This window comes from Paraburkholderia sp. GAS334 (assembly GCF_050436625.1).
Classification (GTDB): domain Bacteria; phylum Pseudomonadota; class Gammaproteobacteria; order Burkholderiales; family Burkholderiaceae; genus Paraburkholderia.
The window spans coordinates 56744-169440 of sequence record NZ_JBNDMO010000009.1 but is presented as its reverse complement, the minus strand read 5'-3'; the positions used below and the strand labels follow the sequence as shown (position 1 = coordinate 169440).

109 protein-coding genes and 2 pseudogenes (2 of these 111 running past the window's edge) are annotated in these 112697 nt (G+C 62.0%); 62 read left to right on the top strand and 49 right to left on the bottom strand.

Annotated elements, in window-relative coordinates; genetic code table 11:
- Window positions 1–267: the beginning of an AI-2E family transporter gene (locus P3T21_RS18460; RefSeq protein WP_429257377.1), read on the bottom strand. Its footprint begins 810 nt before the window's first position; only the first 267 of its 1077 coding nucleotides appear in the window; it begins with the start codon at window positions 265–267; its stop codon lies beyond the left edge, outside the window.
- Between the two features lie 385 nt (window positions 268–652).
- Between P3T21_RS18460 and P3T21_RS18455 the strand changes: the two genes are divergently transcribed.
- Entirely contained in the window at window positions 653–940 is a 288-nt protein-coding gene (locus tag P3T21_RS18455; protein ID WP_429257376.1) for a DUF3331 domain-containing protein, read from the top strand.
- 11 nt (window positions 941–951) lie between these two features.
- Here the strand turns inward: P3T21_RS18455 and P3T21_RS18450 are convergent, their stop codons facing one another.
- Window positions 952–1446, bottom strand: coding sequence for a thioesterase family protein (locus P3T21_RS18450; RefSeq protein ID WP_429257375.1), 495 nt, complete (start codon window positions 1444–1446; stop codon window positions 952–954).
- 334 nt (window positions 1447–1780) lie between these two features.
- Here P3T21_RS18450 and P3T21_RS18445 point away from each other — a divergent pair, with 334 nt between their 5' ends.
- The 4 genes from P3T21_RS18445 (at window position 1781) to P3T21_RS18430 (ending at window position 6769) form a co-directional block, all read left to right on the top strand.
- Window positions 1781–4303 (top strand): adenosylcobalamin-dependent ribonucleoside-diphosphate reductase, encoded by a 2523-nt coding sequence (locus tag P3T21_RS18445; RefSeq protein WP_429257374.1) that lies wholly within the window; start codon window positions 1781–1783, stop codon window positions 4301–4303.
- Window positions 4304–4416: 113 nt separating this feature from the next.
- Window positions 4417–4695 (top strand): DUF1488 family protein, encoded by a 279-nt coding sequence (locus tag P3T21_RS18440; RefSeq protein ID WP_429257373.1) that lies wholly within the window; start codon window positions 4417–4419, stop codon window positions 4693–4695.
- Window positions 4696–4820: 125 nt separating this feature from the next.
- A complete protein-coding gene (locus tag P3T21_RS18435) occupies window positions 4821–5612 on the top strand; it encodes a DeoR/GlpR family DNA-binding transcription regulator (RefSeq protein ID WP_429257372.1) in 792 nt (263 codons plus the stop codon).
- Window positions 5609–6769 (top strand): MFS transporter, encoded by a 1161-nt coding sequence (locus P3T21_RS18430; protein WP_429257371.1) that lies wholly within the window; start codon window positions 5609–5611, stop codon window positions 6767–6769. Before P3T21_RS18435 ends, P3T21_RS18430 begins: the two co-directional genes overlap by 4 nt.
- A 109-nt stretch (window positions 6770–6878) precedes the next feature.
- On the opposite strand, the gene P3T21_RS18425 is transcribed toward P3T21_RS18430, so the two are convergent.
- The 4 genes from P3T21_RS18425 to P3T21_RS18410 form a co-directional block, all read right to left on the bottom strand.
- Window positions 6879–7454 carry a BPSL1445 family SYLF domain-containing lipoprotein gene (locus P3T21_RS18425; protein ID WP_429257370.1) on the bottom strand — a complete coding sequence of 192 codons (576 nt, stop codon included), beginning with the start codon at window positions 7452–7454 and terminating at the stop codon, window positions 6879–6881.
- 264 nt (window positions 7455–7718) lie between these two features.
- The gene (locus tag P3T21_RS18420) at window positions 7719–8162 is read right to left on the bottom strand and encodes a cupin domain-containing protein (protein ID WP_429257369.1); all 444 of its coding nucleotides are present in this window, start codon (window positions 8160–8162) and stop codon (window positions 7719–7721) included.
- Window positions 8163–8443: 281 nt separating this feature from the next.
- Complete coding sequence (locus P3T21_RS18415) at window positions 8444–8734, bottom strand: cupredoxin domain-containing protein (RefSeq protein WP_429257533.1); 291 nt, start codon at window positions 8732–8734, stop codon at window positions 8444–8446.
- A gap of 89 nt (window positions 8735–8823) precedes the next feature.
- Entirely contained in the window at window positions 8824–9768 is a 945-nt protein-coding gene (locus tag P3T21_RS18410) for a metallophosphoesterase family protein (protein WP_429257368.1), read from the bottom strand.
- A 293-nt stretch (window positions 9769–10061) separates the two neighbouring features.
- On the opposite strand from P3T21_RS18410, the gene P3T21_RS18405 reads away from it, so the two are divergent.
- Window positions 10062–10253 (top strand): hypothetical protein, encoded by a 192-nt coding sequence (locus P3T21_RS18405; protein WP_429257367.1) that lies wholly within the window; start codon window positions 10062–10064, stop codon window positions 10251–10253.
- Between the two features lie 59 nt (window positions 10254–10312).
- On the opposite strand, the gene P3T21_RS18400 is transcribed toward P3T21_RS18405, so the two are convergent.
- Window positions 10313–11098, bottom strand: a complete 786-nt coding sequence (locus tag P3T21_RS18400) for an anti-sigma factor family protein (RefSeq protein ID WP_429257366.1) — start codon at window positions 11096–11098, stop codon at window positions 10313–10315.
- A complete protein-coding gene (locus P3T21_RS18395) occupies window positions 11098–11637 on the bottom strand; it encodes a sigma-70 family RNA polymerase sigma factor (RefSeq protein ID WP_429257365.1) in 540 nt (179 codons plus the stop codon). Before P3T21_RS18395 ends, P3T21_RS18400 begins: the two co-directional genes overlap by 1 nt.
- A gap of 521 nt (window positions 11638–12158) precedes the next feature.
- Between P3T21_RS18395 and P3T21_RS18390 the strand changes: the two genes are divergently transcribed.
- The 3 genes from P3T21_RS18390 to P3T21_RS18380 all read left to right on the top strand — a co-directional run bounded on the left by P3T21_RS18390 (window position 12159) and on the right by P3T21_RS18380 (window position 13750).
- On the top strand, window positions 12159–12908 hold the full coding sequence (locus P3T21_RS18390; protein ID WP_429257364.1) for a hypothetical protein: 750 nt from the start codon (window positions 12159–12161) through the stop codon (window positions 12906–12908).
- Window positions 12909–13074: 166 nt separating this feature from the next.
- Window positions 13075–13320, top strand: a complete 246-nt coding sequence (locus P3T21_RS18385; protein ID WP_429257363.1) for a DUF4148 domain-containing protein — start codon at window positions 13075–13077, stop codon at window positions 13318–13320.
- 109 nt (window positions 13321–13429) lie between these two features.
- Window positions 13430–13750 carry a DUF4148 domain-containing protein gene (locus P3T21_RS18380; RefSeq protein ID WP_429257362.1) on the top strand — a complete coding sequence of 107 codons (321 nt, stop codon included), beginning with the start codon at window positions 13430–13432 and terminating at the stop codon, window positions 13748–13750.
- A gap of 77 nt (window positions 13751–13827) precedes the next feature.
- Here P3T21_RS18380 and P3T21_RS18375 read toward each other — a convergent pair whose 3' ends face one another.
- The gene (locus P3T21_RS18375; RefSeq protein ID WP_429257361.1) at window positions 13828–14337 is read right to left on the bottom strand and encodes a DUF1697 domain-containing protein; all 510 of its coding nucleotides are present in this window, start codon (window positions 14335–14337) and stop codon (window positions 13828–13830) included.
- A 209-nt stretch (window positions 14338–14546) separates the two neighbouring features.
- Between P3T21_RS18375 and P3T21_RS18370 the strand changes: the two genes are divergently transcribed.
- Window positions 14547–15698: an IS110 family transposase gene (locus P3T21_RS18370; protein ID WP_429257360.1), complete on the top strand. Its 1152-nt coding sequence runs from the start codon at window positions 14547–14549 to the stop codon at window positions 15696–15698.
- Between the two features lie 730 nt (window positions 15699–16428).
- Here the strand turns inward: P3T21_RS18370 and P3T21_RS18365 are convergent.
- From P3T21_RS18365 to ilvB, 5 genes are all read right to left on the bottom strand, one after another.
- Window positions 16429–17907, bottom strand: a complete 1479-nt coding sequence (locus tag P3T21_RS18365) for a CHASE2 domain-containing protein (protein WP_429257359.1) — start codon at window positions 17905–17907, stop codon at window positions 16429–16431.
- Between the two features lie 37 nt (window positions 17908–17944).
- On the bottom strand, window positions 17945–18562 hold the full coding sequence (locus P3T21_RS18360; RefSeq protein WP_429257358.1) for an OmpA family protein: 618 nt from the start codon (window positions 18560–18562) through the stop codon (window positions 17945–17947).
- A complete protein-coding gene (locus tag P3T21_RS18355) occupies window positions 18559–19026 on the bottom strand; it encodes a FecR family protein (RefSeq protein WP_429257357.1) in 468 nt (155 codons plus the stop codon). The genes P3T21_RS18360 and P3T21_RS18355 overlap by 4 nt, the downstream gene beginning before the upstream one ends.
- A 392-nt stretch (window positions 19027–19418) precedes the next feature.
- Window positions 19419–20324 carry a LysR family transcriptional regulator gene (locus P3T21_RS18350; protein WP_429257356.1) on the bottom strand — a complete coding sequence of 302 codons (906 nt, stop codon included), beginning with the start codon at window positions 20322–20324 and terminating at the stop codon, window positions 19419–19421.
- A gap of 53 nt (window positions 20325–20377) precedes the next feature.
- The gene (ilvB, locus tag P3T21_RS18345) at window positions 20378–22243 is read right to left on the bottom strand and encodes a biosynthetic-type acetolactate synthase large subunit (RefSeq protein ID WP_429257355.1); all 1866 of its coding nucleotides are present in this window, start codon (window positions 22241–22243) and stop codon (window positions 20378–20380) included.
- Window positions 22244–22867: 624 nt separating this feature from the next.
- Between ilvB and P3T21_RS18340 the strand changes: the two genes are divergently transcribed.
- On the top strand, window positions 22868–23851 hold the full coding sequence (locus P3T21_RS18340; protein WP_429257354.1) for a GlxA family transcriptional regulator: 984 nt from the start codon (window positions 22868–22870) through the stop codon (window positions 23849–23851).
- Between the two features lie 336 nt (window positions 23852–24187).
- Window positions 24188–24775, top strand: a complete 588-nt coding sequence (gene mug, locus P3T21_RS18335; RefSeq protein WP_429257353.1) for a G/U mismatch-specific DNA glycosylase — start codon at window positions 24188–24190, stop codon at window positions 24773–24775.
- Window positions 24776–24901: 126 nt separating this feature from the next.
- Here the strand turns inward: mug and P3T21_RS18330 are convergent, their stop codons facing one another.
- On the bottom strand, window positions 24902–25378 hold the full coding sequence (locus P3T21_RS18330; RefSeq protein ID WP_429257352.1) for a VOC family protein: 477 nt from the start codon (window positions 25376–25378) through the stop codon (window positions 24902–24904).
- 535 nt (window positions 25379–25913) lie between these two features.
- Between P3T21_RS18330 and P3T21_RS18325 the strand changes: the two genes are divergently transcribed.
- The 3 genes and pseudogenes from P3T21_RS18325 to P3T21_RS18315 form a co-directional block, all read left to right on the top strand.
- The gene (locus P3T21_RS18325; protein WP_429257351.1) at window positions 25914–26546 is read left to right on the top strand and encodes a phosphatase PAP2 family protein; all 633 of its coding nucleotides are present in this window, start codon (window positions 25914–25916) and stop codon (window positions 26544–26546) included.
- Window positions 26547–26742: 196 nt separating this feature from the next.
- The gene (locus tag P3T21_RS18320; protein ID WP_429257350.1) at window positions 26743–27102 is read left to right on the top strand and encodes a lipocalin-like domain-containing protein; all 360 of its coding nucleotides are present in this window, start codon (window positions 26743–26745) and stop codon (window positions 27100–27102) included.
- Between the two features lie 181 nt (window positions 27103–27283).
- Window positions 27284–27427: pseudogene (locus P3T21_RS18315) on the top strand (IS30 family transposase); the annotation flags it as partial.
- 55 nt (window positions 27428–27482) lie between these two features.
- Here the strand turns inward: P3T21_RS18315 and P3T21_RS18310 are convergent.
- From P3T21_RS18310 to P3T21_RS18295, 4 genes are all read right to left on the bottom strand, one after another.
- A complete protein-coding gene (locus P3T21_RS18310; RefSeq protein ID WP_429257349.1) occupies window positions 27483–28238 on the bottom strand; it encodes a hypothetical protein in 756 nt (251 codons plus the stop codon).
- A gap of 137 nt (window positions 28239–28375) precedes the next feature.
- Entirely contained in the window at window positions 28376–29368 is a 993-nt protein-coding gene (locus tag P3T21_RS18305; protein ID WP_429257348.1) for a Dyp-type peroxidase, read from the bottom strand.
- Window positions 29369–29470: 102 nt separating this feature from the next.
- Window positions 29471–30385, bottom strand: a complete 915-nt coding sequence (locus P3T21_RS18300) for a LysR family transcriptional regulator (protein ID WP_429257347.1) — start codon at window positions 30383–30385, stop codon at window positions 29471–29473.
- Window positions 30386–30413: 28 nt separating this feature from the next.
- The gene (locus P3T21_RS18295; RefSeq protein ID WP_429257346.1) at window positions 30414–30575 is read right to left on the bottom strand and encodes a hypothetical protein; all 162 of its coding nucleotides are present in this window, start codon (window positions 30573–30575) and stop codon (window positions 30414–30416) included.
- Here P3T21_RS18295 and P3T21_RS18290 point away from each other — a divergent pair.
- Window positions 30574–31629, top strand: coding sequence for an aldo/keto reductase (locus P3T21_RS18290; protein ID WP_429257345.1), 1056 nt, complete (start codon window positions 30574–30576; stop codon window positions 31627–31629). The two genes, P3T21_RS18295 and P3T21_RS18290, sit on opposite strands and share 2 nt — an antisense overlap.
- A gap of 144 nt (window positions 31630–31773) precedes the next feature.
- Here the strand turns inward: P3T21_RS18290 and P3T21_RS18285 are convergent, their stop codons facing one another.
- Both P3T21_RS18285 and P3T21_RS18280 read right to left on the bottom strand, forming a co-directional pair.
- Window positions 31774–32313: a cytochrome b gene (locus P3T21_RS18285; protein ID WP_429257344.1), complete on the bottom strand. Its 540-nt coding sequence runs from the start codon at window positions 32311–32313 to the stop codon at window positions 31774–31776.
- 276 nt (window positions 32314–32589) lie between these two features.
- Window positions 32590–33513 (bottom strand): sterol desaturase family protein, encoded by a 924-nt coding sequence (locus P3T21_RS18280; RefSeq protein ID WP_429257343.1) that lies wholly within the window; start codon window positions 33511–33513, stop codon window positions 32590–32592.
- Window positions 33514–33837: 324 nt separating this feature from the next.
- On the opposite strand from P3T21_RS18280, the gene P3T21_RS18275 reads away from it, so the two are divergent.
- The 6 genes from P3T21_RS18275 (at window position 33838) to P3T21_RS18250 (ending at window position 39328) form a co-directional block, all read left to right on the top strand.
- Window positions 33838–34815 (top strand): hypothetical protein, encoded by a 978-nt coding sequence (locus P3T21_RS18275; protein ID WP_429257342.1) that lies wholly within the window; start codon window positions 33838–33840, stop codon window positions 34813–34815.
- A 61-nt stretch (window positions 34816–34876) separates the two neighbouring features.
- Window positions 34877–35170, top strand: coding sequence for an EF-hand domain-containing protein (locus P3T21_RS18270; RefSeq protein ID WP_429257341.1), 294 nt, complete (start codon window positions 34877–34879; stop codon window positions 35168–35170).
- A 16-nt stretch (window positions 35171–35186) separates the two neighbouring features.
- Window positions 35187–35900: a response regulator gene (locus P3T21_RS18265; RefSeq protein WP_429257340.1), complete on the top strand. Its 714-nt coding sequence runs from the start codon at window positions 35187–35189 to the stop codon at window positions 35898–35900.
- On the top strand, window positions 35900–37240 hold the full coding sequence (locus P3T21_RS18260; protein WP_429257339.1) for an ATP-binding protein: 1341 nt from the start codon (window positions 35900–35902) through the stop codon (window positions 37238–37240). The genes P3T21_RS18265 and P3T21_RS18260 overlap by 1 nt, the downstream gene beginning before the upstream one ends.
- A gap of 258 nt (window positions 37241–37498) precedes the next feature.
- Entirely contained in the window at window positions 37499–38260 is a 762-nt protein-coding gene (locus P3T21_RS18255) for a DUF4410 domain-containing protein (RefSeq protein ID WP_429257532.1), read from the top strand.
- 216 nt (window positions 38261–38476) lie between these two features.
- Entirely contained in the window at window positions 38477–39328 is an 852-nt protein-coding gene (locus P3T21_RS18250) for an alpha/beta hydrolase (protein ID WP_429257338.1), read from the top strand.
- Window positions 39329–39407: 79 nt separating this feature from the next.
- Here the strand turns inward: P3T21_RS18250 and P3T21_RS18245 are convergent, their stop codons facing one another.
- Entirely contained in the window at window positions 39408–39980 is a 573-nt protein-coding gene (locus tag P3T21_RS18245) for a TetR family transcriptional regulator (protein ID WP_429257531.1), read from the bottom strand.
- A 387-nt stretch (window positions 39981–40367) separates the two neighbouring features.
- Here P3T21_RS18245 and P3T21_RS18240 point away from each other — a divergent pair, with 387 nt between their 5' ends.
- From P3T21_RS18240 to P3T21_RS18230, 3 genes are all read left to right on the top strand, one after another.
- A complete protein-coding gene (locus tag P3T21_RS18240; RefSeq protein WP_429257337.1) occupies window positions 40368–41030 on the top strand; it encodes a DUF3313 domain-containing protein in 663 nt (220 codons plus the stop codon).
- A 20-nt stretch (window positions 41031–41050) separates the two neighbouring features.
- Entirely contained in the window at window positions 41051–42610 is a 1560-nt protein-coding gene (locus tag P3T21_RS18235) for an intermembrane transport protein PqiB (RefSeq protein WP_429257336.1), read from the top strand.
- A 92-nt stretch (window positions 42611–42702) separates the two neighbouring features.
- Entirely contained in the window at window positions 42703–42963 is a 261-nt protein-coding gene (locus P3T21_RS18230) for a hypothetical protein (protein ID WP_429257335.1), read from the top strand.
- A 105-nt stretch (window positions 42964–43068) separates the two neighbouring features.
- Here the strand turns inward: P3T21_RS18230 and P3T21_RS18225 are convergent, their stop codons facing one another.
- The 4 genes from P3T21_RS18225 to P3T21_RS18210 all read right to left on the bottom strand — a co-directional run bounded on the left by P3T21_RS18225 (window position 43069) and on the right by P3T21_RS18210 (window position 50679).
- A complete protein-coding gene (locus P3T21_RS18225) occupies window positions 43069–44964 on the bottom strand; it encodes a hypothetical protein (protein WP_429257334.1) in 1896 nt (631 codons plus the stop codon).
- A gap of 537 nt (window positions 44965–45501) precedes the next feature.
- Window positions 45502–48660 carry a bifunctional diguanylate cyclase/phosphodiesterase gene (locus P3T21_RS18220; protein ID WP_429257333.1) on the bottom strand — a complete coding sequence of 1053 codons (3159 nt, stop codon included), beginning with the start codon at window positions 48658–48660 and terminating at the stop codon, window positions 45502–45504.
- On the bottom strand, window positions 48657–49451 hold the full coding sequence (locus tag P3T21_RS18215) for a substrate-binding periplasmic protein (RefSeq protein WP_429257530.1): 795 nt from the start codon (window positions 49449–49451) through the stop codon (window positions 48657–48659). Before P3T21_RS18215 ends, P3T21_RS18220 begins: the two co-directional genes overlap by 4 nt.
- A 334-nt stretch (window positions 49452–49785) precedes the next feature.
- Window positions 49786–50679, bottom strand: coding sequence for a LysR family transcriptional regulator (locus P3T21_RS18210; protein ID WP_429257332.1), 894 nt, complete (start codon window positions 50677–50679; stop codon window positions 49786–49788).
- Between the two features lie 150 nt (window positions 50680–50829).
- Here P3T21_RS18210 and P3T21_RS18205 point away from each other — a divergent pair, with 150 nt between their 5' ends.
- The 3 genes from P3T21_RS18205 (at window position 50830) to P3T21_RS18195 (ending at window position 53442) form a co-directional block, all read left to right on the top strand.
- Entirely contained in the window at window positions 50830–51156 is a 327-nt protein-coding gene (locus P3T21_RS18205) for a carboxymuconolactone decarboxylase family protein (RefSeq protein WP_429257331.1), read from the top strand.
- 62 nt (window positions 51157–51218) lie between these two features.
- On the top strand, window positions 51219–52223 hold the full coding sequence (locus P3T21_RS18200) for an aldo/keto reductase (RefSeq protein WP_429257330.1): 1005 nt from the start codon (window positions 51219–51221) through the stop codon (window positions 52221–52223).
- Window positions 52213–53442, top strand: coding sequence for a multidrug effflux MFS transporter (locus P3T21_RS18195; RefSeq protein WP_429257329.1), 1230 nt, complete (start codon window positions 52213–52215; stop codon window positions 53440–53442). The genes P3T21_RS18200 and P3T21_RS18195 overlap by 11 nt, the downstream gene beginning before the upstream one ends.
- A gap of 170 nt (window positions 53443–53612) precedes the next feature.
- On the opposite strand, the gene P3T21_RS18190 is transcribed toward P3T21_RS18195, so the two are convergent.
- Window positions 53613–54527 (bottom strand): ATP adenylyltransferase family protein, encoded by a 915-nt coding sequence (locus P3T21_RS18190; RefSeq protein WP_429257328.1) that lies wholly within the window; start codon window positions 54525–54527, stop codon window positions 53613–53615.
- A gap of 305 nt (window positions 54528–54832) precedes the next feature.
- On the opposite strand from P3T21_RS18190, the gene P3T21_RS18185 reads away from it, so the two are divergent.
- A complete protein-coding gene (locus P3T21_RS18185; protein ID WP_429257327.1) occupies window positions 54833–57574 on the top strand; it encodes a UPF0182 family protein in 2742 nt (913 codons plus the stop codon).
- 102 nt (window positions 57575–57676) lie between these two features.
- Here P3T21_RS18185 and P3T21_RS18180 read toward each other — a convergent pair whose 3' ends face one another.
- The 3 genes from P3T21_RS18180 to P3T21_RS18170 form a co-directional block, all read right to left on the bottom strand.
- Window positions 57677–57946 (bottom strand): YbdD/YjiX family protein, encoded by a 270-nt coding sequence (locus P3T21_RS18180; protein WP_429257326.1) that lies wholly within the window; start codon window positions 57944–57946, stop codon window positions 57677–57679.
- 2 nt (window positions 57947–57948) lie between these two features.
- The gene (locus P3T21_RS18175) at window positions 57949–60009 is read right to left on the bottom strand and encodes a carbon starvation CstA family protein (RefSeq protein ID WP_429257325.1); all 2061 of its coding nucleotides are present in this window, start codon (window positions 60007–60009) and stop codon (window positions 57949–57951) included.
- Window positions 60010–60218: 209 nt separating this feature from the next.
- The gene (locus P3T21_RS18170) at window positions 60219–60803 is read right to left on the bottom strand and encodes a universal stress protein (RefSeq protein ID WP_429257324.1); all 585 of its coding nucleotides are present in this window, start codon (window positions 60801–60803) and stop codon (window positions 60219–60221) included.
- Between the two features lie 375 nt (window positions 60804–61178).
- On the opposite strand from P3T21_RS18170, the gene P3T21_RS18165 reads away from it, so the two are divergent.
- From P3T21_RS18165 to P3T21_RS18150, 4 genes are all read left to right on the top strand, one after another.
- Window positions 61179–61814 carry a 2OG-Fe(II) oxygenase family protein gene (locus tag P3T21_RS18165; RefSeq protein WP_429257323.1) on the top strand — a complete coding sequence of 212 codons (636 nt, stop codon included), beginning with the start codon at window positions 61179–61181 and terminating at the stop codon, window positions 61812–61814.
- A 306-nt stretch (window positions 61815–62120) separates the two neighbouring features.
- Window positions 62121–62405 (top strand): hypothetical protein, encoded by a 285-nt coding sequence (locus tag P3T21_RS18160; RefSeq protein WP_429257322.1) that lies wholly within the window; start codon window positions 62121–62123, stop codon window positions 62403–62405.
- A 140-nt stretch (window positions 62406–62545) separates the two neighbouring features.
- The gene (locus tag P3T21_RS18155) at window positions 62546–62710 is read left to right on the top strand and encodes an FmdB family zinc ribbon protein (RefSeq protein ID WP_429257321.1); all 165 of its coding nucleotides are present in this window, start codon (window positions 62546–62548) and stop codon (window positions 62708–62710) included.
- 397 nt (window positions 62711–63107) lie between these two features.
- Window positions 63108–63425 (top strand): hypothetical protein, encoded by a 318-nt coding sequence (locus P3T21_RS18150; RefSeq protein WP_429257320.1) that lies wholly within the window; start codon window positions 63108–63110, stop codon window positions 63423–63425.
- A gap of 212 nt (window positions 63426–63637) precedes the next feature.
- Here the strand turns inward: P3T21_RS18150 and P3T21_RS18145 are convergent, their stop codons facing one another.
- Window positions 63638–64783, bottom strand: coding sequence for a DegT/DnrJ/EryC1/StrS family aminotransferase (locus P3T21_RS18145; RefSeq protein ID WP_429257319.1), 1146 nt, complete (start codon window positions 64781–64783; stop codon window positions 63638–63640).
- Between the two features lie 853 nt (window positions 64784–65636).
- Here P3T21_RS18145 and P3T21_RS18140 point away from each other — a divergent pair.
- Window positions 65637–66044: pseudogene (locus tag P3T21_RS18140) on the top strand (RidA family protein); the annotation flags it as partial.
- Window positions 66045–66305: 261 nt separating this feature from the next.
- Here the strand turns inward: P3T21_RS18140 and P3T21_RS18135 are convergent.
- Window positions 66306–67211: a LysR family transcriptional regulator gene (locus P3T21_RS18135; protein WP_429257318.1), complete on the bottom strand. Its 906-nt coding sequence runs from the start codon at window positions 67209–67211 to the stop codon at window positions 66306–66308.
- Window positions 67212–67306: 95 nt separating this feature from the next.
- On the opposite strand from P3T21_RS18135, the gene P3T21_RS18130 reads away from it, so the two are divergent.
- Genes P3T21_RS18130 through aroE form a run of 5 tightly spaced genes read left to right on the top strand, consistent with a single transcriptional unit; the run spans window position 67307 to window position 71159 of the window.
- Window positions 67307–68257, top strand: a complete 951-nt coding sequence (locus P3T21_RS18130; protein ID WP_429257317.1) for a ketopantoate reductase family protein — start codon at window positions 67307–67309, stop codon at window positions 68255–68257.
- A complete protein-coding gene (locus P3T21_RS18125) occupies window positions 68254–68646 on the top strand; it encodes a VOC family protein (RefSeq protein WP_429257316.1) in 393 nt (130 codons plus the stop codon). Before P3T21_RS18130 ends, P3T21_RS18125 begins: the two co-directional genes overlap by 4 nt.
- Before the next feature lies 1 nt (window position 68647).
- Window positions 68648–69106, top strand: coding sequence for a MaoC family dehydratase (locus tag P3T21_RS18120; RefSeq protein WP_429257315.1), 459 nt, complete (start codon window positions 68648–68650; stop codon window positions 69104–69106).
- Window positions 69106–70326, top strand: coding sequence for a CaiB/BaiF CoA transferase family protein (locus P3T21_RS18115; protein WP_429257314.1), 1221 nt, complete (start codon window positions 69106–69108; stop codon window positions 70324–70326). The genes P3T21_RS18120 and P3T21_RS18115 overlap by 1 nt, the downstream gene beginning before the upstream one ends.
- Complete coding sequence (aroE, locus tag P3T21_RS18110) at window positions 70326–71159, top strand: shikimate dehydrogenase (RefSeq protein WP_429257529.1); 834 nt, start codon at window positions 70326–70328, stop codon at window positions 71157–71159. The genes P3T21_RS18115 and aroE overlap by 1 nt, the downstream gene beginning before the upstream one ends.
- 294 nt (window positions 71160–71453) lie before the next feature.
- Here the strand turns inward: aroE and P3T21_RS18105 are convergent, their stop codons facing one another.
- Both P3T21_RS18105 and P3T21_RS18100 read right to left on the bottom strand, forming a co-directional pair.
- Complete coding sequence (locus tag P3T21_RS18105; RefSeq protein WP_429257313.1) at window positions 71454–71939, bottom strand: OsmC family protein; 486 nt, start codon at window positions 71937–71939, stop codon at window positions 71454–71456.
- Window positions 71940–71981: 42 nt separating this feature from the next.
- A complete protein-coding gene (locus P3T21_RS18100; protein WP_429257312.1) occupies window positions 71982–72914 on the bottom strand; it encodes a 2-hydroxyacid dehydrogenase in 933 nt (310 codons plus the stop codon).
- A gap of 262 nt (window positions 72915–73176) precedes the next feature.
- Between P3T21_RS18100 and P3T21_RS18095 the strand changes: the two genes are divergently transcribed.
- The 5 genes from P3T21_RS18095 (at window position 73177) to P3T21_RS18075 (ending at window position 76625) form a co-directional block, all read left to right on the top strand.
- Window positions 73177–73500, top strand: coding sequence for an ArsR/SmtB family transcription factor (locus P3T21_RS18095; RefSeq protein ID WP_429257311.1), 324 nt, complete (start codon window positions 73177–73179; stop codon window positions 73498–73500).
- Window positions 73501–73539: 39 nt separating this feature from the next.
- A complete protein-coding gene (locus P3T21_RS18090; RefSeq protein ID WP_429257310.1) occupies window positions 73540–73947 on the top strand; it encodes a hypothetical protein in 408 nt (135 codons plus the stop codon).
- Window positions 73948–73969: 22 nt separating this feature from the next.
- Window positions 73970–74407 (top strand): SRPBCC family protein, encoded by a 438-nt coding sequence (locus P3T21_RS18085; RefSeq protein ID WP_429257309.1) that lies wholly within the window; start codon window positions 73970–73972, stop codon window positions 74405–74407.
- Between the two features lie 239 nt (window positions 74408–74646).
- Window positions 74647–76137, top strand: a complete 1491-nt coding sequence (locus P3T21_RS18080) for a diguanylate cyclase domain-containing protein (RefSeq protein WP_429257308.1) — start codon at window positions 74647–74649, stop codon at window positions 76135–76137.
- An 86-nt stretch (window positions 76138–76223) separates the two neighbouring features.
- Window positions 76224–76625 (top strand): VOC family protein, encoded by a 402-nt coding sequence (locus P3T21_RS18075; RefSeq protein WP_429257307.1) that lies wholly within the window; start codon window positions 76224–76226, stop codon window positions 76623–76625.
- Window positions 76626–76704: 79 nt separating this feature from the next.
- Here the strand turns inward: P3T21_RS18075 and P3T21_RS18070 are convergent, their stop codons facing one another.
- Window positions 76705–77685: an AraC family transcriptional regulator gene (locus tag P3T21_RS18070; RefSeq protein WP_429257306.1), complete on the bottom strand. Its 981-nt coding sequence runs from the start codon at window positions 77683–77685 to the stop codon at window positions 76705–76707.
- Window positions 77686–77927: 242 nt separating this feature from the next.
- On the opposite strand from P3T21_RS18070, the gene P3T21_RS18065 reads away from it, so the two are divergent.
- Window positions 77928–78980: an NAD(P)-dependent alcohol dehydrogenase gene (locus P3T21_RS18065; RefSeq protein ID WP_429257305.1), complete on the top strand. Its 1053-nt coding sequence runs from the start codon at window positions 77928–77930 to the stop codon at window positions 78978–78980.
- A 328-nt stretch (window positions 78981–79308) separates the two neighbouring features.
- Window positions 79309–80274 carry a LysR substrate-binding domain-containing protein gene (locus P3T21_RS18060; protein WP_429257304.1) on the top strand — a complete coding sequence of 322 codons (966 nt, stop codon included), beginning with the start codon at window positions 79309–79311 and terminating at the stop codon, window positions 80272–80274.
- A 124-nt stretch (window positions 80275–80398) separates the two neighbouring features.
- Here P3T21_RS18060 and zwf read toward each other — a convergent pair whose 3' ends face one another.
- The 5 genes from zwf to P3T21_RS18035 form a co-directional block, all read right to left on the bottom strand.
- Window positions 80399–81874 (bottom strand): glucose-6-phosphate dehydrogenase, encoded by a 1476-nt coding sequence (gene zwf / locus P3T21_RS18055; protein WP_429257303.1) that lies wholly within the window; start codon window positions 81872–81874, stop codon window positions 80399–80401.
- A 166-nt stretch (window positions 81875–82040) separates the two neighbouring features.
- The gene (gene lhpI, locus P3T21_RS18050) at window positions 82041–82964 is read right to left on the bottom strand and encodes a bifunctional Delta(1)-pyrroline-2-carboxylate/Delta(1)-piperideine-2-carboxylate reductase (protein ID WP_429257302.1); all 924 of its coding nucleotides are present in this window, start codon (window positions 82962–82964) and stop codon (window positions 82041–82043) included.
- A 37-nt stretch (window positions 82965–83001) separates the two neighbouring features.
- Window positions 83002–84009: a trans-3-hydroxy-L-proline dehydratase gene (gene lhpH / locus P3T21_RS18045; protein ID WP_429257301.1), complete on the bottom strand. Its 1008-nt coding sequence runs from the start codon at window positions 84007–84009 to the stop codon at window positions 83002–83004.
- Between the two features lie 96 nt (window positions 84010–84105).
- Complete coding sequence (locus tag P3T21_RS18040; protein ID WP_429257300.1) at window positions 84106–85209, bottom strand: potassium channel family protein; 1104 nt, start codon at window positions 85207–85209, stop codon at window positions 84106–84108.
- Between the two features lie 144 nt (window positions 85210–85353).
- Window positions 85354–85998: a C39 family peptidase gene (locus P3T21_RS18035; RefSeq protein ID WP_429257299.1), complete on the bottom strand. Its 645-nt coding sequence runs from the start codon at window positions 85996–85998 to the stop codon at window positions 85354–85356.
- A gap of 165 nt (window positions 85999–86163) precedes the next feature.
- On the opposite strand from P3T21_RS18035, the gene P3T21_RS18030 reads away from it, so the two are divergent.
- Window positions 86164–87294 carry a porin gene (locus tag P3T21_RS18030; RefSeq protein ID WP_429257298.1) on the top strand — a complete coding sequence of 377 codons (1131 nt, stop codon included), beginning with the start codon at window positions 86164–86166 and terminating at the stop codon, window positions 87292–87294.
- Between the two features lie 99 nt (window positions 87295–87393).
- Here P3T21_RS18030 and P3T21_RS18025 read toward each other — a convergent pair whose 3' ends face one another.
- On the bottom strand, window positions 87394–88734 hold the full coding sequence (locus P3T21_RS18025) for an NAD(P)/FAD-dependent oxidoreductase (RefSeq protein WP_429257297.1): 1341 nt from the start codon (window positions 88732–88734) through the stop codon (window positions 87394–87396).
- Between the two features lie 466 nt (window positions 88735–89200).
- Between P3T21_RS18025 and P3T21_RS18020 the strand changes: the two genes are divergently transcribed.
- Entirely contained in the window at window positions 89201–90055 is an 855-nt protein-coding gene (locus P3T21_RS18020) for a helix-turn-helix domain-containing protein (protein WP_429257296.1), read from the top strand.
- 43 nt (window positions 90056–90098) lie between these two features.
- Here the strand turns inward: P3T21_RS18020 and P3T21_RS18015 are convergent, their stop codons facing one another.
- Window positions 90099–91967, bottom strand: a complete 1869-nt coding sequence (locus tag P3T21_RS18015) for an ATP-binding response regulator (RefSeq protein ID WP_429257295.1) — start codon at window positions 91965–91967, stop codon at window positions 90099–90101.
- Window positions 91937–92410, bottom strand: coding sequence for a molybdopterin-dependent oxidoreductase (locus P3T21_RS18010; protein WP_429257528.1), 474 nt, complete (start codon window positions 92408–92410; stop codon window positions 91937–91939). The genes P3T21_RS18015 and P3T21_RS18010 overlap by 31 nt, the downstream gene beginning before the upstream one ends.
- 179 nt (window positions 92411–92589) lie before the next feature.
- Here P3T21_RS18010 and P3T21_RS18005 point away from each other — a divergent pair, with 179 nt between their 5' ends.
- A complete protein-coding gene (locus tag P3T21_RS18005) occupies window positions 92590–93537 on the top strand; it encodes a phosphoribosyltransferase family protein (protein ID WP_429257294.1) in 948 nt (315 codons plus the stop codon).
- 63 nt (window positions 93538–93600) lie between these two features.
- Here the strand turns inward: P3T21_RS18005 and P3T21_RS18000 are convergent, their stop codons facing one another.
- The gene (locus P3T21_RS18000; protein ID WP_429257293.1) at window positions 93601–95262 is read right to left on the bottom strand and encodes an ATP-binding domain-containing protein; all 1662 of its coding nucleotides are present in this window, start codon (window positions 95260–95262) and stop codon (window positions 93601–93603) included.
- Window positions 95263–95403: 141 nt separating this feature from the next.
- Between P3T21_RS18000 and P3T21_RS17995 the strand changes: the two genes are divergently transcribed.
- Both P3T21_RS17995 and P3T21_RS17990 read left to right on the top strand, forming a co-directional pair.
- The gene (locus P3T21_RS17995) at window positions 95404–96033 is read left to right on the top strand and encodes a glutathione S-transferase family protein (RefSeq protein WP_429257292.1); all 630 of its coding nucleotides are present in this window, start codon (window positions 95404–95406) and stop codon (window positions 96031–96033) included.
- Between the two features lie 85 nt (window positions 96034–96118).
- Window positions 96119–96676: a Fur family transcriptional regulator gene (locus P3T21_RS17990; RefSeq protein ID WP_429257291.1), complete on the top strand. Its 558-nt coding sequence runs from the start codon at window positions 96119–96121 to the stop codon at window positions 96674–96676.
- A 69-nt stretch (window positions 96677–96745) separates the two neighbouring features.
- On the opposite strand, the gene P3T21_RS17985 is transcribed toward P3T21_RS17990, so the two are convergent.
- Complete coding sequence (locus P3T21_RS17985; RefSeq protein ID WP_429257290.1) at window positions 96746–97156, bottom strand: response regulator; 411 nt, start codon at window positions 97154–97156, stop codon at window positions 96746–96748.
- 503 nt (window positions 97157–97659) lie between these two features.
- On the bottom strand, window positions 97660–98409 hold the full coding sequence (locus tag P3T21_RS17980; RefSeq protein ID WP_429257289.1) for a TetR/AcrR family transcriptional regulator: 750 nt from the start codon (window positions 98407–98409) through the stop codon (window positions 97660–97662).
- Between the two features lie 75 nt (window positions 98410–98484).
- On the opposite strand from P3T21_RS17980, the gene P3T21_RS17975 reads away from it, so the two are divergent.
- The 3 genes from P3T21_RS17975 (at window position 98485) to P3T21_RS17965 (ending at window position 102976) form a co-directional block, all read left to right on the top strand.
- Window positions 98485–100020, top strand: coding sequence for an MDR family MFS transporter (locus P3T21_RS17975; RefSeq protein ID WP_429257288.1), 1536 nt, complete (start codon window positions 98485–98487; stop codon window positions 100018–100020).
- 364 nt (window positions 100021–100384) lie between these two features.
- Complete coding sequence (locus tag P3T21_RS17970) at window positions 100385–101746, top strand: hypothetical protein (RefSeq protein ID WP_429257287.1); 1362 nt, start codon at window positions 100385–100387, stop codon at window positions 101744–101746.
- 147 nt (window positions 101747–101893) lie between these two features.
- The gene (locus P3T21_RS17965) at window positions 101894–102976 is read left to right on the top strand and encodes a TAXI family TRAP transporter solute-binding subunit (protein ID WP_429257286.1); all 1083 of its coding nucleotides are present in this window, start codon (window positions 101894–101896) and stop codon (window positions 102974–102976) included.
- Between the two features lie 80 nt (window positions 102977–103056).
- Here P3T21_RS17965 and P3T21_RS17960 read toward each other — a convergent pair whose 3' ends face one another.
- Window positions 103057–104478 carry a PLP-dependent aminotransferase family protein gene (locus P3T21_RS17960; protein ID WP_429257285.1) on the bottom strand — a complete coding sequence of 474 codons (1422 nt, stop codon included), beginning with the start codon at window positions 104476–104478 and terminating at the stop codon, window positions 103057–103059.
- Between the two features lie 112 nt (window positions 104479–104590).
- On the opposite strand from P3T21_RS17960, the gene P3T21_RS17955 reads away from it, so the two are divergent.
- The 3 genes from P3T21_RS17955 (at window position 104591) to P3T21_RS17945 (ending at window position 106812) form a co-directional block, all read left to right on the top strand.
- Window positions 104591–105481, top strand: a complete 891-nt coding sequence (locus P3T21_RS17955; protein WP_429257284.1) for a DMT family transporter — start codon at window positions 104591–104593, stop codon at window positions 105479–105481.
- 132 nt (window positions 105482–105613) lie between these two features.
- Window positions 105614–105940 (top strand): hypothetical protein, encoded by a 327-nt coding sequence (locus tag P3T21_RS17950; protein WP_429257283.1) that lies wholly within the window; start codon window positions 105614–105616, stop codon window positions 105938–105940.
- Window positions 105941–106224: 284 nt separating this feature from the next.
- On the top strand, window positions 106225–106812 hold the full coding sequence (locus P3T21_RS17945; RefSeq protein ID WP_429257282.1) for an N-acetyltransferase family protein: 588 nt from the start codon (window positions 106225–106227) through the stop codon (window positions 106810–106812).
- A gap of 120 nt (window positions 106813–106932) precedes the next feature.
- Here the strand turns inward: P3T21_RS17945 and P3T21_RS17940 are convergent, their stop codons facing one another.
- Complete coding sequence (locus tag P3T21_RS17940; protein ID WP_429257281.1) at window positions 106933–107490, bottom strand: putative glycolipid-binding domain-containing protein; 558 nt, start codon at window positions 107488–107490, stop codon at window positions 106933–106935.
- Window positions 107491–107743: 253 nt separating this feature from the next.
- On the opposite strand from P3T21_RS17940, the gene P3T21_RS17935 reads away from it, so the two are divergent.
- The 5 genes from P3T21_RS17935 (at window position 107744) to P3T21_RS17915 (ending at window position 112608) form a co-directional block, all read left to right on the top strand.
- Entirely contained in the window at window positions 107744–108637 is an 894-nt protein-coding gene (locus P3T21_RS17935; protein WP_429257527.1) for an urea transporter, read from the top strand.
- A 266-nt stretch (window positions 108638–108903) separates the two neighbouring features.
- Window positions 108904–110316 carry a cytochrome ubiquinol oxidase subunit I gene (locus tag P3T21_RS17930; RefSeq protein ID WP_429257280.1) on the top strand — a complete coding sequence of 471 codons (1413 nt, stop codon included), beginning with the start codon at window positions 108904–108906 and terminating at the stop codon, window positions 110314–110316.
- 28 nt (window positions 110317–110344) lie between these two features.
- Window positions 110345–111346, top strand: a complete 1002-nt coding sequence (gene cydB, locus P3T21_RS17925) for a cytochrome d ubiquinol oxidase subunit II (protein WP_429257279.1) — start codon at window positions 110345–110347, stop codon at window positions 111344–111346.
- A gap of 46 nt (window positions 111347–111392) precedes the next feature.
- Entirely contained in the window at window positions 111393–111569 is a 177-nt protein-coding gene (locus tag P3T21_RS17920) for a hypothetical protein (RefSeq protein WP_429257278.1), read from the top strand.
- Between the two features lie 301 nt (window positions 111570–111870).
- On the top strand, window positions 111871–112608 hold the full coding sequence (locus P3T21_RS17915; RefSeq protein ID WP_429257277.1) for a response regulator: 738 nt from the start codon (window positions 111871–111873) through the stop codon (window positions 112606–112608).
- 41 nt (window positions 112609–112649) lie between these two features.
- On the opposite strand, the gene P3T21_RS17910 is transcribed toward P3T21_RS17915, so the two are convergent.
- Window positions 112650–112697 carry the 3' end of an ATP-binding response regulator gene (locus tag P3T21_RS17910; protein WP_429257276.1) on the bottom strand. It continues 1794 nt past the right edge of the window, so 48 of the gene's 1842 nt are visible here — the last part of the coding sequence; its start codon lies beyond the right edge, outside the window — the gene reads right to left on this strand; it ends in the stop codon at window positions 112650–112652.

The window sequence follows — 112697 nt, the reverse complement described above, 5'->3', positions numbered from 1 at the left end:
GAGCACCACCAGCAGCGAGATCGCAGCCGTGAACACGAATGCAATCGCCGTCGTGTGGCCCTGGAACTGGGGGTGACGCTCCACGTGTGTCAGCAGCGGCCACAGCGCAATCGCGATCACGCTGGCCCAGACCACTGCGGGAATGAACGAGCGCACGATCCACAACGCAAGCAGCACCAACGCCACGTAAAGTACCTGCAGCCCCACTTTCTGGGCTTTCTGGCCGCTGGATTGCGGCTCGGGCGAAGCGGGCGGACGCTGGATCATGAGACCTCAAATCTTGAATGGTAACGGCGCACGATGCGGCTTGAAGGGACGAAGCCCCCGGAGCGCATCGCACGAAGCGATCCCGCATCTTAAAGGAAGCTAAACTCTCGGCGTCGAACGGCTGGCAACCGGTCTCGACATGGCTCCCTGATATGGCTCCTTGATATGGCGTCCACAGTGCCACCCGCATGTCGCGCGCCGAACAACACTGCGTTGCAAAAACCCGCGCTATCGGCTGCGACGGGCGTCCAGCTGCGTTGTTTCGTGCCACAAGCCGTTTTCCGCCCCATTATTGCTAATCCTGGAACGGTGTTTCTACGGACGCACAATGTTCTTCTTGCGCGCGCGGGACTACATTCGGCACACCACACAACGGGAGCCGACCATGCAGACCATAGCGTCCTTACCTCTGAGCGGAACAGAAGGCGTACGCATTGAGATTCTCGAGCGCTCCGACACGACGCTGGTCATTCGCTGGGTCGAGCCGGGACGCTGCCACTACGGCGAGCAGCGCTGGCGTCGCCGGTCGGCACATACGTCGGGCACCTGCGCGCTGTCGCGCAGCAAGATCCGTCGTGGCGACGCCGTCTTCAAACCGGCTGAGCGTCCCGCGCCATCGAACGCAGCGGCGATGATTTCCGCCGAGATTCTCGGCAACCTGCTCGACGCCTGATCCGGATCGATCTACGCCTTCGAAGAAGGCAAGCCGATCACGCGCCCACGATACGTCGCGCGCTGCTGGTTGGCATGCGACTGCGCCAGCACGAGCGCGCGCACGCGGGCCTCGATATCGTCATCGAATGCGACGGCCTTCGGGCCTGATGTATCGACGTGCAGCAGCATCTGCTCGCCGGCTGCCACGGGTGCGTCGCGGGCATCGGTGAACATCTCCAGATAGATATGCAGCCGCTTCGCATCGTGCGCGAGCACGCGCACCTCGACGCGTAGCGGCGCGCCCTCCTTGATCTCGTGCAGATAGTTGACGTGCGATTCGAGCGTGTAGATCGACCGTCCACGCGCCTTTCGGGTCGCGTCGTCGAGACCTATCCGGTCGATCAGCACATCGGTCGCGAAACTGAAAATCAGCAGATAGAACGCGTCGCGCAGATGGCCGTTGTAGTCCACCCATTCGGGGCGCACCTTATCGCGGTAGACAATGAGCGGCGTTTCGTCTGGCATGGGGTTTCCGTGTGCTGGCGTTGAGGCTTCCGGGGAATGCGAGCCCGGCAGGGCGTGACGACTGACCGGCGGCAAACCCACCGCCCGGCATGGACATTCTGCCACCCGATGCCCCAAGCAGTCGCATGAACCGATGCGCCGGCGCATCCTGCGTGCCCGCGCCCGCGCCCCGCCGCTTCGCAGACGCCCACCACTGTGATTGCGGCAAGCGCCCGTGTGCGGTACCGTGAGACGAATCCGCGGCGCCAGGCAGGGGAACTGGGTCATTACGCTCATGGTGCGCGCGCCGCACACCGCGTTACAACATCCGCGCAACGCCATTTGGGACGGGACCATGGCTGAAAACGATCCGACGCTATCGATTGCTCCGCAGCAATTCTCCACCGACGTCATGCTTGAAAAGTACGCCAAGGGCGACGAGCAGACGGTCGGTGACGTCTACCGGCGCGTCGCGCGCGGCGTGGCGTTGGCAGAGCCCGAAGCGCTGCGCCCGGTAATCGAAGCGCGCTTCGTCGACAACCTCCTGCACGGTGCGCTCGGCGCCGGCCGTATCATGAGCGCGGCGGGCAGCGGCATCGCCGCCACGCTGATCAACTGCTTCGTGCAGCCGGTCGGCGATTCGATTCAGGGCGTCGATGAAGCAGGCCTGCCCGGCATCTACGTCGCCCTGTTGCAGGCCGCCGAAACCATGCGGCGCGGCGGTGGCGTCGGCTACAACTTTTCTGGGATCCGTCCGCGAGGCGCGCGGGTTCATACCACCAGTTCGTCGGCCTCCGGGCCGTGCAGCTATATGGATGTGTTCGACGCGTCGTGCCGCACCGTCGAAAGCGCAGGCTCGCGACGCGGCGCGCAGATGGCCGTGCTCGACTGCGACCACCCTGACCTGCTCGAATTCATTGAAGCCAAACATTCGAAGGGACGCTGGAACAACTTCAACGTCTCGGTCGCCGTGACGGACGACTTCATGCGCGCGGTCGAAAACAACCAGCCGTGGCAGCTCGTGCATCGCGCCGAGCCTTCGCCCGCGCTGCGTGCCGAACGCGATCTGCAGCAACGCGACGATGGCTACTGGATCTATGCAGAGAAACCCGCGCGCGCGATCTGGGACATGATCATGCGGTCGACCTACGACGTCGCCGAACCGGGCGTCGTGTTCATCTCGCGGATGAACGAGGACAACAACCTGCGCGCGGTCGAAACGATCCGCGCCACCAATCCGTGTGGCGAGCAACCGTTGCCGGCATACGGCTGCTGCAATCTCGGGCCGCTGAACCTGACGCGTTTCGTCAGCGATCCGTTTGCGCAGATGCATGGCGGCACGCCTTCGTTCGACTGGGAAGCGCTCGCCCAACGTACGCGCACGCAGGTGCGCTTTCTCGACGATGTGCTCGACGTCACGCTCTGGCCGCTCGTCGAGCAACGCGACGAAGCCGCCGCGAAACGTCGCATCGGCGTAGGTCTGACGGGTCTTGGCGACACGCTGGTCATGCTCGGCCTGCGCTACGACGCGCAGGAAGGTCGCGATTTCGCAGCGCGTGTCGCGCGCTTGATGCGTGACGAGGCGTATCGCGCGTCGGTCGAACTGGCGAGCGAGCGCGGGGCGTTTCCGCTGTTCAATGCAGCGCAGTATCTGGAGGATGGCACGTTCGCCTCGCGCCTGCCCGACGACATCAAGGACGCGATCCGTCGTCACGGCATCCGCAACAGCCATCTGCTTTCGATCGCGCCAACGGGCACCGTCAGCCTCGCGTTTGCGGACAACGCGTCAAACGGCATCGAGCCCGCGTTCTCGTGGACGTACACGCGCATGAAGATCATGGCTGACGGCAACCGCCAGCAGTTCGCGGTCGAGGATCATGCCTGGCGTCTCTACCGCGAACTCGGCGGCGAGGTGAGCGCGCTACCCGAATACTTCGTCAGCGCGCTGGAAATGTCCGCGCGCGACCATCTCGACATGATGGCCGCGGTGCAGCCCTTCGTCGACACGTCGATCTCGAAGACCGTGAACGTCCCGGCCGATTATCCGTTCGATGATTTCGAAGGCCTCTATTTCGACGCGTGGAAACGCGGCCTGAAAGGGCTCGCGACGTATCGCCCGAACGAGACGCTCGGTGCGGTGCTGAGTGTGTCGCCCGCCGAAGCGGACATACCGGACGACACGCTCAGTGCAGCCGATCTCGATCCGCTGCGCGTGACGATCGATCATCGTCCGAAGGGCGAATTGCCCGCGATCATCGAAAAGGTCGAGTACCTGACGCAGATGGGCAAGAAGTCGCTTTACGTGGCGGTGTCGTTTATCGAAGTGACCGGACGCCTGAATGGCAAGGAAGTCACGATCGAGCGGCCGATCGAATTTTTCATCCCGGCCGGGCAACGCGACGAATCGCAGCAATGGATTACGGCGACGATGCGCTCGCTTTCGCTGGCCGCGCGTGGCGGCTTCGTCGCACGCAATCTGCAGGACATGCGCAAGGTTTCGTGGGATCGCGGCCAGGTGCGGTTTGGCGAGGTCCAGCATCCCGACGGACATCGTTCGCCGCGCTGGCATGACTCCGAGGTCGCGGCGTTGAGTTATGCGATCCAGCAGATTCTGCACCGTCGCGGTTTTCTCGACCCGGAAGGCAATCAGGTGCCTGCGCGTGTACTGGCCCGTTTGCCGCGCGGACACATGGTCGAAACCGCACACGCGGCCAGTGCGGATGAAACGCCTGACGAAATCCGCAGCGAAACCAGCGGCCCCGAACTCGCGCCCACGATGCTCGGCAGCAAGTGCGAATATTGCGGCGCCAATGCGGTCATCAGAAAGGATGGCTGCGATTTCTGTACCGCGTGCGGGGAAATCGGGGCGTGCGGCTGAGCGAGAAAAACGTGAAGCGCGCGTCAATGTGCGACTAATGGCGGTTTTCCCACAGACTGGATTTGACGGTCTGTCATCCTGTTCACTCGGATGTGCTGTGTTGGGAGATCGCCATGTCGGTATATGTTGATGAAGCTTTCAGGCCGTGCGTCACGGAGTGCGCAACGGTGGCCTTTCGTGTGTGCTTTGACGATCGCGTTCAGGTTTTCGAAGTGAGTGCTGAAGCATTGATGACGTACTGCGGCGCAGCGAGCAGACGCCGCACCGACCTCCTCGTGGCGTTCGAAGACGCCCTGTGCGAGATTCTGAAAGTGGCGGCACACAGGAAGTCCTTCAAACCGACCGAGCCCGTGCGACTGGGCCTCGACGAATTCAAAACCGCTCTGCATTAGCCCACGAACGCGGCGCCGGCACAGGCGCCGCAAGGTCCAGAAGGCGCCCTGTTGCCCGCTTTGCTCGTTTATGATATGTTTTGCTCGATTGTGATTGATTCATCCACCGGGCAAACGGGCAAGACATGCAACGAACACGACAGGACGCAATCGACGGGCTGCTTCCCGAGGAACGCGAAAGGCTGATTCTGGAGCGGCTGCGCGCGCAGGGCCGGGTGCTGGCATCCGAACTCGCTGCCGAACTTCAGACGTCTGAGCACACGGTCCGCCGTCACCTGCGCGATCTCGCCGGCGCGGGACATTGCAAACGGGTCTACGGCGGCGCCCTGCTCACTTCGCCGGCGGGCATTCCGGCATCGACTCGCATGCGTGAAGGCGTCGATCGAAAGGCGTGCCTCGCCCGGGTCGCGGCGTCGATCGTCCAGCCGAGGCAGATCATTTTGCTGGACGCCGGTTCGACCAACGTCGCGATCGCTGAAGCGCTTCCGGACAATGCGGATCTCACGGTTGTCACCAACTCGGCCGAGGCCTGCGTACGCATGCAGGACCGGCCGGGATTCGATGTCATTCTCATCGGCGGGCGCGTCGGTCGGCGCGTGGCGGGTTCGACGGGCGCCACCGCCTTGCTCCAGATCCAGCAGATCAGGGCCGACCTGTGCTTCCTCGGCGCGTGCGCGCTCGACCCCACCGAAGGCGTCGCGGCATTCGAAGCCGAAGATGCCGAACTCAAACGGGCGATGGTGAAAGCGAGCGGGCTGGTCGCCATTGCCGTCACCTCGGAGAAGTTGATGACCGCCGCGCCTTATCTTGTTGCGCCGGCATCGGCCGTCGATTATCTGATCGTGGAATCCGGGCTCTCCGCCGACCGGCTGGCCAGCCTCGAAGCGGCCTGCGACACCGTGATGGTTGCACCATGATGAAGCCAGTCAGGGAGCGGATCGCCACCCTCGCGGTGTTTCTCGCCAATGGATTCGGGATTGGCGCCTGGGCCGTCGAAGTCCCGCGTATCAAGGAGAGCCTTGCGCTGAGCGATGCCGCGTTAGGGATCGCGCTGTTCGCCTTTGCGCTCGGCGCCATCGTCGCGATGCCGCTTGCCGGGCGGCTCGCGCCCCGGTTCGGAAGCGGCCGGGCTACTGCACTGCTCGGCGCGGCGTTCGTCGTTGCGCTGCCGCTACCGGCGCTCGTGCCCAACCTCGCTTTGCTCTGCTTCGTGCTCCTCGCGCTGGGCGCGGCGAATGGTGCGCTCGATGTATCGATGAACGGACACGCGAGCACGATCGAAACGAAGTGGAAGTCGCCGATCATGTCCTCGTTCCATGCGGCGTGGAGTGCGGGCGGCCTGCTCGGTGCCGCGACCGGCGCAATGATCCAGAAATGGAGTGTCGGCATTGTGGGGGGGCTGGTGCTGCCCGACGTGTTCATCGGCGGACTTGTGCTGATCGCTGCCGTTATCGCGCTGCGGGACCTCGGACCGCGTGCGGCCGCGCCCCCTGCCAGCGGATTTGCCTTGCCCAGTGCAGGTGTGATGAAGCTTGCTGCGCTCGCCTTCCTTTGCATGATGGTCGAAGGCGCAGTGGCTGACTGGAGCGCCGTGTTCCTGCGCTCGACGCTGAGCGGCGAGGCCAGCATTGCCGCACTCGGCTACTCCGCGTTTGCACTCTCGATGGCGGCCTGTCGTGTTATCGGCGACGTGTCCGTCCATCGGTTCGGCTCCAGCAAGGTGGTTGCCATCGGTGGTCTTGTGGCGGCAACGGGGCTCGCCCTGGTGCTGGGCCTGCCCAATGTCCTGACCGCCTGCGTGGGATTCGCGCTGGTCGGCGTGGGTCTGGCCAATATCGTCCCGGTCATCTTCAGCGCAGCGGGCCGCTCGACGCTGACGCCAGCGATCGGTGTGTCGATGGCGGCCACTGCAGGCTACGCGGGCTTTCTGGTCGGTCCGCCATTGATTGGATTCGGCGCGGGCTTCCTCGGGTTGCGAATGGCGCTATGCGTGCTCGTCGTGGCCGCACTGATCGTGTGTCTGGTCGGCGGACGGGCTGTCCGCAGCGACGGGATCGCGGCAACGGCGAGCTAACGTATCGGCGAGCGGAAAAGCCCGGGCGCAACTTGCCGGATGCGTCGATGATCTGACGCGTCCGGCCTGCCCGTTCTCAGCCGGGCGAAGCCACGGGTCAACTCCGTCATCAGATTTTCAAACGCGACACCTTGGTCCCCGAGAGCGAGACGTCGCCCATCAGACCGGCGTTCGTCAGCACGAACACCTCTACCGGCGCAGTTGCCGTGGTCGTATCAATCGCCCCGTTCGCACCTACCTTCACGAGCGCGACCGATCCTTCGCCTCCGACCGACCAGCCCTCGGAGTTGCGAAAGCTGTCCAGCGCTTCGCGCGTCATGAACAGGAAGATGATGGCCTTCGATTGGGCACCCGCCTGGAAGCCGAACGATCCGGATACTGTGCTGTAGTAACCCACCGACTGCCCGCCCACGCGCAACGCACCTTCGCCGTACTGACCGCCCACGACGAAGCCGGCTTGAAGCACGGAAGGGAATACGAGCACGCCATTCGCCTTTGCGACAAGTTCCCGCGAACCCTTGACGTTCGCATAGAGCCGCGACATGGTGCCCCGGACCTTTGCGTCGATCGACCGCCGCTTCGCTGAATTGCTCTCGCTGGTTGCTGCATGACTCATCGTGGCCGTGCAAACGGCAAACGCAAGACCGGCGACAGCCCCTGCCCGTATGAAATTCCGCCTTTGCATCGCGACCTCCATGGTGATTCGTTGTCAAATTCCTGGTGTGGGATCAGCTCAACGAGATCATATAGCATGGCTTTGCAAGCGGAATGACCTTAAGGAAATCTGACGCCCAGGCGACGCGCGCCTTTGCGCCGATCGGCCGTCATGACAAGTCATGCTCCTGAGCGCAACCGGGCGTCAACCAGCAAGTGGCCTTGAGGCGAAAACAACGACTATTGGTAAGGAGCAGCGGATCTCAACTTGCATTATCAGAGGCTCAAACGTAGCTCAGGAAACGCGCGCCGGCACCAGCCCATACCTGGACATGACGCCGAGAAGCTTTGAGCGGTCGGGCGGGCCACCGGCATTTACGATTGTTCCGACGTCACGAAAATACTGGGCACCAATGTCGGGCGTAAGGACGATCAGTGCGCGCGCCGTGCCACTGTGCGGGTTGCCAAAGTGATGGACCGATCCACGCGGGGTAAACATCCATTCTCCCGGCGTCAGGTCTCGGACTACCCCATCGACCGAGTACCGAAGTATGCCCTCGAGCATATAGACGCACTCTTCGTTACGTGTGTGGCTGTGTGGCGGCGGTACTTGCGAACCGGGCGGCACAGTCAACTCAAAAACACCCATCCCGCCGGTGGCCGTTCCATCTATCAGGTACTGAATGGTCAACTGACCTACGTTGATCGGTTCGTTTGGCGCTACGCTGCTGAGAGTCATTCCGAAACTCCTTCAGACCAGGGATTCGCGTCAGTCCGCCAACGTTGCAGGTAAGGGGTGCGCCGCTTGCGACGCGTCCTGCAACTGAAGGGAAATACAATTCAACCCGGATTATGCACCTCCCACGAACGTATTTTGTCCCGGAGCGGCGACAGGCCGGTTGGTCGGCTCGCGCAACATGCGATGGCGGGTTGCGACGATGTCGCCGTCTTGAGGACGGAACGGCTCATAGAAATCCGCGCCGTACCGTCCGGTCGAATCTGAAGTCGGGCTGAGCGCGCCTACTGCACGGTGATGGTCTCTCTCATATTGGGGTGTATCCCGCAGAACACCTTGTAGACCCCCGCCTTATCGAACTTGAACTGGAACGAGTCGTTCTGGTCGAGCGCGGCGGAGCGGAACAAGCCGGCGTCGTTCACAACGGTATGCGGTTCGCCATCAAGATTCTTCCAGGTCACCGTCGACCCGGCTTTGACCGTAATCGACATCGGCGAAAACATGAAATTCTTGATCACAACGGCGTTAGAGTCCTGAGCGTGCGCGACAGTGAAGCCGAAAGACAGCGCCGCCATGAGCATCCCGGCCCGGAGGGGAACGATGTAGGCGCGGCGAAAGATAGTCGTTAGCATGAGTTGGTCCTGTTAGTGAGCGGTATCTGGAATCACACAAGCGTCGAGTCAGCGAGCGTCGCCTTGAGCGGCCGGCGCACGATCTTGATGCTGGTCACGCCCAGCATCTTTGGAAGCTGATCGCTCGCGACTGTCAGGGGCCCCGGGCCGGGTCCATTGCCGGCGGTCGGCTGCGGGTAGGCCGTCGAGCGCGCCGTATGGAACGTGATATTGCCCTCGACCTTCGACACGATCTGGTGAATATGGCCGTTCAGGACGGTCACCGAACCGAAGCGCTTCAGATAGCTCATTGCCTGACCCGCATCACCCGTGCCCCAACCCCACGGCTCGTAGATCGTCCACATCGGCATGTGCGCGAAGACGACGATCGGCGTGCTGGACGAACGGCCCTTCAAATCGTTTTCCAGCCAGGTGAGCTGCTCGTCGCCTAAACCGCCCAAACCATTCGGCTTGAAATGCATCACATTGACGAGCGCGACGAAGTGCACGCCGCTGTGGTCAAAGCTGTAATAGCCTTTGTTGTCCGAGGCCTGGCCAAAGCGGCTGAAGTATTCCGTCCCCGGTCCATCCGTAACGTCGTGTTCGCCTGGCACGGTATGCAACTCAGTGATATTCAGGCCCGACATCAACTGCGCGGCAAGATCGAACTCAGCCGGTTTGGAAAGATGGGTGATGTCGCCGGTATGAATCGTCAACGCGGGCTTGACCGGCATCGCATTGACGAACTCAATCGTCTGCTTGAGTGTGCCCGCGACATCCGGATTGGCCTCCTTGTTGAAGCCGATGTGCGAGTCGCTGATCTGGAGAAACAGGGGGACGCCCGCGGCAGCTGAGGAATCGTTCGCGTTGGCGGCAAGGGCTAACTCCACCGGCGTGAGGATACCGCCGGCCAGGACGAACACCGTGCCAACGCCACCGTAAGCGAGACATTTCAACGCGCCGCGGCGCGACGGATCAAATGGAACATGTGACGACATAGTGACCTCACGATAAGGGTTCGGGAGGTGGGCCGCAGGATCATCCGACGGGCCTCCGGACCGGATTCAAGAGGTAGACTGCCGCGACATCCGTTTTATTCCATGATCGAAAACCGCGCCGCTCGCGATCAGTTCGTCACGCACCCTTCACTGCCCGGCCAGAACCTGCAGGAGCCTGTTGAAACCGGCGCTCAGGCCCGCTGAGCTGCCATTTCCGGCAGCCGGCTGGATTCGGGAATAACCGTCCCAAGCTGCCGGTCTTACGAACGGGAACACACGAAAAGAGGCTCAAAATGGACATCATCGACATCGCCCGTGCATCGGGAATGGCCGTTACGCTCGAGGGCAGAATCGGCCGCGAGGAATACCAGAGCGTGTGTGGTTCGTTATCGGCGTTGCAGCGATTTGCCGATGCAGTCCTTCAATGCGCAGCGAAGCAGAAAGACATCCAGAAGCGCGCACAAAGGACTTCGCGCCATGCATGAGAAAGGGCGTGTACGACGTGCCGCACCGGCCAGCGGCAACGCGCCTGAAGCCACGACCGCTACGAAGCGGTATGCGCACGCAGGTTCGTGACGAAACCGTTTAGTTCAGCGTCGCCGGCATCGGTAATCGCCCAGTAATTCATGCCTGCGGCACTCCAGTGCGCCAGATGGTAGCCCTGCCGCTGGTCGATGTGAGGCGTGAAGCCCGCGTCGTTGCCCGGCCACACATAAAGATTGATCGGGTGCAGCTTGTACCGATAGACCATCACGGCCACCGGCCGCCCGTTCAGGTAATCCAGCCGCCCGCCGACCAGCGGATACCCCTGCTGCACGAGATCGACGACAGGCGGCGCGAAATCCAGCTTGCCGTCAAACCACGGCTTGACCGTGTGCCGGTCGGTTGAAATCACATCGGAGAGGTGGTTGAACTGCAACGAGCGAATATGATTGTCCACGAGTTCCTGAGTCAGGCGCGTCTCGCCGGACGGCACCGAGAGGTACAAACCCGCACTCCAGGCCAACGCAACCAGGCTCATCGCCATCGCGCCAACCGGCGCCCAGTTCAACGACCCACCGCCGCTGTGCCAGCCGAATCCTTCGACCAGCCGCTGCCACAGCGGGGGCCGTCCCGGCAACGCAGCCTTGATGCGTTTCACCAGTTCCGCTGGCGCCTCGACGCGCAAATCCGCCTGCCGGAGTTGCGCACTCACCTCACGGTGTTGCGCGTAGACCCGCTGACACTGTTCGCAGCCAGCCAGATGGCGCTCGAATTCGAGCGCTTCGGACAGGCTCAATTCCTGATCGAGATAGCCCGGCAGCAGTTCGGACGCCTGTTCGTGATCCATCACGCCTCCCGATCCGTCGATGCGAGCAGCGTCGCGAGTTGCTGGCGGCCACGCCCGAGGCGCGACATCACCGTCCCCATCGGGATGCCCACAATCGTGGCGATTTCCTTATACGACAATTCTTCCAGCTCCCGCAGCACAATCACCTCCCGGTACTCCAGACGCAAACCCTGCAACGCCTTATGCACCCGCTTCTGGCTCTGGCTGCGTATAAGCATCGCTTCAGGACTGACGTCGTGGTCGGCGGTACTCATCTCAAGGCTGTGCATGTCTTCCTCAAACTCCAGCGTATCCGGTGCGTGGCCCCGGTTCTGCTGATACCAGGTGTAGAAGGTGTTACGCACGATGCTCAATAGCCATGCGCGGGCATCGTCGCCGCGGAATCCGCCGAAAAACCTGAACGCGCGAAGATACGCTTCCTGCACCACGTCCTGCGCGTCCTGGTCGTTATGCGTCAGCCATCGCGCAACATTGAAGGCCGAATTCATATGAGGCAATACGAGCGTTTCGAAGCGCTTCGCGAGGATGGGATCGGCCATTGTGAAATGAAATTCCTGCAGTAACCGCAATCCGTGGCCGACAGTTACCTAACCGCCGGCATGCCATTTTTATTCCCGGACGGTCGCCGGAATGCATCGCATGTTAAGCCGATACACCATTCGACGCCTTTTTACACACTGCCCCACGCTCTCAGCGAGCGACGTAGACGACTGATCTCACGGGCATTGTAGCCGCGCCAGGAACCCGGGCACGCCCCTTCATGCCCGGAGTAAATGGCCTGCTCTCACTTCCCGCAACGCCTGACCGGCGGCAGATGCCGCCTCATCCAGTACGCCATGCCGGTCCTCGACGGCGAGTCGACGAGGCACCCAGTGTTCTATCAAAAGCGCGGGAATATCCGGCGATGAAGCAGCGTCTACTCATCGCATATCGCGTAACACCCATAGGAGACTGAGATGAAAAAGGTTGCCCGCATTAAACAGGAGCATCTCACCCAACAGCACGCAGCCGGGAAAGCGGCGGGCATTACGTCGGCCACTACCACCCGTTGAAGGTCCACATGCAATCCGTTCTGCGTCGTTTTCAACTCGGGTCGGGCGTCGTGCTGCTGATTTATCTTTTTCTCCACCTGGTCAATCATGCACTCGGAATCTGGTCGCTCGACCTGGCAGGTCGAGGCCTCACGCTGGCGCTGCGACTCTGGCATAGCGTGCCCGGAACGATCGCACTGTACGGTGCGGCCTCCCTGCATTTTGCACTTGCGGTACGCACGATATACGGACGCCGCCACTGGGCACTGCCGCCCACCGAATGGATACGCCTGTGGGCAGGCCTCAGCCTGCCCCTGCTACTCATCCGCCATGCAGTCGCGACCCGGCTCTCGGCCTCGCTCTATGGTTTCGAACCGAACTATGAGCGCGTGATCATCGTGCTGCTCACAAGTGGCACACAAGGCTTGCAACTTGCGCTGCTCGCGCCCGGGTGGATACACGGTTGCCTCGGACTGTGGTTCCGTTTGCGCCACTATCCTTTGGCGCGCCGCGCGAAGCCCGCGCTGCTGGCATTCGTAGTCCTGCTGCCACTGCTTTCCGCGGCCGGCTTTGTGAGGATGATGCAGGCCGTCGTGGCGAAAAGCGTTGTCCTGCCGGCGCCCGATCCGAAACTGGTCGCGCATCAACTCGCCCTCGATGCCTGGCGTCACAATCTCATCACCCTGTACCTGTCGCTGATCGTCAGCGCTTTCGTCGCCGGCCATTTGCGTAACTGGCTGGAGCGTCGACGATTGCGGAAGACTTCGCTGAATGCCTAGCGCATTCACAGACCAGGCGAGACTGCCGCTATAAGACTGCGAAGAAGAATCGGTCACGCTTCGATAAAACCAGCGTCTTTTCACAAAGACTGGGAATAACCAGCGGCATCGTGGGGTTTACTCAATGCACACCGCACGATCCTTTGTAAACACTTAGGAGTCTGAAATGAAGAAATATCTCGTGATAGCCATTTCGCTATCAGCTCTCGCCTCGTCAAGTGCGTTTGCCCAGAGCAAGACACGCGCCGAGGTATATCAGGAGTTGATCGAAGCACAGCAGAACGGTCTGAACTACGTCACCGATACCTCGTACCCGGATGTCAACCCGATCTACGCGGCCCAGGTCGCGCGCATGAAGCAGGAACGTCTTGCACATCAGAACGCGTCTGGTTCGAACAGCGCGGCTCATTGAACACGTGCTTTGTCCGGCGGGTTGGTGCTGGCCCCACGTCACTCAGGTGATTCACAGTTCGACCCGTCATCCGCATGAACAAGCACCCCAACACTCTGGGAGCACCACTATGAAATCTGATTCAAAGAATCGGTTTGCTGACCGGCCATGGCGCAGCCTGGCTCTCGCAGGCGCAGTCCTCATGTCGACTTCAGTCTGCGTGTACGCGCAAACCATGCCGGAGCCCACGACTCATCAAGTCACCCGTGCAGAGGTCATGCATGAACTCGAAGAACTAGAGGCTGCGGGTTATAACCCATCCCAAGGCGACGACGGCGCATACCCGGCCGATCTTCAGGCCGCGGAAGAAAAAGTTGCCGCCAAACATCGAGCAGAAAGAAATGCGGTAACGAGCGCAGGCCAGACCGCACAGACGAAGCCGGCACCTTGAACTGCAGAGTCTTTCTGGAAATCCGCCGGATTCAGATACGTATAGCCGTCGTCGGCCTTCCTGATTGCGCCCGGCGGCTACGCAGCCGTCCACTCGACGAGCGTGGCTACGGTATTCATGTTGCGGGCGGTTCCGGTCATGGCGCCCGGAATTTTCAGTTTTGAATGCGCCATTCCTTCTCCGTAGTACACGTAAATCTCGCGCGTCCCGAGCGCGATTTCTTCTGTCTGCTGGCCACTTACATTCGCGAGAATGTCCTCAGGCGGCGGCGCATCCAGAAATATCGCGACTGTTCGATTCGGTGCCGCTGACCTGAAGGGATTCCCGGCAAGAACCGCGGCCAGTTCGGCGCCCGTCCGGATCAGAACCCCTACCGGCTTGCCGGCGTACGTCTCCAGACAACGCTCAAGCTTCGCCTTCACACTCGCTTCAGAAAGCCTGCTTTCAAATACGACGTTGCCACTAGCGATATAAGTGCGGACTTTGGAAAAGCCAAGTGATTCGCACATCGCACGAAGTTCGGACATGGGAAGTTTGCCGGTGCCGCCAACATTCACGGCCCGCAAGAGAGCGGCGTACGTAGTCATCCAGGTATTTTATTTCCATTTCTCCGATGGGGGTTGTCGACAAGGCAATCAAGGCAGTTTCTTTGGCGGTCCGGCGACCGAAAAGAGATTCAGGTCCTGGTCATGAACTTCTATCGCGCAGTCTTTAGATACTATGGAAGGGCCGCAGCAGTAAGGCCCCTGGAGTAAAACGAGGATTCCGACACTCGTTTTTCGAAAGGAGCACGCAAATGGATGCGCCTGACACGGCCCTTCAGGGGCGGGATACAACGATCACCGGCTGGCTGTATGTCGCCTTCGAATTGGGTGAGAAGAGCTGGAAGCTGTCGCTCGGCAACGGCGTGCGCGCGCCAAGCCGGTGTACGGTGACGTCGGGCGACACCGCCGCGGTGCTGACCGCGATCGCGAAGGCCAAAGCCCACTGCCATCTGGCCGCCGACGCCCCGGTGCGCAGCTGCTACGAGGCGGGCCGTGATGGTTTCTGGCTGCACCGCTGGCTGGCCGCACATGGAATCACCAACCTGGTGGTGGATCCGGCCAGTATCGAAGTGAACCGGCGGGCCCGCCGCGCGAAGACGGACCGGCTCGACGCCGACAAGCTGCTGTCGATGCTGATGCGCTACTACGGCGGTGAGCGGCGGGTGTGGGCGGTCGCACGCATTCCGACCCCGGAGCAGGAAGATGAGCGACGTTTGCATCGGGAGCTCGGACGCCTGCGTCAGGAGCGCACCGCCCACAGCAACCGGATCCGCTCGCTGCTGGTGCTGCACAACCTGCGGGTCGAGCGCATCGGTGGTCGCGCGTGGGCGCGCTGGTGGGCTGAGCACGCCGCACAGCTATGGCCAGGTCTGCGCGCCGAAATTGAACGCGAGTCCGAGCGGCTCTCGCTGGTTGCCACGCAGATCAGGACGCTTGAAGCGCTACAGGAGCAACAGGTGCGCGACGGCGTACAGCCCGCGATTGCCGTGCTGGCGCGGCTTGCGGGTATTGGTACGGGAGGTGCGTGGACCCTGGTCAAGGAACTGTTCGGCTGGCGGCAGTTTCACAACCGCCGGGAAGTCGCCGGTTGCCTGGGCCTCGCGCCGACGCCGTACGCAAGTGGCACCAGTGAGGTCGAGCAGGGCATCAGCAAGGCTGGCAACAAACGAGCCCGGTGGCTGATGGTAGAACTCGCGTGGAGCTGGCTGCGCTTCCAGCCGGCCAGCCAGTTGAGCCTATGGTTTAACCAGCGCTTTGCAGGCGGTGGCAAGCGCTTGCGACGTATCGGCATTGTCGCGCTTGCGCGCCGTCTCGCGATCGCCTTGTGGCGCTATCTGCAATATGGCGAGATTCCGCTCGGGGCAACACTCAAGCCATCTGGCAGCAACGCCGTTGCGACCTGAGCGGCCAACGTCGATCGACGACAGGGCTTGAAGGTCAGCGCGCCCGGGCAACACACGGGTTACCCGACGGGTAATCGTGGCTTTAGATGGGGCGCGTCGGTAAAGGAGTGGTTCCAGCGCTCTGCGCATGCGGTATGGGGTGACCGGCCCGGTGCCGGCACGGATAGAAGTTAGACCGGGCAAACGCCCGGACATCAAACACTCCGACTTCAATCCTGTTGAAGTGTCGATTTATATAAAGGATTCCAAACTGAAATAAGGCATCTTCGCCATGCGAGTTATCCACCACGGCCAGCGACGTGGTCGTGACAGACGACCCGCTGGCCGTGGTGGATAACTCGCAGCACCCTCAATTGGAGACAGCTGACCCACGGAAAACAGACCACCCAAGGGCTTGACTTCCAATGCCCCATAGAAGTTAGACCGGGCAAACGCCCGGACATCAAACACTCCGACTTCAATCCTGTTGAAGTGTCGATTTATATAAAGGATTCCAAACTGAAATAAGGCATCTTCGCCATGCGAGTTATCCACCACGGCCAGCGACGTGGTCGTGACAGACGACCCGCTGGCCGTGGTGGATAACTCGCAGCACCCTCAATTGGAGACAGCTGACCCACGGAAAACAGACCACCCAAGGGCTTGACTTCCAATGCCCCATAGAAGTGCGTTGCATCCCCCGTTGAATCCGCAAGTTGCAACGGCCATTCGCGCGACCGCTACCTCAAGGTCATGGCGCCTGGCCGGTGCGGTCGTTGTCGCCTTCACGCCCCTGCGCGTGGGTGGCTTCTGTTCTGGTTTGTTTGTCGACGTGGAGCAACGCGGGTGTAAAGAAGCAGCCCATGACCGCGGACAGGATAATGAAAATCGAGGCCGCATCGACCAGCAGTCCGACACGCATGAAAATATAGAAGCAGCATAGAATATTCAGCACGTGCAGGAAGACACCCAGAGCGGCGACCCCTTTGGGGACGACTCTTATGAACATCGCAAACCGCGATTGCGGGCGAGGAACATACCAGATAATCAGCAACCCGAACGTCACGATGAAGGCGCTTTCTGCCCATTTCAGCCAGGTGGGGCGGCGCAGGAAACGTCCCTCGAAAATCGTCTCGATGACCTGCGCCTGAATTTCGATACCCGGCACCAGTTCCCCCAACGCAGTCGTGCGCATGTCGGTCACGCCGGCGCCGGTCAGTCCGACCAGCACCAGTTTGTCCCGGATCCGTTCCGGATCGACTGTTCCCTGCAGGATGTCGCGTGCCGACACGTAGCGGTTCAGCGTCGACCGAATGGACGCGAAATGCAACCAGATGTCACCGCCGGGCTGCGTGGGCACCAGCACATCCGCGACACCCACCGCCTGCACGCCCGATGCATCGGCAAAGACGTCGATCGCCGATGAACCCGTGGCGAGGCGGAGCATTTCCATCGGCAGACTGGGGACCAGTTTCTCCCCCAAACCCATGATGAGAGGAATATGCCGGACCACGCCTTGTTCGAGCGCGACGCTCAGCATCGCCTGTCCGTGGGCCGCCGCCTGCAATTCTGGCAGGCTGGCGAGCACATAGTCGTACCGTCGCACGCGGCCCAGCGGGTCGGTGCCATGCACGAGGATCGGAGCGCTTCGCAGATCGGTGCTGGTGGTGAAGGCGGCATGATCGAGCGCCGCGGCACCCAGTATGGTCGGCGCTGCGCGCAACGATCTGGCGAGAATGGCTTCGTGACTGGGAAGGGCCCGCAAGCCGGCGGCCAGGGCCGCAGCCGTTTTCGGCAGATTGCCGGCCACCTTGTCGGGAGAGGTCTGATCCGGCTCCGGCATGTAAATGTCGAGACCGATAGCCAGCGGTTTCAGTGCCGCAATGGCATCGATCAGGCTCGCGAGTCGATTTCGCGGCCAGGGCCATTGACCGACGGTTTCCAGCGTCTCCTCATCGATCTCGACAATGGTCACGGGCTCTGCAGTCGGAATCCGCGGGAAGTGACGTTGATACTGGTCGAACAGAAGTTGCCGGGCCGTTCTAAAGGAGTCAGGAAGCGTCTCGTCAAGCGCGCCCACGAAAGCCGGACGTGCTATGTTGCCCGGCCATTCGCTGGACAGGTTGAGCAGGCTCAGGCCGAACAGCACCACCAGCGCCACCGGACGCCCCTGGGCCGCCTTCAGCAGATTCCTGATCCGGGCAAGCCATGGGTCGTAATAGCGTTTCATCAAAGAAAGGCCATTGAGCGTCGATAACTGACGCGGGTCATTGAATTGTAATGACTGCGCGTCGGTTCATGCGATTGGGAACACCATCTGCCGTGGGGACCAGTGGCTCGCGCTTGCCCCGGCCAGCAGTCTCTATCTGTTGGGCAGGAATGCCTTGCTTGATCAGGAACGCTGCAACACTCTCCGCCCGCCGTATTGACAGTCTGTCATTGAACTCCTGAGAGCCCGCCTGATCGGTGTGACCGACCACCACGAGCTGAGGCGCAGGCCAGGTAGCCAGGACGGTTTTTAACTTTTTAACCGTGACGGATGACTCCGGGGCCAACTCGGTGGCAGAGTCAAAGAGAAAAAAAATCGTAAATGTCATGGGGCGCGGAGGCCGGGCCGCGAGCAGCTCGCCGTATCGTGCCTGCACACTGGATTGACTATCCATCGTTTTTTCGATGGCGCCGCCCTTCGTGACGCCAACCCCAGCGTAAGCCTTGTCTATGGTTTGCTCTCCGGTGGCGCTGCGGACAATGACCGCGCCGACTTTGCCCTCCGGATCCGGCAATAAAATAATTCTGTCCGGGGGCGTGCTACATCCGGCCAGGAAAGCCACCATGACGAATGCCGCCGCAGATGCCCGCCGATGACGTCGGTGTGCGGCCTTCAACGTGCACTCTCCCCGTTAGCGCCGACTTCGATGATAAATTCAGTGCCGCGCACGCCCAGTGTGGTAGTCGGCGTGCTGAAACGGACGGCGTCCGGATTCGCTTTCGCCAGCTTTCCGGAAATCACGGCCAGGGAACCACGTTTGATGCTGGCGTCGAGCACCCCATCATGGGTCGTGGTATTAAACGCGAATTTGTTGAGGTCGAGGATGGTATTGGCGCCGGCGGAGAGTTGGGTGGTGTCACGCAGCGTGATACCGACGGAGGATTCCGGGCCGGTCACGATGCGATCGCTGCCGTAAACTTCGCTGCCGACGGCCGCGCCCGAACTTGCTCCAGCCCGCTCGATCTGCACCGTGCCCTTGAGGGTCTTGACGACGCCGGCAGCATCGGCGGCCAGTGCATCGGCGACTGCCATGCACCCGCAGGCAAGAATCAAGGCATATTTGATGGCTTGGAGACGCATCGGTGGCCCCTGATTGCGTTAACGCTGCTTTCCGCGGCGTAGCGCGGCTCCCCGACGTCGACCTGGTGCTGTGAGCGATCATTCCCCGACTGCTCGTAGAGCTGGGGCTTGCGAAGGACGTGCAGAAATGCTGCTCCTGGAAATCAGGTGGAGACTTTTCTGCCGGATCGAACAGCGTATCGCCCCGACCCCAATGACTCTGTGCGCTTCCCCGCATATTTGGTGCAGTCACGCTCGCCAACATCCGGATCGCACGACGCAGACGTCGATTCACCCGTTGCATTTGCCTCGCGCAACGGTGATTGGCGCGACTTGATCCGTAGATGATTCGTGTTAGGACCCGACGTCAGCCGTCAGTTGTCAAACCTGAAACCAGTCGCCGCCAATGCGAATCAGCTTTGCTCGGTCAGCTGAGTCGAATACAAATCGATTAACCAGTCGATAAAAATGTCAACCCGCCTCGGCTTGGTTCGATTAGGCATATACACAACGGACACAGGGCGGGGATTTAACGGATAGTCTCTCAGAACCTTGCTCAGTCGGCCCGATCGCACATGAGCGTCGAGTATAAAGGTGCTCCCCTGTATCAATCCGAGGCCCGCAAGCCCACATGCCACGTAGGTATCTGCGTCGTTAACCAGGATCGCGCTCTTCAGCGGAACGGAACGGACCTCGTTTCCCTCGAGAAACTCCCAACTTCTGATACGGCCTGACTTCATGGCGTAACTCACGCCGATGTGATCGCTGAGGTCATCCAGGGTGAAGGGCTCGCCATAGGCCTGGATATAGTCGGGCGACGCGTAGGTCAGCGTTTTGTAATGACCCACTGTTTTAGCGACTAGTCCAGGTTCGCTTACCGTTCCCACGCGCAGGGCGCAGTCGAGCCCCTCTTCGATCAGATCGGGGTGGTGATCAGCAATGCTGATGTCCAGTCGAATATCAGGATTATTGGCGAAAAAATTCGGTAGTTCCGGGATAACGGTCGACTTCGCGACTAGCGAGGGCATGCTGATACGGACTGTTCCGCTTTTGCTTCCCCTGGAAGCCTGAGCGTCGGCGTCCATTTCGTCTAGATCCCGAAGAAGCGCGACGCAACGTTCGTAGTAGCGAAGGCCCGCATCCGTCGGCTTGCTTCGACGGGTTGTCCGGTTAAGAAGTTTCACGCCCAGATCCGACTCAAGGGCCTGAACCATACGGCTAACATAGACTGCCGACGTATGCAGAACTTCGGCGGCTCTCGTGAAGCTGGTCGATTCGACCACCTTCACATACGCCTTCATTGCGGAAATCTTGTCCATTGTTTGTTGTTGCGTCTTTCTTTACATGTCGAGGTTCGTTGCGCGAAGTATGGTTAGAACATATCCGCAGCCGCTTGACGCTCTGCGCCCTTCCCTTCGGGTTCTCGCTCAGACCGGGACGGGATAAACGGTCCGGTGATCATATTCGAGTAGCCTTGCCCAGGCCCCACCATCGGAAACACGTCAGCGTTCTGGTCGACCATCACTTCGAGGAAAGCCGGCCCGTCAAAATCTACGAAGGCCTTGAGTTTGTCCTCGAGTTCGCTCATTGCTTCAACGCGACAGGCAAACTCAAACCCGTCGGCCCGAGCTGCCATGACAAAATCCTTGCGATGAAGCGACTTGTCGCTCACGCACAGTCGACCCTCGTAAAAGAGACGTTGCCACTGCCGGATCATTCCGTCACCGAGATTGTTGATCAGCAGTACCTTGACAGGCACGCCGTACGTGGTTGCCGTCTCCAGGTCGCCAATATTCATGCGGATGCTGCCGTCGCCATCGATGTCGATCACAAGGGCATCCGGTCGCGCCAGTTGAGCGCCGATAGCTGCGGGCAGCCCGAAACCCATCGTCCCCATACTGCCCGAAGTAAGGAAGCTTCGAGGCTCGACGAAGTCGAAAAACTGCGCAGCCCACATCTGATGCTGGCCGACGCCTGTGGTGATGATTGCTCGCCCCCCGGTAATTTCGCTGAGCTTTTCGACAACGAACTGCGGCTGAATCGCCGGATTGCTCCGGTCATAGTTCATACCGTAGACCCGCTTCAATTCCTTTATATGATCGAGCCAGTCTAAAGGCGCTTGCGCGACTGGACCGTGCTTCATCAGTGACAGCAACGTATTCTTCGCGTCGCCTACGTGCGTCCAGTGCGCCCGTTTAACCTTGTTGATCTCCGCTTCGTCGATGTCGATATGCGCGACATACTGCGCCCCGGGCGCAAATGCGTCAGGACGGCCACCGGCGACGCGATCATCGAATCGGGCACCCACCGCGATCAGGAAGTCGCAATCCTCCACCGCGTAGTTCGCACAGGCCGCGCCGTGCATGCCCAGCATACCGAGCCCCAGTTCGTGTTTTACGGACATTGCGCCAAGCCCCATCAACGTGGTCACCACGGGGATCCGATAGCGCTCTGCAAACTGACGCAATTCAGCCGTCGCGCCGGCCGTGATAACGCCGCCGCCGGCATACAGCAGCGGCCGCTTGCTCCGCGCCAGCAGATCGAAAAATTCGCTGCGCTTGTCGTCTTCGAGACGAGCGCCTCTGGCCACCTTTCGAAGACGATCGGAGTAGCCTCGAAACTCCAATGCACCTTGCCCATGGTAAATGCCAGTCCAGTTCTGGATGTCCTTCGGCACATCCACGACAACCGGGCCAGGACGGCCGGTGCGCGCGACTTCGAATGCGGTCCGCAGTGTCTGTTCCAGCTTTGCCGGGTCGGTAACCAGAAACACCTGCTTTGCGCACGCCGACATGATGTTAAAGACTGGCGCTTCCTGGAAAGCATCACTGCCGATCGCGGCTCGAGGTACCTGTCCGGAGATGAGGACAACCGGGACCGAATCACCGTTACAGTCGGCGATCGGCGTCACCGCGTTCGTCGCCCCGGGGCCTGACGTAACCATGAATACGCCAACCTTTCCGCTCGCGCGCGCATAACCAGCGGCCATGAAGCCGGCGGCCTGTTCATTGGCGGGCACAACGAGGTTGATCTGGCGCTCGGGATTGTCCGCGTGCATTTCGTTGAAACGAAAGACGGCATCGTACGTCGGCAAAATCGCGCCGCCGCTATAACCGAATACGGTATCGACGCCCTGTTCGCTGAGTACGCGCAGGATGATGTCTGCACCCGACATCGATTCGCCGGCAAGCGGTGGTTTCGGGAGGACTTTTAAAGCAGCGTTTGGGTTTTTGGTCATGGCTGGCTCGCATGGGAAAGGGCGCTGACATATCAGCGCCCAAAATCAAAGGGCGATTTCCCTTCCAACTCGAGAACAGCGTATGTTCCGTACCAGCTTATGGACGACTGCTCTGACGGGTTCTCCGTACAAGGCGCAACCCATCTAGCACTTTCTTGATGTGCTTCTGGAAGAATCGTGAGGAATGGCTCTGCCCATTCTGACAATGATTGAAGCTGCACACACGCCCAAGAAGGTCGCATATGGGCCAGGATGGGCTGGATCCCGGCCATTACGATGCCACTTCCGCTCCGCCGCTTTCCCACAACATGCAAACGGTCGCCGCCCGGGAGATTTGAGCCACGTTGCAACTGCCGGCACGGCGTCGGCCGCGAACAGGTCATGAAGGGCGACGCGGCCCTCGCGTCACTCGTGCGCGGACCCTTACCAGCATTCCTGGGTTGCGTACCCATGCTCCATGTAACAAGTGACTTTCAGCACAGACCCTTTATCCCGCCACGCTTCGCTTATAAACTTCGTTCCATCCAGGATAAATTTATGTCGCGAACCGGCAGGCAAGCCGCCCACCGGGCGGCGCGGAGTCGTACCAATGGCGGCGTGCTTACAATCAATGAGGGTCACGGCATGAAAGTCGCCATTGTTATATTCGATGGTGTGCAGGCGCTGGATGTTGCTGGCCCCCTGGACGTATTCGCAGAAGCAAATACATTTCTGCCTGAGCATCAGAAATATCAGGTCTCTCTCATAGGATACGAGGCTGGCACCGTGTCCTGCTCGAACGGGATGGGACTCTCAGTGCCTTATGGCTATGCGGACTTCGATACTCCATGTGACCTGCTGTTGATAGCAGGAGGACCGCAGTTGCCTGATGCCCAGCTACCAAGCGAATTTCTGAAATGGTTGCAAGACCAGGCGCGCGGCGCAGCACGGTTTGGCTCCGTTTGCAACGGAGCATTCGTGCTCGCGCACGCCGGGCTGCTTGACGGCAAGGAAGTGACGACCCACTGGGCCGATGCGGACCGCCTCGCCGACGAGTTTCCGCAGGCTTGTGTGCGGCCCGACAGGATTTTCATCCGTGACGGACGCCTCTTTACCTCTGCCGGCGTGACGGCAGGCATCGACCTGTGTCTATCGCTCGTGGCGGAGGACTGGGGGCACGAGCTTGCGGTGCGGGTTGCGAAACGTCTGGTCGTCTACATCCAGCGAGAAGGTGGGCAGTCTCAATACAGCCCTTACGTCGGAGTACGGAAGGACCACGATCCGATCGTCGGCAAGGTGCTCCGATACGTGACCGAGCACATAACCGATACGCTATCGATCGAACAGCTTGCGAGCGCAGTTGCAGTCAGCCGACGTACCTTCTCGAGGCTATTTGCGAAGTATGCAAAGGTAACACCGTCCGCGTTTGTCGAACAGGTTCGCGTTGACACCGCGAGGAAGTTACTCGAGGAGACAGATGCTCCTCTCAAGACTGTGGCGTTCAATTGTGGTTTTCACAGCGCCACGCATATGCGAACGACTTTCTTCCGGCGGCTTAACGTAACGCCCAGACAGTATCGCCAGCGATTCCGTGGTGAGGCAGGTATGCAGGCAACGGTGGGCTTATAGCGGTGTCAACGAGCAAGTCGGATCAGCAGGGATGGAAAGTGTGGGATGGCTTTCCGGTCTACCCGAAGTTGGCCTGGTTAGCGCGGGCCCCCCTCGGGTGGCGAGCCAGTGGCATAGACCGTCGCTGGCCAGAATCGGGGCACATTTGACCTGAAATCGACCCTCTTGCCGGTTGTCCGCCGTGACGGCGTGGCCCAAACTGCTGCGCTTGTGGGAGCCCCACTCCCGATGAAGGAACAGGCGAGGATGGTTCCAGGCCCTTCCGTCAGAGCATCTCGATGCAATCCAGAAGAAAGTGTCGTCGAGGTCGCCTGTTGTTGCCGCCCGGCGGCTCGAATGTACTTCACGAAAAGGCTTATACCATCCGTGACCCGCTCCGATTCACTTCAAAGTCTTCCTGATATCCTTGAACCGGGTTTATCCGTGGTGTTTTGCGGCATCAATCCGGGCGTCAGTGCGGCATCGACCGGCCGCCACTTTGCCGGCAGAAGCAATCGGTTCTGGCGGGCCGTTCATCTGGCGGGTTTTACGCCCGAACAAATCTGTCCTAAGGACGATCGCACTCTCCTGCAGTATGGTTGTGGCCTGACAACCGTGGTCTCGCGTCCAACCGCACGAGCGGACGAACTATCACAATGGGAGTTCAAAGCGGCTGCGACGGAATTCGAGCGGAAGATTGAACGATATGCGCCGCAATGCGTTGCCTTCCTCGGGAAGATGGCGCTCTGCGCAATGTCGGGCAGGCGCGACATCCACTGGGGCCTGCAACCGACACCGTTCGGCGGCGCGCGCGCATGGGTGTTGCCAAATCCCAGCGGCCTGAACCGGACATTCAGCCTCGACGCGCTGGTGACTGCCTACCGGGAACTTCGTCTTGCAGTCGCGCCGGCTGGTCAGGCTTCGAGAACTCGCACAGTCGACTAGGCCGCACGTTCCGACCTGGCCACCGGCATTCCCTATGACTGAGCCCAAAACCGACCTCTCCAATCGACCTGCGAATGCGTAGTCGCCATAGGCCGTAAAAAAACCGATGCGCCTTTTCGTGCGCTCTTACTTTGCCTCCGCCGCGCGTTCTATCGCGGCAATATCGATCTTCTTCATTGTCATCATCGCCTCCATCGCACGCCTTGCGGCATCATGATCGGGCCCGTTGACAAGCTCTAGCAGCCGCCTGGGCGTGATCTGCCACGAAAACCCCCAGCGGTCCTTGCACCAGCCGCAAGGCGCTTCCTCTCCGTCAGTGCCGATAATGGCGTTCCAATATCGGTCGGTCTCTTCCTGGCTATCAGTCTGCACCATGAAACTTACCGCCTCATTCGCCTTGTAGTTGGGCCCGCCGTTCAGCCCCACGAAGCGCCGGCCGAGCACGGTGAACTCGACCGTCAACTCCGGACCCTGCCCAATGCCCGGTATCGGCGATACATGACCTGCATCGACACGGCTGTCGGGAAAGGTGGCGGCGTAAAACGCCGCCGCCTCACGCGCTCTGCCTTGATCAAACCACAGGCATGTTACGAGCTCAGCCATCGCAATCTCCTTTCAGAAACACGCGCCGTCAACTGGCTTTGAAGGCAGCATCCCAACCCCCACGCCATCGAGACAACTGGCATTGACTGTCGACAATATCCCGGCCGCCGACTTCCAAATGCGCGAAAGTCCGAATCCCGCATGTCGGACAAAACAGGTGTTGGATGGCGCCCGGCTGTAATCGGACCCTTATCTGTCTTTCGCTGACTTGATCAGCCACGGGCAGCTTCCGGGGATAAAGCAGCCGCCGAATCGACGGCCGTCTAACGGGTCATCGACCATGTTGGCTACGAGGCCGCTGAAGTAAATGCGTTAGGTGGCGTAATGCGTCAGACGATTGGCACTTGCTGTTACTGATCCCCTCGCAAATTTGATGCGTTTATCAGCATCAGAGACGCCTTGTCATCCTCATTGCTGCAGACATTCACGGTGACTGGCGTTAAGCTCCCGTCAGAGGAAGTCCCAGCTGCGACGCGAGCCGCCACAGCGATCTTTCATTCGTAAGGTATGCGCCACGAACGAACGGGGGGTGTCCATGTCCACCAGGTCATTGGCATTCTTGAGCCGCGCCTGCAAACGTCTGATCCTCTCGACAGCGTTATGTATCGTCAGCTTCACGGCTCACGCTGGTCTTGACCATGAACTGGCATACAACCAGAGCGGCATTTGGAACCGGAACGTCCAGCTGGCACTGGAGTATTCGGCGATCGCTATTGGTGTGGGCGGTGCGTTCTGGCTGGGCAACGACAACGAGCTTGGCCATACTTTCTGGCAAACGGTGGATGCCGAGGCTATATCTGCGGTTGCCGCGCAGGGCATGAAATACGCGTTTCGCCGTGCGCGCCCCAATAGCGGACAGGGGCCGAACGCGTGGTTCGTGAGCGGTGGCGACAGCTTCCCAAGCGGAGAAGTAACCTTGCAGGCGAGCTTCGTCACGCCGTTTATCGTCAACTACGGACGACGTTACCCTTGGGTGTGGGCACTCGAACTGCTGCCCGCCTATGACGCGGTGGCCCGGATGAAGGCGCAGGCGCACTGGCAAACAGACGTGCTTGCGGGTTGGGCGCTGGGCACCGCAGTCGGCTACCTGGCGACCACATGGGAGACGCCCATTTTCGTACAGATTCTGCCGCACGGCTTGACCGTCGGCTTTGCCAGGCGTTTCTGAAAAGCGGCGATCGGGCAATTTAACTCTTTTAGTTGTATTGACCGTTTGCAGAGCGGAGCCGACGTCTGAACGCGGTTGAATCCGCAAGGTCTAGTGGTCATCCATCCTTCGTGCTGGCCGGCAAGTGCGTGGCAGCCTCGGGACGATAGCGGCGCGCCCGAAGTGTGTTGCGAGAGCGTGTTTCCGGGCTAGGATTATGCGCGTGTGGCCATATCTCGGTCCCAATCCGTTCGGTTACATCAACTACTCTGCGGACGGACGCGTGATGGTCTTCGTGCTAAGAAGCGGGCGACTGCGGCCCGCCTCAAACCCACTCAACAATGAAGAAAAGATTGCGCTCTTCGATTCGATGTTCGCCTACATCGGAACGTATGTAGTCGAATCCGATCGCGTTATCCACACTCTCGACGGCAGTTGGAACGAGCTCTGGACAGGCAAGCGACAGGTGCGTTTCCTGGCGTTTCGAGGGGACCGACTCATCTATACCACACCGGAGACCATCGACCCTATAGACGGGAAGCTCTGCACATACGAAGTCACGTTCTCTCGGGGCTAGGCAAGGCTCTCGCGAACCATGAAGCTGCTATTCGCAACTCGAGTGATGGGCGAGTCGCCAGCGTTCGCAAAGACGAACGACGTGACTGGCCGGATCGGCGCGCGAAGGTCCGTTGACTGGTGCGGATTCAACCCGTCGATGCAACACAATCGAAGCTGCGTGAGCAGCGGGAGTGTTGCAGATGAAGTACAGAACCCGGATCTATTACAGCGAGAGCCAGAAAGCGTTAATGTGGGAACAATGGCGGAAAGGCGAATCGCTTCAGCATATTGCGCAGCTATTCGACCGGAATCACTCATCGATACAGAGGATTCTGGCCGAGACAGCCTCAAACTGCCTCGCGCACAACTGCACCGGCCGAAGCAGCAGCACGCCTCAGTTCACATCATGCCGCCGGTGCCGCTGCCTGTGCCGCCGGTGCCGGATGATGGTGCGGACGTCGTTGTGAGCGGATGAGCGAGACCCGCCGCTGACAGCAGCGAGACGGCGGCCGGATCGGGCATGCCATTGGCGTCGATGGCGCCTGCTGTCGCCAGCGCGCCGAGATCGCTGTCGACGCCCGCTTGCCCGACGAAAAACGGCGTCGTCAGAAACGCCGGTGTCGTCAGCGTGACCGCATAGCGCTGCTGCAGATTCGTGACGACCGCTGATTGCGCAGCCAGCACATCGGTCTGATTTGCCAGCACCTGCTGGAACTGCGCGTTGCCAGGGAAACCCGCAATCAGGCCGGTCTCACTCGTACCGAGTTGCGAAGCGAGGTAGACGAGCATCAGCTCGGTCTCAGGCGTCGTATTGAAGGTGCCGCCGGCAAAAGCCAGCGAATGCAGGGTTGTGCCGCCGGAGGTCACGGTGAGGATGCAGGGAAGCGTGGCGTTGAACGTGGCGCTGTAGTGCCCACCGCCGTCTGACAGGGTGGAGCCCGAACCCTGCACACAACTGAAGCTGACCATCGCGCTGGCAAGCGCCTTGCCGGTGGCGGCCGTGCCGGATATGGCGACGTTTTGCAACCCGTTTCCGCCGCCACAACCGTCGACGCCGACGCAGAAGCTGCCGCTACACGCGACGAGCGTTGCGAGCGAAGCCACGCAGAGCGCTGCCAGCGCCGGGCGAACGAAACGCGCATCGTGAGTGCCCATGGCCGCCTGCCGTGGATGGAAGGGAGTAAGGCGACTGGTCCCACGCAAAGGGACCAACGCCATCTTTAATTTTAGGCCCGATGCGCCGAAACCGTTTTGTCGCGCCAATCACATTTCTAAATGGAATCTCTGCACCTTCATTGCCTGGCCGTCCTCGCGGCGGCCGCCGGGCTGCGATCCGCGAGCGTTTCGAGCAACGACGCGGAAGGCACAAAGAACAGGCCGCCCGTCACCGCGCGGCTGAAATCGAGCAGCCGGTCGTAGTTGCCTGGCGGCCGGCCGACGAACATGTTCTCCAGCATCTGTTCAATCGGCGCCGGCGAGCGGGCATAGCCGATGAAGTACGTACCGAATTCGCCGGAGCCGGGCCGCCCGAAAGGCATGTTGTCACGCAGGATTTTGACTTCCTCGCCGTTTTCCTCGAGCGTCGTGAGCGAACTGTGCGACGAGGTTGGCTTCACAGCGTCGTCGAGTTCGATATCGGAGAGTTTTGTGCGGCCGATGATGCGTTCCTGCGTTTCGACGGGCAACGCATTCCAGCCGGTCATATCGTGCAGATACTTCTGCACCAGCACATAGCTGCCTCCCGCGAATTCAGGGTCCTCCCCGCCGAGCACCGTAAACGTGACAGCCTCGCTGCCGGTCGGGTTCTCGGTTCCGTCGACGAAACCGACCATGCTGCGTTGATCGAAATAGCGAAATCCGTGCACTTCATCGACCGCGGTTACCGCCGTGCCGAGTCGCCCCATCAGTTGGGTCGCAAGCTCGAAGCACAAATCCATCTGGTCGGCGCGAATGTGCAGCAAGATGTCGCCCGGTGTCGACACCGCAAGGCGCTCACCCGAACCGAACTCACGGAACGGGTGCAGGCCGGCCGGTCGCGGCGTACCGAACAGCGCATCCCAGGCGTCGGAACCGAAGCCGCATACGCACGACAGGCCGCCGTCAGGTATCCGCTTGCCCACCGCCCGCACCAGTGCGGCGATATCCGCGCACCATGCGCGTACGGTGTCGCGGCTCGCCGCGTCCGGATTGACAGTGGCAACGATGAAGATCGCGCTCCGCTTCGCCTGCATGGACACGGCCTGCGGTTCGGGGGTAACGGCAGCGGGGATGGGAGTATCGGACATCGCTGGAGGGCCTTGAGGTGACTGTTCTGGACAGCAGCATATATAACGCAACATAACCCGATGCGCCCGGGAACGGTACGCGCGTACGGGGCCGTCCGAACGTCAGGCCGCCACGTCCGGCAATTTAAGCAGGTTCAGGAAAGCCTTTGCAACCGGTGTGAGCGGTTCGCCCGCACTGCCCTTGAAGACTGCCGCAAGCTCCCAGCACGGCTCCTCAGCTTCGCGCAGGGTCGCCGTCGCCACGGGCGCGCCACGCGTGTCGCGCACCCGTGTTGCAGCGACGGATTCCGGCACCATGGTAATCGCAAGCCCTTGCGCGACCAGTTCGAGCAGCATCGGTATGTCGTTGACCTCGAAGCTGGTCCGGCGCTGCAGCCCTGCGGTCGCAAAGCTTCGATCGACGAGCCGCCGCACGCCCCACTCCGGACGCAGGTCCGCGAACGTTTCTTCGCGGAGATCGGACAGTTTGACCCCGCTTGCCCCCGCGAGCCGATGATCCGCCGCGCAGACGATGACCATCCCCTCGCATGCGAACATGCGCAATCCGAGATCGTCCGGCAGTGGATCCGACGGCTGGGTGAACGCGAGGTCGAGACGCCCTTCGCGCACCTCGTCAATCAATGCGCGCGAGCCGTCGAGCGTGAGCTCGATATCGATCCCGCCGAACGCGGCCCGAAACCGCCCCAGAGAAGCGGGCAGGTCAACGAAAGGCTCGAGCCCGTGAATCGCGCCGATGCTGAGCCGGCCGCGTGCAAGTCCATGCACCTGTGTCACGGCGTGCCGCGCGTCGCGCGCGGCAGCCAGCACGCGTCGCGCCTCTTCGAACAGCACTTCACCGGCATGGGTCAGGTCCACACGCCGCGTGCTGCGGATGAACAAAGGTCCGCCCAGATCCGCCTCCAGCGAGCGGATCGACGCCGACAACCCGGACTGAACGAGGTTGAGACGCCGTGACGCGCGCGTGAAATGACGTTCTTCCGCTACCGCCATAAAGTGTTCCAGCTGTTTCAGGTCCATGCTGACCTCTCATCCTTCGGATCCGTTATTAATCACCAAAAACGCTCAATTCAATCACATATTTCTGTTTGAATGGTAAGTGAAACTCCGCTATCGTCAAATGCTCGGGCGCGTCACGCAGACAAGGGAATGGCGAAGCGCGCGCCGGTCCTGAATCCTGAGCAACATTCATAGGAGATTGCTTCATCATGGAATATCGCCAACTCGGCCGTTCAGGCCTCAAGGTGTCGACCATCACGCTCGGCACCATGACAATGGGCGGCAAGGGCAAATTTGCGAGCGTCGGCGAAGTCGGCCTCGACGATGCGCGCCGGCAGATCGACATGTGCATCGACGCGGGCGTGAACCTGATCGATACGGCGGACGTCTATTCGAATGGCGCGTCGGAGGAGATCGTCGGCGAGGCGCTCGGCGGCAAGCGCAAGGGCGGCGTGCTGATCGCGACGAAAGCACGCTTCCCGATGGGCGACGGCCCGAACGATCGTGGCCTGTCGCGGCATCATTTGATCCAGGCTTGCGAGGCGAGCCTGCGTCGCCTGAAAACCGATGTGATCGACCTCTATCAGGTGCATCAATGGGACGGGCTCACGCCGCTTGAAGAAACGCTCGAAGCGCTCGACCTGCTGGTCCGACACGGCAAGGTCCGGTATGTCGGCTGCTCGAACTACTCAGGCTGGCACCTGATGAAGGCGTTGCACGTGAGCGAACGTGATCGCCTGCCGCGTTTCGTGAGCCAGCAGATCCACTACACGCTCGAAGCGCGCGAAGCGGAATACGAGCTCGCGCCGATTGCACTCGATCAGGGGCTCGGCATTCTCGTGTGGAGTCCGCTCGCAGGCGGCCTGCTGTCAGGCAAGCACCGCCGTGACTCGACACCCGAGGGCACGCGCCAGCTTGCGGGCTGGACCGAGCCGCCGATCCGTGACGAGGAACGGCTGTGGTCGATCGTCGACGTACTCGTTGAGATTGCCGGCGAGCACAAGGTCTCGGCCGCGCAGGTTGCGCTCGCGTGGACGCTCGGGCGCCCCGCTGTCGCCTCGGTCATCATCGGCGGGCGCAATGAAACGCAACTGCGCGATAACCTCGGCGCGGCGAATCTCACGTTGACTGTCGAGCAGCGCGAGCGGCTCGACAAGGTAAGCGCGCCGCCCCTGCTCTACCCCTACTGGCATCAGGTGCAAACCGCGCACGACCGTCTTGGACATCCCGATCTGTCGCTGCTGGGACCGCATCTGAAGGCGTAGGGCGGTGACGGTCTGGTCGCCATCGTAGCTGCGTCAGCAGCGTGCCCTGGCTGCACCGGTGTCAGGTGCAGCCAGGGGAGGCTTTATCTCACCCCGTGTCGGCCCACTACCTTCGTTCGACGCGATGGCGGGCACAAGAGCATGTCATGGCAACATCCGCTGCAGCACCTGGTCCTTCAAAACGAAGCGATGAAAGAGTGCGGCCGCGATATGCAGGCAGACCAGCGCGAAAAGCACCCAAGCCAGGATGCCATGCACATCGCCCATCGCATGTCCAAACCCGGATCCCGTCTCCGACAGCCCCGGATACGGCACAACGCCCAGCAACTGGACAGACCATCCCCGTGATGAAGCGTTGATCCATCCCAGCAGCGGTACCGCAAACAATACGACGTAGAGAAGAAAATGCGTGGTACGCGATATCGCGCTCAACATCGGCGGAAGCACATCGGGCGCGGGCCGGTGGGTCAATCGCCACACAATCCTGATCACCATCGCGGCGATCAGCGCGGCGCCGACGCCAAGGTGCCAGGCGATCAGACCGTCCGGTTTCGTATCCTTGTGCACGTCGGGCATCGTCCAGCCGATCACAAACTGCATGACGACCAGAATCACGACCAGCCAGTGAAGGAAGCGAGCGCCCCCGTCATAAGCTCCACGCCCCACGCCGTATGATTTCTCCATTACCTTTCCTCCCGTAGCTTGAATCACAATGAACCGAACAGGCTGCCCAACCCGAACCCGACGCCCACGCACCGGGTCACAAAAGGGCGCAAAAAACGAAGCGATCCTACCGGAACTGTCTTAAGGCGACCTGACGCGGCGTCGAACGCGCGCCAGACGGCCAGTCGACCAGGTTTCAGACGCGCGCTTTCGTCGCCGATCTCATCCGTCATGCCGATCGGCGATCAAGGCGATCAAGGCGATCAGCCTGCACTTCACCTGCTGCGGGTGCGGCGGTCATCTCACATTGCTGCTCACGGAAACCGCGCTTTGCCCCGTCTGGTTCTTCCGGCGCAGATTCTCCGTTGATTCGCCGGAGCCGTCCGGGCGCCAGCCCGGCGGCAGGATCACATAGCTTATCGCAGTCCACACATTGCCCGACGACGCGATATCCCGCGCGAGGCTGACCCAGTGCTCGAACTCGACGACCAGCGGATTGCGCGAACGCGTCGGCGTTACGAGGCCGTAGCGGCACGGTTCGTCGGCACGTTCCTCAACGTAGGTGCCGAACAGGCGGTCGAATACGATCAGCACACCGCCATAGTTCGCATCGAGGTAGTCGACATTCGACGCGTGATGCACGCGATGCGCCGACGGCGTGTTGAACACGTATTCAAGCCAGCCGAGCTTGGGCGTCCACGTGTTATGCAGCCAGAACTGATACAGGAGATTGAACATCAGCGTCGCGAGCACGACTTCCGGGCGCACGCCGAGCCAGACGAGCGGCGTGAAGAAGATCGCCGAGCCGGTCAGCTTGCCCGTCAGGCCGAGCCGGTAAGCGGATGACAGCGTCAACTGGTTCGGCGAATGATGGACCGCGTGCGTCGCCCAGAAGAAGCGGATGCGATGCGACGCGCGGTGATACCAGTAGTAGCAGAACTCCTGGCCGATAAAGAGCAGCAGCACCATCAGCGCGCAGTTGATCGTGACCGTGAAGAGGCGGTGATCCCAGGCGAAAGCGAAGACCGGCGTAGCAAGAGAGAGCGGCAGCAGCGCGACGAGCTTGCGGCCGACCAGATCGGCCAGCGAAAGCCATACCTCATACCAGTCGAACGGCGTGGCAGTGTTGCGGTTTTTTCGGGTGAGCACCCACGCCTCGATCAGCGAGACGGCGACGATAAACAAGGTGACGTAAAACGCGATTTTTCCGATGGTGAGCATGATGGGTACAGAGCGGGTTCGGGTGGGACGCTTTGTCTGCGGAAATGGCCGCCATCGCGTCGGGTGAAGCTACTTTAGTGGGCCGCCTGGCTAAAAACCATGCAGGAAATATGTCGCCGGATGTCAGCAAATCTGCCAGCTGGCGCCGGCGGCTGACCGGACCCGAAGACGCAGGCGCCGCGCGCTGCCTCAACATCGCTGCCGCCAGGCCGATGTAACACCGCGACATCTTTTCCGTAGCGATTATTTCGCGCCCTCCTTCTATAGTTCGTCCCGTTGCCACGCCGCAGTGCGTGACGTGACCCGAACCATGAAGGACATCTGATGAAACCCCGTTACCTCGTCGCAGCGACCGCCTCGCTCCTCATCCTCGCAAGCACCCCGGCCTTTGCAGGCTGGTCCGGCCACGGCACAGCCTATACGCCGCATGGCACCTATAACGGCGCGCACTACGGGTCCTGCGAAGGCGGCAGCTGTTCCCACGCCGGCGGTGTCGCCGGCCCCTACGGCGGCGTCGCGACGAACAGCGGCACGGTGACCCGTACCGCGCCGGGGCAGTTCTCGAATTCCGGCACGGCGACCGGACCGTACGGCGGCCAGGTTCAGCACGCCGGCGACACCAGTTGCGCGGGCGGCACGTGCACACACACCGGCACCCTCACCGGCTCTGACGGCCACAGCGCCTCTACCTCAGGCAGCGTGACGCGCGACGCCCCGGGTCAGTACTCGTCGTCGGGCACGGTCACCGGTTCGAACGGCAACACGGTCAGCCACGCGGCATCGACGAGCTGCGCCGGATCCACTTGCGCCCGTTCGGGGACCGTGACCGGCGCGGACGGCGGGACCGTCACGCACTCAGGCAGCGCGACCCGCGTGGCGACCGGTGTCGTGACGACGAGCGGCGGCACGACGGTCGTACACGGTGGAACTGTCACAACCGGCGGTACGGTGACGACGGGCGGCGCCACGGTGGTGGTCGGCGCCGCGCCGGTGGTCGTCGCGCCCCCGCCGGCAGTTTATGTGCCGCCGCCCCCGCCGCCCGCGGTGGTCGTCGTGCCGCCTCCGCCGAAGGTTGTGTATGTCGCGCCGCCTCCGCCGCCGGCGGTCTACGTCGCGCCGCCTCCGCCGAAGGTCGTATATGTCGCGCCCCCTCCGCCCAAGGTCATCTATATGGCTCCGCCTCTGCCCCGATCGGTGTATGTCGCGCCGCGCGCCGTCTATGTGACGCCGGCACCGCGTGCGGCGATATGGATTCCGGGACACTGGGCCGGCGGCCTCTGGGTGCCCGCGCACTGGGCGTAACAGCAATATCGGATCGATTACCCAGCCGGCGATGAGCGTCGGCTACACCACGGAGAAACTCATGAAACAGATGATCGCGGTTCTTGTCTTGTGTATTGTTTCGGCAGGGGCTTCAGCTCAGAGCGCCCTGCCACCGGAAAGCGGCAGGGCGCGGGTGGAGCGCCCAATGCAGCAGGTGCAGACACGCTTCGCCAGCGCCAACACGACGCACGACGGCAAACTGACCCGAGACCAGGCCGCAGCCGGCATGCCGATGCTCGCCCAGCACTTCGACGAAATCGACACGCAGCACGCCGGATTCGTCACGTTGTCGCAGATCGAGGACTTCATGAGGCAGAAAGCGATGACCCGCTGATTGCCAGAGAGGCGCCATGGACCCGGTGAACAGGATTATCGTGCTGGACGATGAAGCCGAGTTGCGCAACATGCTGCAACGGTTCCTGACCGGGCATGGTTTTCAGGTGCGCGTGGTCGCCGACGGCAAGCGGCTCGACCGCTACCTGCAACGCGAGCCGTACGACCTGCTCGTGCTGGATCTCATGATGGAACCGGAAGACGGCCTGTCCATCTGCCGCCGGCTGCGCGCCGAAGGACAGACGCTGCCGATCCTGATGCTGACCGCGAAGGGCGACCCGGTCGACAGGGTGGTCGGCCTCGAGACCGGTGCCGACGACTACCTCGCCAAACCGTTCCTGCCAGACGAACTGGTCGCCCGGATCCGCGCGCTGCTGCGCCGCCAGAAAATGGCGGCAGGCGATCCGACCGTCACCTCGCAGACCTTGCGCTTCGGCAACTTTCTCTTCGATGTGGGCAAGCAGACGCTGCTGCACCAGGGCGAACCGGTCGAGGTTCATTCCGCGCAGATGCTGCTGTTGCACGCGCTGGGGTCATCGCCGAACCGGCCGGTGAGCCGCGAGAATCTGCTCGCGCGCGCCCGCGGCCGTGACCACGACGCGCTCGATCGCAGCATCGACGTGCAGATCCTGAGGCTGCGCCAGATCGTCGAAGACGATCCTTCGAAGCCGCGCTTCATCAAGACCGTGTGGGGCGTCGGCTACATGCTGGTCGCCGGTATCGAGTCGTGATGCGGCGCGTGCTGTTCCCTCTGTTGCCCCGTTCATTGCTCGCGCGCAACATCGCGTTGCTGGTGGCGCTGGTCGCCCTCGCCCAGGTCTGCTCGCTCACCGTCCTCCTGCATTACGTGCAACGCCCGCGCATAGAACGCGCGGCGATCATTTTCGCCGATTACGTGAAGACGCTCGATGGCGTGTTTGCAGCCATGCCGGCCGATGAAGGCCGCGCGGCGGCTGCACGGCTCGGCGGGCAGACGCAGCTGCCAGAACACACCGGACTGGAGCCGAGCCCCAGTGCGATCCGTTTTTTTCGCACTTATCAGCGCGATGTCTTTGTCGAGGCATTGCAACGCTATCTGCCGCCGGACATCCCGGTGCGATGGCAGAGCGGCGACGGGGAGCGGCTATGGATTCGCGTGCATGTCGCCGGCGGGCCCCGCTGGATCGCCCTGCCGATGACCGAAGATGCGCACGCGAGCGGTATCGCCATGACTCTCGCGCTGTCGGCGGGCCTCGCGTTGCTGGCAGCGCTAACGGGCTATCTGATCCAGTTGCATATCAACCGTCCGCTTCAGGATCTGGCACGCGCGGCGCGGCGCGTCAGCGCGGGCGATGCGCCCGTCGCGCTTCCCACCGACGGTCCGACGGAAATCGCCCAGGTCAGCCGCGCCTTCAACCAGATGACCCTGGCTTTGCAGCAGGCCGAAGCGACGCGCGCGCTGATGCTGGCCGGCGTGTCTCACGACATTCGCACGCCGTTGACCAAACTGCGCCTCGCCATGGCGATGGCGATTCCGCGCGGCGCCGACGATACCTTCGTGGCATCCGCGGAAGGCTATCTCGATCAGATCGACACGATCCTCCAGCAGTTCATGGACTACGCGGGCAGCGGCGAGCGTGAGGTCCCGCAGCCCGGCGATCTCAATGCACTCGTCGGTCAGCTCGCTGCGGACTTCGCGGGGCTCGGGCATGAATTCGAGCTGTTGCCCGGCGACATACCGGTGTTTGCGTTCAGGCCGGTGAGCGTGATGCGTCTCCTGATGAACCTGATGCAGAACGCAGTCGTGTACGGACGGACCGGTTTGTTTGTGCGCACGTGGACCGAAGGCGACTCGGCCTACGTCGCCGTATGCGATCGCGGCAGCGGCATCAGCGCGGAGGAACTGGAGCAGCTCAAGGCGCCCTTCAGTCGCGGCAGAAATGCACGCGGCCATTCGGGCGGCACCGGCCTCGGACTCGCGATCGTCGAGCGCATTGCGCGGCTGCACGGCGGCTCGTTGCAGTTTCGCCCACGTGACGGCGGCGGTCTCGAAGCCGTGGTCGCGTTGCCGCTGAACCGGCATTCCGCCTAGGCCGAAGATCCGCCGCGAGCCTTACGCCCGAACGCAACGTACGGGCGACATGGCGCGACATAATTCCCGCATGGCGCGCAGAGCCGCTTCCTCCCATACTCGCGTCTGCGTGTTGCGGCACACACCAATAACAGGCGGGCCGCACTCACGCAGGCGTGATCTCCGATAGTTTGCGATCCTGTGGATCGAACGATTGTCGGCGACATCTTTTCGACAATTGGCGGCACGACTGTGCCGATGACAGGATCAACATTCAACATGCAGACTTCATTCAGATTCCTCGCTGACAACGCTACTCGTCTGGCGGGCGCAGCACTGGTGGCGGGATCGCTGTTTCTTACGGGCTGCGCCGCGGGTGTCACCGGCGTGAGTCAGGCTACCGTCCAGCCGCACGTGCGGGCGGACATCATCTATGTGGATTCATTCGACGCCACGCCAGATCAGGTGAAAATGGACAGCGGCATGGCACAGAAGCTGAAAACGATGATCGCCGGCGAATCGACTGCGAGCGCGCAGAACCAGACGGCGCGCGAAGCGCGCGAGCAGGTGTCCAATGAAATCGTGAAGCAGTTGCAATCGATGGGACTGCGTGCGGCACGCTCGGACGGCCCCGTGCCCGCAGACCGGAATGCGCTGATCGTCGAGGGTAATTTTCAGAAGATCGATGAAGGCAACCGCAGGCGTCGCGTGTTGATCGGTCTTGGCGCCGGCAAGAGCGAGGTCGGCGCGTCGGTCCAGATCCTGTACAAGCCGGCGGACGGCTCGCCGATGCCGCTGCAAAGCTTCTCGGCCGATGCGGACAGCGGCCACATGCCGGGCGTGGCTGAAACAGCCGGGGCCGGCGCCGCTGCCGGTCATCTCGCGAGTGCGGGTGCAACAGGCGCCGCCCTGCATGGCGCGTCCGAGGTGAAGCGCGACAGCATTTCCGCGGATGCCAAACGGTTGGCCGATTCGATCGCGAAGCAGGTGGCGGCGGCGAGCGCGGCAAATGGATGGATCTCGCCTGAGCGGACGGATTGATGGGTGTGGGTGAGCGTGCTGCCCGTAACCGGGGTATGTCGGCGGCACGCGGTTGAGGCCCGCGGTTGAGGCCCGCGTCGCCCCAAGCTGACGAGACCGTATGGTTCGCTGAAATTTGGTTGTAAGTCGCCGTTGTTACAGTCCTTGAAAGCATTTCGCCGCCGGACGCCGGACCGGGTTCCTGCAAACAGGCAGAAAGGACGAGAGCGACAACCCATGAATACTGCCCGTGCATTCTGGCTCATTCTGACGCTGCTTTTCACGAACCCTGTCTGGGCTTTTCAGTCGAGGGTTGTCGCGATTCCCAGCGCCGCGATGCATAAGTCGTTCGAGGCGACAGTCGTACTGCCTGACCAGTACGTGCGCGGCAACGATGTCGATCGTTTCCCGGTTGTCTACCTGCTGCACGGATCAGGCGGCGACTACACCGACTGGGCCGCGAACACGCAGATCGGCCGGCTGGCAGACCGCTATCACGTGATCCTCGTGATGCCGGACGGCGGTCATGAGAGCTGGTACATCGACAGCCCTGTCGATCCGCGCAGCCGCTACGAAACGTACGTCGGCACGGAAGTCGTTGCCTATATCGACACGCACTTCCGCACGATTGCCACGAAACAGGCACGCGCGATCACCGGTCTGAGCATGGGCGGCTTCGGCGCCCTGCGCATCGCGCTGGACCGGCCCGACGCATTCGGTGCTGCGGGAAGCATCAGCGGCGCCGTCGATCCGCGCGGGTGCAAGGATGAGCCCGGCATCAACCACGTGTTCGGCGACCCCGCCCGACACGCTGCCTTCTGGAACAGCAACGCTATCGTCGAAAATGCCCGCAGCTTTGAAAATGCCCATATCGCGCTGACGATCGATTGCGGCGTCAACGACTCCCTTGTCAAATCGAATCGCGCGCTGCACGAGCGGCTTGTCGAGCTAGGCGTGCAGCACGATTACGCGGAGCGTCCCGGCGGCCACACGTGGGAGTACTGGGCCAACGCGATCCAGTATCAGGTTCTCTTCTTCTCGACTTCATTCCAGCGCAACGACTCGCGCGCGCAGACCGCGCACACGTGACGGCCGGCTTCGTCGCCCCGGCGACGGCCGGGTGACACGTCGGCCCAGGCACCAGGAAGCCCGCCAGGACACCACAGAATCACTCATTCAACGCTGACGGTCCCCACCGTTCCTCGTCGAGCAGGTAATCGAACAACCGGTTACGCTCCTTTTTCGACAGCGGGGAAAGGCCGAGCAGTTCGGTGAAGATCAGCCCTCTGGCGGCCGCCCAACGCACCAGCGCCTGATCGGAATCAGCGGCTTCCGCCTTGATGGATTCGATCTTCTTCGCATCCAGCTTCCGGGTGGAGGCGAGCAGCTCGGGATCTTCGACCAGCGCCGCGATGACCGCGAGAGCGACCGAGTGTGACTGGTTGATAGCCTCCCGCGCAGTCGCGATCGTCGACATCAGCGTGCGCTCCTGCATCGAAGGGTCGGCGCCAGCCAGGTACGTCTGCGAGAAATTTTCGAAGTATTCGACCTGGTGCGCCAGCAGCGCTTTGAGAATGCCGATCTTGTTGCCGAACTGATGCAGCAGGCCGCCCTTGCTGATGCCGCTCTCGCGCGACAGGGCGTCGAACGTCAGTTCGCCCGGGCCGTCCCGGGCAAGAATGGCAAGAGCGGCCTGAATGGCAGCGTTACGGGATCGTTCCGAGCGGGTGGGATTGTCCATGGGCTCCAGTAAAGAGAGTTGCGATTGCGCGCGCAGATCGTGGTCTCGCTGAACCGACCCGCACGCGAGACCCAAAGCGGTCCAGTGATTATGGCCCGTTTGCAGGCGCCGGCGCGGTTCTGCGAGCGCTGCGACCACCCACCCGCATCAGGTCCGGACGACGTGACAGCCGGGCTTCGATAGCACGGCCGACGGCGAAACTGCGCGCACGCATCATACAGGTCATCCGGCAGCTCAGGCGCCGTCGCAGTGAAGTTGCCACCGCAAAACAAACCGTACATCCGGTTTACATCGGAAACTGTCGGTGCTACGCTTCGTTCTCGCATCACGGGCAGGCCACGATCTGGCCGGGGCGCCCCGTTCGCGGAAACTTTAAAGGAGCCTGGAATGAAAAAATCGGACAACGTACGCCTTCTCGTGATCGCAATCGCATGTGCAGCGCTGGCTGGCTGCGCGAGTGAACAGCCGGTTGCTTACTCGGGAATCGCCTCGTCGGCGTACCTGAAGCCCAATTCGCGGGGCGACGCTGCGCGGGTTCCATACCGTTACACGACCCAGGCGGACTGGTACGGCTACCGGAAACTGATCATCGATCCGGTGACGGTCTACCGCGGCGCTGACAATCAGTTTGGCGAGATGCACGATGCGGACAAGACGACGCTTGCGAAGTACATGCAGTCGACCTTTGCGGAGAAACTGGGCAAGCGGTTCGAGATGGCAAACGCGGCAGGCCCGGATACGCTGCGCCTGAAGTTGACCCTCACTGGCGCCGAGACGAGTACCGCAGTCATTTCGACCTTTTCGCGATTCGATATCGCCGGCGGCATCTACAACGGCGTGCAGGCCGTCCGTGGCGGCAAGGGCGCGTTCACCGGCTCCGTCACCTACGCGGTCGAAATCTACGATGCTTCGACTAACCGTCTTCTGCAAGCCTATGTGACGAAGCAGTATCCGAACGCGATGAATATTGGGGCGACGTTCGGCTCGCTCGGTGCTGCGAAGACCGGTATCGACAAAGGTGCCGACGCGCTCGCGGAACAACTGAACTAGCCAGGGTTGATAAGCCGGCCGTGTTCAGTCGACGCACGCCGTCCTCGTTGATCTGGTTCGTGCCGCTTGCCGCAGCGCTGATTTGCATCGCGCTCGCCGTAGAGTCACTTATCGCTCGCGGACCGACCGTTACGATCAGCTTCGTGAGCGCCGAAGGACTCGAGCCAGGCAAGACGAAGCTCCGTTACAGAAACCTCGATATCGGATCGGTCAAGGCGATTCGCCTGTCGCGCGATCATTCGCGAGTACTCGTCGATACGCAGTTGACGGACACCGCGAAACAGTTTGCCGTGGAAGACTCGCGCTTCTGGGTCGTGCGGCCGCGCATCGGCACGAGTGGCGTCTCCGGACTCGAAACAGTGCTGTCGGGCGCCTACATAGGTGTTGATCTGGGTCGTTCGCGCGAGCGGCGTTCGCAGTTTGTCGGTCTTGAGACGCCGCCCATCGTCACCAGCAACCGGAATGGGCGACGCTACGTGCTGCACGGCACGTCGCTCGGTTCGATCGATATCGGTTCACCGGTCTATTACCGGCATGCACAGGTCGGGCAAGTCATGGGGTTTTCGCTTGACCGGGACGGCCATGGCGTGACCATCGATGTCTTTGTCGATGCGCCCTATGACCGGTACGTTGATCTGAAATCACGCTGGTGGCATGCAAGCGGCGTTGATCTGCAGCTCGACTCGCGTGGCTTCAGGCTCAACACCCAATCGCTTGCGACAGTCCTCGCGGGCGGCATCGCTTTCCAGCAGCCGCCTCCGAACCAGTCCGTGGGCGAAGCGGCTCAGGACGGAGCCGCGTTCAGTCTTGCCGACGACGAGGCCGATGCGATGCGCGCACCCGATGGCCCGGCCGCCCCGGTCGTCATGAAGTTCGATCAGTCGCTGCGCGGGCTGTCGGTCGGCGCGGCGGTGGACTTCCATGGTATTGAACTCGGCTATGTGACCGCGATCGACGTCGAATACGATCCGAAGCGCGGTGAGTTCAAGATGCCGGTGACGATGAGCCTCTTCCCGGACCGGCTCGGTTTGCGCTATCGCGAATCGGCTGCGCACCGCGACCCGGAGGAAGGTAAGGCCCTGCTGCGCAAGCTCGTCGCGCGCGGATTGCGCGGGCAGTTGCGCACCGGCAACCTGCTGACGAACCAGCGTTATGTGGCGCTCGACATGTTCCCAAACGCGCACCCCGTCGCCATCGACATGACCCGGACGCCGCTAGAGTTGCCGACCGTGCCGAATACGCTCGAGGAACTGCAGGTGCAGATCGCGGACATCGCGAAAAAGCTTGATCAGGTGCCGTTCGCCGAAATCAGCGCGAACCTGAACAACACACTCCGTAGCGCCGTCAGTCTGTTCGACGAACTCAACACGGAACTCGTGCCGCAGGTCCGCAGCACCCTGCAGGCGGCCCAACAGACTTTCAGTACCGCCCAGGCGACGTTACAGCAGGACGCCCCGCTACAGGCTGACGTGCGCGAGGCGCTCAGGCAGCTGAACCGGACGCTGCAAACGCTGAACCAGCTTGCGGACTACCTCAAGCAGCATCCCGAGTCGTTGCTGGGTGGCAAGGCAAGGGATTAAGGACCGTGAAACCGGCGGCCCGACACGTTTTGTCGCACACAAGTTCGTTCAATCAATCGCGTGCGAAAAACACGCTAACCGGAGCCAGGAACATGTTCGCGTCAATGATCGGGAACTGCATCAGCACACTGGCAGGCGTTTCGCCGATCGCGGCAATGCTGCTGGCGTTTGTAACCGGATACCTCTCGGTTGGCATCCCCGTGCAATTGCGTCATGGCGCCGTCTCGCGCGACATCTGGGGCACAGCGGGCGGATTATGTGTAGCCGCCGCTTACGCAGCGGTTCTTGCTGGCATCGTGCCAGCCCTGCATCATCTGCCATCGACGACGCCTTACGTAGCCCAACAAAGATGAAGGCGCGGCGACGAGACGCGTGCAGGAACGCAAAAGGGCGAACGTTGCCGTTCGCCCTCGTGCGCCTGCCTGAGTTGTTCGGTAACCGATCGGGGAGATCAGTGATCAGGCAGGATTTGCAGCGGTGAAATTCTTGTACGCCGCATACGACGTCTTCTTCGTGACGCCATCCGCTGCGAGCACGCCGAACACATCGCCACCCGGCGTGTCGATCAGCTGATACATCATGACCGACTGCAGATTGTACGTCTGGCGGAGCGAGTAGTACTCCTTCAGCGTGTTGGCCACGTAAGTCGCCTGGGCGGCCGGCGTGTCGCCCGTGTAGTAGCCCCACTCCGTCAGCCAGATCGGCAGGCCGAATGTTTGCAGAATCTGCAGCACATTCGTGAGCCCCTGCGAACCCGCACGTACGATGTCGCCCGACGTTTCGTACCAGTGGAACATCGTGATGTCCCAGCGCAGCGGCGTCGCATTCGACACCGCAGTCGCCGTGCCATTCGGCGACTGGCCATTCCACAACATCTGCAGCGCCGTGTAGGCAAGCGGGACGCCAACGTTAATGCCGCACTTGATGGACGAGTCAACCGACTTCACACCGTCGATCATGCCGCGAAGCACGCCGCGGAACGCAGGCCAATAGGCTGTGTTGTAGTTCGACGGCGAATTGCCTGCGCCGTTGCTGATCAGGCCGTTCGCATCGAGTTCGTTGCCGCATTCGACGTGGCTCACGAGTCCCTTGAGCGGCGTGATGATCGACACCGCCAGCTGGTAGCCGTAGTTGTACGCCGTGGATTCCGACGCGGTCTGGTCGTAGTTCATCGGGTTGATACACGGCAGGATCGAGACGCCGCTACCCTTGAACGCGCCGGTCAGCGCCTTCTGGACGGTTTGCGCCATGCCCGCATCCGCGACGTCGACCCGATAGTTGGTGACGCCGAGATCCTTGAGGATCGCGACCTGCTGCGCGGGCGTCAGTGTCTGGTAGGCGGTCGAGTTCCACGCCATGTGACCGTTCATGCCGAAGAACAGCGAGGTGGCGGCGGGAGTCCCTGCGTTACGCGGATCCGACGTCGCGGCCCAGCCGTTGTTCTGGTAGACGTACCACAGCCCTGACGCGTCCCACGCGTAGACGGCGTGGTTCCAGTACAGCAGCATCGACACGAGAACCGGGCACCAGGTCTGGGCACCGGCACGCAGTACCGCACCGTTGCTCAGCGTCCATACCGCGCTGGCGTTATCGGTAATCGCCTTTGCGGGCGGCACCGTTGTGCCTTGCGTCGATTCGCGTGGATCGTTCGATGTCAGCCAGGCGTTGTTCTGGTAGATGTACCACAGCCCCGACGCGTCCCACGCATAGACGGCGTGGTTCCAGTACAGCAGCATCGACACGAGAACCGGGCAATACGTCTGGGCGCCGTCACGCAGTACCGCACCGCCCGACAGCGACCACGCCGAGCCGTTGGCGTCGGTCATTGCGCTGGCCGGCGGCATGGTCAGGCCCGAAACGGACTCGCGCGGATCGTGCGATTTGTTCCAGGCATTGTTCTGGTAGACGTACCACAGGCCCGATGCGTCCCACCCATAGATCGTGTGGTTGTAGTACAGCAGCATCGACACCAGGACCGGACATCCCGAGTTCACGCCCGCGCGGAGCACCGCACCCCCGGACAAGGTCCACTGGACGCCGTTAGCGTCCGTGATCGAGGTGGCCGACGGTATGGTCGTGCCGGAAGCGGATTCGCCAGACAGGCTCGCAGCCTGCGCACGTTGCGACCTGGCTGCGTTCGCCGTTGCACTGGCGCCGCCACTGATGGGGTCACTGCCACCTCCGCCGCCGCAAGCGGCGAGCGCCAGGCTACCAGCGCCTGCGAAAAGACCCGCCAGGAATCGGCGACGGGTTGCCAGCGTATTTCCAGGATTGACTGTCGAACCGCGCACTGCGGGGACTGCACTTTCTGCCGCCACTGCGACAACGTTTGCTTCTTTTACTGCCCTGCTCATCTCCACTGCCCCCCAAAATTACCGAACGGGGCGGAGTATATGGGCAGGCGGCGCCAATTTATTACCGAATAAATAATTCACAGGAAATTAGCAAAAGCAGCCGCGACAGAAATACCTCTGCGAAATACATGTTCTTTCGGGCATATTTACTTGTCTGATGTTTAAATATAGTCGCACTATATTGATTTATAAGACAAAATAATGGATACAATAGTTTTGAGCTATGCTGGAAAAGGAAGCATAGAGAGGAGAAATTTCCTCACCTGAAATGTGTAAAACAATTAATACGAAATGCGCTAGAAAATGAAACATAATGTAACTGCGAATTCACTGTTATCGCCCGCTTTCCATGTGTGGGAGTGCAGTACATGGGGGCGCGAACAGGCCAGCCCATCGTTATCGGGCACGCGTTCTGCTCTTGACTGTTAGCGGAATAGCAAAAGCCTGCCGCATGCCCAGGGCGGCGAGATGCGGCAGACTTTCGATCGTTACGTCACGCAAGTTCGCCCATATCGGGCGGATGCGCGTGTCGACCGATCAGGTCATCGTGCCTGAATCGACGTTTCTCTCGCCCCTTCTGCCGGACCGGCTTCTCGCCTGATCCCGGGGGCCGAATCTGCTGACAAACCGCTCGAAGCCCTCGATTGGAAGCGGTTTGCAAAACAGGAAACCCTGGTAGGCGTGGCATCCTGCTACCGCCAGAAAATCCCTTTGCGCGTCAGTCTCGACGCCCTCGGCAATCACGCCCAGGTCGAAACTTCGGGCAAGCGCCACGATGGTTCTGGCGATGTCGGCATCGTTGGGGTCGACCAGAATGTCGCGCACGAACGATCGGTCAATTTTCAGCTGGTCCAGCGGCAATCGCTTCAGGTACGACAGCGATGAGTATCCAATCCCGAAATCGTCCAGCGCGAAAGTCACGCCTCGCGCTCTAAGGGCGCTCATCTTTTCGATAATGTCCTCAACGTTCTCGACGAGAACACTCTCGGTCAGTTCCAGCTTCAGCCTGTCTGCCCTCGCCCCCGTTCGATTGATGACCGCCATCACACTGTTTACAAAGTCAGGCTCACGAAATTGCCGGGCGCTTACGTTCACTGCTATCGAAAGATGCGCCATCGATGGCCGCGCCGCCCACGCGGCGAGCTGGGTACACGCGGACTGCAGTACCCCTTGTCCTATCTCGAGGATGAGCCCCGTCTCCTCCGCGAGCGGGATGAACTCGGCCGGAGGTATCATGCCGCGCACAGGATGCTCCCAGCGCACCAGCGCTTCAGCGCCTGTTATGAAGTCGCCGTCAATGACCTGCGCCTGGTAGTGGAGCACGAAGCGGTTCTCCTCAATGGCATTGCGCAGACCCACCTCAAGTTCGGCTCGTTTCAGGACGACCGTCTGCATCGCAGGGTCGAAGAAGCACATTGCATTGCGGCCGCGCTCCTTGGATTTATACATGGCGAGATCGGCCTGCTTGAAAAGCTCGTCCGTGGAAGTCTGCTCGCCATCGAATACAGTGACGCCAATGCTGGCGGTACTGCGAAACTGGACGCCGTTGAGCTGGTAGGTGCTGCCAAGAACGGCGAGGATCCTTCCTCCCACCACCTCGGTCTCCGCGGTCGCTTTCGCCTTATCCAGACTCAGGTTCCCCAGCACGACAACGAACTCGTCACCCCCGACCCGGGCGACCGTATCGCCCTCACTGACACTGCTCGACAGGCGATAGGCAACCTGCCGCAGGAGCAGATCGCCTTTGTCATGACCTAACGTATCGTTTAGCGTCTTGAAATGGTCGAGATCGATAAACATGAGCGCGCCGCAGACCTTCTTCCGGCTGCTGGACGCCATTGACTGCCTCAGGCGATCGAGCAGCAGCGCCCGATTGGGCAGGCGGGTAAGCGTGTCATAGAAGGCAAGTTCCCGGATCTTCTCTTCCGTCTTCTTGCGCTCAGTGATGTCGTGGTGCGTACCGACGTAGTGCGTAACAGCACCGTCTTCACCGGTCACCGCCGAGATGGTCAGCCACTTGGGATAGATCTCGCCGCTCTTTCGACGCCCCCAGATCTCACCCTGCCAACCACCGACGCGGCGGATGGTCTCCCACATCTCGCGGAAGAAATGGACATCATGGAGGTCTGACCTTAGCAGGCGCGGCGTTCGCCCCACGACTTCTTCGGGTGCATATCCGGTGCACTCGGTGAAAGCCGAGTTCACGCGCAGAATCGTACTCTCCGCGTCGGTGACCATCATCGCTTCCTGCGAATCGAAAGCCACGGCGGCGATGCGAAGCTCAGCTTCAATCTGCTTGCGCTCCGTGATATCGCGGCCACTCGTCCGAAAACCGATGAAGTCGCCCCTCGCATTACTGATCGGAACCCAGGAGACTGACAGCCAGACGAGCGAACCATCCTTGCGCACCCAGCGGCATTCAAGGTCGTCGCCGCGAAAGCCCTGCAGCCCCTTCTGAAACTCCGGCGCAACGCGCGACATGTCCTCCGGATGGATCAGCGTGCGTGCGAAGTCGGGCATCGCCATACATTCGTCGACCGTGTAGCCGGTGTAGTGCTCGACGGACGGATTGATCCAGCGCGGCTTCCCGTCCGGCCCCCACCATATTTCCAGATTCACCGTGCAGTCTGCAATGGCGCGAAATTTTTCTTCGTTTTCACGCAATTCCTGTGTCATTGCCGAGGCCAGTCGCATCGCGCGGCCCCGCCCTGTCATCATGAGCCAGGTCAGAAGCGTCAGCAGAAAACTCAACCCCGTACCCGCGATCGCAATCAGCGCCTCAGCATTACGACCCAGTCGCGACCGGAACTCGTCGGAAGCGGTCATCGACAACGTCCAGTCATGTCCGTCGACAACCAGATATTCGTTTGCGGAAATGAGCGTGGGCAAATTCCGGCTGTTTGCATCTGAAGTGCGATGCAGGAGCGCTGCCTCCGATGGTTCTACGCCATCGTAAATAGCCAGCGAGATGCCGGCTGGCTGTTCGCCGTAAAGACTGGCGATCACGTCGTGCATGCGGAACGACGCATAAACCCAACCGGTGATGTGCGCCCGACGCTGCGCTACGTTATCCAGTGTGACACCGGGCGTGTAGATGGGAAGGTACATGATGAAACCGGGCGGGCGGTCCGTTTCCGTGTCGATCGAAAGGCGAACCTTTCCCGAGACGGCTGCCATGCCGGAATCACGGGCCCGCTCCATGGCAAGTCGCCGCACCGGATTGTCCCAGGTGTCGAAGCCGGGCGAACTACGCGTGCGGCCAACATAGGGCTCGCGCTGAATGACGGGGGCATAGTCCTCGCGCCGCCCGTCGGGCTGTATCGTGTATCCCGCTATTCCGCCCTGGCGCATTTCCGCTATGTGGGACTCTTTGTCTGCCGCCGGCACCCACTCGACGACACCGACGGCGTGGACCCCGGAGAAGTTTACGTCGAGATTGAGTGCGCCCACGTAGCGCCGGAACTTGTCGCGGTCAATCGTTCCAGTCGCGGCGAACAGGCTCTGCACGCCTCGCAACATCAGCTCGTACGTCGCCATCCGCTGTTCGACGCGGCTGACGGCGTCACCCATTGAATATTCAAACTGGGTGCGCAGTTCTTTTCGGGTAGCCTGCCGCTCGTGATCCCATACTATCCACGTCAGGCAAAGCGACGTAGCAAGAACCAGTAGCGGGAGCAGGACGGAGCGCCACCTCATGGCGATGCCTGGAAGTTGACCATGGATTCGGCCAGGTCAGGCTTGAAGTACTTTTCGAAGATGCGGCGCACCGTTCCATCAGCACGCATTTCGTCCACCAGCGCCTTCCACTTCGCCCGCTCGGCATCCGGGAGCGCTTTCTTTGACATGATCAGACCGTGCGGCACGGAGGGATCGTTGAACTCGAGAATCGTCGTTACTTCGCGAATCTTCTTCTCGTCCAGGGCGGGGTAATCGAAGGGCTCAATAATCATGCCCTGTATGCGACGAAGAATGAGCGCCTGGTAGAGCGGCTCCAGGCCGCCCGCCAGGCTGATACGGTTCTCTGAAGTCAATTTGTCGACCAGCGCATTGGCCGAATCGCTGTAACGGAAACTGCGGATCACCCCGAGCTGGGAGCGCCCATCGCCCTCAAAATCCGCGACGTCATGGATGCCCGCGTCATTGCGCACAAGCAAATAGTATTTGTTGCTGAAGTACCACGCGAACGATGCATATTGATTACGCTCCTCAGTGGCGATTCCCGAAAGACTGAAATCGAGTGCACCTGATTCGATCAGCTTCCAGATACGTGCGCGCGACATCAGGCTGACCTTGATCTGGCAACCACTACGTCGAATCAACTCTTCCGCAAAGTCCTTGTCGATGCCGCTATCCGTATCAAGCGAATAGAGCAGACCATGGTCGTGCAATCCGAGCGTAAACGGCCGGGAACAGTCCGGCCCGCCCGCGAAGGCGCTACTCACCCCACACACCGCAATTAGCACACCGCCAAGCCAGTTTCGAATCACAGCGCCTCCGCAGCGGTACTTCGCATTTTGAATTTTCATCCGCAACCGCAACCGCGACCCGACGGCATGTCCAGCCAGTCTTCTTTCCTGGCCGGTCAGGTCTTTTTGTACGCTTCCTCAACACGGCGCCTTCCCGGCACACGCGACCAGCGCTCGGGAATTTCGCCCACAAAGCCTCCGCACGCATTATCGGCAAAACTTCGCCATTCTTGAGCGTTGCCTGCATCTTTTTTCCCGATGCACGCTGACCACCCACGCCGACACCAACGACAGCAACGACAGCGAAACGGAGTGACGGCGGCAGACAGATACGACCGGATCGCGCATCGGCACGCTAAGACCTGTAGCGCAGCGCGTCGATCAGCACAGCCAGGGCTCGTGAAGACTGACGGCGACTCGGGTAATACAGGTGATAACCTGGAAAAACTGGGCACCAATCCTTAAGAACCGACTTGAGTCGTCCATCGGCAATATACGGTTGCGCCAGATCTTCGGGAATGTACGCAAGGCCGCAGCCAGCCAGCGCCGCATTGAGCATCTGGTTGGTTCCGTTAAACACTAACTGGCCGTCGACACGCACCTTCACTTCATGACCCGCCTTTTTGAATTCCCAGGCATACAGGCCACCATAGGTCGGTAGCCGAAGATTGATGCAGTTGTACCCGGTCAGGTCATGAGGCGTTTTCGGCCGCGTTCGATTCACGAAACAGGACGGCGCACCCACCACCGCCATGCGCATGTCCGGCGCAATGCGTACGGCGATCATGTCTTTGGCCACCTGATCGCCAAGCCGTACGCCAACGTCAAACCGCTGCGCGACGATATCGGTCAGTCCAAAGTCGATGACGATTTCGATCTTGATGTCCGGATAGTCGGGCAGAAGCTGCGCCAGCTTCGGCTGAAGGATGGTAGCCGCCGCGTGTTCGTCTGTCGTGATGCGGATGGTGCCGGCGGGTTTATCCCGAAGCTCGCTCAATGCCGCCAGTTCTTCGTCGATCTCGTCGAACCGTGGCCCCACCGTCGCCAGCAGACGCTCACCTGCCGGCGTGGGCGAGACGCTGCGCGTCGTCCGCGTCAGCAGCCGCAGCCCTAACCTTGATTCGAGCCCACGGATGGTGTGGCTCAGCGCCGATTGCGACACCCCAAGTTTCGCTGCTGCCCGGGTAAAGCTCTGTTCGCGCGCCACGGCGACGAATGCCAGCAGATCGTTAAGGTTTTCGCGCGCCATTCATGAATCTCGCTCATATGGGTTTGCCGATTCCACCCTCTAGTCACATGCTACCGCAGCCAGTAAATTTGCGGCTGTAGATCGAACCCACATGGGCGCAAGACATTCGCGCGACGGGTCGCGCCGCAAACCTGAGCTGGAGATGACTTCATGGCTGATGAGCCCACCGCAGCACGCAAGGCGTTCGGCGACATCGCGCCGGCGCTCGCGGATTACACCGACAAGGTTCTGTTCGGCGACGTCTGGCAGCGACCGGGCCTGTCTCCACGTGATCGCAGCCTGATCACTGTCGCAAGCCTCGTCGCCCTTTACCGCGCCAACGGACTTCCGTTTCACATCGGCAAGGCGCTCGACAACGGCGTCACTCGCGACGAGTTGATCGAGTTGATCACTCACCTTGCTTTTTACGCGGGCTGGCCGACAGCAAACACGGCTGTTTCAATTGCCCGGCGCGTCTTCGACGACCGCGAGGCTTAACAGGCTGGCTCGACTTTTTCGGCATTTTCTGTCGCAGGCGCAGCCTGAATGGAGCATACAGAATGGACTATCGGTATCTGGGCCGCAGCGCCCTCAAGGTTTCGCCCTTGTGTCTGGGCGCGATGATGTTCGGCGGCGAGACTGACGAGGCAACCTCGAAGCGCATCATCGACAAGGCGTACGACCAGGCTATCAATTTCATCGACACGGCCGACGTGTATCACGCAGGGCGTTCGGAAGAAATCGTGGGCCGCGCGATTGCGGACCGGCGAGACAGCTGGGTCGTGGCTACAAAGTTCGGCTATCCGACGGCGCAGGGACCGAACGAACAGGGACAGTCGCGCAAGTGGATCATCCAGTCTGTCGAAGCGAGCCTGAAGCGTCTGCGCACCGACTACATCGACATCCTGTACTTCCACCGGGCGCTCACGGATGCACCGCTGGAAGAAGGCGTGCGTGCCATCGGCGATCTGGTTCGTCAGGGCAAGATCCGCTACTTCGGCGTGTCCAATTTCCGTGGCTGGCGCATTGCCGAAATCGCGCGTCTGGCCGATCAGCTTGGTATCGACCGGCCGGTCGCGAGCGAACCGCTCTACAACATCGTCGACCGGACAGCGGAGATTGAGCAGTTGCCAGCGGCGGCGCACTACGGTCTTGGCGTGGTCTCGTATAGCCCGCTCGCGCGTGGCGTCCTGAGCGGCAAGTATGCCGTGGATGCGCCGCCACCGGCCGATTCGCGCGCAGGTCGCGGCGACAGGCGGATCCAGCAGACCGAGTGGCGCCCGGAATCGCTCCGGATCGCGCAGACGATCGCAGATCATGCAGCGAAGCGTGGGACGACTTCGATCGCCTTTGCGCTCGCATGGGTACTCAAAAACCGGCTGGTGAGCGCGACCATCGCGGGTCCGCGCACCGAAGCACAATGGGACCGCTATGTCGAAGCGCTGAACCTGTCGCTCGGCGCGGAGGATGAAGCGCTCGTCAACAGCCTCGTTTCGCCGGGACACGCGTCAACGCCGGGCTATACCGATCCCGGCTATCCGATTGAAGGCCGACGTGTCGCCTGAAAGGCAAGCCGCTGCCGGGCACAGCCTGCGGATCCTCGCGATCCTGAGCACCTTGATGGCCTTTGCGTCGATTTCGACGGACCTGTACCTGCCCGCTCTGCCCACAATGGCTGCGGCGCTACATGCCGACGCCGGCACCATCGAGTTCACGATCTCCGGGTATCTGATCGGCTTCAGCCTGGGTCAGCTTCTGTGGGGCCCAACAGGCGATCGACACGGCCGCCGCTTGCCGATCGCCATCGGGCTTGTCCTTTTCGTCATCGGTTCGGCCGGCTGCGCGTTGTCGACGAACGCCGCAATGCTGGTCGGCTGGCGCGCGCTGCAGGCCGTGGGCGCCTGCGCGAGCGTCGTGCTTGCCCGTGCGATGGTGCGCGATCTGTACACGGGCCACCGCGCGGCCCAGATGATGTCGACCCTGATGACGGTGATGGCCATCGCGCCGCTGTTGGGACCGAGCCTGGGCGGACTGATCCTCCATGTGGCATCGTGGCGCGCCATTTTCTGGACGCTGGTGGGCGTCGGGCTGGCGACGCTCGCGGCACTTTGCGCACTGCCTGAAACCTTGCCGCCGGAGCGGCGCAGCCGCGAACCGCTCTGGCGCGCGATGGCCGGCTACGCCGAACTGCTCCGGCATCGCCGGTTGCTCGGCCACGCGGGCGCTGGTGGTTTTTTCTATGGCGGCATCTATGCGTATATCGCTGGCACGCCGTTCGCCTACATCACCTTTCACCATGTATCGCCGCAGTTCTACGGCGTGCTGTTCGGTGTCGGCATCGTCGGCATCATGCTCGCGAACCAGATCAATTCGAGGCGTGTGATTCGGCTCGGCGGCGACAGGCTGATGCGGGCGGGCGCCCTCGGTGCGGCAGCCGCGGGCATCCTGCTTGCGCTCGATGCATGGACGGGCTGGGGCAAATTGATGGGGCTGGTGATACCGCTCTTTCTGTTTGTTTCCGCGGCAGGGTTTATTGTCGCCAACTCGATTGCCGGTGCGCTCGGCAGCTTCCCTGAACGGGCGGGCGCCGTGTCAGCGCTGGTCGGTGCGATCCAGTACGGCACCGGCATCACGGGCTCGGCGCTCGTCGGCATCTTCGCCGACGGCACGCCGTGGCCGATGGGTTGCATCATCGCGCTGATGGGCATCGGCAGCCTGCTTTGCGCGCTGTTTCTCGTGCCGGCTGCCTCCGTCACAAGCACCGAGGCAACCGCTGCGGGCTGAGTAAACTACGTGCCCCACTTGAGTCGGCTCGCTTTTGCCGAAACGCAAGCTATCACTGAAGTTGCACAACCGACGGGCAGTGACAGGACCGCTATCGCGCGGGCTTGAGACCGCTGCGCACATAGCGGCCCAGAGGATGTTCTGTTGCCTTCTACGGCCGGATAGCGGACCTACACCGAAGCCGGCCTCGTGACTCGCTGCAACACCGTCATCGGGCCGAGCTTCCTGATCGTTCCCATCTGGATCTCGTCCCGAACAAAGAGAGATCCCGCAAACCCCAACGCATTGACCGCGACGCCCTCCGCGCGCTCCGCGGACCTCGGCACGAGCAGCATCCATCGGCCGGTGACAAGCAGGTTATACGGCGCCGACTGCTGCGGTTCACCGTTCACATCGATTGCGCGCAAACCGGCTGCATCGAGTAAGGCGAGGTAGCGGTCGAATGCACTGCGCGCCATCTCCAGCGGACGCGTTGCCAACAGCGGTTCCAACCGGGCAAATGCGTGCGCAAAGGCCAGGCCGGGTACCGTGCCAATGGGTCCGTCCATGCGTGCAGCCGCAAGAAGCGGCTCGATCGGTAGCAGCGGGTCTGCTTCGTCGAGCGGCAAGGGTACGATCTGCAGATGCTTGTGGCGTTGACTCGCGCCAGCGGCCGGGCCGCCATTGTAGAAACCAAGCCCATCGAATTGAGCCATGCAGCTGAACAGCGCGCTAAAGTCCGCCGGATTGAGCAAGGCTTCCTGCAGCTCAAAGCGGCGCGTGACGATAAGGAGATGATGGTCGATCACGTTGAACTTGTTGAGCAGGGCAATGTGGGTGTCCGAGATATCGGCGACAAAGAGGTCCGGGTCGTAGGGAAGGAAAGGATTAGCCGCGCAACTGTCTGCCGCGCTGGCCTTACGCATTTGCTGGTCCTCGTCTTTGCGGGCGAGACTCGAGACCTGGCGGATAAGGAAACGCACGCCGCCGTCTTCGATCGTCGTGCGGATCGTCGCGATCGGGCGCAGTGCGCCACCATTCAGCGCATGCGCCGTTTGGCGCAGGACAGCGGGCCACAAGGTTCCGGATTGGAGGGAGCCGTTCATTGCTTTGGCGCACAAGTGGATGCTGCTCTTTAGCCGGGCCCATAAGCCCATAAGCCAGCGCCGGATGCCAGTCGATTCAGCGCGCTGCGGCTTCGTTGCGGCGCACAACGTTATTGCCCCGACACCGTGAAACGCGGGCTGTGCCTTCCTGCAGCGTCGCAGCTTTCTTTATACACTCCGCGGAGCGCCAGCGATGCTGCGCCTGACGGAAGCTGTGTGCGTTCCTCCACGCTCCTCGCCGATTAGCGGCGCACAATGGTCTCGTCGAAGCTGGCCCTGTGTGACGAACCAGCAAAGGAGGATCGATGCGGTCGCAAGTGAGGTCCCGCGTGCGCCTGAGACGCTATGCAATCATGGCGGTGATCGTCGTCGCCGGCCTGAGTGTTATCGGGCGCATCACCGGGGTCCTGGTCGACTGGCTGTGGTTCTCCTCGATCGGCTACGTCGACGTTTTCTGGACGGTCCTTTCCGCCAGGGCGCTGCTGTTTGTCGCGGTGTTCGCTGCCTCGGCGGGCACGATATGGGCGTCGGGGTTCCTGGCACATCGTCACGCAAGGAGCCTCAGCACCTGGCAAGTGCAAGCAGCCCGTTCTTCAGGTCCGACGGAGGTCGTAAGCGCCCTGCCCGACCAGATCGCGGCGCGCATTCCCTGGCGCACCGCCATCGCCGGCGTCGCGGTCCTCCTGGGGCTGCTCATCGCCGTCGGCGAAATCTCAAACTGGGACATGGCGCTTCGCTTCCTTCATCAGGTGCCCTTCGGCGAGCGCGATCCGGTCTTCGGCCAGGACATCGGCTTCTATCTCTTCTCCCTGCCCGCCTTTATCGCGCTCAAGAACTGGCTGCTGCAACTGCTGTTCTGCAGCGCGATCGTGGCGGGTGTGGTCTACGCGGTGCGCGGCGACATCGTGCTCGAACAGCCGCCGCGGGGGCTCTCGCCCGCCGCGGCCGCTCATGGCTCGGCACTGCTCGGCTTGCTCTTTCTGCTGAAGGCCTGGTCCTGGTGGCTCGACCGCTTTCTGCTGCTCTACGGCGACAACGGCGTCGTGGTCGGCGCCGGCTATACCGATGTCCACGTCCAACTGCCGGTCCTGTGGATGCTCGTTGGCCTTGCCGCTGCTTCAGCCGTCGTCTTGTGGGCCAATTTGCGCCGGCGGGGCTATCGACTTCCTGCCGCCCTCGCGATCCTGGTGTTCGGCAGTTCGTTTGGGTTCGGCCTGATCTATCCGGCGCTGTTCCAGCGCTTCTATGTCAAGCCGAGCGAGCTGCAGCTGGAGGCGCCCTACATCGAGCACAATATCGCGCTGACCCGACAGGCCTACGGCCTCGCGAAGATCGAGGTCAAACCGTTTGCCGCCGGACAAGGCCTGAATCTCGCCTCGCTGCAGGCGAATCGCGCGACCATCGACAACATCCGCCTGTGGGATGTCCAGCCGTTGATGGATACCTACGCGCAGTTGCAGGAGATCAGGACCTACTACAAATTCCTCTCTGTGGACATCGACCGCTACCGGCTTGACGCCGGTTACAGGCAGGTGATGCTGTCGGCGCGCGAACTGGAGCCGGCGATGCTTTCGCCCAACGCCCAGACCTGGGTGAACCTGCATCTCCTGTTCACCCACGGCAACGGCGTCGTGATGTCGCCGGTCACCGAGAAATCCACCGAAGGCTTGCCTTCCCTCTATCTGCAGGATATTCCGCCCGTCACCCGCGGCGGCCCGGCGATCCGCGAACCGCGCCTCTATTTCGGCGAAAGCGGTCAGGGCTACGTCATCGTGAAGGGCAGCGTGCCCGATTTCGACTACCCCAAGGGCAAGGATAACGTCTACTCCACGTACAGCGGACGCGACGGCGTCGCCATCGGCAGCACGGTGCAACGTAGTCTCTTCGCCTGGCAGTTCGACGATCCCAACATCCTGCTGACCGGCTACATCACGGACGAGAGCCGGATCCTGCTCCACCGCAATATTCAGGACCGGGTGCACACGATCGCCCCGTTCCTTAGCCTCGACCATGACCCATATATCGTCGCGAGCAACGGGCGCCTTTTCTGGATGCAGGATGCCTATACCACCAGCCAATGGTTCCCTTACGCCCAACCCGCTATCGGCGACGGCGCCAATTACATCCGCAACGCGGTCAAGGTGGTGGTCGATGCGTACAACGGCACGGTCGACTTTTACGTCAGCGATCCTGACGATCCGATCCTGCGGACCTACCAGCGCATCTTCCCGGGGCTGTTCAAGCCGTTGGAAGCGATGCCACAAGACCTGCAGCAGCATATCCGCTACCCTGAAGATCTGTTCCTGATCCAGGCGCAACTCTACCGCGCCTATCACATGGATGCGCCGGAAGTCTTCTACAACCGCGAGGACCTCTGGCAGTTTCCGCGGGAACTGGCCGGCATCGATAGTGGAAATTCACCCACGCCGATGACGCCTTACTACATGATCATGCGGCTGCCTGGGGAGCCTCGCGCCGAGTTCGTCCTCATGCTGCCGATGGTGCCTAGCCAGCGCGAAAATATGATCGCCTGGCTGGCGGCGCGCTGCGATCCACCCGGGTACGGCAAGCTTGTCGTCTACGCCTTCCCTAAGGACAAGCTGGTCTATGGACCGTTCCAGATCGAGGCGCGCATCCAGCAGAATACTGAGATCTCGCAGCAGATCTCGCTGTGGAACCAGATGGGCTCGCGCGTCATCCGTGGCCATCTTGTGGTCGTGCCGATCGAGGACTCGATCCTCTACGTCTCCCCGCTCTACCTGCGCGCGGCGTCCGGTCAGCTGCCTGAACTGAAGCGGGTGATCGCCGCCTATGGCGACCGTGTGGTCATGGAGGAAACCCTGGGCGAAGCCCTGGCGGCGCTCTTCAAGGAGAACGCCCCAGTGGCATCGCCGGTCCGCGGCACGGCGGACGCGCGCGCCCGTGAGGCACTTGCCCACTACAACCGTGCCATTGAGCGGCTGAAGGCGGGCGACTGGACCGGTTTCGGCTCGGAACTCGATGCGCTCCGGCCGCTGCTCGAGGCACTCGGTGCGGGTCGTCCTTAAAGAGCCACCCGCCCCGCGGTCGCGCTTTTCCGCCGAACCGGTCGCGCCCTCCCTCGCGCCACCTCGTTCGGGGCATGAAGTGGTGTCATCCTCGCAGCCAGGTTAACAGCACCTCGGCCCATTGCCACAGTATTTCCGGTCGATGGACCGAATGAAGAACTCGCGTCGCGATAGCACCGGATCGCACGGGTGATGCGAGGCCATGTGCCCGATATAGCGTTCATAGTCCGGGATGCCGAACATCTGCGCGCAGACCCCACGCATGGTGCGCGCAAGTTCCGATAGCCGTGTCCCCAGCGCGTTGCCGCCGGGCTCGGCGTTCGTGGCGCGAACCGGCACCGCCGCGAGTTTCCCATTGAAGATCGTTTTCATGATCAGGTCCCCTGAGCGCGCGCAACTGCAGGCGTCTCGTTGACGGTGGGCTGCGCCTGCCGCAGCGCCTGCAAGCAGATCCTGACTGCGAAGACGCACATCGCCAGCACCAGCACGACAAAGAAGCCGCAGACAACCGCATCCAGATAGTTGTTGAAGGCCACCCGCTGCATTTCCGCAAGCGATCTGGCGGGAGCGAGTACGGTCCCCTGCGCGGCGGCGTCACTGAACCTGTTCGCCAGCGCAAGGAAGCCGATGCGCGGATCGCTGTGGAATATCTTCTGGATGCCAGCAGTGAGCGTGGTAATCAGGAGCCACGCTGTCGGCACCAACGTCACCCAGATGTAGCGCTCCCGCTTCATCTTCACCAGCACGCTGGTGCAGAGCAGCAGCGCGATGCCAGCGAGCATCTGGTTGCCCACGCCGAAAAGCTGCCAGAGGGTGTTGATGCCACCGAGCGGGTCGACCACGCCCTGATAGAGAAAGTAGCCCCAGGCAGCGACGCAGAGGCCGGTGCCCAGCAGGTTCGCGGGCAGGAACTGTGTGTTGCCGAGCGGCCGGTAGACATGGCCTAGCATGTCCTGGATCATGAAGCGGCCGACCCGCGTGCCGGCGTCTACGGCCGTCAGGATAAACAGCGCCTCGAACAGGATGGCGAAGTGATACCAGAAGGCCTCCATGGCCTGGCCGCCGAGAGCCTGGCCGAGAATCTGCGCCATGCCGACGGCGAGCGTCGGGGCGCCGCCGGCGCGCGACAGGATGCTGGTTTCGCCGATGTTCACGGCCGTCTGGCTGATCATATCCGGCGTGATGGTGAATCCCCAGCCGGACACGACTTGCGCCGCCTGTACGGCGGTGGTGCCGATGACCGCCGCCGGCGCGTTCATGGCGAAGTAGATGCCCGGATGCAGGACGCAGGCTGCCGTCAGCGCCATGACCGCGACGAACGATTCGGCAAGCATGCCGCCGAAGCCGATCAGACGCATATGCGACTCGCGCTCGATCATCTTCGGCGTGGTACCGGAAGAAATCAGCGCATGAAAACCTGACACCGCACCGCAGGCGATTGTGATGAACAGAAACGGGAACAGTGTGCCGGAGAAGACCGGCCCGGTACCGTCGATAAAGCGTGTGGTCTGTGGCATCGAAAGGGTTGGTGCGACGACGTAAATGCCGACTGCGAGAGCCACGATCGTGCCGATTTTCAGGAACGTACTCAGGTAGTCGCGCGGCGCGAGCATCAGCCACACCGGCAGGCTGGAGGCGATGGCGCCGTACAGAATGAGGGCCCAGGCCAGTTGCGGACCGGTCAGGGTAAAGGCCGGTCCCCAGGTGGGATCGTTGGCTATCGCCTTCCCGAGTACGATCGAAACGAGTAAAAGCACGACACCGAACAGGGAGGCTTCGCCGACGCGCCCCGGACGGATGAAGCGCATGTAGACGCCCATCAGCAGCGCGATCGGTATCGTCGCCGCGATGGTGAACAGGCCCCACGGGCTGGCCGTGAGCGCCTTGACCACCACCAGGCTCAGGACCGCAAGAATGATGATCATGATTGCGAGCACGCCGACGAGCGCCAGCGAACCCGGAACCGGGCCCAGTTCCATCTTGATCATTTCGCCAAGGGATTTGCCGTCCCGACGCACCGACGCGAAAAGCACGATGAAATCCTGCACCGCACCGGCCACCACAACACCTGCGAGTATCCACAGCGTGCCGGGCAGGTAGCCCATCTGCGCTGCCAGCACCGGACCGACCAGCGGACCCGCGCCGGCGATGGCGGCGAAATGATGGCCGAACAGCACCCACCTGTTGGTCGGCACATAGTCCATGCCGTCGTCGCGGCGCTCGGCCGGGGTCTGGCGTGTGTCGTCGAGTCGCAAGACGCGCTCGGCAATGAACTTGCTGTAGAAGCGGTAAGCGATGAAATAAACGATGAGAGCCGCAGTCACGAGCCACACGGCATTGACACTCTCACCGCGTCCGAGTGCGAGCCTGGCGAAGGCGAGAGCGCCGGCAGCGGCCAGCACGCCCCACAGGAGAATGGACACAAGCTTGTTCATGGCCCCTCCGCGCTCGAGAACAACGTGCGCAGAAATCATCCTGCGCAACGTCAGTACCGGCAGTTCGCCACCATTGCACCGCCTGGCAGCGGGCCACTTCCTGGCGGGCCGGGTACCAACGAAAAACAGGCTACACCCACCCCCGAGGCATCACAAGGCGCAGTTCCCAGCTGTACTTCCTCGCGGGTTTCGTCGCAGGCGCCGGGTGGTCATCGTTCGGACGACCCGCGCGAGACGCGCGCCGGTCGGAGAGCCGGCGCCGCGCGGGCGACGATGAACGTTTGCGTCGGCGAATGCTTCGACGTACTCGAAAATTCGCCCGATTCCGCGTGACGCCCCGTGCCCGTCTGTGCCGATTGCCTGACGACGAGGACCGGAATCTGGCTGTGCGTGAGCACTTTCTGGGTCTCGCTGCCGATCAGCAACGCGCGTACGCCGCCCCGACCGTGGGATGCCATGACAATGAGATCACAGCCTCGCTGTTTCGCAGTTCCAATGATCGCCTCGTAGGGGTGAGCGCGGACCGTGGCGACCATATCGCATTCGACACCTGCCTGCCGGGCCGCTTTCGCGATGACCTGGAGATAGTAGTCCGCATGCTGCTGGGCGGCCCGCGTGTATTGCTCTTCGGTGTCGGCGAGCATTTCGGTTCCGTATGCGAAGACATGGTATTCGGGCATGACGTGAAGCCCCGTCACTCTGGCTTTGCTTTCCCGGGCGAGCGCCACGGCCATCTGGATGGCTGCCTCGGAGAGTACCGACCCGTCGGTCGGCACCAACAGATGCTTGAACATATGTGTCTCCCCACGACCATGCCCATTCGCCTTGACCTCGTGTTCGGGCAGCCGCTTGAGTCAGACAGTACTGAAACAAGGCGAACTCTTACACATAAATTACAGTATAGACATTCAGACAGAAGGCAGTGCGCCTGCGCCCGCCAGCCGTCCGCCACCCACGATCAGGCACGCCTGACGAATCGGCCGCTTGCCGAACCGGGAGGCGCATCTGTCGCTGGAATTGCGGGCGTGCTCCACCTCCACAAGTACGGACGGGCCTGGAACGCGCGTCGCGTCGCGTGCCGCACGCAGTGTCCAGACGCCGTCTGCATGCTGCCTTCGCGGCTATAGTACAGATGTGTGTTCCTCTGTCAGCGCAGCGCGCAAACGGCCATGCAGCCCCAAACTCCGGACGTCGTACGTCTGTTCCCAACCTTCGTGTGGCAGAGCCGCCTCGAACCGGTGTGCTACGAACCACTTAACCGGGATCTGCTGGCGTATGTCGAAACCTTGATGCGCGCTGGTCGCGGAACTCGCACAGGCGCGACCTGGCAATCCGGACACAAACAGCATCAGACGCCCGATTTTTCTGAGCTGGTCACCTGCATCAACGCAGCCGCGGCCGACGTGCTCGCGTTTCTGAAGGTACCCGAGGCCCCGTTCTGCATCACGGGGTGCTGGGTCAACGTGCTGGGCCCGGGTGCGGCACACGCCACGCACAGCCATCCCAACAATTTCCTGAGCGGCGTCTACTATCTGCAAACGCAGGCAGGCGCAGACACGATCAATTTCCACGATCCGCGACCTCAGAGTGCGATCATTCGTCCGCCGGTCACCGAATTGACGGCGTACAACACCGACCAGGTGGTGGTGGCGGTCAATGACGGCACCCTGCTCGTGTTTCCCGCCTGGCTGCCCCATTCGGTGTCAGCGAACACGAGCGCCCGCCCACGCATCAGTGTGAGTTTCAACATCATGTTCACCGCCTACGACACGACCATGAGCCCGCCGCTATGGGGCCAGGATTAGGTGCCAGCCGGGCCGTGCTGAAAAGCGCCGACAGTTACGCATTCTCAAACAGAAGCCTTTCGACCTGATCGAACGGGGCCACGACCGTCCACGTCGGTAGCGCCGCAGGCGACGTCGGCATAGTCCAGGCGTACCATGGCAGTATGCAGCACGCCGCCGTCGGGGCTGCCCCGCATTGAGGCGCCTGGCGTTATCGCCAGTCCACCGTTTCCACGATCCCCGGCGTCGTGCGCTCGGCAATCTCACGCAGCCTGTTCGTGTCGATGTTCATGCTGCGAGTCTTCCTGAATGATGATGGAGATTGACATGGCCCACGCTGAGAACACGTACAACGGATTTAAGTACCTGGTTCGAACGCTCGCGAAACAGGGCGTCGGGGACGGGCACTTGCAGATATTCGGATTCAACGGTTTCGTGCTTATACCGCGCGAATTTGATACAGAGCAACCCATGCAAATCCCCGTCCAATGCCTCGAGGAGGAGGGATATCGTCAGGAAGACTGGGCTCTGAATGCAGCGATTGCGGAAGCGAAGGCGATCATCGACGGCAAGCGTCCGCCGAAAGAGCTGAAAACATTCCGCCAGGGCTAGCGCAGGCGACCCATGTCGCCTGCTTGATGAGTGCCGGGCGAGCGCAGACGCCTGCAATTCCTGCACTAGAATAAATACAGTGCCGGGCGTCGAGGGCGTATCTGGCGAGCACGTGCGGGATTTGCTTTGGAGGAGTTGTCATGCCGACTTACCAGTACCGTTGTGAAGTCTGCGGCGAGTTGTTCGAACACGCCGAACATCTCGCTGAACATCAAACCGCACATCCGCGTTGTCCGAAGTGCGGGAGCGAGAAGGTTCAGCACACACCCACGCAATTTGTCGCAAAGACGTCGAGAAAAAGCTGAGATCTGCGACATCAGTTCGATTTTTCGTTTCGGGCGATCACCGGGGACGAGGTCGGCTCGTGCGTCCGGGTCGTCGCGACCCGTCATGGCTCCGGGAACACGCATGCACAGTGTCTGGAGTAGTCGTAGCTGCTGGCGCCATCGGGAAACCTGAGCACCAGGCCTTCGTCGAGTCCTGTCCGGTCCGGTTGCAGCCGGAAACAACCAGCCTGCGGTTTTGGCGCGGACCCGGTCGCAAACCGCTTTAACCGTTTTTTCGTAGTTCCTGCCGTCCTTCATGACCCGGCGCAATTTGCACCGGCATCGTGCCGTTATATAGGCCGATGCATAGACCGATAGTTGAGGCTCTTCGACCAAACGCGCTACACTCAAAACGAGAAATTCCCGGAGCACCGCCATGGTCGACGCTACCCCTCAAAGCACCTTTCGTGGTCTTCCCTTGACTCCGGAGCAGGACGCAGAAATCAGGCACTACATAAAGAAGAAAAAGCAGCATGGCGCGCCGTGGGACACCCCGGAGCTGGAGGCCATGCTTAGAGACATGCTGGAGCCGCCAGGTGACGACGTCGATGAATCCGATGCCACCGCGGACGAAACGAAGGCCGCCACAGAGCGCGCGACAGCCTCAATCGACGAGACCATGGAGCCTATTGAGGCCAGCGAAGAGCGGAATGCCGCGATGGAAACGGAGAGTATGAAAGGACCCAGGCGTTGAATCCCCGTCGACGCTCGCGATTGATCTCGAATACACCCAACGTCCGTATCGTGATGACCCTGTCTGGAACAGATCGATTGCGGCTCCGCTAACCAGTTCCGCAGTCGGTGTCCCCACGGACGAGACTCTGTCTGGTCGGTCACAATTTTTCGGTTAGATGGAAACGCAGTGGCTTTCCATCTAACGAATGCCAATCGCGAAAGTTCCTGTCTTCAGAAAGTCGCACTATTCAAAAGATGAGATTGTCGTGGAGAGCACCTCTCTGACCGATGCAAGCTGGGAGGGCCGGAATCGCGCGCGACGATACGGGCAATCATATCCACATCCGCGGTCTCAAGCCCGAAATACAGCGGCAGCGCAAGAACCCGGCGTGCGATGTCTTCGCTGACAGGGGTGTATTGTGCGCCGACGTAGCGCAGCGACGATAGCGAAGGATAGAAGTAGCGTCGTGGGAAAACGTCCTCCCGGTGCAAGGCTTCGAGCACCCGCTTCAGCGCTGTCTCGCTCTGGAAAATGAGCGGGTAATAGGCGTGGTTGCGGGTGCAGGGTACGCAGATCAGCGGCCGGCGCACATTCGCGCCGTCGAGCATTTCATCGTACCGCTCGGAAAGCGCCTTGCGGTTCGCCAGAATTTCTTCGATATGCTGCAGGTTCGCAATGCCCATCGCGGCGTGGAATTCCGAATTCTTCGCATTGGTGCCGACGCAAACGAACTCATCGCCGACCTGGCCAAAGCTGCGTATCGCCATCAGCGTCTCGTGCACGCGCGGATTGCGAGCGATAACGGCTCCGCCTTCGACGGTGTGAAACAGTTTGGTCGAGTGAAAACTTGTCGCAGTGATGTCACCCCAGGAGAAGATCGATTCGCCGTTGATTGATGTGCCGAATGCATGCGCGGCGTCGTAGATTACCTTGAGGTCATATTCGCGCGCGATGTCCTCGATCGCGTACACATCGCAGGGGTTGCCGAAGACATGTGTCGCGAGAATGGCGCTGGTGTTCCGCGTAATAGCGCGGCGAATCTGCTCGGGATCGATATTGAGCGTGTCTGGATCAATGTCAGCCATTACCGGGCGGCAGCGTTCCCACACGATGCTCGACGTCGTCGCCACAAAGCTGAACGGCGTGGTGATGATTTCACCGGACAGGTTCAATGCGCGAATCGCCAGTTGCAGTGCAGTCGTGCCGTTCGATACGTAGCAGAGGCTGCCCACCTTGAGATAGTCCTTGAGTTTCGCTTCCAGCAGGTTGACGAAAGGTCCGTTGTTTGTCAGCCATCCCCGAGTGAAAATGTCTTCGACTAATTCAACATACTCATCGATGGCGGGAAGGAAAGGCTTTGTGACATTGATGCGCATCCGTCTTTCTCCTCGCATTTCTCAGGTATCCGAATGGATGGTGAATTACGAATTCCGCGTAATGACCACTTTCCCGGATAGATGATTGTCGATCCCGGCCGGTCATGCCGCGCGTTTTGCAACACGCTGCCAGCAATCCGGCAACATCAATCTAGTCGGCACCCGACATCAGTAATGTACGGTTCCCAACTTAGAAGCAGTCTGCAGCGCTTCAGCCGCGCGCAGGCATTCCGCGCCGGTTATGTCTTCGTGCCCGCGACGCAGTTGCAGCACCGGTGTTCGTGCCTCCGACTGCGTCCCTGGATGCAGCCGTTACTTCCAGGGACGCTTCGCTCTAGCGGTGACGACGTGTTTCTGGTCGCGAAGCGCGTGGTTGCGAATTTCAGCGCAAATCAGCCTGCAGGCCGGCGATGGAAACGTTTACGCGCTCGCCGGCAATCACCGCGCGCTGCGCGCGACCGACACCGCTTCGATTGCGGTGAATACGACCGGCGCGTGTACTGGAACACTGACGACCGCGCCGATGAGCAATCCCGCAAGCTCATCTGCAACACGCCTCCTGCTCGCGCGATCTCCAGTGTGTTGCATCCACCGGTTGAATCCGCATTCACAAGCCGCCATTGACCTGAATGTCTCGCAGTCGCGGCTCAACGAGCTGAAACGTCCCCTTCGCCAGGGCATCACGAACCGCAGCGCAGTCCGGTGCGATCGAAAACCTGCCCACCAGTTGCCAATCTCCATTGCTGGCCTGCAACCCGAAGCAGTCTCTCGACTGTCTCCATAGCGGCCAATCGACGCCCGCATCTTAGGTAATGCATAATTCCCACGGACAACTGGCCGCAGGAGTTCGGTAATGGTAAATGCAGTGAACCCACCCGATGTCTGGTCGCCGTTCGGCGCATTCTCGATGGCCGTCATCCAGGGCGATGGTCAGGTCGTTCACCTGAAGGGGCAGGTGTCACTCGATCGGCACGGGCAAGTCGTCGGGCAAAACGACATGAGGGCGCAGGTGCGCAAGGTTCTGGAGAATGTTCGTGACGTTCTGGCACCGATGGGTGGGCAAATGGCGGATGTGATTTCGGTGGTTCACTATGCAACGGACATTGAGGCCTTCATGACCACTGGAGACATCCGACAAGAATTTTTTGCCGAGCCATATCCAGTCACAACGACCGTCCAGGTCGAACGTCTATACCGACCTGAACTGATGATCGAGATCGCGGCGATCGCTGAAATTCCTCGCTCGCGGTTTCGCCACCCCGAGCGGGGCGACCAGGCGCTACGTGAATGGCCTCCTTGGGCGACCGGTCCTGCCCGGTTCATGCCTGACGTGGCCAACGCTGTACGACCCTAAACCGTCATCCGCGTAAGCCTTAGGTGCGCGTCTGCGTGGACTTTCTCAAACAGGAACTCGCGCATGGGGAGTTCGCGTTGTGGAAGACGTGAGCGCGAGACCTGTTCTCCGCACAGCAATAAGGCAGAGCCTCTCAGGACGCCGCGACAAACGCAGTCCCGCGAAAAGTCACCGCAAACTGCTGAATAGCTGAACCACCAGATCGCGCAGCCAGCGATTTCCCGCTTCGTGGTGATAGCGGGCGTGCCAGTGCTGCCGCACCGCAAATCCCTCCACCGGTATCGGACACGGATGCACCGACAGGTCATTCACCGTCGCCAGCGTCTCGCCGATATGCCGCGGCAGCGTGGCAATCAGGTCGGTGCTCTTGATGATGGCCCCGAGCCCGAGAAAACCCGGCAGCTCGAGTACAACGTCCCTCTCAACGTGCTCGCGCACAAGAGCCTGCTCCAGCAGTTGCGCCCCGGTCCCTGCCGCGATGGCGACATGGCCTTCCGCGCGGTACTGCTTAAGCCCGACCTTTCCGCGCACGCGCGGATGATGCTTATTCATCAGACACACCCAGTCCTGCGTGTACAACTGCTGCTGGTAAATGTTGCCGCCGAGCCAGGGCACGTGACCGATCGCAAGGTCTGCCTCACCTGATTCCAGCGCGCGTTCGGTATTGCCGTCGATCCTGGCCGCTTCGAGGCGGATCCCCGGCGCCTGCGCGCGCACGTGCGCCAGCATTCGAGGAAGCAACGTGATGTGGCTCGCGTCGGTCATGCAGATGCGGAACCGCCGCTTTGCGGTGGTGGGATCGAATGCAATCTCCCACGCAGCGAAGCGCCGCAGTGATTCGAGAATCTCCCTGCACGGGCCGATAAGCGCATCGGCTTGCGGCGTCGGTGCCATACCGCCAGGCGTACGTATGAACAGCGGGTCTTGCAGATGCTCCCGCAAACGCCCGAGCCAGATGCTGATCGTCGGCTGACTCTGTCCGAGCTGCTCCGCGACGCGTGTGACGCTGCGGACATCGTAGAGAAGATCGAAAAGCTGCAGCAGCTTCAGATCGGGGAGTTCTGCCGGGTTCATAGCGATATTGTCTGGCGCAATGACGTCATTGTATCCATTGCATTGCGGACATGAGCGCCGAATCGTATCTTGATCTCCAGATTATGGAGACGACAGTGAAGATTGCGATTCTGGGTGCGGGTGCGCTGGGCTGCGCCATTGGCGCGGCGCTGACCGAAGGCGGCAACGAAGTCTGGCTGCTGAACCGCTCTGCGGCACACATAGAGGCCATGCGACGCGATGGTCTATGCGTAGACGATGCGAACGGCTCGCGTCGCGTGAAAGTCCGCGCGGCGACGCGGGCCGCGGAGGCCGGCGCCGTCGATCTGGTCGTCGTGCTGGTCAAGTCATTTCATACCGATGCGGCGATGCGCGGCGCCCTCGCGCTGATCGGACCCGACACGCTGGTCCTGTCGTTGCAGAACGGCCTTGGGCACGAAGATGTGCTCGCCGACATCGTGGGGCGCGAGCGCGTGCTGGCCGGCAAGACGTACGTCGGCGGCGTGATGCGCAATCCGGGGCACATCGAGTCCGGCGTCGCCGGCAAGGCGACTTACATCGGCGAACTCGATGGCCGGATCACCTCCCGCGTGACGGCGATCGCTGAAACCTTCAACGCCGCCGGACTGGCCACCGCGATCAGCGACAACATCGTCGGCACGATGTGGGACAAGCTGCTGGTCAATGTCGCAACCGGCGCGCTGACGGGCACCACGGGCCTGACCTACGGTCAGCTTTACGACGAACCGCTTCTGAAGACGGCGGCGCTCGCAGCGGTCGCCGAAGCGATCGCGGTCGCCCAGGCCGCAGGCGTAACGCTCTCCACCACCGATCCCGAACGCCCGTGGACCCTCGCCGGCGAGGGACTATCCGCCACCTTCAAGACTTCGATGCTGCAAAGCCTCGAAAAAGGCTCCATCACCGAAATCGACTTTATCAACGGCGCGGTCGTGCGCTGGGGACAACGGCACGGCGTGCCGACGCCCGTCAACGCGACGCTGGTGGCGTGCATCAAGGGCATCGAGCGCGCCATGACCGACCGACAACACAGGGAGACAACCGCATGAACGGCAGCAAGGCTTATCTGGAGCATGTCGCCATCTGGGTGAAGGACATCCACTGGCACATCCGTTTTTTCGAAGACGTTCTCGGCATGACGATGCGCGAGGTCGACGGCACCGTCGAGGAACCCCGTCAGTACTGGACGCTCGGCGGTCTGCAATTCATCCATAACCCGCAGCATGACGCGCCTGAAGGCCGCCTGGGCCACCTGGGTGTCATGTGCGAAGACATGGAGGCCGCGCTGGCTGCCGCGCAAAAGTATGACGTCAGCGAAATGCCACAGGGACGCAACTGGTTGCGCCTGCCGGACGGCCTTGCTGTCGAACTGATTCAGGCCAGGCCTGCCACCCGCGTCGCGCAGGCGCTGGCGATCAATCCGCGTTCAGAGGTGTGACATGACGATCATTGAAAAATACTGGGATAACGCCCGCGAAGGCGACGAGTGCGTGAGCCCAACCTATACCGTAACCAAAGAACGCATCCTGGCCTACGCCGACCTCACGGGCGATCACACACCGGTTCATGTGGACGAGGAATACGCGAACGCGAGCCACTTCGGTTCGATCGTCGCACACGGTCTGTTTGGCCTGTCTATCGCCGATGGGCTCAAGACGCAAAGCGACTACCGCTTCCTGCCCGGCATGTCGCTCGGGTGGACGTGGGACTTCAACCTGCCGATCAAGGTCAATGACGTGCTGCATGTCAAGTTCCGCGTGGGCGCGATGCGGGCAAGCAAGAGCCGTCCCGACTGGGGGATCGTCGTACTGCCGTCCGAACTGATTAATCAGGACGGAAATGTCGTTCAGCATGGCGAGCATCGTCTGATGGTGCCGCGCCGACCGGGAGCATTCTGATGCAAGCACGTCCTCTCGAAGGTATTCGCGTCGTCGATTACAGCCATTTTCTGGCCGGTCCGTATGTTGGACGCTGTCTCGCGGCGCTAGGCGCCGAAGTCATCAAGGTTGAGCGACCTGGCAGCGGCGACGCAGGGCGTCAGCACGCGACTGTGCTCGACGACGAACAGAGCGGCTATTTCCTGCAACTCAACATGGGCAAGCGCGGTGTCAGCGTCAACATGCGAGATCGGCGCGGCAAGGAATTCATGCAGCGGCTGTGCGACTCGGCAGACGTATTCGTCGAGAACTACCGGCCGGGTGCACTGAACAAGCTCGGGCTGGGTTATGACGAACTGTCCGCGCGCAATCCGGGCCTCGTCTACTGCTCAATCTCGGCCTACGGCCACACGGGACCCGATGCGCATCGCGCCGGTTTCGGCCTGATTGCCGAAGCGAAGAGCGGGATCATGCAGATGATCGGCACTCCCGGTGAACCGCCGCCGCTGATGCGTATTTCGCTCGGCGACATGTACACCGGCATTCACGCGGTGGCCGCGATCAATGCCGCGCTGCTTGGTCGCGTGAAGAGCGGCCGCGGTCAGCACATCGACATGGCGCTGTACGACACGCTGGTGTCGATGCATGAATACGCGGTGCAGTGCTACACGATGCAAGGCATCGTCCCTGAACAGACTGGTCACGACATGCCCACGTCAACGCTCTACGGCGTGTTCCGTGCCGCCGACGGCGACCTCGTGATCGCAGCGCAGGTGGACGACGCGTGGCAGCGCTTCGCCGCCCTGGTCGAGTCGCACGGCGGACCGGACGGTTTTGGCACCGACACACGCTTTCACACCCTCGCGGGACGCAATGCGAACCGGTTGGACATTCTGTCCGTCGTGAAGCCCTGGGTGGCAAACCGACCCGTCGCACAGGTGCTTGAACTGCTGGATGACATCGACGTGCCTTGCGCGAAGGTGCAGCGCATCGACGAAGTGCTCGCCGATCCGCAGATCGTCGCGCGAGGCATGGTGGTCGAGCAGGAGCACCCGCGCTACGGCAAGTTGCGCCTGCCGAACCTGCCGTTCCGTTTCTCCGACTGCGACACGACGATCCGCGAGGTCGCGCCCGATCTCGGTCAGCACAACGCGGAAGTGGCGCAATCGCTGGGCTTCTGCGCAGCCGAGATCGACGCGATGCAATCTGATGGCGTGTTGTATTCGAAAGTGAGGCCATGATGACTGACCAGTATGCAGTGATTGGCAATCCGATCGGCCATACGAAATCCCCGCTGATCCACGGTCTCTTTGCGCAGGAGACGCAGCAGGACATGTCCTATACGGCAATCGAAGGTCCACTGGAGCCGCAGAACGCATTCGCCGAGACCGTGCGCGCGTTCATCGCAGCGGGCGGCAAAGGCATGAACGTGACCGCGCCGTTCAAGCTGAAAGCATTTGCGATGGCCGGCGAACGCAGCGAACGGGCGGAACTGGCTGGCGCCGCCAATGCGCTGAGCTTTAAGGACGGCCGGATCATCGCCGAGAATTTTGATGGCGTCGGCCTGGTGCGCGATATCGAAGTCAACCTGAGTTTGCCGATGGCCGGCAAGCGCGTGCTTATTCTCGGCGCGGGCGGCGCACTGCGTGGCGCATTGCTGCCCTTCCTTGCCGCGCGACCCGCCGAACTGGTCGTCGCTAACAGAGATATCGCAAAGGTCAAGGCGCTGGTCGCACGGGTCGCTACGAGCGGTCCGCTGGTCGCCTGTGGATACGGCGAACTTGAAGCGATGGGACGGTTCGATCTGGTGGTCAACGCGACGTCGGCCAGTCTGACCGGCGATCTGCCGCCGGTTCCACCGAGCGTTTTCAGTCCCGCGGGTGTGGCATACGAACTCGCCTACGGCAAGCGGTTGACGCCCTTCCTGAGACTCGCGCGGAATGCGGGTGTGCAGAGTGTCGCGGACGGAGTCGGGATGCTGGTGGAGCAGGCAGCAGAAGCATTCGCATGGTGGCGTGGTGTACGCCCTCAGACGGGTGCCGTGATCGACCGCCTGACGGTTCCGCTCGAGTGAAAGGCCCAGGAGGTCAGGCGATGACACCCGAACAGTATCGATACTGCAGCTTCGAGGTCGACGGGCGATGTGAAGCGAGAGATCCTCGCCTCGCAATCGGCGGGTCTCGAAAAGGCATTCGGCATCCCACGAGTTGCAGTCCCAGATGAGGCTGACGCGGCGCAAGTCGGGGTGCAATCGCTTTCAACGAATACCTGCCAACGACCCGCCGAACGATTTCACCAATCTGTTGCATCCACCGGTTGAATCCGCAGCCGAAAGTAAGCGTTCGATATCCACCGAAGCGGACGCTAGTCAATTCACGCCCGCGCGATACGTCCAGCTCCCCTCCACCTCGATCACCGTCTTTACCGAATTCGCCAGAAAGCAGGCGCCATGTGCGGCGTGGTGCAGATGATGCAACGCGTCGTCGGTGGGCATCTTCTCGCCCGTGAACGTAACGAGCGGCTTTAGCACCACACGCGTGACAACTTCCTTGCCTTCGTCATTCTTCGCCATCGTGCCTTCCGCTTCATCGCGATACGCGGCAACCGCATAACCTTCCTGCGCCGCGATCGACAGGAACCACAGCATGTGACAGCTCGACAGCGCAGCGACGTAAGCCTCTTCCGGATCGACCGCTGCCGGATCAGAAAACGGCACACGCACAACATGCGGCGAACTCGACGCAGGCACGACGGCACCGCCATCGAACGTCCAGCGATGCGCGCGACTATAGCGATTGTCGGTAAATTTGCTGCCGTTACCGTTCCATTCGACGACTGCGGTATGTGACGCCATGAGCGTAATTTCCAAGGTCATAAAATCGTAGTGCCCGCACTATCAGATCGGCGTCAGCACCGCCTCACCCGCGAAATGGCGCGTGGCGTTTTCGATGAAATTTTTAACCGCCGCCGCGACCGCTTCCGGCGAAGTCCCGCCGACATGGGGTGTCAACACGACATTGGTCAACGCTAGCAACGCCTGCGGCGGATGCGGCTCGCCCTCGTAAACATCGAGCCCGGCGCCTGCAATAGCGCCGTCCTTCAACGCAGCGGCCAGCGCCGCCGTATCGACCACGCTACCGCGCGAGACATTCACCAGAAAGCCCGACGACCCCAGCGCATCGAGCACGGTTTTATCAACCAGGTGATGCGTCGACGCGCCACCCGGCGTCGCAACGACGAGATAGTCGCTCCATTGCGCGAGCGACAGTACGTTATCGAAGTAACGGTTCGTCGTGCCGTCACGCGGCTTGCGGTTGTGATAGCCGACCTCAAGATCGAAGCCGGCCGCGCGCCGCGCTACCTTCTGTCCGATGTTGCCAAGGCCGATGATGCCAAGCCGCTTGCCGGAGACCGTCGGACGCATCGGCAATGCGTCGCGCCATACGCCGTTGCGTGTCGCGAGATCGCGCTGCGGCACGTCGCGTACCGTCGCAAGCAGCAACGCAAACGCGTGATCAGCGACGCAATCGTCATTGGTGCCCGCGCCATTCACAAGCGCGATACCGCGTGCCCGCGCATGATCGATGGCGATGTTTTCGTAACCCGCGCCCAACGCGCTAACGAACTCGAGTTGCGGCAAGGCGTCGATTTCATCAGCGGTCAAACCCGTCGTCCCGTTAGTCAGCACGGCATGGATCGTGTGGCCGTGACTAGCCATAGCCTCGGCGCGTTGCGTGGAAGTGGGCGCGTAGATGAGATCGAACGATGCGGAGATATCCGCGTGACTGTCCTCGTTGAGAGGAATCAGGACCAGCAAGGAAGGCTTCATGACCCGGCGGAGATTCTGGTTGAACGACGCTGGTTGAGAAGGCTGCGGCAGGCGATCCTGCGGCAGGCGATCCTGTGGCAGTCAAAGCTGCGGCAGCCGAAGTATACCTGCCTGCCCTCCGTTTCGCCCGCACTTCCACGAGCGTGCCCGACGAAGGTTGAAGTCACAAACATACGCCGCGCGGGCACATCAACACGTATTGACAACCCATAACCCACCAGCTATGATTCGAATCAATAGCTCTCAGGTTATGGATTTAGTCATGCAAACCGGCTTCGACAACCTGTTCGCCGCGCTCTCTGATCCAACCCGGCGTGGCATCTTCGAAGGCTTGGCCCGCGATGGCGAGCAGACGGTGCGCGCGCTCACCGAACGCGCCGGCATCTCGCAACCGGCGGTCTCGAAGCATCTGGTCGTGCTGAAACAGGCCGGCCTCGTGTGCTACCGGCGCAGCGGCCGCGAGACGCACTACAGCGCGGAACTCAAAGGCCTTGCGCCGCTCATCGACTGGATGGCGCTTTACGGTTCCCTCTGGAACCAGCACTTCGACAAGCTCGAATCCCTGTTGAACCGGATGGACCAGTAGACATCCTCACGACACTCTGACCAGAAGGAGCATCGCCCCATGCTGAGCGTGAATAGCTACGACAAAAAATACGTCGGCGACTGCCGTGCGAAGGTGAACCAGCTTCTGTCGACCTTCCACGACGTGCAGTCGGCAAAACCGCCGGCCTCCATCAAGGCGTTCGAGCCGCATCTCTTCAACCACATGGTGCTGGCGCTGAACGACTACTTCTGTCACCGCGCACGCGCCATGGAAGGCAAGGATGGCAATCCGCTCAACGAGGTCCGCATTCTGGCGAACTCGGTTGCGAGCGCCGACGGTACGTTCCAGCTCGACAAGACAATCCGCTATGACCCGGCGAAATCCGTACTGGGTTACGCGGTCGGCGATGCGGTCGGTCTGAGCGCAGACGATTTCTCCCGCCTTTCCAGCGCGTTCTTCGATGAAATCGAACGCAAATTTCCTTGAGTGATCTCACATCGAACCAGCCATGAACACCTCCACTACTGCCACGCGCTCGCTGGTCGTCGAGCGCCAGATACCCCACCCGCCGGAAAAGGTCTGGCGCGCCCTGACGCAAAGCCACCTCATCGAAGACTGGTTGATGCAGAACGATTTTCGACCGGTTGTCGGCCATAGCTTCACGCTTCGCGCCACGCCCATGGCGCACTGGAACGGCGTCACCGATTGCGAAGTGCTGGCTGTCGAACCTGAAAGGCTTCTTTCCTACAGCTGGAATTCGTCCGGCGAAGAGGCCGGACGATTGACCACCGTCGTCACCTTCACGCTGAGCGCAACGAACGGCGGCACGCATCTGCGGATGGAGCAGTCCGGCTTCTCGCCCGACAATGAGCAAAACTATCAGGGCGCCCGTTACGGCTGGCAAAAATTCCTCGGCGAACTGGAGCGGGTGGTCACCGGGCTCTGAAACGTTGAATGACTGCCGTGGCGCGTGGTCGCCCGGCAGTGCCTGCCCGTCGCGCATATCCGGCGCCTCGCACTGCGTGGACCGATCACGCAATGACCTCAGCCAAACCCCGGCCAGCACGGCCTGCACGCCCTTTCGCCGGGCCTGCGGCTGCACCGCAAACTGAAACCCCACTACCCTGCTTTCTGGCGACTCCGAACTCGTCTTAAAATAGTCGCACTATCGACTACGGATGCGTCATGCCGGATAACCTCAGTATGCAAGGTGGATTGCGCGACCGCCCGCTCGTCAGCGACGACACCGAAATGTTCGAACTGGCGCCGGTCTCGCTGTGGCTCGAGGATTTCAGCGGCGTGCAGGCGCTGCTCGAAGAATGGAAGGCAGGAGGCGTCACTAACCTGCGCGCGTTTTTCGCGGAAGATATCTCGCGCGTGGCGCAGTGCTCGTCGCGCATCCGGGTCGTCAAGGTCAACCGGCGGACATTGACGCAATTCGAGGCTGCGGACCTGAGCGTGCTGACCGACAACCTCGGCAGCGTGTTTCGCGACGACATGCTGAAAACCCACATCGAAGAGTTGTGCCAGCTGTGGGACGGCCAGACGCACTTCGTCAGCAAGACGGTCAATTACACGCTCGGCGGCCGGCGGCTCGATGTGCTCGTGAAAGGCAACGTCTTGCCGGGTCATGAGGCGCGCCTCGACCGCGTGCTCGTTGCCGTCGAAGACATTACCGAACTCGAAGGCGCGCGGCACCGTATCGTTGAAGGCGAACTGTATGCGCGCGGGCTGTTCGAACATTCGCCGGTGTCGCTGTGGGTCGAGGATTTCAGCGCGGTCAAACGTCTGCTCGATGGGGCACGCGCGGCGGGTATTGTCGATTTCCGCGTGTTCACCGATGCGCATCCTGAGTTCGTCGAGCGCTGCATGCAGGAAATTCACGTGATCGACGTGAACCAGCACACGCTCGACATGTTTTCGGCGCCCGACAAGAAAACGCTGCTCGCGCGCCTGCAGGACGTGTTCCGCGACGACATGCGCCCGCATTTTCGCGAGCAGCTGATCGACCTGTGGGATAACAAGCTGTTCCAGCAGCGCGAAGTGCTCAACTATTCGCTGGAAGGCAACGAACTGCACGTGCATCTGCAGTTCTCCGTGCTGCCTGGCCACGAACGCAACTGGGACCTCGTGCTCGTCGCGCTGACGGATATCACCGCGCGCAAGAAGGCGGAGGCGTATCTCGAATTCCTCGGCGAGCACGACGTGCTGACGAAGCTGCGCAACCGGTCGTTCTATGTAGATGAACTGAACCGTCTCGAACGCAAGGGTCCGTTCCCCGTGACGGTCATCATGGCAGACCTTAACGGCCTGAAGCGCGTCAACGACCAGCTCGGCCACGCAGCCGGCGATGCGTTGCTGCGCCGCGCGGGCGAAGTACTCGCGAAAGCGCTCGAAACGCCGTTTCACGCAGCACGTATCGGCGGCGACGAATTCGCGATCCTGTTACCGGGCACCGACGAACGCGGCGGCACAGCGATGATCGAAACGATCCGGCAACTCGTCGAGCTGAATAACCAGTTCTATCCGGGCTCGACGCTGAGTTTCTCGATGGGCGCGGCGACGTGCCAGCAGAGCGAGCGACTCGAAGCCGCAGTGCAGCGCGCCGATCTGTTGATGTACGAAGAGAAACGCGCGCACTATGCAATCCAGGTGAGCAATATGGGTAATGCCTGAGCGGTGAGCCAGTTGTCGAATCATGCTGGTACCGGTGTTACCTGCTTGCAATTGCCCCGCGCCCCGACCACAGGAAGTCAATCCATATGCTGTCCCACGTGTTTATCGGCATCACTCAATTTGACCGCGCGTTCAGCTTCTATTCCGCGCTCATGGGTGAACTCGACCTGCACCTGAAGTTTCGCGACGATGCAAGGCCTTGGGCCGGCTGGGTGTCCGCCGACGCACCACGTCCGCTCTTTCTGATCGGCGCGCCGTACGATGGTCAGCCTGCGACGTGCGGCAACGGCGCGATGATCGCCCTGCTTGCGAAAGATCGCGCGACGGTTGATCGCGCGCACGCCGTCGCGCTTGCGCATGGCGGTGTCTGCGAAGGACCGCCCGGTTTGCGGCCTGAGTATCACGCGCACTACTACGGCGCCTACTTTCGCGATTCCGAAGGCAACAAGCTGTGCGTCTGCTGTCATGATGCGCCCGCGCTGACGTAGGCGTTTATCCGGGCAAAACGGGGTAAAACGCGCGCTCAAGGCGTCGCGTTACAGGTGCAGCTGCGTAACGTGATGCGCCCTACGCCGCCGTCACATGGCGCATAGCCGGCGGCGGCACACGCGGCGGCGGAACATCGAAGGTCGTGCGCACGCGTCGCACTTCTTCAATCGGACTGCAGCCAAACAGCCGCTTGAACTCACGGCTGAACTGCGACGCGCTTTCATACCCGACGCGTGCCGCCGCCGCGCCCGCGTTCAGATTGTCCTGCACCATCAGCAGACGCGCGTGATGCAGGCGTGTCGCCTTCACGTACTGCATCGGCGACGTCGACGTAACCTGCTTGAACTGAGCATGAAACACCGCGAGGCTCATGCCGGCTTCGCGCGCGAGCATGTCGACGTCGAGATCGCCCTGGTAATCCGCGTGGATCAGCCGGAGCGCTTTCGCGATGCGGCCAAAATGATGCTGATGTGTCAACGCTGCGCGCAGCGCGTCGCCCTGCTCGCTTTTCAGCACGCGATAGAAAATCTCCCGCACGATCGACGGCCCGAGAATGCGCGCGTCGAGCGGCGACACAAGCGCTTCCAGCAGACGCAGCACCGCGTCGCTCAACGGCTGGTCGAGCGCAGTCGAATAAATCCCTTTCGGTTCGATCTGCTGCGTGCCGCGCGTATCGTTCAACGCCATCAGCAGCTCGGCGATCGTCGTCAGATCCACGCGAATCTTGATCGCCAGCAACGGCTCTTCTTCGCTGGCCTCCGTCTCGCTCTCGAACGGCAGCGGTACCGACAGCACGAGGAACTGCTGCGCGTCGTAGACGAATACATCGTCGCCGAGATAGCCGCGCTTGCGCCCCTGGCACACGATTACGACGCACGGTTCGTACATCACCGGCATACGCGGAATCGGCCGGTTCGAACGCATGAAGCTCACGCCTTCGAGGCATGAGTGCGTGTAGCCCTCCGCGGGCGCGAGCGTGCCGAGCAGCCCGACCATGTGCTTCTGCGCGGGGCTGATAAATCCGCCGCAGGTGGCGGTTGCCGGTTGGGTCATGTCCATGACGGTGCCTGTTGGGGTCAGTCTGGCGGGTTCGATGCCCGTCAGGAGGATAAGGCTTGAAATCTAGCACCATTCCACGGGCAATGTGCGCGTCCAGGAGAATCAGGCAAACCTTCAAGATAATCAGGTCTATCCCCGAGTGACGGCGAGTCCTACGATGGGAACCCTGCCGGCACGCCCGGCACCGCATCCGCGTTCCCCACGACATTCGCTGTCGCACACTCATTTTTGCTGGAGGTCCCGTGAACAAGACTCATGCCTACGCCGCACTCGACGCCACATCGAAGCTCGCCCCGTTCGAACTTCAGCGGCGCGCCTTGCGCGACCATGACGTCCAGATGGACGTGCTGTTTTGCGGGGTGTGCCACTCCGACCTGCATACGGCGCGCAATGAATGGAAGAACACCGTCTACCCAGCCGTTCCCGGCCACGAGATCGTCGGCCGCGTGACAGCGGTGGGTCCGCAGGTGTCGAACTACAAGGTCGGCGATCTGGTTGGCGTCGGCTGCCTCGTCGATTCGTGCCGCACGTGCCCGAGTTGCAAGGAAGGCCTCGAACAGTATTGCGAAGTCGGCTTTGTCGGCACGTATAACGGTCAGGATCGTGAGACCGGCGAGTACACCTACGGCGGCTATTCGACGGCGATCGTCGTCGATGAAGCCTTCGTGCTGAGCGTACCGAAGAACCTTGATCCTGCCGGTGTCGCGCCGTTGCTTTGTGCAGGCATTACCACGTATTCACCGCTGCGCCAGTGGGGCGCGGGCCCCGGCAAGAAGGTCGGCATCGTGGGCCTGGGCGGCCTCGGCCACATGGGCGTGAAGATCGCGCATGCGATGGGCGCACACGTCGTGCTGTTCACGACATCGACTTCGAAAGTGGAAGACGCGAAGCGTCTCGGCGCAGATGAAGTGGTGATCTCGAAGAACCCGGAAGAAATGGCAGCGCATGCGAACAGCTTCGATTTCATCCTCAACACGGTGGCCGCGCAGCACGACCTGAACCCGTTCATCAACCTGCTTAAGCGCGACGGCACGATGACGCTGGTCGGCGCACCGGAGCACGATCATCCGTCGCCGCAGGTGTTCAACCTGATCTTCAAGCGCCGGCGTCTTGCGGGTTCGCTGATCGGCGGCATCGCGGAAACGCAGGAGATGCTCGACTTCTGCGGCGAGCACGGCATCACGTCGGACATCGAGATGATTCCGATGCAGAAGATCAACGACGCGTATGAACGTATGCTGAAGAGCGATGTGAAATATCGCTTTGTGATCGATATGGATTCGCTGCGGCAGTAACGCGACAGCTTTGTTGTTCAGAGGCCGCGCGGGGATGTTCCGCGCGGCCTGATTCGTTTGCCGATCGTTTTTTGCCGTGCTGTCGTTCGTTATTGCTCGCTGCTTCGCTCTTCTGATCGACGCGATGAATGTATATCGCGGCGACGTCTTGAACACCTCAACGCTGTTTCTCCTGAATCCAGGAGAAACAGGCAAATCGTTCAGAGCCTCTGCCATTCCCTGAATGGATGCTGGACCTTACGATATAAACACTGCCGGACCATCCGCATTGCGTCACACGGCTGGCCTTTGGCACGTCTCTAGTCCGTCCTTGACCAGGAGATTGTCCGTGATCGATCGTATTCAGGCGATGCGTACTTTTATCCGTATCGTCGATACCAACAGCTTTACCCGCGCGGCCCAGTCGCTTGACATCCCGCGCGCCACTGTCACCACGATTGTCCAGAACCTCGAAGCGCTGCTCGGCGTACAACTGCTCGTGCGCACGACGCGGCGACTCAGCCTCACCGTCGAAGGCGCGGCCTATTACGAACGTTGTGCGCAGATCCTTGCCGACATCGACGAAATGGAAGCGAGCCTGCATCAGGCAACCGACAGACTCAGCGGCCGTCTGCGCGTCGAGATGCCAGGCGCGGTAGCAACCGCGCTCGTGCTGCCCGCGCTCGATGATTTCCATACGCGCTATCCGAATGTCGATCTTACGATCGGTGTGAGCAATCGCGCGGTGGATCTCGTCGGCGAGGCCGTGGATTGCAGCATCCAGCTCGGCGAATTGCCGGATTCGGGTCTGGCCGCGCGTCGGCTTGGCACGATCGAGCACGTCACGTGCGCGAGCCCTGCGTATCTCGAACGCTACGGCATGCCGGTGAGCCTCGATGAATTCGACAACCACGTCGCGGTCAATTGCATGTCGGCGCATAGCGGCCGCGCGGTGGATTTCGATTTCGAGGTCGGCGGCAAGGCACTCAACGTGAAGGTCAACGGCTTCGTGAAGGTGACCGACGAGCAGGCGTATCTGACCTGCGGCCTGCGTGGACTCGGCATGATCCAGCCCGCACGGATCGCCGCGCAGCCGTATCTCGACTCCGGCCAGTTGCGCGAAGTCCTGCCGCAATGGAAGCCGACGCCGATGCCCGTTTCAGTGGCGTATGTGAAGAACCGTCAGGTGTCGCCGCGCGTGCGTGCGTTCGTCGACTGGCTCGCGGAGCTTTTCGAGCGCACGGAGCACGTGAGCCAGGATATGTCCCGCGTCCGGCAGCTGTTGCGCGGTCTGCACCCGGACGAGGTTAGATGAAGGACGCGAGGTGGCCGCGAACGGCGGCTCACCTGGAGCGCCAATAACGTTGCATGAGCGGGGGGAGACAAAGAACCAGCCACTGGACCGTTGCACACGCAAACAGTCCAGCGTTTGCCTCACGTTACGACTCTTCCGACCACGCGTTATTTTCACGCGCCATCAACGCCGACGATGAAGCCGGCCCGAACGTCCCTGCCGTGTAGTTACGCGGCTTGTCGCCCGAACGTTTCCAGCCTTCGATAATCGGCTCCACCCATGCCCACGCCGCTTCGAGTTCATCGCGTCGCATGAAGTGCGTGAGGCGTCCGCGGATCACATCGATCAGGAGACGCTCATACGCTTCCGCGCGACGTTCGGTGAAGGCCTGCTCCAGATCGAGATTCAGGTTCACCGGCAGCATTTTCAGACCGCTACCCGGTTCTTTCGCAAGCATCTGCAACTGGATCGACTCGGCCGGCTGCAGCTGGATCACGAGCCGGTTGCCGTAATTGCGCGGCCCGGCCGGAATGATCGAGAACGGCAGATCGGCGAACTCGATGACGATCTCCGACACCTTCTTCTGCATCCGCTTGCCGGTGCGCAGGTAAAACGGCACATTCGCCCAGCGCCAGTTGTTGATATGCGCACGCAATGCGACGAAGGTTTCCGCGCGGCTGTCGGCCGGCACGTTGTCTTCCTGCAGATAGCCCTTCACCGGTTCCCCACCCACCGCGCCCGCGGTGTACTGGCCACGCACCGTATCGCGTGCGATGTCTTCGTCGGTCATGCGACGCAGCGAGCGCAGCACCTTCAACTTTTCGTCGCGCACCGCATCCGGGTCGAGCGATACCGGCGGCTCCATGGCCACAATGCACAGTAGCTGCAGCAAGTGGTTCTGCACCATGTCGCGCAGTGCGCCGGTTTCGTCGTAGAAGCCCGCGCGACTGCCCACGCCGACGTTCTCGGCCACGGTGATCTGCACGCTCTTGATATACGGCGCCTGCCACAGCGGCCCGAAAATCGCGTTGCCGAAGCGCAGCACCATCAGGTTCTGGACGGTTTCCTTGCCGAGATAATGGTCGATACGATAGATCTGCGTTTCCGCGAAATGCTGCCCGACCGAGTTGTTGATCGCCTGCGCCGAAGCCAGATCATGACCCAGCGGCTTTTCGAGCACGACGCGCGAATGTTCGTCGACAAGGCCGACGGCTGCGAGGTTGTCGCAGATCGTCGTGAACAGATTCGGTGCGGTCGCGAGATAGAACACGCGACGCACGCCCGGACGCGAGGCTTCCGCGAGACGCGCGTAGTCGGCGGCCGAATCGACGTCGATGCGCACGTATTCGAACAGCGCCAGGAATTTGTCCCACGACGCCGCGTCGAGCGCCTTATGTTCGACGAACGGCTTCGAATGTTCTTCCATGAACGCGAGGTATTCGTCACGCGTCCAGTTCTTGCGGCCGATCGCCAGGATGCGCGTACCGGCAGGCAGGTTGCAGTGCTGATGCGCCATGTACAGCGCAGGCAACAGCTTGCGGGCCGACAGATCGCCGCCGCCCCCGAAGATGATCATGTCGAGCGGCAAGTCGGGCAAGGCCTGGGTAGTCTGGGTCGTCATAGCGCAGTTGCACCAGTAAGAATGTCTGTCAGAGCCGGAAAAAGCGCAGCGTACCGGGCGTTTTTTCGCGAACGCCTATGGTGCAACGTTTTGAGATTGTTTGCACGCGCGGCGCGCGGCCCGTGGTCGGGGATCCACGGTTCGCACGGGCGTGCTGAATGTTTTGTCAGCCGGCACTTAACGCGGCATGCGCCACGCGGCAGGCGGCCAGATCCCACGCCGCGCAGCCCACTGTCTTGAACACGATGGGCGTTCTGCTCGCCATCGGTGAAACCGTCGCGCGCAGTACGGAAGCGATGGCCGTCACCGCGCCCCACTCCACGCCAGCCTGGATGAAATCGCCGGCTTCGTGTTTCGCGCCCGCGAGATCGTCGACGAACAGCGTGCTGCCGAGCACCGTGCGCGCGCCGATTTCGACCGCATCCGGCGTAAAGGCGCCGACGCCAATGACGAGCCGGTCCGCGCGCGGCGCCTCGTCGTAGACGGCCTGCCTGCTGGTGGTCAGCGTGATCACGACATCGACGGAATCCGGCACCTCGCCGTCCGCCAGTGGCTGCACCCGCGGCGCCGCGGCGCGATGCGCGTCGCAGAAGGCCTGCGTACGCGGGGGCGAACTGCCGCGCACGCGGATGAGCGCGTCCGGGAACAGCTCGGTGATCGCTTCCAGATGATTCGCCGACTGCGTGCCCGCGCCGATCAGCAGAATGTCGCGCGGCGCGGCCGGCAGAAACGTCTGGATGCCGAGCATCGTCATCGCGGCCGTACGGCGGCCGGTGACCGTCGGGCCGTCGAGGATAAAGCGCGTCTCGCCCGTGTCCGCGTCGCTCGCCATGACCTGACCGTGGATGGTCGGCAGCCCGCGGTCGCGGTTGGCCGGACACACGCTCACGAGTTTGTGAATCGCGAGGTCGGGTGCGGTGGCCGGCATCGACAGCATCACACCGCCCGCGTTCAGCGGCACAACAAGCCGCTCAGGGCTGACGATACGGCCCTGCGCGTAATCGGATGCAGCCGTCTTCAGCGCATCGACGAGCGATGCGTAAGGCGTAAGCCGCGCGGTTTCAGCGGCGTCGAAAATGCGGGTCGTCATGCGGGATTGTTCCTTTGCATCGGTGCGTGCGGCGCGCTCAGCGCACCAGGAAACCGTAGGTCAGCGGGTCGCGTTCGTCGATGATCCAGTTCGCGAAGCCGCAGATGTACGCCTCGCCAGCAATCTCCGGAATCACGGCATCAAAGCGGTCGAGTTTCGTTTCTGCGAGCACACGTCCGCGAAAAATCGTGCCGATCACCGATTCGTTGACGAGCGTCTCATCCTTGCCCAGCTGGCCGCGCAGATAGAGTTGCGCGACGCGTCCGCCCGTGCCGGAGCCGGTCGGCGAGCGATCCACTTCGCGATCCGCGAATACGCAGCAGTTCGCCTGCGTCGAACTCGCGTGACGCGGTTCGTTATCGATGATCGTGCCGTAGATGTGGTTGATTTCGGGGATATGCGGATGCTCGACCTTGAATGCATCGTTCGCCGCGCGCTTCACTTCCGCGCCGAACTGGATCAGCCGCTCGACTTCCGCTTCACGCACGGCCAGCCCGAACGGCTTGCCCGACGTGTAGAAATAAAACGCGCCGCCGAACGCGATATCGCCGGTGACTTCGCCGAATGACGGCGTGGTCACGGTCACGTCGCGCTGCCAGATGAACGACGGCACGTTGACAAAGCGCACGCCGCCCGCGTGATCGCCGTCCCATTCGACGAATGCCTCGATGAAGCCGCATGGCGCGTCGATGCCGACGCGCGTTTCCGGCTCCGTGCGTTCGATCCAACCGAGCGAGACGGCTGCTGTCGCGAGTGCGATCACGCCGTGACCGCAGTGATCGCTGTAGCCCTCGTTGTGAACGAAGATGATGCCGAAGTCAGCGCCTTCGCTGACCGGCTCGGTCAGATAGCCGCCGTACATGTCCGCGTGGCCGCGCGGCTCGAACATCAGCGCGCGACGTAGCGGTTCGCCATGTTCCTTGAGCCACGTACGGCGCTCGACGATGGTCTTGCCGGGAATTTTGGGCAGTCCGCTTGTGACGATCCGGAACGGTTCGCCGCCGGTATGGACTTCAACGGTGCTGATCACGCGATTCAACTTCATGATGCGACGGCACTCCTCTTTGCGATCAACGCCTGTCCAGCTGTCATCCTGTTCTCCTCCATGCTGTTATATCGATGCGCTATAGAACCTGTTGCTTCAACCCTTCGAATCGCCCGGCGGGCGGTTCGACTGGATCACGAACAGCAGATCGCCGGCCTCGATCGGACACGGCGGATCTTCGTAAAAAGAGCGCACACGCCCATCGCGCGCGAGACCGATCACCAGCGCGCCGGGTACGGCGTTGCTCGGGCAGCCGACCTCGTGCGGTGCTGCGACCCGCTCCACCAGATTCACCCGGCCCCGCGACGACAGCAGATCGTTGACGAACGGCACGATGTAAGTACTCTCCACCGCGTCGGCCATCAGCAGACCGCCGATCTTCGTCGACGAAATGATGACGTCAGCGCCCGCCTGACGCAATTGCCGCTGGAAAGTCTGCTCCTGGATGCGCACGACGATCTTCGTTTCCGGCGCCACGCTGCGCACGGTTAGCGTCAGCAGGATCGCGGTCGCGTCTTCCTGCACCGCGATGATGACGGCTTTCGCGAGACGCGTCTGCACCTGCTGCAGCAGATCTTCGCGCGACGGATCGCCGAGCAGCCCGGCCACACCGAGCGCGGCCGCAGCTTCGAGCGCGGATTGCTGTGGATCGATCACGACGATCGAATCCGGATCGACGCCGCTTTCGAGCAGTTCGCGCACCGCCACCGATCCGCTCAACCCGAAGCCGCACACGACGATGTGATCGCGCAACTGTCTTTGCAGGCGTTTCATGCGGTATTCCTCGATGACGCGTTGAATGACGAACTGGTACGCGGTGCCCAGAAAGACAAACCAGATGATGATACGGATCGGCACGACGAAGAAGGCATCGATGAGCCGCGCGCGGGCAGTGACGGGCACGATGTCGCCGTAGCCGACCGTCGCGACGGTGACCATCGTGAAGTACATCAGATCGACGATGCTGAGCGCTTCCTTCGTGGCTTCCCTGGTGGCATCGCGCAGCCCGTCGCGATCGAGATACAGCGCGGCGAACGCAAGCAGGCACAGGCCGGTGACGAGGTAGAGCCGCTGCAGGAGCATCCGTTGTGGCGATGCGGCCGGACGCGTGAACAGCGTGCGGGCGCGCGGCGCCTGCCACGGGAGGCGGGCGCGGCGCGACAAACGGAAACGGGACGGCTTGCGTCGCTCTTCAGACACCCGGCGCTCCAGAACAGGGGACACCGGATTCTACGACGACTGCTGGCTCAAACGGCGAACCCGGGGCCGGATCGGCATCGCGCGCCGCAGGAAATCGCCCACAACGGCCGCCGCACCAGCCTGCGCTAATCAGCGCGTGCGTCCTCAGGCCGGACCGGGGCGTGTGAGCGTCAACCCGCGCCCGGCATAGAACCGCTTCATGGTATCGAACGGCAGATACGCATCCGCCTGATAGGGCGCCACGCCCGACGGGTTGTGGAACCACACGCCACGGTCATCGCGCCCGTGCAGCAAAATCAGATGACCGCCGCGCGTTTCGTTCGGTCGATCCGGATAGCGGATTTCCGGACTCACCGACACAATCGCCAGCGTATCGGCATCGAGACGCGACGCGATCTCTTCGATCCCGGCTTCCGGCAGCACCTCTGTCCGCAGTCCGAACGCCTCTGCCATCCACTGCGCAAACGCCCGGTAAATCAATCCGTCAACGCCGCCATCGTTGCGCATTCGATACACCCCGCGGCGCAATGCCTCGTCCAGCAGCGCCGCGCGCGACGCGTGGTCAATTCCCCAGAAGTCCAGCGCGGATTCGAGGCACGTGAGCCCGCAGAGCCGCTTCGCCCAGAAGCGGTAACGCGCCGGTTCGGTAAAGCCAGTGCGGCTCCACGCAGGGTCGTCGCAGGGATCGGCGTTGTCCTCGACAATCGCGCGCACCCATTCCGGACTGCCCCATTGCGTGTAATACGGCACATCGAAATGGCGTAGTACCGGCATTGATTCCTGCTTCATTCGTCTGATTCCCGTTATTCAATAGCGGATTACCCGATATTAATCCGCTGCCGTTATTGCTCTAAGATCCCGGCCCGGATCACGGGCACGGGCGCGCGGCCACAAGCGGCGCTGCCCACCCGCCATCCACAGGCTAAACGTAAATAAATAACCGCAGGGAACCGCATGAAAATCATTAAAACCGCTGGCGTGCTGGGTGGCGCAGTCATTGCTCTCGCTTCACAACAGGCTTTCGCACAAAGCTCCGTCACGCTGTATGGCGTCGCGGACGTGAGCGTCCGGTATCTGACGAACGCCAATGCGAATAACGATAACCGCCTGTACATGACGAACGGCGCTGTCACGAACAGCCGCTGGGGCGTGAAAGGCACCGAAGACCTCGGTGGCGGCCTGAAGGCGATCTTCCGCCTCGAAAGTGGTATCAACCTGCAGGACGGCTCGTTCGCGGACAGCGGTCGTATGTTCAATCGCGCGGCCTATGTCGGCCTCGACAGCAAATACGGCACGGTCACGCTGGGTCGCCAGAAGACGCCGCTCTTCGACATCCTCGCCGATGTCTACGATCCGCTGACGGTCGGCAACTATTTCGAAAACGCGTGGCTGCCTGTAGCGCTCGGCGCGGGCCTCTATGCAGACAACGCGATCAAGTACGCGGGCACGTTCGGGGGTCTGAGCGTCGAAGCCATGTATTCGTTCGGCACGAACTACGAGTCGACGGGCCCTGGCGGCTTCTCCGGTCAGATTCCGGGCCATCTGGGCGCGGGCAACATGTACGGCCTGACGGTTTCGTATGTGATGGGGCCGCTCAGCGTGGCCGCCGGCGCCCAGCAGAACAGCGATAACTCGAACCACAAGCAGACCGTCTTCAACGCGAACATGGTCTACGCGTTCAGCACGACGAAGGTGTATGTCGGCTACCTGCATTCGAAGGACGACACGGGCTTCGTCGACAGCGTCCTCGCACAGCAGCCGCTGGTGCCTGGCGTCGATATCGTGAAGGGCTCCGGCCGCAAGGATGACGGCCCGTTCGCCGGTGTGACATGGCAGGCAACGCCAGCGCTCGCGCTGACGGGCGCGGCCTACTACGACCACATGAAGGACGCGGCCATCGGCGGCGGCCAGGTCGGCAGCGGCAACCGCTACACGTTCGTCGCACTGGCCGAATATGCGCTGTCGAAGCGCACGGAAGTCTACGGTACGGTCGACTTCAACAAGGTGTCGGGCGCCGCCGACGTCGAATTGCCGGGTCGCAGCAACCAGACCGGCGTTGCGATCGGTCTGCGCAACATCTTCTGATGGGCGCCGCGGCGCGCGCGTGCAGTTGCGGCGTGCGCGTTGCGGCAACGCAGTCCGGCTTTGTGTCGGTCGGACTGCTGCAGGACCGCGCGCAGCTTCTCACAGCATGCTGCGCGGCCGTTTCATCGTACCGTCGAAAAACCGCTGTAAACGGAATTCGGCGAGATCAAGCGACGGCTGTCCTTCATCGATCCACTCCGCCAGCAATTTGCCGACAATCGGCCCCATCGCGAAGCCGTGGCCGCAAAAGCCCGTCGCGATCATCAGGCCGCCGACGTCCGAAGGTGCGTCGATGACGGGAATCCCGTCGGGCAGCACGTCGATCAAACCCGCCCACGCCTCGGTGATCTGGGCATCTTTCAATGCAGGAAACAGCGCCTTGAGTTTTCGCAGCGCGCGCGGCGCATGACTGCGTTCGGGCTGCGGCTGCGGATCGCGTGGATACAGCACGCGTTCGCTGTCCGGCACGCCGCCAGGCAGACGCTCGCGCAGATCGCGGAACATCGCGCCGTTCAGATGGAAACTGAATTTCTCGCGCTGCTTCCACAGCTCCGGCAAAAACCACTTCAGCGCCCGCAGATGACCGAGCGTCATGTCGACGTCGACCTGCATGTCGTCGGCGAGATTGATCATGCCGTTTGCGCGCTGACGGATGCCAAGACCGTGCCCCCAGAACGTTGACGCCGTCACCTGCGGCAGCGCGTTGGTGCGCATGCAGGTGCCGCGCACCGCCTGCTGCGGCAGTTCGAGGCCGAGCGTTTTCAGGAGCCGCCAGCTGCTCGCGCCCGCCGCGCAGATAAAGCGCGACGAGCGGATCGTGCCGCGCTCGGTCACGACGCCCGTGATCGCGCCGGCCGCACGCTCGACCGCCACGACGCCACAGCCTTCGAAAAAGCGCGCGCCGCCTTCGATCGCCCGCGCGGCGAACGCAGCCGCGACGCGGCGCGGTTCGGCCTGGCCGTCGGTCGGCGTGTAGAGACCGCCGAGCGCGGCGCCCTGCATACCGCTCACATGTTCGTCGATCTGCGCGCGGTCCAGCACGCGCGTGTCGAGCCCGTACTGTCGCGCGACGTCTGTCCATTGCTGGAACGACGTCCAGTCGCTCTCCTCGCTCGCAACGTACATGCAGCCGCCCTGCCGCCATTCCAGGTCGAAATCGAGTTCATGCTCGAGCGCTTCCCACAGACGGATGCCAGCCATCATCAACGGCACTTCGGCGGCTTCGCGTCCCTGCTGGCGCACGAAGCCCCATGCGCGCGACGACTGCTGGCCGGAGATCCGCGACTTGTCGAGCACAACCGCCTTCAGGCCGCGTCGGGCGAGATAGTACGCCGCCGCGCAGCCCATGATGCCCGCGCCAGCGATCACCACGTCGGCCTCGACAGGGAAGGATTCATCGGCGCGGGTCAGGCCGGAATGCAGCGGATAGGTTGTCGTCATCGTGTGGATCAGGAGGAAATGGCGTGCGGCGGCATCTTCGCAGGCACACCGTCCGACCGCAACACCCCGAATGCAGATCGGCGCGTTCAGACCGCTTCCGGCAACGCCGATACCGCGCCCATGCCGCGCCGCGGCCATGCGAGCCCACAAAATCACCGGCAGTCACATTACGTTTATGCGATTTAAATACTTTCATCGGTAAAATAGCGCGCTTGCGTGCCGCTGCCGGGCGCGGCGGAAGCGCGCAAATGGCCGGAACGGACCGTTCTGCGCGGTGTCCGAGGAGAGCGGATACTCACAAGTCGTCGGGCTGGCTGGCCGACGCGCGGTCAGGCAGGTTCAGATGTTGAAATGTGCTCGTCCCGCGTGGCCGGTCGGCCCGCACCGTATTCGTGCCGGACAGTCCGTGCCCGATAACGTCCACCCTCCAGTTCCGACAACTCACATCGACGGACACGCACGCAGCATGGCCAACGAAGCAACCTCACCCGACTCCATCGCGGTCGCCGAGCGCGTCCGCGAACTGATGAGCCGGCACGGCATCGGTAAACGCCAGCAGACCACCGAGCTCTGCCGCATCCTCGATCTGAGTTTTTCGCAGGGGCACCGCAAGCTGCGCGGCAACAGCCCGTGGACGCTCTCGCAGATCAAGAAGGTCGCCGAAGCCTTCGGCGAGCCGGCAGCGCAACTGTTCGGCGCGCAGTCGCTCGATCCGGGCATGGTGGGCGCAATTGCGCAGGAAGCGGTGTTTTCCATCGGCGCGATCGAGCTTGCGTGTACCGCATGGGTCGGCGCGGCGCTCGAACCCGGCAGCCGGCCGGAGTTCATCGCGTTCTCGAAGCTCGGACAGTGGCGCGTCGTGCGTCACGACGGTGCGCTCTATCAGAACGCGTTCGAAGTCCACAAGATCGAGATCTATCCGCGTCGCGCGGAAACGGACAAGCCGCTGATCGCGGTCGTCGACGACGATCAGGCTTCCGCCGACAACCTGCGCGATTACCTGGAGCGCAGCGGCTTTGGCGCGGCCGCGTTCTATGGCCTCACCGCGTTCGCGGATGCGTTGCAGACGCAGGTGTTCGACGGCGTGGTGATCGACTGGCTGTTCGGCAGCCAGACGTCCGCTTCGGCGATCCGCACGGTGCGCGCGTCGGAAAACCCGGATGCGCCGATCTTCGTGCTGACGGGCGAACTGCTGACGGGCAAAGCGAGCGAATCGGAAATCAGCGACGTGATCCGCAATTTCGATGTCGCCTGCTACGAAAAACCGGCGCGCATGGCGATTCTCGTCGCCGATCTGTCGAAACGGTTGAACCGCCTGTAGCCAGAATCCGGCCGGCATCCCGCCGGCACCCGGCCGCCGCGCGTCACACCGTGTGACGCGCCGCCAGTGCGCGCTGCACCGCGGCGCGCAGTTCTTCATAGTGGACCGGCTTCGGCAGACAGTCGAAGAACGGCCTGGCCGGGCCGCACGCATCGGGGCCCGGCAGGTCGGCGCTGACCGCGATCACTGGCGCGTGACCCGAAGGCACGTCCCGCGCGGCAAACGCCTCGACGAACGCATAACCATCCTTACCCGGCATCGACAGATCGAGCAGGATCACGTCGCAGCGGTGCGTATCGAGCCACGCGAGCGCGGCATCGACGGTCGCGGTCGACGCCGCGTCGCACTGCATGTGCGCGACCATCTCGCTTAGCGAGTCGCGCACCAGCGGGTTGTCGTCGACGATCAGCACCTGGGCGCGCGCGCCATCGGCTGGCGCGCGCGCAGCCACATCGGGTACTGCGGCGCCCGCCACAGGCACGACCGGGATCGCCACCCGGAACGTCGTGCCCTCGCCCACACGACTCTCGACGTGAATGCTTCCGCCAAACAGATCAACCAGCCCCTGCACGATCGAGAGGCCCATGCCCGCGCCTTCGAAGCGTCGAGCGCGTGACGCATCGAGCTGCGTGAACTCCTTGAAGATCAGCGGAATCTGTTCCTGCGGCACGCCGGCCCCGGTGTCGCTGACGAAGATCGACAGCAGCGTCGGGTCCTGCACGAGTTGCAGGCGCACGCTGCCCTTCTCGGTATAGCGGATCGCGTTGGTGACGAGGTTGTTCACGATCTGCCGGATGCGATGCGGATCGGATTCGACGAGACCGATATAAGCGCCCGCGTCGCTCTCGAACGCGAGGCCTTTTGCACTCGCTGCGGGCGCGTTCTGGTCGGCAATCGAATTCAGCAATTCGCGCGGATCGAACTGCTCGTGTCGCAATTCAAGCCTGCCTGCACCGAGCCGCGCGTAATCGGTCAGATCCTTCATCTGCGCTTCGAGCTGTCGCGCGGCGGTTTCGAGGCGGCGGATCACCTTGCGGTCGGCTTCCGAATGAAAATTGAAGCCGAGCAGCTCGATCGACGACACGATGGCATGCAACGGCGTGCGCAGTTCGTGGCTGATCATGCCGAGGAACGCGTCCTTCGCGAGACTCGATTCACGTGCGGCGCGGCTCGCCTGATGTTCCGCGGCAAGCGCGGCATGCTGCTGGCGGATCAGGCGCGTTCTGCGATAACCGTTCAGCACGAGCAGCACCGTCGCCGCCGACGACAGCAATAGCAGCACCATCCCCGCGGCAAACAGCAGACGCCGCTTCGCAACGAAATCGTGGTTCATCGCCTCGCGGTCATGGACATCCGTGTCACGACGGCTGAGCGCGAGATCGTTGACCTCGGGCCAGTGCGCGCGCAACGCGGCGACCACCCGGTCGACGCGCCCAGGATCGTGCTCCAGCGCCTCGATATCCGGGTCGAGCAGATCGAGCAGCGCGGCGATTTTCTGGATTTCATCCTCCTGGCGCGCGGCCAGCGCGGGGCGCGATGCGAGCATGCGCGTCGAGCCTGCCATCACATTCAGCTTCGACTGAAGCACCTGATAGCTCAACTGGACTGCCGCGTAATCACGGTCCGCGCCCGTCTGATAGAGCAGCAACTGGGTCTGGAAGCGCGTGTACGCGATCTGCAACTGCGCCGCATCCCAGTAGAAACCGTCATACGCGCCGGTCGTCTGGAGCGTCACGCGTGGATTAAGCAGGTTCGCGTAGAGAAAGTAGCCGACGGCCGCTATTGGCGGCGCAAGCGCGGTCAGCCAGATCACGACGAACAGGAACCTCCGCCACGACCGCCGGGGCGCGGGCACCTCGGAAGGCGTCGGCGGCGGCTGTTTCATTTGACGACGATCGCCTTGATCTGCCATGCGAATTTCGCGTCGCCAACGCCGCCTTCGAGTTCGGCGGGAAACGCGTCGCGCGGATAGATGAGGAACAGCGGACCGAAATCGCTGACCTTCAGACGTTTGCCATTCATGCTGTACGCGACAATCACACCGTATCGCGCCGCATCCGCCACGGGCACCGTGCAGATGTAGTCATCCAGCGTGTGGATTTCGAGCGTCGTGCCGCGTGCGCCCACCTTCGCCAGAATGTCCGACAGCGATGGCCCGGTGAAGGTGGATTTCGGCGTCCACGTCGTCGATGTCGTGATCGAATGTGCGGGCAGCGCCAGCAGTTGCGCTTCCGAAAAGTGAAAGACGGTGTGCGCGGCGTCGTTGGTCTGTGTGATCGCGCCCTTCACGTCGAGCGTCAACGGTGTGGCCGATGCGGAGCGGGCAACGACAGCCAGTGCAAGGAACGCCCACATCAGGGCTTTCGGGTAACGCATGTTTCGACGGTCCTTTTTTATGAATTCGCGGTCCCTTTGGCCACGCAACGGGTTTCCGGAACACCGGCATAATATCGCCAAACGCCGCCGGCAAAGAAATGCCCGCACCGCTACCGCACAAGGCCGACGCGCATCGCGCGCGGCCGGCCAGTCGACTCATGAACAAACCGGTTCTTCCCGTTACGTACGAACAGCTCGATCACTGGATCGAATCGCTGCAACCCGCATTGCTCGACGAGGGCTTTAGCGCCGTCGCCGGCATTCTGCGCGGGGGCGCGCCGCTGGCGCTGATGGTGTCGCATGCGGTCGGCTTGCCGGTCGCGTTCCTGCGCTACGAACGCGCAACGCGCGAGGTCACGTGGGACTCCTCGCTACCCATGCCCGTGCCGGGCTCGAAGATCCTGCTGTGCGAAGACATCGCGGGGCGCGGCTTCACGCTCGTCGACTGCATCGCGTTTCTCGAACGGCATGGGCTTGTCGTGCGCACGCTGACCGGCGCATTCGACGAACTGAGCCGCACGAAGCCCGATTTCTCGCTTGATGCGCGCGGCTATTTCGCGCTTTTCCCGTGGGAGCGCCAGGCGCATACCGCTCGCTATCGCGACGACTGGACCGCGAGCGAAGCGGGCCGCCGCGCCCCGATGGCAGACGATCACGACTACGCGACGTATGCGATCGACCTCGACGGCATCCTGTTACCCGACGTGCCGTCCGCGCGCTACGACGCCGACCTCGAAGCCGCGCTGAACGAACGCGACCTGCTGCTGCCCTTCGAGACGTTGCCGGGTATCGACCTGCAACATACGCGCGCGATTGTCACCGGCCGGCCAGAAATGGACCGCGCACGCACGCAGGCGTGGCTCGACCGGCATGGTTTCGGTCATCTCGAGCTCGTAATGCGTGCAGCCGGGCTTCACGATCACACCCCCGCAGGCGCAGCGGCGCACAAGGCGGCGGCCGTGTTGTGCTGTGGCGTCACGCACTTCATCGAAAGCGATCCGGTGCAGGCCATCCTGATCTCACAGCAGGCGCCGCTGCTGCGGGTGATCTGGTGGGATGCGATCGCGCACAGCGGGACACTCGTGGGTGCGTCGGCGTGGCGTTGAGGTTTTCATACCGACGCGGCCTGCGCGCGTTTGCGCAGGTCCGCATCCGCTGCATCGCACGTGTCAGTCCGCTTCCGGCGCACGCAGATGTCGCGCCGCGCGCTGCGTAGCGACAACAATCAGTTTCATCGTCGCGCGCGTCGCGCCGACAAACAGCTTGCGCGCAATGCGCTCGTCGAACTGATCGAAATCGACTTCGGTGAGGATCACGCACGGCGCGGATTGCCCCTTGAAGCGATAGATCGACTCCAGCAGCACGTCGCCCTCGCGATACTCCGGGTTGCCGAACAGATCGTATTTGCCGGTAAAACTGCGCAGACGGTGCGGGCCGAGATGATCGAGCGCCGTCATTGCCGAACCTTCCCTTCCTCGAAACGACAGCACCGCAATGTCCTGCTTGCGAAAGCCAAGCCCGAGCGCGTGCGTGATGGCGCGCTTCGTTGCATCGATGCTGCCTTCCGTGGCGTTGGCCTCGTCGTAGGTCGAAAACGAAATGTCCGAGCCGTCGAACGGACTGCCCGAAGTGAGCCCTGCCGCTAGCGGCGCCGACGCACCGACGAGATCGCGCACGTAATCGAGAATGTCGCGCGGGCTGCGATAGTTCGTGGTCTCCTTGAGCGTCGTCCAGCCGGGCAGCTCGACGGGCGCACGCATATACAGATTCTGCAGCGGATCCTCGAGCCACCACCACGCCGCGCCCGGCCGCAACAGCCGTTCGAGGGCCGCGACCCACGGCTGCTGGAAATCCTGCCCTTCATCGACGATCACCACATCGAACTGCCAGCGCTCATCGACCGGAGATTGCGCGAACGTGGTCTCGAGTTGTTCGAATACGTTCGACGCGTCGAAATCCGGTGCACGTCCGGCATCGCGTGCGATCCAGTCGCATAGCTGGTGATAGTTCGCGACCTTCGCCTCGGGCGGCGCAACGCGCGCGATGTGATCCGCGAGCGGCCGGTTGAAGCACACGTACAGCGTGCGCCGGCCTTCCGCGACCGCGTCCTTCATGACCTGCACCGCGAGCTGCGTCTTGCCCGACCCGGCCGTGCCGATCACGCGCAGACGGAACGGCGCGAATTCGAGCCGCCGCGCCCACGTCGCGAGGCCGCCCGCAAGACGCGTGACGAGTGTGCCCGCCTGGCCGACGAGCGCACTCGCGTCCGGCGTCAGCGCGAGTTCGTCTGCGAGAAAGTGGTGGATCTTCGCCGCGCAAGGCAGGCGGGGTTCGTCCGCCGGCAACGCGTCGCGGATGATCGCGGCGAGCCGGTCCTTGCGCGTCGCATCGACGATGCGCGCCGGGTTCACGCCGGCAATCGCTGCGTCTTTCACGACGTGGTCGGGACAGTACAGCAGTTCCTCGATGAAATACGTGTTCGCGCCGAACGCCGCCGTGAAGCGGCGATGCATGCCTTCGACCGTGCGCGCAAGTGCAATCGCCACGTTACGTTCGGTCTGCATGTGGACCTTGACGAGTCCTTTTGGCGTCTCGCGCAGGAAGCCGGTTTTCTGCTCGATGATCATCACGCGCCCCGACGGGCTGACGATCACGAAATCCGCTTCGCCGAACACGGAAAAGCCCTGGTTCAGACGGGTCCAGTGCACACCGTGATAGACGGTGTAGTCGTCGGACAACGCGTGCTCGAGCAGCGCCAGCGTTTCGCGTTCACGGGAAGCGGCGCCGGTGGCGGCGAGATTTTTCCAGTCGTCGGGGACTATGCGGGCCATGCGATGCCTCGTCACTTTGAAGTGGATATATTGTACGCAGCGATGTCCCCACGATCGGTAAAAACAGCCTTCCTCGTGTATCGTTAACGGTTTGACGCCGCGGTTATGCGCAGCGCTTTGCCTTCCAGGAGAAACTGCCGAATGATTACGATCTGGGGACGGGCCAACTCGGTCAATGTCCAGAAAGTTTTGTGGTGCTGCGATGAGCTGTCGCTGCCGTACGAACGTATCGACGCCGGCATGCAGTTCGGCCGCAACGGCGAGCCCGACTATCTGACAATGAATCCGACGGGCAAGGTCCCGACGCTCGTCGATGGCGACTACGTGCTGTGGGAGTCGAATTCCATACTGCGCTATCTGGTGCTGCAGTATGGACCGCCGTCGAGCCTGCTTTACCCCGCCGATCCAAAAATCCGCGCGGGCATCGACCGCTGGCTGGACTGGTCGCTGAGTACGCTGCAGCCCGCAGAGCGGCCCGTGTTCTGGTCGATCGTCCGCACACCGGCCGCCGACCGCGATCAGGCGGCGCTAGAGCGGAACGTGCAGGCCGTCAGCGCGCTCTGGAAGCAGCTCGACACGCATCTGGCCGGCCGCTTCTTCTTCGAAACCGACCACTTCACGCACGCCGACATCGTGCTCGGCGCTTACGCGAAGCGCTGGTTCGGTCTCGAAGGCATCGAGCGTCCGTCGATGCCGAATCTGGAGCGCTGGTATTCGCGGCTGGAAAACCGTCCGGGCTTCAGGAAGTTCATCGATCTGCCGCTGACCTGAACGGCTGACATGGGCAACGAGGCGGCCGGGCGCGAGCTGGGAGCGCAGTTCGATCGAAGTTCGCGATGCCCCGTATAATCGACGCATGAAGAACGCCTCCTCCACGACTGCGCACGATCACGACCACGGGCCCGCAGCCGCCGCCTCGCCTGAGGCTGCGCTCGCGCTGGCGGAAGAATATTGCCGCGAACGCGGCGAGAAACTGACGCCGATTCGCCGCAAGGTGCTGGAACTGCTGCTCGCATCGGGTCGGGCGACGAAGGCGTATTCGCTGCTCGACGACATGCGTCAGATCCATCCCGGCTCGGCGCCGCCCACGGTGTACCGCGCGCTGGATTTTCTGCTGTCGGCCGGACTGGTGCACCGGATCGAGTCGATCAACGCGTTCACGGTTTGCCACGATCTGACGCAATGTCAGCACGGCATCCTGGTGGTGTGCCAGCAATGCGGCAACGTCACAGAACTGCATCAACCGAAGTTGCGCCAGGCGCTCGTCGCGCAGATCGAAGATGCGGGTTACAGCCTCGCCAGCGATGAAATCGAACTGAAAGGCCTCTGCGCCGCGTGTCAGGCGGCGAACGCTGCTAAAGACGCCAAACCCGACACCAGGCCCGCGAAAAACGCGGAAATCGCCAGCGATTGACGCCACGCGTCATTCAGCGAAGCAGGCTCGCGCCTGCCCCGCGGGTTACCGCATTACTTCACACGAAAATCAACCTGCCGCACGCGCCTCGATCGCGTCACGCAAAAGCGTGACCAGCGCATTCGGCCGGGCCGGTTTCGTCATGAAGTGCTGAAAGCCCTCGCCGATGCTTCGCAGGCGGTAGGTGTCGTCGGTGTGACCGGTGAGCGCAACCGCCACCGTAGGCGAATGGTCACCGCGAATCTCGTGGTCGCGCAGGCGCTGGATCAGGTAGAAACCGTCCATCGTGGGCAAATCGATATCGCAGACGATCGCATCCGGTAGCAACCGGACCGCCGCCTCGACACCTTCTTCCGCGTCCGCGACCGCGACGACGCGTGCCCCTTCCGATTCAAGCAGGCTCGCCAGTGATTCCCGGCTCTGCGGGTCATCCTCGACGAGCACGATCGTTGCCTGATCGAGTCTCAACTCTCCGTTCATTTTGCTTTGTTGCTATATAGACAGGTTAGGCGGTCACGCGCAACTGTTGCATGGATGAACCGGCGCGCTACGTTCAGGTAGGACCCGATTTCGCGCGACGGGTTGCAACCATTTTTGCGTTGCGCGGCGTGCGCGCGCATCGCGTTGTCGACCACTCTCGACACTACCGCATTACGTGAAGCGTAGCGGACGATAGCGCGGGATCAAGGCGAGGACATGAAAACGCGCATGAAAAAATGCGCACTGTACGTCATTTTTACAGGGTTTCATGTCGTCGCGAGTCCCTCTCGCGGATTGCCGCCGTAGTTGTCCGGCTGCACAGAAACGCACGGCCGATCTCTTTCAGCGCGCCCACACGCGCGGATTCTGCTCCCGCCCGGGTTGTAACGCGGGCCCATGCAACCGGCCACCAGAAACGCGTCCGGCGCCACGCGAAGTCGACGTTCTGAATTCAACCGTTTTCAGCACGATGCGTGCCGCATCAGCTTCGATTCCGGTTTCGCTCAGCGCGTCGTGATGTTCGGTCCGACGCCGTGCGTGAGTAACGCGATCGCGTGGCGGGCAATGTCGTCGGCGGTGATCTGTCGACGGATCGGGTCGTTACGCCATTCCTTCGATGTCGCGAGCGGCAGGATGGTCAGACCGAGCAGCGACAGGAAAACGAGCGACGGTTCCAGATTCGCGTTGAGCCGCCCTGCTTTCTGCCACTTCGCGATGCAGTCGATTGACGCTTTCTGGTGCGCGTCGCCGAACCGCGCGTGCATGCGCTGCTTCAGCAGTCCGCCCTCGCTGATCACTTCGCGCACCCAAAGCGGCGGGAACCATGGATATTCGATCGCGACATCGACAAGACGCCGCGCCAGCTGGGTAATCGCGGCGACGGGATCATCAGGATTTGCCTCGAACGCGCCACCCAGCGCCGCGCGCAGCGGCATGAAACGCTCGTCGATGAGTACGTCCAGCAACTGGTCGCGCGTCTTGAAGTAGTAGTGAACCATCGCCGGCGTGACGCCGGCCTCGCGCGCGATGGCGCCGAGCGTCGTATCGACGATGCCCTGCCGCGCGAACAGCGCCAGCGCCACATCGAGCAGCCTCGTACGCTGTTCGGGCCCGCGCGCGCTGCCCGTCGGTCGCCCGGGACGCCGCGGGGCAACGCCGCCCGTCACCGCCCCAGCGCCGGCGTCGGCGACATCTGCGTTGCCAGCGACATGCTCCCTTTGCGCCGCGCCGCCTCCGATTTTTCTCTGTGCCATATCCGTTTGACGATACGCCTGATATCGCATATATTAATCTCCACATTAATTAATATCAAGCGACATCACCGGCACATGGATCAGTCCACTTCACTGAGCGTCGATGAAACCCACGTCGATGCGCCTTCGTCCGCGAATACCGCATCGCACCCGCCGCTACGCATCCTGTTTCCCGCGCTGCTGCTCGTCATGCTACTGGCCGCGCTCGACCAGACAATCGTCTCGACCGCCCTGCCGACGATCGTCGGTGAACTGGGCGGCCTCGAGAACCTGTCGTGGGTCGTGACGGCCTATCTGCTCGCTTCGACGATCGTCGTGCCGCTATACGGCAAATTCGGCGACCTGTTCGGCCGGAAGATCGTCTTGCAGACAGCGATCGTGCTGTTCCTCGTCGGCTCCGCGCTCTGTGGCGCCGCGCAGGACATGACGCAGTTGATCCTGCTGCGAGCGCTACAGGGTCTCGGCGGCGGCGGCCTGCTCGTGATCACGATGGCAGCGATCGGCGACGTCATTCCACCGGCCGACCGTGGCCGCTATCAGGGCATGTTCGGTGGCGTGTTCGGCCTTGCGACCGTCATTGGTCCGCTGCTCGGCGGCTTCCTCGTCGAGCATCTGTCGTGGCGCTGGATTTTCTATATCAATCTGCCGCTCGGCATTGGCGCGCTGCTCGTCATCGCCGCCGTTTTCAAGCCGCATACGAAGCACATCAAGCATGCGATCGATTACATGGGCGCCGGCTTTCTCGCTACCGCGCTGACCTGCATCATCCTCTTCACGAGTCAGGGCGGCACGATCCTGCCGTGGAGTTCGCCGCAACTGTGGTTCACGCTCGCGGTCGGCCTCGTGTGCATCGGTGGGTTCATTTATGAAGAACGCCTCGCAGTGGAACCGATCATGCCGCTGGAGCTTTTCAGGAACCGCACGTTCCTGCTGAGCTGTTTGATCGGCTTCATTGTTGGCGTTTCGATGTTCGGTTCGGTCACGTTCCTGCCCGTGTATCTGCAGGTCGTGAAAAACTCGACGCCGTCAGAAGCCGGTATGCAGATGCTGCCGATGATGGGTGGCCTGCTCGTGATGTCTGTCATCACAGGTCGCGCGATCAGCAAGATCGGTAAATACCGGATGTTTCCGATCGCGGGCACGTTCCTCGTCGCCGTCGCGATGATCCTGCTTGCGCGTCTGGAAATTTCGACACCCATCTACGTGATGTATATCTACATGGGCCTGCTCGGCTTCGGGCTCGGCATGGTGATGCAGGTGCTGGTTCTCGCCGCGCAGAACGCGGTCGAATTCCGGCACATGGGTGTTGCGACATCGGGTGCAACGCTGTTCCGTTCGATCGGTGGCTCGGTGGGAGTCGCTGCGTTCGGTGCGGTGTTTTCGAGCCAGCTTCGCTCGCGCCTGAGCGATCTCATTCCGGCAGGCACGGAATTGCCGCAGTCGCTCGGACCGGCGACGATCCACCAGTTGCCGGCTGTGCTGCGCGACGACTATCTGCAGGCATTCGCGGGCGCGCTGCACACCGTGTATTTCGTCGCGGCATGCGTGGTCGTTCTTGCGTTCGTGCTGGCGTTGCTGTTCAAGGATGTTCCGCTGCGCAAACATCATTGACTGCGGCAGGCATTCCCCGCCTCGAAACGGCCGGACGTACTACGCGTCCGGCCGTACGGACAGTCAACATTCATCTGACCAGGCCGCGAGCATCCAGTGTGCTGTGATGTGGTGCATACAAAAATCGTCTGTATTAATCGTCCTCCTGACGTATCCGTGTCCAATGTGTGCGGTAGGTGACAACGGCGATTGACGTTGGCGCGGAAACGACACATATTGCATTCAGGCGACCCCCGAATCTTCTTCGGTTCGTCCGTCGACCAGTGCATATGTACCGTGAATCACGCAGATGCTGCGGGTCGCCCTGATGGCGACCTGAAGCGTGCCGTTCAGAGGCACAGCGTATAACTGGTGGGTTGAACGCATGTCCACCCAGACTCGTCCCGGCCAGACATTCCCGACGCCATGCAAACGTTGCGGCGGCGCGCTGTATCCGCCTGACGAAACGTGTCCATGGTGCGGCGCCAGTCACGCAGTAGCTTACGGCGTGCGCCTGAAGGCCGACGCGCTTGCTCATCCGCATCCGCCGCGCGCGCCGGATGTTCCATCCGGTTTGCCAGGGGACGTTCCGCAGCCGGCCGGCCACACGCAGCCGCTGATGCTACCCGATACGCCGGTTCCTCCGCTCAGCATGCCGGAGCCCATATGGCGCAGCGTGGGCCGCTGGATTTTCAGCAAGGGGCTCGTGCTGAGCTTCTTTCTGTTTGCGCTCGGCTACGCGGGTTACACGCTCTTCAGCGAACACAGGGCCGACTCTGCAATCGACGAACCGGCCACCACCAGCACGAGCGGCAGTATCCAGCCTTATCAGGGTGCGTCGTCGGCGCGTCCGTCGGAAAGCGTCGCATCGATCGCGCCTGTTGCGCCGGCTCGAACGCCGGCTGCTCCGGCTGCCCCCGTTGCGAAGGTGACACCCGCGGCGCCTGCCCCGTCGACGCGGCAGGCAGTGGCTGCGTCGCCGTCCATACCGCCCATCCCGACCTTGCCGCCGTTGCCCTCCGCGGCGCCCGCGGCTGCCGTCGCGGCGACACCGGTCGTGCCGCCTCTGCCCGCTCGCGCCCTGACGCGACATCGCGACGTCCCCGAAAGTCTACAGGCGGCGCGCGCGAGTCTTGAGGCGAGCGATCTGGCAGGCGCGCAGGCGGCGCTCTCTGAAGCGCTGGCGACGCAGCCCGATAACGCCGAAGCACGGTTGATGCAGCAGGATCTGCTGCAACGCATGTTGAAGCGCGACGCTTTTGTGCGCGCGGCGAACTCTTGCGTACAGGACCGTCTATGGAGTTGCGTGCGGCACAACGCATCAGATGCGCTCGCTGTCGATGCAACCAATCCCGGCGTCAAGGCGCTGCTGGAACGTTCGATCCGTGAGGCAGGCTGGAATTCCCCCGCGTTGCCGACGGCGCGCGGCGGTGCGGCTGCGACCGCACCGGCCGTGGCCGCAGCCGCACCGCCCGCGCGCGTGGCGCGTCCGCCCGTGGCGCGTCGACCCATGGTCTCCGCGCCGGTGAACACACCGCCGCGCACGACAGCCATGGCTACGCCCACGCCGACGCCCAATGCCGCAGCCACACCCGCAGCCACACCCGCGCCGGCTCCAGTTTCCCCGACCACATCGACGCAGACGACGACAACAGACACCAGCAGCATCGACGCACAGGAACGCGCGATCCGCGAATCGGGCTGGAGTCATCCGGCGAAGGCATCCACTGCGTCGTCGGTGCGTTGAAGCGATGACGCCGTGACGTCATGAACCAGCACATCAGACAACATGCACAGGCGAGGCCCCCCCGCCCATAACATTCAAGACCGGATTCGACGCTTCGCGTGCCATTGCGCGAGTGTCAGTTACAACCAGACAGAAAAGGTGGAGACCATGTTCAAGATCATTCTGGCGGGATGTGTCGGACTGGCGCTGGCGTCGTCGGCGGCGCTGGCGGACAACGCGCACTACAAGATCGTCACGGGACCGGAGCGCGGTACATACATCCAGATTGGCGCGGACCTCGCGAAATGGGTCGCGCCATCCGCCGGCATCGACCTCGAAGTGGTGCCGTCCAAGGGCTCGGCGGAGAACGTGCAGCGCATGCGCTTCGAGCCTGGCGTGAAGCTCGCGCTCGTGCAGTCGGACGTATATCAGGCTTACGTCGACATGGCGAACGGCGGCAATACAGATGCGGGCACAACCATTCGCCCGTTGCGTCTGATCATGCCGCTCTATGACGAGGAAATCTATTTCGTCGTGCGTGCCGACTCTCCGCTCAAGACGATCAATGAGATCAAGAACCAGAACATGAGTATCGGGCTGATTGGCAGCGGCACCGCGCAGTCGGCGACCACGCTATACCGTCTCATGTTCGGCACGTCCGTTCCCGATCAGTACGCGCAACATCTATCGAACGAGGATGCGCTCGCCGCGCTGATCGTGAAGAAGATCGACGTTGCCATAGTCGTCGCGGGACAGCCGGCCAAGCTCTTCACCGACATGAATCCCGAACTGCTGGAGCAGATCCGCGTGCTCAAGGTCGATCCGGCCGCGCCAGAAACGGTGCGCGCAAAACAGACCTATTTCCCGGCGACGATCCGCGCGTCGAGCTATCCGAACTGGCTGAAGGAAGACGTGCAGACGCTGACGGTAAAAGCCTTCCTCGTGACTTACGACTACAACCTGCGCGACACCGTCGGCAATCTCAACCGGTTCGCCGATTCGCTCTGCGCGAACTTCGACAACCTTCAGGAACACGGTCATCCGAAGTGGAAACAGGTGAAGATGGAACTGCCGAACCTCGGCAAAGGATGGAAATACTATCCGCCGGTGGAGAAACGGCTGCGCGTGTGCCTCGCGCACAGGACCGCAGTCGCAGCGACTAACGCCCCCGCGACGGATGAACCCGCGAAGTCGCCAAAGCGCCCATGCACTGACCAGGAACGGTTGCTGTTGCTGTGCGGAAAGCAGTAATGCGAGCGCGGCATTTCATGGCGGCCGGGACACCGGTTGACGCCGCCTGACGATGGTTGTGCGTGCAACATCCCGCGATATCACGTATCGCGGGCCGCGCGTTCCATCGCGCGCTGCAGCGCTTCGTATACCTTTGGCCGCGTGCATTGCGATGCGTTGAAACGCAGGAATCCCGGCGCCGATTGCGACGCGCTGAACACGTTGCCCGGCGCGAACACGACGTTCTCCGCGAGCGCATGCCGCGCGACCCGCGCGGCATCGAGTGCACCAGGCAACTGCGCCCAGATGAACATGCCACCGCGTGGCCGCGTCCAGATGAGAAGACCTGTCTGCGTCAGACGGCGCGCAGTGTCGCCCATCGCGTCGGCGAGCCGTGTGCGCATGCTATCGAGATGGCGCCGGTACGTGCCGTCCACCAGCAGACGATGCACGACACCCGCTGCCAGTTCGCCGTTACCGAACGACGTCGCGAGCTTCAGATCGATCAGCGGCTCGATCCAGTCGGCACGCGCCGCGATGTAACCGCAGCGCACAGCGGCCGACAGCGTCTTCGAATAGCTGCCGATCGATACCACGCGCGCAAAGCCATCGAACGCGGCGAGCCGCGGCGCAGGTTCATCCTCGAAGTCAGCGAAGATATCGTCTTCGACAATCAGCAGATCGTGCTCGCCCGCGAGCTTGAGCAGACGATGCGCGATTGCAGGCGCCAGCGTCGCCCCGGTCGGATTGTGAATCGCCGAATTCGTCACATAGAGCCGCGGACGATGCCCGATCAACGCCTGCTCGAACTGCGCAAGGTCAGGTCCTGACGGCGTGTACGGAACACTCACGATGCGCACGCGATGCGCACGCAGAAGCGCCTGAAAGTTGAAATAGCAGGGATCGTCGATCAACACCGTATCGCCCGGTTCGAGCAGAAAACGGCAGACGAGATCGAGCGCGTGCGTGCCGCCATCGGTGAGCACGATCTGCTCGGGTGGCGCATCGAGACCATGCTGCGACAGCCGCCACGCCAGATGCTGGCGCAGCGCGGGCAAGCCGCGTGGTGATGCGTATTCGACGAGCGGCGCATGCGAATCGCGCGCAATGGCCCGCAACGCACGACGCACGCCCTCTTCCGGCATCCACGCGGCCGGCATCCAGCCGCAACCGGGCCTCAACGCTTTCGCGTCGCTTTCGAGGGATTGTCGCGTGAGCCACAACGGATCCACATCGCGATCGAGCCGCTGGCCGATATCAGCGAGTGCAAATGGCGGCGCGTGACCGGAAACGAAGAAACCCGAGCCGCGCCGCGACACGATCGCGCCTTCCGCGACAAGCCGGTCGTACGCATCGACCACGGTCGATTTCGACACGCCCAGCGTCTCGGTCATCGTGCGGATCGACGGCACGCGCGCGCCCGGCATCAACGCGCGGCTGGCGATGCGCTCGCGCAATGTGTTCATCACCAGCGCGACGCGCGTGCCGGCAGTTGCTGAGCTGACCCTGTCATCTTCCGCCATCCGTACTGCTCCTTGATCGGTACAGTTTGCTCGAATTGTACTGATCCGTAGCTTACGCTTTATCTCGCGAGAGAGGATGCTCGACGTTTTGACCTGGCATCGAACATTACTCATGAAAAAGACAGGCAACGGCTGGCTCAGCGGACTGGTTGGCGTACTTATCTTCAGCGGCTCGCTGCCCGCGACGCGCATCGCGATCGAGGGGCTGGATCCGATCTTCCTGACCGTCGCGCGCGCGACGATCGCCGGCACGCTGGCGCTTGCGTTGCTGGTGCTGTTTCGCGAGACGCGCCCGACCCGCCGTGATCTGTTGCCGCTCGTCGTGGTTGCGCTGGGCGTCGTGATCGGCTTCCCGCTGTTGACCGCGCTTGCGCTGAAGCACATCACGGCCGCGCATGCTGTGGTGTTTATTGGTTTGCTGCCGCTTTCGACGGCGATCTTTGGCGTGCTGCGCGGCGGTGAGCGGCCGCGGCCGGCATTCTGGCTGTTTTCCGCGATTGGCAGTGCGTCGGTGGTCGCCTTTGCACTGCGCAACGGTATTCACGCTTCGCCGCTCGGCGATGCGCTGATGGTGGCCGCGATTGTCGTGTGCGGGCTCGGCTACGCGGAAGGCGCGCGACTGTCACGTCACCTCGGCGGCTGGCAGGTGATTTCGTGGGCGCTGGTGCTGTCGTTGCCGCTGATGATGCCGCTGACCTGGTGGGCATGGCCCGCGTCGTTCGCAGGCGTGAGCCACGCAGCGCTCTGGGGACTCGCCTACGTATCGCTCTTCAGCATGCTGATCGGCTTCGTGTTCTGGTATCGCGGGCTGGCGCTCGGCGGCATCGCTGGCGTGGGGCAGTTGCAGCTGCTGCAACCGTTCTTCGGGCTCATGCTCGCCGCGCTGCTGCTGCACGAGCAGGTGCCTCCTGCGATGATTGTCGTGACGGTCGTGGTGGTCGCGTGTGTCGGCGGCGCGCGGCGATTTGCGAAAAGCGCGCCTGCACCGCGAACGGCGGGTTAAGAAAGCGCGGGCGGCTCCTGGTTTTCCTCACCTTTGTCGCGTGCGCGCCACCCATCAGCGCCTCGCGACTAGCTCACGCAGCATCGGGAGGCCTTGCGGTATGCTGTCGCCCTCGCTTTGAACGGAGGGCTCATGAAGCTTTCGAAATCCCTGACATTCGCCGCTTTCGCGCTCGCTGCGCTATCCGTTGCCGCTCAGGCACAATCGTCGCAGACGTATCGCTTCGGCGAAGGCCAGACAACCGTGCAGCCGGGCAACGCACATCCCGCTTCGCCGTCTGGTTCCACGCCGAAGCAAACACAAACACAAACACAAACGCAGCCGCAGGCACAAACGCAGCCGGCACCCGCGCCACACAACGCGAGCGCCACCGAAGCCCCGAAGACTAAGCACAAGCCGAAGCATCATCGGCACTACGCGCATCGGGCGTCGAATCAGGACATGTACTCACATAGCTGAACCCTGAACCGCCTCCTGGTCGCGCCAGCCGCTAGTAACGCGGAGGCGGCGGCCAGATTTCATGCATGCTCCCTGTCAGGTTCACGGATTACGTCACGTACGAAGGTATATACCACGTGGATGACACGCGCAAATGTCATGGGTCTGCCGGACACATGCTCTGCCTTACATTTTTCATGCATGAAAAAGACGGCGGGCGTCGCGCAGATTTTTGAGCGGCTTCAAATTCGCGCGCACTACGGGCATAGTTGAAGCTCGTACCGTAGCACCAAGACAGGACACGCATGAACGAAGCATCCCACACCCGACCCAACGCTTTATCCGACACCGCCGCGCCGCTCGTACGCGATGCAACCGAAGCCGATCTGCCGGCCATTCAGGCCATCTACGCGCACCACGTGCTGACGGGCGTCGCATCGTTCGAAGAAACGCCGCCCTCGGTCGACGACCTGCGCGCCCGACGTGAATCGGTGCTCGGCCACGGCCTGCCGTATATGGTCGCGGAGATCGACGGCGTCGTTGCAGGCTACTGTTACGCGACGCCCTACCGGCCGCGCGTGGCGTACCGGCACACGATTGAAGACTCCATCTACGTCAGCGATGCATTTCGCGGGCGTGGCATCGGCCGCATCCTGTTGCAGGCGCTGATTGCGCGGTGTGAATCGGGCCCGTGGCGGCAGATGGTCGCCGTGATCGCCGACGGTGGCAGCGGCGGGTCGATCTCGCTACACGGCAGTCTCGGCTTCGAACTGACCGGTACGCTGAAGGCTGTCGGTTTCAAGCACGGGCGCTGGCTCGACACAACACTGATGCAGCGAGCGCTCGGCGCAGGTGCCGATACGCCGCCGCAGGACGTCGGCCGCAAGGCTTAAACGCCGTGTTATGAAAGCCTTCGCGAGGAAATCGACGCGGGGCACTGCATTGCTGCGTGATCCCGCATCGATTGCGGCGCATCGATCGCTTCGCTGCACAACACGAACGTGGCGAGGGTTTCAGGGACCGGGTGTCGGGAGGCGTCTGAACAGTGTCGGATAGTCGATGACCAGACCGTCTTCGTCGACTTTCATGTTGGCTGCGAAATTGCGGAAAATGCCTTCGTAACGATACTCGCGGTCGAGGTCGACACAGGAATACGCCTGCTCAACGCGTGTGACGGCGAGATCCGGCGTCGAGATATACGCCACCGAAATGGGCTGGCGCGCACCCGGCGCGAGTTGAAGTCGACGGATCGGCAGCGTATTGGTGAACGGCGTAGCGGCGATATCAATGTCGATACAGCCTTCGATCGCATCCAGCGTGTGGCCTTCGCCGTCGCGCCAGTGGCCTGCGCCGTCACCATGCAGTTCGAGCGCGCCGCCACCGGCGATCTTCAGATACGCGTGGGTGACACGCCATTGCAGATCGCAGGTTACGCTGTAGAAGAGGCCGTACGAACGTCCATAGCGCTGTCCAACGACGGCGCTCTCTACGAAGAACCCGTCACCGCGTGCATCGAGCGCGAGGTGTTCGATGCCGTCTCCTTCTTCCGATGCCCAGCGTACTTCACGCATGTCTATGCCTCCTGGCTGACAAGTTGGCGGGAGCAGTTGCAGGCCACGTACGCATGCTGGCGCCTGCATACCGCGCACCGTCATCCTCGCACAATCCTGTGTCGTGCCGCTTGCGTCTCCTTCGGCACAAGGCCACGCAAATAGCCACTATCAACACCTCGACATCCCAGATGCGACGCTTGTGACCTATGCTCGCGGTTTCATTCTGCTGACCGCGCCGGGCGCTTCGCGCGTGATCTCCCGGTTATCCGACATGTACGCTGCAACCACCCAGGCCGAATCCACTGCGCTACGCACGCTGCTGCGAAGCCTGGGGCAGATCGTGCTGCAGGGCAATGCCGTGACGGGCGCATGCGTGCTCGCTGCGCTGCTGGTCTGCGACCTTCGGCTCGCTTGCGCGGCGCTCATCGGCACAGTTGCCGCGAATGTCAGCGCCGTGCTGGCAGGCTATGACGAGCACGAAACGCGCGCTGGCCTGCACGGCTTCAATGGCGCGCTGGCTGCGCTGGCGGCATTCACGTTCATCGCCGACGATGCGACCGCCGCCGCAACCGCTATTCTTGCTGCAACCGCAACCGCGTGGATGCTCCATCCGTGGCGGCGCTTGCTGCGCAGGTTTCGTCTGGGTCTTTATTCGAGTCCGTGTCTGATCGTGACATGGGCATGGCTTCCGCTGGTCCGGCTTGCTGCGCATCCAGATGCGCAGAATGGCGTGGGTGCGGCCTCGTATCTCGAAGCGATTCATGGCGTGCTCGCCGGCGTTGCACAAACAACGTTTGCTTCCGGCACGGTGTCGGGCTTGTTCATCATTGCGGGCATCGCAACATCTTCCCGACGACATGCCTTCTGGGCGCTATCGGGCGCCGCGCTTGCCAGTGGCGGCCATCTGTTGATGGGTGCGACTCCTTCTTCACTCGATGCTGGTTTGCGCGGCTTTAACGGCGCACTCACGGCGCTTGCGGTTGCGGACTGCGGCGCTGGCGTGACGGTTGCAGCCGTCGCGCTATCGGTGCTGCTGCAGCAGGCTTTCGGCTACTTCGGATGGACTTTCATGACCGCGCCGTTCGTCATCTCGGCCTGGTGTGGACATGGGTTCGAGTGCCTGAAGATCGGTCACCGGATGCGCTCACGCCTCACTGAGAAATAGTGCGTTCGCTAGCGCCCAGCGCGGTCGATTGCCGCACTTCCCCCTGCGACACCACGCCGCGGTGCACCATGAGCGCCGCGAAAACCTCGATACCGATCAACGGCTTATCCCGATAAAGCCAGCTCGCGTGAAGACAGGCACGCCATCGCATCTCATCCCGCGCCGCAGCAAATCCTCGCGCATTCCCCTACTCTTGAGCCCATCTGCACATCGCAGTGCGTTTCGACAGCGGTCGATGCGCGTAGTCTGATTTCCGCAATCTGACCATGAACACCGCAATCTCGGCACTCGACCTCGCCCGGCTTCAGTTCGCATTCACGATCTCCTTTCACATCATTTTTCCGGCGCTCAGCATCGGGCTCGCCAGCTTCATCGCCGTGCTCGAATGGCGATGGCTCAAAACCCGCAAGGTGTACTACAAAGATCTTTGCCTCTTCTGGTCGAAAATCTTTGCAGTGGCCTTCGGCATGGGTGTCGTCTCAGGCGTCGTGATGAGCTACGAGTTCGGCACCAACTGGTCCGGCTTCTCCAGTTTCGCCGGCCCCGTCACCGGCCCGCTCCTCATGTACGAGGTGATGACGGCGTTCTTCCTCGAAGCGGGCTTCCTCGGCATCATGCTGTTCGGCTGGCAGCGCGTCAGCCCGCGCGCACACTTCGGCGCAACGCTGATGGTCGCGCTCGGTACGCTGATCTCGACGTTCTGGATTCTCGCGTCCAATAGCTGGATGCAGACGCCTCAAGGCTTTGATGTCGTGAACGGCCAGGTCGTGCCGCTCGACTGGTTCAAGATCATTTTTAACCCCTCGTTCCCGTACCGGCTCGCGCACATGGCGATCGCGGCGTTCATCGTCGGCGCACTCGTCGTCGCGGCGGTGGGTGCATGGCATCTGCTCAAGGGGCGCCGCGATCCGGCCGTCAAAAAGATGTTCTCGATGGCACTCTGGATGCTGCTGATCCTCGCGCCCGTCCAGGCATTTGTCGGCGACCAGCACGGTATCAACACGCGTGAATATCAGCCCGCCAAGATCGCCGCGATCGAGGGCCTGTGGGACACCGAAAAAGGCGGCACGGCGCTCAACCTGTTCGGCCTCCCTGACATGCAGGCCGAAACGACCCGCTACGCCGTATCGATTCCCCACCTCGGCAGCCTGATCCTCACGCATAGCTGGGACGGCGAGATTCGTGGTCTCAAGAGCTTTGCACCGGAGGACCGGCCGAATTCGACCGTCGTGTTCTGGAGTTTCCGTGTGATGGTCGGCCTTGGCGTGTTGATGATCATGATGTCGCTGATGGCGTGGGCGTTGCGACGCGGTGACCGGCTATACGAATCGAAGTGGTTTCTGCGGTTCGTCGTTGCGATGGGTCCGACGGGTTTCATCACGCTGCTCGCCGGCTGGATCACGACCGAAGTCGGTCGGCAGCCGTGGGTGGTCTATGGCGTGATGCGCACCGTGCACGCTGTATCGCCGCTGACAGCGCAACAGGTCGGCATTTCGCTGATGGCATTTGTGGTCGTCTACTTCCTGGTGTTCGGCACCGGCGTCTATTACATGCTGAAGCTGATGCGCTCCGGTCCGTCGCTGCCGGGCCACACGCATGATGGCTTGCCCGCCAGCACACCCGATCACACCGCGCGTCGTCCGCTTTCGGCTGCCGACCAGTTGATCGATGCCGCGTAAAACCCCTGTATTTCAAGGTCAAAATAAAATGGACGTCACCGTAGTGTGGGCCGCGATCATCGCACTGGGCCTCTTCATGTATGTCGTGCTGGACGGCTTTGATCTCGGCATTGGTATTGTGTTTCCGTTCTTTCCCGAAGAGAAGGAACGCGATCTGATGATGAACACCGTCGCGCCCGTATGGGACGGCAATGAGACCTGGCTCGTGCTCGGCGGCGCAGGCCTTTTTGCCGTGTTTCCCGTCGTCTATTCGACGGTGCTCTCCGCGCTCTATCTGCCGCTCGTGTTCATGCTCGCGTGTCTGATCTTTCGCGGTGTGTCGTTCGAAATCCGCTCGAAAGCCAGGCGCACCAAACATCTCTGGGATCTCGCGTTCATCGGCGGCTCGGCCGGCGCGGCGTTCTTTCAGGGCATCGTACTGGGCGCGTTTCTGCAAGGCATTCCAGTGGTCGACGGCAGCTTCGCAGGCAACGCGTTTGGCTGGCTCACACCGTTTAGTCTGCTCACCGGCCTTGGACTCGTCGTCACGTATGCGCTGCTCGGCTGCTGCTGGCTCGTCGCGAAGACCGAAGGCGATCTTCAGCGGCGCCTTCATCGCGTCGTCTGGCCGCTGACACTGGTGCTGCTCGCGTTCATCGCGGTAGTGAGCCTGTGGACGCCACTGCAGGATCCGGCTATCGCCGATCGCTGGTTTCACGACGGTCTCTTCTATCGCCTGCTGCCTGTGCCGTTCCTCGTTGCGGTCTGCGCGTTCTTCATGCGACGCGCGGTGCGCGACCGTCATCACAACACGCCGTTTGTGCTCGCACTCGGACTTGTACTGCTCGGCTACATCGGGCTCCTGGTCAGCCTCTGGCCGTATGCGATCCCGTCGAGCATGACGCTGTGGGAAGCCGCCGCGCCCCGTTCAAGCCAGGTGTTTACGCTGGTGGGCGCCGCAGTGATCCTGCCCGTCATCATCGCGTACACGACGATGGGTTACTGGGTGTTCCGCGGCAAGGTTCGCCACGGCGACGCGCACTACCACTGAAGACACTGAAGAAAGCGCGGCCAGCATCATGGAATTCCCTAACCCTATGCGCCTCATTCCTCTGACCCGTTCCCGCTCACGCGTCCGCGCCGCTGCAAGCTACCGTCTGCCAGGCTGGCTCTGGTTTGTCGCGCTGTGGTGCTGCGGCGTCGCAGCGGCCGTATCGCTCGGTTTCGTGTTCAGGATCTTCATGAACGCGACGCTCTTTGCCGTCACGCGTTAGCCCCGGACGGCACGCGGTCAACATCGTTTTGACCCGTGCTGCATATTCTGCAATGCTGGGCGTTGAACGGTTCAAAATCGCTTTAATCCGCTCGTCTACCTGGTAGGCCGTGCAAGGATGTCTGCACGGCCTGTCGCGTAAGTTGCATGGACAGTCAGGCAACCGGACGACAAAGGGAGAAGACGGTTGCGCATCGGCTCGCCGCATTGGGCAGAATAAACACACTGCGGCGCCAGCCAGACTCGACCGTCAGACAACAAGAGTGGTAAAACAAACGGCAGGGCCCACACGCGGAGACATCATGAAGTTTCTTGTGGCCGACGACCATGAACTGATCCGCCAGGGCGTCAAAGGCCTGCTGCGCGGACTCGATCCCGATGCCCAGTTTGACGAAGCCGATACGTGGGAAACGCTCGCGGCCGCCGCGCGGCCCGACGCCAACCACGACCTCGCGATTGTCGATCTGCACATGCCAGGTATGGAGGGCGCGGGGTCGCTCGAAATCCTGCTGAAGGCGAATCCAGCCTTGCCGGTAGTCGTGCTTTCCGCCGAAGAATCGCCCGACGAAATGCGCGCGGTGCTCGCGGCCGGCGCACTCGGCTTCGTGCCGAAACGCCAGCCCGCGAGCGTGATGCTGAAGGCGATTGAACTGGTGCTGTCCGGCGGTGCTTACGTGCCGATGGAAGCGTTAAGTCTGCTCGGCACGCGCGACGCAGCAGGCGCAGCGGCAGGCAGCACCACAACACCCGCCGAAGCCGCCGTCGGTGCGGCGACGTCTGTACTCGAGACCGTACCGCCCGCGCACCAACTCCAACCGCATCAGCGGCATCTGCTTGAAAATCTGTCGCCACGTCAGCAGGACATCATGCGGCTCGTCCATCGCGGCTGGACCAACAAGATGATCGCGCGCGAACTGGGCGTCGCCGAAGGTACGGTCAAGGTGCATCTGTCGGTGATTTTCCGGGCACTAGGCGTGCACAACCGCTCGACCGCGATCGCGGTCATCAACGGCTGGCTCGAAGCGGGCAAGACGCTTTGACGGCACGAAGAAACGCACGACGCACAACGCACGCAACGCGCTCAACGCTGCCCGTCGATCGCGACTGGAGGCGATGCGCCGTCTGGCTC

Bases quoted from the DNA above. Each gene is read 5' to 3' on its own strand.
- P3T21_RS18455 (WP_429257376.1), top strand. From the start codon at position 653: ATGCAGACCATAGCGTCCTTACCTCTGAGCGGAACAGAAGGCGTACGC.
- P3T21_RS18450 (WP_429257375.1), bottom strand. From the start codon at position 1,446: ATGCCAGACGAAACGCCGCTCATTGTCTACCGCGATAAGGTGCGCCCC.
- P3T21_RS18445 (WP_429257374.1), top strand. From the start codon at position 1,781: ATGGCTGAAAACGATCCGACGCTATCGATTGCTCCGCAGCAATTCTCC.
- P3T21_RS18440 (WP_429257373.1), top strand. From the start codon at position 4,417: ATGTCGGTATATGTTGATGAAGCTTTCAGGCCGTGCGTCACGGAGTGC.
- P3T21_RS18435 (WP_429257372.1), top strand. From the start codon at position 4,821: ATGCAACGAACACGACAGGACGCAATCGACGGGCTGCTTCCCGAGGAA.
- P3T21_RS18430 (WP_429257371.1), top strand. From the start codon at position 5,609: ATGATGAAGCCAGTCAGGGAGCGGATCGCCACCCTCGCGGTGTTTCTC.
- P3T21_RS18425 (WP_429257370.1), bottom strand. From the start codon at position 7,454: ATGCAAAGGCGGAATTTCATACGGGCAGGGGCTGTCGCCGGTCTTGCG.
- P3T21_RS18420 (WP_429257369.1), bottom strand. From the start codon at position 8,162: ATGACTCTCAGCAGCGTAGCGCCAAACGAACCGATCAACGTAGGTCAG.
- P3T21_RS18415 (WP_429257533.1), bottom strand. From the start codon at position 8,734: ATGGCGGCGCTGTCTTTCGGCTTCACTGTCGCGCACGCTCAGGACTCT.
- P3T21_RS18410 (WP_429257368.1), bottom strand. From the start codon at position 9,768: ATGTCGTCACATGTTCCATTTGATCCGTCGCGCCGCGGCGCGTTGAAA.
- P3T21_RS18405 (WP_429257367.1), top strand. From the start codon at position 10,062: ATGGACATCATCGACATCGCCCGTGCATCGGGAATGGCCGTTACGCTC.
- P3T21_RS18400 (WP_429257366.1), bottom strand. From the start codon at position 11,098: ATGGATCACGAACAGGCGTCCGAACTGCTGCCGGGCTATCTCGATCAG.
- P3T21_RS18395 (WP_429257365.1), bottom strand. From the start codon at position 11,637: ATGGCCGATCCCATCCTCGCGAAGCGCTTCGAAACGCTCGTATTGCCT.
- P3T21_RS18390 (WP_429257364.1), top strand. From the start codon at position 12,159: ATGCAATCCGTTCTGCGTCGTTTTCAACTCGGGTCGGGCGTCGTGCTG.
- P3T21_RS18385 (WP_429257363.1), top strand. From the start codon at position 13,075: ATGAAGAAATATCTCGTGATAGCCATTTCGCTATCAGCTCTCGCCTCG.
- P3T21_RS18380 (WP_429257362.1), top strand. From the start codon at position 13,430: ATGAAATCTGATTCAAAGAATCGGTTTGCTGACCGGCCATGGCGCAGC.
- P3T21_RS18375 (WP_429257361.1), bottom strand. From the start codon at position 14,337: ATGACTACGTACGCCGCTCTCTTGCGGGCCGTGAATGTTGGCGGCACC.
- P3T21_RS18370 (WP_429257360.1), top strand. From the start codon at position 14,547: ATGGATGCGCCTGACACGGCCCTTCAGGGGCGGGATACAACGATCACC.
- P3T21_RS18365 (WP_429257359.1), bottom strand. From the start codon at position 17,907: ATGAAACGCTATTACGACCCATGGCTTGCCCGGATCAGGAATCTGCTG.
- P3T21_RS18355 (WP_429257357.1), bottom strand. From the start codon at position 19,026: ATGCGTCTCCAAGCCATCAAATATGCCTTGATTCTTGCCTGCGGGTGC.
- P3T21_RS18350 (WP_429257356.1), bottom strand. From the start codon at position 20,324: ATGGACAAGATTTCCGCAATGAAGGCGTATGTGAAGGTGGTCGAATCG.
- ilvB (WP_429257355.1), bottom strand. From the start codon at position 22,243: ATGACCAAAAACCCAAACGCTGCTTTAAAAGTCCTCCCGAAACCACCG.
- P3T21_RS18340 (WP_429257354.1), top strand. From the start codon at position 22,868: ATGAAAGTCGCCATTGTTATATTCGATGGTGTGCAGGCGCTGGATGTT.
- mug (WP_429257353.1), top strand. From the start codon at position 24,188: ATGTACTTCACGAAAAGGCTTATACCATCCGTGACCCGCTCCGATTCA.
- P3T21_RS18330 (WP_429257352.1), bottom strand. From the start codon at position 25,378: ATGGCTGAGCTCGTAACATGCCTGTGGTTTGATCAAGGCAGAGCGCGT.
- P3T21_RS18325 (WP_429257351.1), top strand. From the start codon at position 25,914: ATGTCCACCAGGTCATTGGCATTCTTGAGCCGCGCCTGCAAACGTCTG.
- P3T21_RS18320 (WP_429257350.1), top strand. From the start codon at position 26,743: ATGCGCGTGTGGCCATATCTCGGTCCCAATCCGTTCGGTTACATCAAC.
- P3T21_RS18310 (WP_429257349.1), bottom strand. From the start codon at position 28,238: ATGGGCACTCACGATGCGCGTTTCGTTCGCCCGGCGCTGGCAGCGCTC.
- P3T21_RS18305 (WP_429257348.1), bottom strand. From the start codon at position 29,368: ATGTCCGATACTCCCATCCCCGCTGCCGTTACCCCCGAACCGCAGGCC.
- P3T21_RS18300 (WP_429257347.1), bottom strand. From the start codon at position 30,385: ATGGACCTGAAACAGCTGGAACACTTTATGGCGGTAGCGGAAGAACGT.
- P3T21_RS18290 (WP_429257345.1), top strand. From the start codon at position 30,574: ATGGAATATCGCCAACTCGGCCGTTCAGGCCTCAAGGTGTCGACCATC.
- P3T21_RS18295 (WP_429257346.1), bottom strand. From the start codon at position 30,575: ATGATGAAGCAATCTCCTATGAATGTTGCTCAGGATTCAGGACCGGCG.
- P3T21_RS18285 (WP_429257344.1), bottom strand. From the start codon at position 32,313: ATGGAGAAATCATACGGCGTGGGGCGTGGAGCTTATGACGGGGGCGCT.
- P3T21_RS18280 (WP_429257343.1), bottom strand. From the start codon at position 33,513: ATGCTCACCATCGGAAAAATCGCGTTTTACGTCACCTTGTTTATCGTC.
- P3T21_RS18275 (WP_429257342.1), top strand. From the start codon at position 33,838: ATGAAACCCCGTTACCTCGTCGCAGCGACCGCCTCGCTCCTCATCCTC.
- P3T21_RS18270 (WP_429257341.1), top strand. From the start codon at position 34,877: ATGAAACAGATGATCGCGGTTCTTGTCTTGTGTATTGTTTCGGCAGGG.
- P3T21_RS18265 (WP_429257340.1), top strand. From the start codon at position 35,187: ATGGACCCGGTGAACAGGATTATCGTGCTGGACGATGAAGCCGAGTTG.
- P3T21_RS18260 (WP_429257339.1), top strand. From the start codon at position 35,900: ATGCGGCGCGTGCTGTTCCCTCTGTTGCCCCGTTCATTGCTCGCGCGC.
- P3T21_RS18255 (WP_429257532.1), top strand. From the start codon at position 37,499: ATGCAGACTTCATTCAGATTCCTCGCTGACAACGCTACTCGTCTGGCG.
- P3T21_RS18250 (WP_429257338.1), top strand. From the start codon at position 38,477: ATGAATACTGCCCGTGCATTCTGGCTCATTCTGACGCTGCTTTTCACG.
- P3T21_RS18245 (WP_429257531.1), bottom strand. From the start codon at position 39,980: ATGGACAATCCCACCCGCTCGGAACGATCCCGTAACGCTGCCATTCAG.
- P3T21_RS18240 (WP_429257337.1), top strand. From the start codon at position 40,368: ATGAAAAAATCGGACAACGTACGCCTTCTCGTGATCGCAATCGCATGT.
- P3T21_RS18230 (WP_429257335.1), top strand. From the start codon at position 42,703: ATGTTCGCGTCAATGATCGGGAACTGCATCAGCACACTGGCAGGCGTT.
- P3T21_RS18225 (WP_429257334.1), bottom strand. From the start codon at position 44,964: ATGAGCAGGGCAGTAAAAGAAGCAAACGTTGTCGCAGTGGCGGCAGAA.
- P3T21_RS18220 (WP_429257333.1), bottom strand. From the start codon at position 48,660: ATGAGGTGGCGCTCCGTCCTGCTCCCGCTACTGGTTCTTGCTACGTCG.
- P3T21_RS18210 (WP_429257332.1), bottom strand. From the start codon at position 50,679: ATGGCGCGCGAAAACCTTAACGATCTGCTGGCATTCGTCGCCGTGGCG.
- P3T21_RS18205 (WP_429257331.1), top strand. From the start codon at position 50,830: ATGGCTGATGAGCCCACCGCAGCACGCAAGGCGTTCGGCGACATCGCG.
- P3T21_RS18200 (WP_429257330.1), top strand. From the start codon at position 51,219: ATGGACTATCGGTATCTGGGCCGCAGCGCCCTCAAGGTTTCGCCCTTG.
- P3T21_RS18190 (WP_429257328.1), bottom strand. From the start codon at position 54,527: ATGAACGGCTCCCTCCAATCCGGAACCTTGTGGCCCGCTGTCCTGCGC.
- P3T21_RS18185 (WP_429257327.1), top strand. From the start codon at position 54,833: ATGCGGTCGCAAGTGAGGTCCCGCGTGCGCCTGAGACGCTATGCAATC.
- P3T21_RS18180 (WP_429257326.1), bottom strand. From the start codon at position 57,946: ATGAAAACGATCTTCAATGGGAAACTCGCGGCGGTGCCGGTTCGCGCC.
- P3T21_RS18175 (WP_429257325.1), bottom strand. From the start codon at position 60,009: ATGAACAAGCTTGTGTCCATTCTCCTGTGGGGCGTGCTGGCCGCTGCC.
- P3T21_RS18170 (WP_429257324.1), bottom strand. From the start codon at position 60,803: ATGTTCAAGCATCTGTTGGTGCCGACCGACGGGTCGGTACTCTCCGAG.
- P3T21_RS18165 (WP_429257323.1), top strand. From the start codon at position 61,179: ATGCAGCCCCAAACTCCGGACGTCGTACGTCTGTTCCCAACCTTCGTG.
- P3T21_RS18160 (WP_429257322.1), top strand. From the start codon at position 62,121: ATGGCCCACGCTGAGAACACGTACAACGGATTTAAGTACCTGGTTCGA.
- P3T21_RS18155 (WP_429257321.1), top strand. From the start codon at position 62,546: ATGCCGACTTACCAGTACCGTTGTGAAGTCTGCGGCGAGTTGTTCGAA.
- P3T21_RS18150 (WP_429257320.1), top strand. From the start codon at position 63,108: ATGGTCGACGCTACCCCTCAAAGCACCTTTCGTGGTCTTCCCTTGACT.
- P3T21_RS18145 (WP_429257319.1), bottom strand. From the start codon at position 64,783: ATGCGCATCAATGTCACAAAGCCTTTCCTTCCCGCCATCGATGAGTAT.
- P3T21_RS18135 (WP_429257318.1), bottom strand. From the start codon at position 67,211: ATGAACCCGGCAGAACTCCCCGATCTGAAGCTGCTGCAGCTTTTCGAT.
- P3T21_RS18125 (WP_429257316.1), top strand. From the start codon at position 68,254: ATGAACGGCAGCAAGGCTTATCTGGAGCATGTCGCCATCTGGGTGAAG.
- P3T21_RS18120 (WP_429257315.1), top strand. From the start codon at position 68,648: ATGACGATCATTGAAAAATACTGGGATAACGCCCGCGAAGGCGACGAG.
- P3T21_RS18115 (WP_429257314.1), top strand. From the start codon at position 69,106: ATGCAAGCACGTCCTCTCGAAGGTATTCGCGTCGTCGATTACAGCCAT.
- aroE (WP_429257529.1), top strand. From the start codon at position 70,326: ATGACTGACCAGTATGCAGTGATTGGCAATCCGATCGGCCATACGAAA.
- P3T21_RS18105 (WP_429257313.1), bottom strand. From the start codon at position 71,939: ATGGCGTCACATACCGCAGTCGTCGAATGGAACGGTAACGGCAGCAAA.
- P3T21_RS18100 (WP_429257312.1), bottom strand. From the start codon at position 72,914: ATGAAGCCTTCCTTGCTGGTCCTGATTCCTCTCAACGAGGACAGTCAC.
- P3T21_RS18095 (WP_429257311.1), top strand. From the start codon at position 73,177: ATGCAAACCGGCTTCGACAACCTGTTCGCCGCGCTCTCTGATCCAACC.
- P3T21_RS18090 (WP_429257310.1), top strand. From the start codon at position 73,540: ATGCTGAGCGTGAATAGCTACGACAAAAAATACGTCGGCGACTGCCGT.
- P3T21_RS18085 (WP_429257309.1), top strand. From the start codon at position 73,970: ATGAACACCTCCACTACTGCCACGCGCTCGCTGGTCGTCGAGCGCCAG.
- P3T21_RS18080 (WP_429257308.1), top strand. From the start codon at position 74,647: ATGCCGGATAACCTCAGTATGCAAGGTGGATTGCGCGACCGCCCGCTC.
- P3T21_RS18075 (WP_429257307.1), top strand. From the start codon at position 76,224: ATGCTGTCCCACGTGTTTATCGGCATCACTCAATTTGACCGCGCGTTC.
- P3T21_RS18070 (WP_429257306.1), bottom strand. From the start codon at position 77,685: ATGGACATGACCCAACCGGCAACCGCCACCTGCGGCGGATTTATCAGC.
- zwf (WP_429257303.1), bottom strand. From the start codon at position 81,874: ATGACGACCCAGACTACCCAGGCCTTGCCCGACTTGCCGCTCGACATG.
- lhpI (WP_429257302.1), bottom strand. From the start codon at position 82,964: ATGACGACCCGCATTTTCGACGCCGCTGAAACCGCGCGGCTTACGCCT.
- lhpH (WP_429257301.1), bottom strand. From the start codon at position 84,009: ATGAAGTTGAATCGCGTGATCAGCACCGTTGAAGTCCATACCGGCGGC.
- P3T21_RS18035 (WP_429257299.1), bottom strand. From the start codon at position 85,998: ATGAAGCAGGAATCAATGCCGGTACTACGCCATTTCGATGTGCCGTAT.
- P3T21_RS18030 (WP_429257298.1), top strand. From the start codon at position 86,164: ATGAAAATCATTAAAACCGCTGGCGTGCTGGGTGGCGCAGTCATTGCT.
- P3T21_RS18025 (WP_429257297.1), bottom strand. From the start codon at position 88,734: ATGACGACAACCTATCCGCTGCATTCCGGCCTGACCCGCGCCGATGAA.
- P3T21_RS18020 (WP_429257296.1), top strand. From the start codon at position 89,201: ATGGCCAACGAAGCAACCTCACCCGACTCCATCGCGGTCGCCGAGCGC.
- P3T21_RS18015 (WP_429257295.1), bottom strand. From the start codon at position 91,967: ATGGCAGATCAAGGCGATCGTCGTCAAATGAAACAGCCGCCGCCGACG.
- P3T21_RS18010 (WP_429257528.1), bottom strand. From the start codon at position 92,410: ATGTGGGCGTTCCTTGCACTGGCTGTCGTTGCCCGCTCCGCATCGGCC.
- P3T21_RS18005 (WP_429257294.1), top strand. From the start codon at position 92,590: ATGAACAAACCGGTTCTTCCCGTTACGTACGAACAGCTCGATCACTGG.
- P3T21_RS18000 (WP_429257293.1), bottom strand. From the start codon at position 95,262: ATGGCCCGCATAGTCCCCGACGACTGGAAAAATCTCGCCGCCACCGGC.
- P3T21_RS17995 (WP_429257292.1), top strand. From the start codon at position 95,404: ATGATTACGATCTGGGGACGGGCCAACTCGGTCAATGTCCAGAAAGTT.
- P3T21_RS17990 (WP_429257291.1), top strand. From the start codon at position 96,119: ATGAAGAACGCCTCCTCCACGACTGCGCACGATCACGACCACGGGCCC.
- P3T21_RS17985 (WP_429257290.1), bottom strand. From the start codon at position 97,156: ATGAACGGAGAGTTGAGACTCGATCAGGCAACGATCGTGCTCGTCGAG.
- P3T21_RS17980 (WP_429257289.1), bottom strand. From the start codon at position 98,409: ATGGCACAGAGAAAAATCGGAGGCGGCGCGGCGCAAAGGGAGCATGTC.
- P3T21_RS17975 (WP_429257288.1), top strand. From the start codon at position 98,485: ATGGATCAGTCCACTTCACTGAGCGTCGATGAAACCCACGTCGATGCG.
- P3T21_RS17970 (WP_429257287.1), top strand. From the start codon at position 100,385: ATGTCCACCCAGACTCGTCCCGGCCAGACATTCCCGACGCCATGCAAA.
- P3T21_RS17965 (WP_429257286.1), top strand. From the start codon at position 101,894: ATGTTCAAGATCATTCTGGCGGGATGTGTCGGACTGGCGCTGGCGTCG.
- P3T21_RS17960 (WP_429257285.1), bottom strand. From the start codon at position 104,478: ATGGCGGAAGATGACAGGGTCAGCTCAGCAACTGCCGGCACGCGCGTC.
- P3T21_RS17955 (WP_429257284.1), top strand. From the start codon at position 104,591: ATGAAAAAGACAGGCAACGGCTGGCTCAGCGGACTGGTTGGCGTACTT.
- P3T21_RS17950 (WP_429257283.1), top strand. From the start codon at position 105,614: ATGAAGCTTTCGAAATCCCTGACATTCGCCGCTTTCGCGCTCGCTGCG.
- P3T21_RS17945 (WP_429257282.1), top strand. From the start codon at position 106,225: ATGAACGAAGCATCCCACACCCGACCCAACGCTTTATCCGACACCGCC.
- P3T21_RS17940 (WP_429257281.1), bottom strand. From the start codon at position 107,490: ATGCGTGAAGTACGCTGGGCATCGGAAGAAGGAGACGGCATCGAACAC.
- P3T21_RS17935 (WP_429257527.1), top strand. From the start codon at position 107,744: ATGTACGCTGCAACCACCCAGGCCGAATCCACTGCGCTACGCACGCTG.
- P3T21_RS17930 (WP_429257280.1), top strand. From the start codon at position 108,904: ATGAACACCGCAATCTCGGCACTCGACCTCGCCCGGCTTCAGTTCGCA.
- cydB (WP_429257279.1), top strand. From the start codon at position 110,345: ATGGACGTCACCGTAGTGTGGGCCGCGATCATCGCACTGGGCCTCTTC.
- P3T21_RS17920 (WP_429257278.1), top strand. From the start codon at position 111,393: ATGCGCCTCATTCCTCTGACCCGTTCCCGCTCACGCGTCCGCGCCGCT.
- P3T21_RS17915 (WP_429257277.1), top strand. From the start codon at position 111,871: ATGAAGTTTCTTGTGGCCGACGACCATGAACTGATCCGCCAGGGCGTC.